Origin of the sequence: Brucella thiophenivorans (assembly GCF_002252445.1) — a bacterium.
GTDB classification, from domain to species: domain Bacteria; phylum Pseudomonadota; class Alphaproteobacteria; order Rhizobiales; family Rhizobiaceae; genus Brucella; species Brucella thiophenivorans.
On the sequence record NZ_NNRJ01000014.1, the window covers coordinates 57,672 to 168,659 of the forward strand.

Below are 110,988 nucleotides of genomic sequence, written 5' to 3' on the forward strand. Positions count from 1 at the left end.
GGGAAATTACTTGCCCTTGGCGCGTTCAATCGCTTCAACGATGAACTTGCGTGCGTAATCTTCATCGCCCCAGTCACCGATCTTCACCCATTTGCCGGGCTCGAGATCTTTGTAGTGCTCAAAGAAATGCGCGATCTGCTTGAGCGTGATTTCAGGCAGGTCGGAGTAATCATGCACTTTTTCATAACGCTGCGTCAGTTTTGGCGAAGGAACCGCAATGATCTTCTCGTCCTTGCCAGAATTGTCTTCCATGACCAAAACGCCAATTGGGCGACAATTGATCACGCAACCAGGGATCAAGGGACGTGTGTTGCAGACCAGAACGTCGATCGGGTCGCCATCTTCTGAAAGCGTGTGCGGCACGAAGCCGTAATTGCCCGGATAGGTCATCGGCGTATAAAGGAAGCGGTCCACAAACAGAGCACCAGCTTCTTTGTCCATCTCGTACTTGATCGGCTGTCCGCCAACTGGCACTTCGATAATTACGTTGATGTCTTCTGGAGGATTGTTGCCAATCGAGATAGCATCAATATTCATGATGGGTCCTTTCGTATCGCGCTCTGATAACGGGTTTCATGTTTTCGTGCAAGAAAAACGAAAGTTCAACAAAACGTGACGAATTGTCGTTCTTTTTCACGAAACAGAGCGCGGTCGGTTCATTTGGGTTTTGTGGTAATTATTCGCCCAGTTCCTTCAGCCGCTGGACGGCTGTCGGTGGCATGGGGGGGGCATTGGTATCGCGGCTTGCCGCAACCAGAAGTTCATCACAGGCATTTTCCGTCGTTTCGATCAGACGTCGAAGAAACTCTTCCTTTTCAAGCCCAGCCGGAATGAGCGGCAGCACGCGGGCGCGAACGGTTCCTGGGAAACGCAAGAACTTACGGCGCGGCCAGTAAAGTCCGGCATTGTGCGCGATTGGCAAAACCGGAAGGTTGAGTGCTTCATAAAGATGCACAATCCCATATTTATACTGCGGCGGTGCACCGGGTGAACGGCGCGTACCTTCAGGATAAATCAAAATCTGACGACCCTCGGCAATCGCCTTCTCGGCCCCCTTGGTAATGGAATGCAGTGCCTTGACGCGCGATCCGCGATCAACCGGGATCATTTCCATTTTTGCGACATACCAGCCAAACAGCGGTATCCGCATTAGCTCGCGCTTAAGAATCAGAACCGGGTCATCCAACTGCGGCAGAAAAGCATAGGTGTCCCATGCTGACTGATGCTTAGGTGCAACGATATACGCACCTTCAGGAATATTCTCGAGACCTTCGATGACGTAATCCGTGCCGGCAATATATTTTTGCAGCCAGAGATTAACACGGGCCCATGTCTTTGGAACAATCCAGGCCTTCTTGCGCGGCAGCAAAAAATAGAATGGCGTATAAAGGATCATCTGCACGATGGTGCCAATGTAGAAGGCAAGATTGAACAGGATGGAGCGCAGATAGAGAAGCATCGTATCGGCGAGAACCTTGGTTACGCCCGTGATCTGCATATTTTCATTTGCGGATGATCAGGCAAAAGAAATTCGGTGCTTTCCCGTGAAAGCTGCGGAAACCGATATATCAGGAAGTTTTGAATTTTCCATAAGGAAATATCACGACACGATGATCAATTAACCGAACTGCCGAATATCTTAGCACCGCCCACGCGAAGAACTGCTCCAAGATATTTTACATATTCGATGAACAAAACCCGGAGTGTATCGCTCTCCGCCACCCAGCTATGTGAGCGCTTTTCGCCATTTACGACCGGATAAGGCACGAATTGCACATCCTGCATGCGATATGACATTTCAAGAATGCTGCGCGGGATATGGTAATTATTGGTGACGACGAGCACGCGATGATAATTGTTTGCGCGAATCCAGCGCTCGCTTTCCGTCGCATTTCCCACCGTGTTCAGTGCGGAACGATCCAGATCAACACAGCAGTCAAACAGGTTTTGATCGGTTTGCGTAGCGCGCTGCAAGGATTTTTCAGTTGTAGATGGATGCACACCACTGATCAGCAAGCGCTTACCCTGTTTGTCTTTCAAAAGGTCAAGCGCTGCATGGATTCGAGACTGACCACCCGTCAGAACCACGATAGCATCAGCAGGTTCTGCCAGCGCAGGAGATTGCATACTGGTGACTTTCTCACTGAAGGCAACAAAGCCGATCAGGAAGGCAACAAGGAGCAGAAAAAGAACAATGGAAACAGGCTGAAGTCGTCGAAATACACGCATTAGGACCGACCATAAGAATTTACCGACCACCGGCGCAAGAGAAGACTGCGCATCGGTTGCGAGACTGCGGCGCGATACCACAGCACCAATTTGCTTTCTTGCCTCTGCATCACTGCTTTCCGGATACCCATCCGATGTTTTCTCAATGACGTGTCTCTTGCCGTTGCTATCATAGCTATCATTGCGGCGATAACCCGAAGAACTACCGGAAATACGGATCTTACGACCGCTACTGGCAAAAAAGACGCTCATTCGGCCCGAACTCCCGGGCCATCCATGGTGGCAAGCTGACGAACAACGGTCAAACGGCTGGTCAACATCGTCAGTACGCTTACCAGAAGAATGATTGCCGCCGCACCAATATAGCCATCGCGCCCAATCGCGAAATTACCAAACATCGCCGCTGCCTGATCGCCTGCGGGCGTCGCGATCTGTCGTGATGCCCACCACGAAAACACAAAGAAAACCAGCATCGCGGCCATCCCGCCAAACAGCGCGCCTTTGAGAGCTGTGCGGAAAAAGTGCCATTCGAACTCACGCGCAACAAATTTCGATTCCGCACCGATGAAATGCAGAACCTCAATAATATGCCCATTGCCGGACATTGCACCGCGTGTTGCAAAAATAACCGTCAGAACGGTGGCCGCAATCACCAGCGACAACACGCCTGTACCGATCAATACGGTCGTATTCGCCATCGAAACCAGCCTGTCGACCCACGTACGATGATCATCGAAACTGGCACTTGGAATGGCACGTGTGATTTCAGCCCGCATGGTTTCAAAATCGGGCGGTGAATTTTCATCAATTGTCACGACAACCAGACGCGGCACTGGCAGTTCGTCGATATTGAGACCGGTGCCAAGCCATGGTTCAAGTAGCCGCGCCGTCGCATCCTTATCGATGACGCTTGTATCTTTCACGCCCGCAAAGCCGCGTGCGATTGCGCTCGCATCCTGCAGCGCCTTCTCCATATCAAGCCCATCGACCGGGCGTATCTGAATGGTTGCCTCACGCGCAATCTGGCTTTGCCATTGTGCAGCCGAAGCCCGCACCAACGTTACGCCGCCAAGGGTAAGGCAGGCAAGAAAAGTCATGATTGCTATTACCGCCACAAGCGCCGTGCCGGTCACGCTTCCGTCGGGCACTATGGGGCTTGGCCCTTTGCGCTTTCTGCGTTTGCCGATGCGAACCAGCAGCATATCCTTGAGATCTTCAAAGCGTATGCTTAGATCATCCATCACTTTACGGAAGGCGTTTGGGCGGGGTCTACCAGCATCAATCATAAATATCGAGCCGCCCATGTTCGAGGATCATGCGGCGCGCATTGATCTGATCCATAAGGGAAAGATCGTGCGTCGCGATGATGACCGCAGTTCCAGAGCGATTGAGCTCAGCGAAAAGCCGCAACAGGCGCTTGGCAAGTGGCGGATCGACATTGCCCGTCGGCTCATCCGCGAGCAGCAATTCCGGCTGATCGATCAGTGCGCGCGCAATCGCTGCACGCTGCTTTTCACCACCCGAAAGCACAGGCGGGAGTACATTCATGCGGTCGCCAAGACCAACCCAATGCAAAAGCTCTTCAACCTCATGACGATAGGTCGCCTCTTCCTTGCCGCGTACGCGCAGCGGAAGTGCGACATTCTCATAGGTCGTCATATGATCAAGAAGCCGGAAATCCTGAAACACGATCCCAACACGACGCCGCAGCAACGGCACTTCCTTATGGTCAAGCCGCGCCACATCCTTACCAAAAATATTGATGAGCCCGCGCGTCGGCTTCAGCGCCATAAAAAGCAGACGTAGCAGAGATGTCTTGCCAGCACCCGAAGGTCCGGTCAGAAACTGGAATGAACGCGGCGGAATATGGAAGCTGACATCCTTGAGGATCTCTGGCCCCATGCCATATCTCAGACCGACATTCTCGAAACGTATCACCGCTGTGCTTCTCTAAATTATCCGTGCACCAATCGGTGCCTCAAATGAAATCGATACCAGAATGACCTTTAACCTCCATGGTTAATGTGAGGTTAATACCACCGGAATCATCAGTAAAAATTGTGCGATCATCGTGTTTTTATAAGGCAGAACATTCAGGCAAATATTGGGACAGGCATAACAAAAAATCACACGCCAATGCCCGCTCAGGCACCGGCGCGTCATAAAAATTCAGCTCTGTAAAAGAGACTTATTCCCAGCAACCCAGATTACGGCCCTTCAGATTATGAGCATCAATATCGGTGGCCAAACGCGCATCTTCACGCAAAAGAACCATGGCTGTTCTCTGCTTGAGATCGATTCGCTGCCAGCCAGCACATTCAGTCGGCATCTGGGGTCTGCTGTCGATCCGAACCGTTTCAGACCATGCCGCTGCTGCACAACCTGAGAGAACTGCTCCAACAGCAACAGCCATCACGGATTGCAGGATCAATCTGCCTGTTCGTGCCTCAAGGCTCATATTCAAGGCTAGCTACTCCCTCACAGCGCGCATCCCGAAAAGTGCAAACCAGTTTTCGGATCAAGATGCGCAGCAAAACAAACAATCAGAGCGTTGAACTCTTTCGATCGGAACAAAACTCGCCCTAAAGCCCTCGACACGCCCACTTTGCCGAAATCATTTTTCATCGCGATGAGCGGTATGAAAAATCCTTTATAGCCTGCGTTCAATTGCCCCCGCAATATCCAACAGATAGGAACAGCATCATTTAAATTAAGGCCATAAAGCGGCCGATTTAAAGCACACCCCAAAAAGGGTAAAACGGTTTTCGAAAAATATTCGTACTAAAACAAATGATTAGAGCGCCGATCGGATCCAATCAGATCGAAACGCGTTCTGAATGCATTCGTGGTTTATTTTGATATTTCGGAAGGTTTATAAGCAATTTATAATATTAGTTATATCTAAATTTGAATTTACTTATTTATTTTTACACATAGAAAACATAATGAAATTTTACGCAAATAAAACAATATTGATGTGAGAAAAAACTTCGATATATATTTATATGTCTGATTCGCATTGGCATTTATCACTACACCAACACGGGGGACTTCCATGTTGAACAAACTGTCTGCGGAATTTTTTGGAACATTTTGGCTCGTGTTTGGCGGTTGCGGCAGCGCAATCTTCGCCGCAGCATATCCTGAACTCGGCATCGGATTTGCAGGCGTCGCTCTCGCATTCGGTCTCACCGTTCTGACGATGGCTTATGCTGTAGGGGGCATTTCCGGTGGTCACTTTAATCCAGCCGTATCGCTAGGGCTTCTGGTTGCCGGGCGCTTTCCAGCCAAAGATCTCATTCCATACTGGATCGCACAGGTTCTGGGCGGCATTGCTGCGGCAGCCATCCTTTATCTGATCGCAACCGGAAAAAGCGATTTCTCAGTTGGAGGTTTTGCATCCAACGGATATGGCGAACTTTCGCCCGGCGGCTATAGCCTCACCTCAGCACTGCTGGTTGAAATCGTGCTGACGGCATTTTTCCTGATCGTCATTCTCGGCTCGACGTCGTCATCGGCCCCTTCAGGATTTGCTCCAATTGCAATCGGACTTGGCCTCACTCTTATCCATCTGGTGTCGATCCCCATCACCAACACTTCGGTTAATCCGGCCCGTTCTGCGGCTGCAGCACTGTTTGCAGAAACCGGCGCGGTCAATCAGCTCTGGCTGTTCTGGGTGGCTCCACTCGTGGGCGCAGCCATCGGCGCGATCATCTGGAAAGGGTTGCTCGGTAAGGACTGATCAAACGTCACAACCTCTCCCGGAAACGCTCGCTTTCGGGAGAGGTGTTTAAATATCGATCATTCTTTTGGCAACGCTTTTGGAACGGCCTTGTTACCAGCATGAACTTGCGCTTCAATCTGGTCACGGTCCTGCGCCTTGATGCCGATAAGATCGGCCACGCGCCACATCACATCGGCCTCTACTTCGCTCGCAACACCATCTGCATAGACGATGTTCCACATCAGCACGATGAAATCGAGACGTGCCTGATAGTCGAGATGGCGCTTAAGGACTGATGTGAAATCCGAAAGGCTGATTGATTCCTGATCCGCCTCTTCCGCAGCACGGATGAGTTGTTTAAGGGCGTCACCCTTCAAGCCATACTTCTGCGAAAGCATCGCTGAAAGCTTGGCGCGTTCAACTTCGCGCACATCACCATCTGCATCCATGATGTGAAACATCAATGCAGCGGCGGCCAATCTTGGATCATCATCGGAAAATTTCTCGCCGCGCTCACGCAAACCGTTGCCGGGCAACTCTTTCAAAAAATCCAGAAAACGATCGAACATTCACCCTCACCACACGAACACGGCAAATACCGCTGTTTAGAACTGTTGAAAGTAACGAGATGATCGCATCGCACAAGACATCAAACCATCCTGTGCGGGTTTTAACGGTTCGAGAGGACACATGCGTGGTCTTTAGGCAACAATTTATTGCCTTTAGAGCATAATCAGATTTTCGTTGAACGGGGATCGGTACGATTATGCTTCAAGTAAGCGAGATTACAGCACCCGTCCGGTTAAATCAGATCGAAACGCGCTTTAGGTCGTGGTGACGCCCTAAAGACCAGCTAGAATAGTCTTAGACCGCTTTGAGTTTTTTGCGATGACTGGCTGTTATCCACACCCGGATCATCGACAATGATGTGCGCGCTGCGGGTTTTCGAATGATCGACGTGTTCTTCTAGATCGTCAGGTGAAACGGCATCAATTACCGCTGGCTTTTCAGCCTCAACAATCTTGTCAGGCGGCGTCACCTTCACCGGCTCTGCATCAGGTACAACAACCTCAGCATCAACCACATCATCAAACTTTGGCTTCCGCGTCGATCTTTCAAACGGAACAATCGCCTGATTATCCGCAACAGCCTCAGCAATTTCTGGCTTTTCCACTTCGATCACCGGTGAAAGCTGTTCGACAGGCACCTTCCATTCGAAACTGTTCAGACGTCCAGTCACTGGCGATACCGGCGACCACTGCTCAGACACATAGCCATCAGCCGTCCATGCCGGATCACGTGGCGCTTTCACAGCCTGCGCAAGCCACTGCCGCACCTTGCCCTGATCACCAGTCTCAGCTTCTTCAATATCGGCCAGGAGCAGATAGGCACTTTCACGCGGCGCACCGCGCAACGCTTTTTCGGCATTTTCCCGCGCTAGACGATAATCGCCTGCCTCATAGGCCGCACGCGCCAGCGCCAGACTACCCTCGGCATTGTTCGAGCGTAACGTCACAAGATGCTTTGCCCGTTTCAAACGGTCCTGCACCGTGTCACCGGCACGACCATAAACATAGGTCGAAGCAATATCGGGATGCGGTGAACGCTTCCATGCCGCCTCAAGAATTTTCGATCCTTTGCGCACTTCACCATCGGCAAACAGCGCGCGCGCGGCGACAACCGCTGCTGGCACAAGATCGGGCGCGAGCTTATTGGCTTCAAGCGCAATCGCTTTGGCATGCGCATGATCCACATCGACCGTAGCAATAGCCTTTGCGGTCAAAAGCGCTGCACGCTCCTTTTTCACTACGTCTCTGCCATGCGCCAGTGCCTGCTTGCGCGCATCCACCAGCTTTAAGGCCCCGTCCCAATCGCCATCAGAGCAGAGTTGGCCCATAACGGCGGATGATGCCCATTCAAGCTGCGGTGCTTCTTTGGCAGCTTCTGCCGCATAATGACGTGCGGCTTCTCGCGCACCCATGCGCTGGGCCTCGATGTAAAGACCACGCAAGCCGAGAAGTTTGGTTTCCGGGTCTTCAATCATCGCTTCAAAACCCTTGCGGGCATCGTCGGTACGGCCTTCAAGCATCGCAGTCTGCGCTTCAAGAAGCTTGATCAGCGGTTCCTGATCCGAATTGAGCAACTTGCCAGCCTGTTTGGTCATGCGGCGCGCAGCTTCCGCATCGCCTGCTCCGGCAGCAATCAAGCCGGTCGAAAGCGATTGATAGCCACGGTCACGTTTGCGCGCACGAAAATGGCGGCGCAGCGTATAAGGCGACTGAATAATGCTCTTGATCAGCCACCAGAGAATCAAAATTGCGGCAACAATCGCCACAACACCGGCAGCAGCGGTGATCAGCGGCACATTGTAATGATTGCCTGCAAAGGTGACATCAAGCTCGCCCGGACGATCCGCTAGCCAGGAAAAACCAAACCCCAGAACAACGACAACAGCAAAGTAAAATATCACACGCAGCATGAACGGCTCCTTAGTTTGGCGCCGTGGCGTCGGTTTTGGGTTTCAGACTTTCGGCAACAAGACGCTGGATCAAAACATCCGCGTCGCGTCGCGCCTTCATCTGACCAGCAAACTCTTCAGAAACCGCCTTTGCATCAGCCGGAAGCTGCTCCCATTCCGAAATAGCACGCTCAAGATCACCGGAATGAAGCGCTGCTTCCATGCGTGCTGTTGTCGGACCGACACCGGTTCCGCTCACATTGCCCGCCACGGGACGAACACTGACGAGGCCTTTAGCACTCGCAACAAGCTGATCCCAAACGCCAGCATCGGCGGGAAGATTGTTTTCAGTGGCAACAATTTTATTTGCAACAGGCCCGAACCATGCATTCAAATCGGCAATTGTCGGGACGCCCTTGTCGGCAAAAGCAGTGAGCGCTTCAACAGACGTATCCTGCGGTGTAACGGACGCAAAGGTATCGAGTTCAGCCTTAAAAGATCCGCCGCGATCAATCGCTGTTTTCAGCGCGTTGGCCGCAATCAGTGCCGATGCGTCGGGCTGCCGAGTGCTTTCACTCACCTTATCCTGTAGCGAAACCAGCCTCTGCTCCAGAGTTGAGATGGTGCCGCTATTGCCCGAAACACCCGCTGCTGCCTGATCGGCCTGATTCTTTGCATCGCTCAGCTGGGTTTCCAGAATCTCAATTCGTGACGTGAGCGCTGAAATATCGACGGGCGAAGCGCCGTCCTGCGCCTGTGGCAGCGCATCAAACTGCTGCTGTATCTCGGTCAGGCTACCGGCAACGGCCTCCGCCTTGATTTCAGCTGCTTCGACATTCTTCTGCAGATTAGCAAATTCCGTCTTGCTGGCATCATCAAGCGGTGCAGGCGCTGGATTAGAGCGCAATTCCGCAATCTGCTGTTCCATACGTGCAAGCTGCTCGGCAGTGACCTTTGCTCCGGGCGAAGGAATAACATTGCCCCATTGCAGTGCCAGAATACCGCCCAGCGCGATCACACCACCGGCAACACCTGCCAGAAGATAAGAGCCGCCCGAACTCGACTTTTGTACGGATGAAGCAGCCGGACGCGGCGTTTCCTGCTTAACTCCCGCCGTAAATGGCGGCTTTTCTGTCTTGGCTTCTGTTTTGATTTCTGGCTGTGATGCAGCTTTTTTGATAGGATCGCCAACCGGTTCAGCATCCGGGACAGGCTTTGGCGCTGTTGCTTCGTCAACGCGTTTAACATCCGACGGATCAAGATTGATCGTCACAGGCTTGGTTGCCGGTTTGGAATGTCGCGGAGTGCCGGATTTCGCCATAGGTCCTCTCGTAGTGCAAATAATGTGTGTAAAGCTTATCAGATAAAATCACGAGATGAAGGAAGGTTGCGCGCAAAAGAGTCAAAGTTTGGAAAACAAACGAAAAATACCGTTCTCATCTGGATGATCTGCGACAAGTGCCTGTGCGCGCCATTGCGCTGGCAAAGCCTGCGCAACCCGGTCCGAAATGCATAAAATCTTCGTTTTCGCATCAAATTGCATCTCTGATTTCAGCATCGTCTCAATAAGAAATGTTGCTGCAACGGCAGAATAAAGCAACACCGCGACAAATGGACCGACGCTGAAAACCGCACTGATTTCGTTGGCAGAATAGTCAATCACCTCGACGTCATAGACATCACAGACCTTCATTTGAAGGCCAGCCTGCAAAACCCGCTCTTCAAAAACTGGCTGACGCACGCGTCCCGCCAGATAAAGAAGTCGGGCGCCTTCCGGCAAATGCCCGGCAAGCTTGGCTGCCAGCCGCACGGCGTCACCGCCGCCCTCAATTACATGCTCAAAACCGGCAATTTTTGCGGCCCTTGCCGTTCCTTCGCCCACCGCAAAAAGCGGCAGCGCTTTAAAAGACTCAAGCTTTTCGTCGCGAACATGCCGAAATGCATTGGCACTGGTGACAGCCAGCGCATCGAAGGATTGATTCTTGATATTGAATTCAAGCGCAATAGTACGGCTCACCGGCAGAGAAACAGGCGAAAAGCCAAGATCAACAAGCTTTGCAGCCGTCAATGAAGCCGATGGTTCTGGCCGCGTGATCAGAACGCGACTACCAATTTCTAGCTTGTTCGCTTCCGCCAAATTTACTCCCAGCCTTCAAAGAAATCTGGACCGGCCTCGGCACGCACACGCTTCGCAGCATCAGAGCCAAGCTCGGCTGCGTCGGCTGCTGCACCTTCTGCCGTGACCTCATGCGCCTCACGACCATCCGGCGTCAGAATCATGCCGCGAAACGAGACCTTGTCGCCATCAACAATCGCAAGGCCAGCAATCGGCGTGCGGCACGAGCCATCAAGCGTCGCCAGAAATGCGCGCTCGCAGGCCAGTGCCACATGCGTATCGCTATGCGCCAAAGGCTTAAGCAGCGCGTCGATCTTATCATCCAAGATACGCGTTTCAATGCCGATAGCTCCCTGTCCGGGTGCGGGCAGAAAGATGGACGGATCGAGCAGATCGGTAATCACATCCTCAAGGTCGAGGCGCTTTAGCCCGGCACAGGCGAGGAAGGTGCCATCCACTTCGCCCTCTTCCAGCTTGCGCAAGCGTGTCTGGACATTGCCGCGGAACATCACCACTTGCAGATCGGGACGCAGGCGCTTGATCATCGCCTGACGGCGCAACGACGACGAGCCCACGACAGACCCCTGCGGCAGATCGAGAAAACGCTTCGAGGTACGGCCAACAAAAGCATCACGCGGATCTTCGCGTTCAAGAAATACAGAAAGATGAAGACCCTCCGGCAAAACGGTCGGCATATCTTTGGTGGAATGCACAGCCAGATCGATACGACCATCTTTGAGCGCAGCCTCAATCTCTTCGGTAAACAGCCCCTTGCCGCCAACCTGCGACAGCGGACGATCCTGAATGCGATCACCGGCAGTCGACATAGGCACGATTTCGATAGCGTCTTCGCTTAGGCCATGCGCGGCAATCAGACGGTCACGCGTTTCATAGGCTTGGGCGAGCGCAAGCTTGCTGCCTCTTGTGCCAATCTTCAAGGATGCTGTTTGCATATCGCGCCGTCCATGATACCGGGTTTCTCAAATATTTTACGTCAAATTACAAGACAGGCAGGGTCTAGCCGCAAATGCGTATTCTTGGAATAGAGACAAGTTGCGACGAAACAGCCGCCGCCATCGTCGAGCGCGACGATAACGGTAAAGGGCATATTTTGTCCAATGTGGTGCTCAGCCAGATAGCAGAACACGAGCCTTATGGCGGCGTCGTGCCGGAAATCGCCGCACGCGCCCATGTCGAAGCGCTCGACCGGCTGGTCGAACGTGCGCTCAAAGACGCCAAGCTGAGGCTCGATGAAGTGGATGCGATCGCCGCTACCGCAGGTCCGGGTCTCATCGGTGGACTTATTGTTGGCCTCATGACCGCCAAGGCCATGGCCATGGCTGCAAACAAACCATTTTATGCCGTCAATCATCTGGAAGGCCACGCGCTCACCGCCCGACTGACCGACAATCTTTCGTTCCCTTATCTGCTGCTGCTGGTTTCCGGTGGCCACACGCAGATGGTTCTTGTGCGTGGTCTTGGCGATTATGAACGTCTTGGCACGACAATCGACGATGCGCTGGGCGAGGCTTTCGACAAGACTGCCAAGCTGCTCGGTTTGCCATATCCGGGTGGTCCAGCCGTTGAGCGTATGGCATTGCAGGGCGATCCGAAAAGGTTCCCGCTGCCACGGCCTCTCAAAGGTGAAGCACGGCTCGACTTCTCCTTCTCCGGCCTCAAGACAGCCGTGCGCCAGACTGCAACGGAACTGAGCCCGCTTTCCGATCAAGATGTAGCCGACATCTGCGCATCTTTTCAGGATGCTGTGGCCGACACCTTGTCAGATCGCGTCAAGCGTTCTCTGGAGCGTTTCAGACAGGAGTTTCCTGACTGCGCGACACCTTCGCTCATCGTTGCGGGTGGCGTTGCGGCCAACAAGACCTTGCGTACATCGCTGGAAAAGCTTTGTGCAAAACATGGTTTCAGCTTCGTCGCACCACCGCTAAATCTCTGCACTGACAATGCGGCCATGATTGCCTGGGCGGGCGCAGAGCGTGCCGCCACAAAAGGCCCTGATTCACTTAATCTCGCGCCACGCTCGCGCTGGCCGCTTGATGAAAAATCAGCACCCATGTTCGGCACCGGACGTCGCGGAGCAAAAGCATGAGTGAGCGGGCAAAAATTGCCGTACTCGGCGGCGGCGCATGGGGAACCGCTCTTGCAGCGATGAGTGCAATCAGCGGCCACGACACTTGGCTTTATGCACGTGATGCGCAGACCGTTGCACAGATCAACGACCTGCGCCGCAATCCCGCCTATCTTGGCGAAATCGAATTGCCAAAAGGCATTCAGGCCAGCACCGATGCCAAAGCCGTGCTTGAAAATGCTGATGCGGTGCTTGTCGTGGTTCCGGCACAGGCCATGCGCAAGGGGCTTTTGGAACTCATCAACTTTATCCCGCAATCTGCGCCCGTCATTCTCTGTGCCAAGGGCATTGAGCGCGAAACAGGAAGGCTGATGTCGGAAGTGGTGGCGGAAGTTCTGCCACATCATAGGATCGGAGCACTGTCCGGCCCAAGCTTCGCAACCGACGTGGCACGCGGCCTGCCAACGGCTGTGACCATTGCCTGCGAAGATGCTACCATTGCCGATCAGCTTGCCGCAATGCTTTCCGGCCCGGCTTTCCGCTGCTATTCGACAACCGATCTTAAGGGCGTGGAAATCGGCGGCGCATTGAAAAACGTGCTGGCTTTGGCCGCAGGTGCCGCTATCGGGCGCGGCTATGGCGCCAGCGCACAAGCCGCACTTGTCACACGCGGCTTTGCCGAATTGCGCCGCGTAGCGCAAGCCATGGATGCAAAGCCTGAAACCATCATGGGGCTTTCGGGCCTTGGCGATCTGATGCTCACCTGCTCCTCATCGCAGTCGCGCAATTATTCTTACGGGCTGGCGCTGGGCCGTGGCGAAGACCTCACCAATCGCCCGCTGGCCGAAGGTGTTGCAACCGCCCCTATTGCTGCCGAACTTTGCCGGAAACATGCAGTCACCGCCCCGATTATCACGGCGGTTGCGGCACTTCTTTCCGGAAAAATCACCATCGACGAGGCCGTTACGGCCCTACTTAATCGACCACTCAAGACTGAGGATTAATCATGCTTTTTGCTCTTCTGTGCAACGACAAGCCCGATCATCTGCAGGTGCGCCTTGATACACGCCCGGCCCATCTCGACTATCTTAAGTCGCTCGGCGATGTGCTGAAATTTGCAGGCCCATTCCTCGGCGAAGACGGCAAGCCAAATGGCAGCCTCGTTGTGGTTGAAGCAGCCGACAAAGCCGAAGCTGAAAAGATCGGCGCAAACGACCCTTACGCACTGGCTGGCCTTTTTGCTGACGTGACCGTGCGCCCATGGAACTGGGCCATCAACAATCCAGCAAACGCATAAGGGCACGTCATGGCTTACTGGCTGTTCAAGTCTGAACCATTCAAATGGTCATGGGAAATGCAGAAAGCCCGTGGCGAACAAGGCGAACAATGGGACGGCGTGCGCAACTATCTCGCACGCAACAACATGCGCGCCATGAAGATTGGCGACAAGGGCTTCTTCTACCATTCCAATGAAGGTCTGGAAGTGGTTGGCATTGTCGAAATCTGCAAGCTTTCTCATCCCGACAGCACCACAGATGATCCGCGTTGGGATTGCGTCGACATAAAGGCTGTGCGCGATGTGCCGAAGCCTGTCACGCTCAAGGATGTGAAAGCCAATCCGAAACTCGAAAAGATGGCGCTGGTCACCTCGATACGCCTTTCGGTGCAGCCGGTGACAGAAGACGAATGGATCGAAGTCTGCCGCATGGGCGGATTGGACACTAAAGATATCTGATGCTTGTCGCGGAAAAGTGGGAACCGCCTTCGCGGGGAAATCAGTCCACTGGACTGATTTCTGTTACCGCTACGATCCGATAACGACATGCACAATGAGAAAAAATGATGCTCGATCCGACACATAAGGCGACGCGTGATTTCATACTGGCCAATACAGGCCTGCAATCGCCGCCGCATGTGCCGGAAATCAACCTCCATCTGGCCGATGAAGCCCACGACCTCTGGCACAGGACCGAGGAGGAACTGGCAACCATCGGCCTACCGCCGCCGTTTTGGGCTTTTGCCTGGGCCGGCGGTCAGGGCGTTGCGCGCTATATTCTCGATCATCCAAAGGCAGTCTCAGGCAAAACCGTACTCGACTTCGCATCAGGTTCAGGTCTTGTCGCCATTGCAGCCATGAAGTCAGGCGCGAAAAGCGTTCTCGCTTCTGATATTGATCCCTTTGCGCTGCCAGCCATCGAAATCAATGCGGCTGCAAACAGCGTTGCCATCACCTCGACGCTCACCGATCTGATCGATCATGATCATGGCTGGGATGTCGTGCTTGCGGGCGATGTGTTCTATGAAAAGCCGCTCGCAGATCGTCTGAGTCCATGGTTTACAAAGCTTGCCGCTCGCGGTGCCCGTATCATTGTCGGAGATCCGGGCCGTGCCTATCTGCCCAAAGACCGGCTTGAGCAGCTTGCCGTTTACACAGTGCCTGTCACGCGCGCGCTTGAAGATGCAGAAGTCAAACGCACGACCGTCTGGACATTTTTATAGCGCTTGTCGATGTTCCCAAAACCGGTTCCCACTTTTGGGCGACGAGCTTTTATTTAAGCAAACCTCTTCGCTCCTGCCACGCATAGCACTACCACACCAGCGGTTAGCACCATACCCATGCTGACAACCTCACCGGCAATGGATGCAGCCAGCATAAGCCCAAAGAAAGGTTGCAGCAGTTGAAGCTGTCCAACCGCCGCCGCACCACCCTGTGCAAGCCCCCGATACCAGAAGAAAAAGCCGATCAGCATCGAAAACAGCGTGACATAAGCAAGCCCGCCCCATGCCATGACGCCGATATTGCCCCAGGTTTCAGGCCGCGTCATGAAGCTGAGCGGCAACATGACTGGCAGCGAAAAGACCAGCGCCCAGCAGATCACCTGCCAGCCGCCCAGCCTGCGCGAGAGACTGGCGCCTTCCGCATAGCCAAGTCCACAGACAATGATTGCGCCCAGCATCAGCACGTCACCTAGCAACGTTGACTGACTGCCCTGCCCATAGGCGTAGGACGCAACGATCAGACCGCCAACCACAGAAAACAACCAGAACAGTGGGCGCGGATTTTCGCCACCACGCAACACGGCAAAAAGAGCCGTCGACAAAGGCAGCAATCCGATAAAGACAATCGCATGGGCCGAAGTCATATGCTGCAGCGCAATTCCGGTCAGTAATGGAAAGCCAACCACCACGCCAAGCGCCACGACAATCAGTGAAATAACGTCATTGCGACGCGGAAAAGGTGCACGAAAGGCCAGCAACAGCAAAAGACCGATCAGACCTGCAATTGTCGCCCGCGCCATGGTCAGAAACGTGGGATCAATGTCGATCACCGCCAGACGTGTGGCAGGCAACGACCCGCTAAAAATCAACACACCTAGAAATCCGTTAATCCAGCCCGCTGTCTTGCTCATTCTATTTTTTCGACCTTCAGCAAATTTGTATAGGTGATTCTGGATAAATGCTGCGAATAAAGCCAAATGGTCAGAGACAGTTTGCAGACAATTCTGCTAAACTGTACTGATACAAAGGATAATACAGATGATTTCGACGGGCCTTTTACGTAGTCTTGAAGCTGTCGAAGCCGCCTATCTCGGCGGTCACAGCGATGAGAAAGCCGCATCTGAAAAAATGCCGCTCGTCGAAAAAGTCATGACCATCATCCGCGACCGCATAGCCGCTATGAGCCTTGCTCCGGGTGCGCGACTGCCCTCGATACGGCGTCTCGCTGAAACCATGCATGTCTCGAAGTCAACCGTTGTCGAAGCCTATGACCGTCTGGTGGCCGAAGGTGTCATCCAGTCACGCAGGGGCGCGGGTTTCTATGTTTCTGAACGTGCGCGCCAGCCCTTCACGCTGGCAAGCGCCGCACCACACAAGGAGCGTGAGATCGATCCTTTCTGGGTCATGCGACAATCGCTTGAAGCCAACGAGAAAACCTATAAGCCCGGCTGCGGCTGGTTGCCCGATGAATGGTTACCATTAGAAGGCATTCGCCGCGCCATGCGCTCCATAGCCCGTGATGAGGAAAGCAATCTGGTCACCTATGGCGAACCGCTTGGCTTTCGTCCGCTGCGCAATTATCTGGCGCACAAATTATCCGAACAGGGCATCAATATTTCTGGCGGTGAAATATTAATGACCGATTCAGGCACCCATGCAATCGACCTTATCTGCCGGTTTTTGTTGCAACCCGGCGATACGGTGCTTGTCGATGATCCCTGCTATTTCAATTTTCAAGCATCACTTCTTTCGCATCGCGTAAAGCTCATCGGCATTCCCTACACGCATTCCGGCCCCGATCTCGAAGCCTTCGCCAAGGCCGCCGAGGAACATGCGCCAAAGCTCTATATTTCCAATGCGGGGTTGCACAATCCAACCGGCGGCATAATGTCGCCTGCAACCGCTCACCGCTTGCTCAAGCTTGCGGAACAGCACGACATCAAGCTGGTGGAAGACAATATTTTTGGCGACTTTCACCCCTCACCAACGCCGCTTCTGGCCGAACTCGATGGTTTTGATCGCGTACTGCATATTGGCAGTTTCTCCAAAACGCTCTCCGCTGCGGCACGCGTCGGCTATATTGCGGGTCGCAGAGACTGGATCGAAGGCCTCACTGATCTCAAACTTGCGACCTCGTTCAGCAGCAATGTTTTATCCGCCCAAATTGTCCACGCCCTGCTCACTGACGGCACCTATCGCCGCCACATTGACAGTCTGCGCGCCAAGCTTGCCGATGCCATGACCATGACTGCAAACCGGCTCAAAGCTGCGGGCCTTGAACTCTGGACAAAACCACAGGGCGGCATTTTTCTATGGGCGCAACTCCCTGAAGGAATGGATTCCGGCGAGATCGCTCGCTATGCTTTGGAAAAAGGCGTGATGCTTGCGCCAGGTGATGTTTTCAGCCCTTCCCGAAACGCAACGCGTTACTTACGTTTCAATGTTGCGCAATCGGCAGAACCCTATATTTTTACTGTTCTGAGCGATGCCATGCGCGAAGCATCAACATGAGAGCATCCCGCAAAGTGTGAAACGGTTTTCGGACAAGATGCGCGTAAAACAAAAGCATTAGCACGTCCGCATCGAAAACAACTTCAATCAAAACCAATGCAGTCAGTCTGCGCATGAGGGATATACTCGCCCCCTGTCTTTGAGGAGAGACATCGGGAGGAATAATCGTGAATGCACACCCAACAGGGATGGTGGCCAGTCCGCGTCCTGAAGACGAAAAACTGTCTGTTGCAGCCAATCTGGCTTATGGATTTCAGCATGTTCTGACGATGTATGGCGGCATTGTCGCTGTACCGCTGATTATCGGTCAGGCGGCAGGCTTAAGCGCAAGCGAAATTGGCCTGCTAATTACCGCATCGCTTTTTGCAGGCGGTGTTGCCACCGTTCTACAAACCATCGGCATTCCATTTTTTGGCTGTCAGCTTCCGCTGGTGCAGGGCGTGTCCTTTGCCGGTGTTGCCACAATGGTTGCCATTGTAACCTCTGCAGAAACCGGCGAGGCTGGAATTCAGGTCGTGCTTGGGGCGGTGATGGCTGCTTCCCTGATAGGCTTTCTGATCACGCCAATCTTTTCGCGCGTCACGCGATTTTTCCCGCCACTTGTGACCGGCATTGTGATCACCACGATTGGCCTCACCTTGATGCCGGTTGCCGCACGCTGGGCCATGGGCGGCAACAGCAAAGCACCTGATTTCGGCAGCATGGGCAATATCGGTCTTGCCGGGCTCACATTGCTGATCGTGCTGTTGCTGAGCAAAGTCGGGAATTCAACAATCTCACGCCTTTCCATCCTGCTTGCCATGGTCATTGGTACAGGCATTGCATGGGCGCTCGGCATGACAGACTTTTCGCGTGTTGCCGAAGGTCCCGTCATGGCACTGCCCGAAGTCTTCCATTTTGGCTGGCCGATTTTCAGCATCGCAGCTACATTGTCGATGTTCATCGTCATCATCGTCACATTAGTGGAAACATCTGCAGACATTCTGGCCGTTGGCGAAATTTTGGGAACCAAAGTCGATTCCCGCCGCCTGGGTGATGGTCTTCGTGCCGATATGGTATCCAGCATTCTCGCACCCGTCGTCGGATCTTTCACGCAAAGCGCCTTCGCACAGAATGTCGGCCTTGTGGCCATAACGGGTGTGAAAAGCCGCTATGTGGTTGCAACCGGCGGTTTGATCCTGATCACGCTCGGTCTTCTTCCGGTCATGGGACGCGTCATTGCCTGCGTGCCACCGGCAGTGCTTGGTGGTGCGGGTATTGTCTTGTTCGGAACGGTCGCTGCAAGCGGCATCCGCACGCTGTCAAAAGTCGATTATCAGAACAATATCAATCTGATCATCGTTGCAACGTCCATAGGTTTCGGAATGATCCCGATTGCAGCGCCTGAATTCTATCACCACTTCCCGACATGGTTTGAGACCATCTTCCATTCAGGCATCAGCTCCGCTGCGCTGATGGCAATCGCGCTCAACCTGATGTTCAACGAATTCAAGGGTGGCAATTCAGACCAGATGTCGGTTTTTGCAGAAGGCACAGAACGCATCATTCGCCATCACCAGATCGCAGAACTGCATGACGGCGATTATATCCAGAACGGCAAACTTTACGATGTAGAAGGTAACGAGGTGAAGATCGTTCCCGCCGCCGCTCACTAATCAGCGAACGACACGAATAACCGTTCGATTGCTCAAATGCGGCAAGAGGCGCGCCATGTCGGCGCGCTTCAACGCTATGCAGCCTTCGGTCGGCGTATAATCCGCGCGCGCCAAATGAAAGAAAATCGCACTCCCACAACCGCGTTTACGCGGGCTGATATTCCAATCCATGACGATACAGACGTTATAAACATCGTCACTGCGCCACATCTTCTCGTGGCTCGGCTTAAACGGCAGTTTGACGGGGCGGTTATAATTGGGGTTATCGGGCGCATCGCACCAGCCATCGCGTTTAAGCACGTGCCTTAATGGTAAACGAGACAGAGGCAGGTTGCCTGCATCACCACGCCGATAGCCATAAAGCAATCGCATGTTCGACAATGGCGTGGCACCATCACCTTCACGCTTGAAAGTACTGATTCCCCCCTTGCCAAGTGCGCATTGGAGCACCAGATTGCCTGCAACAAGCAAGCCACGCGTTTTATGGCCAGGCTTTGCCCTTACAGTGATAACGCGAATGCCGCGGCTTTTATGATCTCTGGTCAAGCCTGACTTCCTTGGTTGCCTGCTTAAAAAAACTCTGGCGGTACGTATAAAAAGCGTACTCATTTTTCACGGCTTCAACTTATCGCCATTAAATGCCATAAAACATGAACCACTATTTGAATCAAAGAGTAACGAGGACAGGCATGACAGGTCGTACAATACTGGTTGTGGACGATGACGAAGATCTCCGTTCTATCCTCGTCGAACAGCTTGAGCTTTGCGAAGAATTCCAGATTCTTCAGGAAGACAACGCCACCAAGGGCATTCAGACGGCCCGTAACGGCATTGTCGATCTGTTGATTATGGACGTGGGTCTGCCCGATATGGACGGTCGCGAAGCGGTTAAGCTGCTGCGCAAAGGTGGTTTCAAAGCTCCGATCATCATGCTCACCGGCCACGATACCGAATCGGACACGATTCTCGGCCTCGAATCAGGTGCGAATGATTACGTGACCAAGCCATTCAAGTTCGCGGTTCTGCTTGCTCGCGTCCGTGCGCAATTGCGCCAGCACGAGCAGAGCGAAGACGCCACTTTCATCGTCGGCCCTTACACCTTCAAGCCGGGTCAGAAGCTGCTTCTTGACGAAAAAGGCGGCAAAATACGTTTGACCGAAAAAGAAGCCGCGATCATCAAGTATCTTTATCGCGCTGGCGACAAGGTCATTGGTCGCGATGTTCTGCTTGAGGAAGTGTGGGGCTATAATTCAGGCGTCACGACACACACGCTGGAAACCCACGTTTACCGTCTGCGCCAGAAAATCGAGAAGGACCCGTCCAATGCAGCGCTTCTGGTTACAGAAAGCGGGGGATACAAACTTGTGCCATGATGGACAGCGCCTGACGCAGGTGTAATGACAAGCCATGGCACTTGATGACGATATTCGCATACTTGGCTCAGTAGGTCTGTTCGAAACTTTCTCACCCGAACAGTTGCGTCTGCTTGCCTTTGGCGCAGAGCGCCTCGTGCTGCGTGCCGGTCGTGAACTGTTTCGCGAAGGCCAGAGTGCGGATTGTGGCTATATCGTCGTATCGGGCAGCATTACCCTGTTTCACGATGCAGACGAAGGGCGGATCACGATCCGCCCTGTCGGTCCCGGTGCCATGCTGGGCGAGATGGCACTGATTGCGCAAACCACTCGCATGACAGGCGCTCTCGCTGAAGAGGAGACAGAGGTCATCCGCATCAGCCGTGCGATCTTCCGGCGCATTCTGGAAGAATATCCGGAAGCCGCAGCCGCGCTTCATGCACAAATCAGCAAGAACCTGCTGCAATTAATCAGCGACATTGAGAAAGTCGCACCGCATTTCGGCGATAGCGATTAAAGCGTAATCATCCGCTCGATGCCGATAGCATCAAGAAATGCTTCATCATGGCTAACCAGCAGCAATCCTCCCTCATAATCATTCAAGGCCGTTTCCAGCGCTTCGATTGAATCGAGATCAAGATGATTCGTCGGCTCATCAAGGATCAGCAATTCCGGCTTAAGTGTTCCGCCCAGAACACAGGCCAGGGCTGCACGCAGCAATTCACCACCACTTAGGCTCCCTGCAAGTCGGGAGGCGCTTTCACCGCGAAATGAAAAGCGGGCAAGGCCCGCATGAACATCATTGTCCCTGGCATCCTTGTTTAAGCGCTGAAAATTATCATAAAGCGTTGCTTTAGGATCCATCAGACTCATTTGCTGGTCAAACATTGCAATCGGTACGAAGCGCTTAATCTCACCTGCGAACGGCTGCAAATCACCCGTGATTAACCGCAGCAATGAAGTCTTCCCCGAACCATTTGCACCGCGAATGACGATCCGCTCCGGACCGACAATTTTGAACGAGAAGTCACGAATGATCGGGCAGTCAGATACCGGCCCACCGGAGACATTCATCATCTCAAGCACCACACGCCCAATTGGTGGAAGCGAAGCCTCGACATTAAAGCGCATTGGTTTGATACGCTCTACTTTCGCTTCTGCGTCTCGCAACTGGCTTTGTGCACGCTCGACATTGCGTTCAGCAATTAGCTCTCCACGGCCACCGGTCTTTTGCGCGCGGTCTTCGCGAGCATCCAGCAGCAGTTTGCTCATACCCGCATCGGCACGCGATTTACGTCCTCGCGCATCACTCTTTGCCTGTCGCTCAGCTGCTTTCTGGGCTTTGAGCTTTACCTGCTTCGTATCTCGCTGCGCGACTTCAAGATCACGCGCCGCCCCTTCTCGCTCCAACACTTTACGTTCGTGATAAAAATCCCAATTGCCGCCATAAAGCGTCAAGGCACCTTGTGATAGCTCGGCTATCGCATCCATCGTCCGCAACAATTCGCGATCGTGACTGACGACAACGGCAGCGCCTGGCCATCTGGCGAGCATATCGGCGACAGCCTGACGCCCATCACGGTCCAGATTATTGGTGGGTTCATCGAGCAAAATGAGATCGGGCTGCTCAAACATAAGCGCGGCCAGTGCTGCCCGCGTCTGCTGCCCCCCGCTCAACTCCGACAGCAGCGCTTGCGGTTCGAGTGAAAGCCCGAACATCTGCAAAGCTTCGTCAAAACGCTGTGGCAACAACCAGTCAGCCTGCTCGAAATCGGAATCGGAACCCGCGCCTGCTTCAACACGCGCAAGCCTGTCAAACCCAACACGCACAGCAAAAAGATCAGCCAGCGTGCCTGTACCCTCGCTGACGATGTTCTGCGCAAGCACACCGATCCTGCCATGGCGCATGACGGATCCGCTGGCAGGCAACAACGCACCGCTCATGATTTTCAGCAGCGTGGATTTGCCCACGCCATTGCGCCCGACAAGACCGATGCGGCCTTCGGTTACGCTGAAACTGATACCGGAGAAAAGAGCACGGCCATCAGCCGTGGCGCAGGAAACATCCTGAAGTGTGAGAAGAGAAGACATGAAGAGCCTCGGAAACGTTGAAAACACTGGTTATTGAAAACAGTGCTGTACGATCCATTGCTCTTCTCTCCTCTTCTGAACTGCGCTTTATATAGGCTGCGTGAGCAGATTAATCCAGATTAAACGATGCAATGACCGGAACGTGGTCAGATGGACGATCCCAACCGCGTGCGTCACGCAGGATTTGCAGCCCCTGCATATGGGCCTCAAGATCAGCCGAACCCCAGATATGATCAAGCCTGCGACCGCGATCTGCCGCATCCCAATCCTTGGCGCGATAACTCCACCATGTGTAGATTTTCTGGTCAGCAGGAATGACCTGCCGCATCAGATCGCTCCAGCCGCCTTTGACACGCAGGTCTTCCAGCGTTTCGGTCTCAATCGGCGTGTGACTGACGATTTTGAGCAACTGCTTATGCGACCAGACATCGTTTTCAAGCGGCGCAATGTTCAAATCGCCAACGAGAATGGAGGAGTTGCCATCCTGCCTGTCGGCAACAATGGCGCGCATTTCTTCGAGAAAGCCGAGCTTATGCGCGAATTTCGGATTGATCGCCGGATCAGGCTCATCGCCACCCGCAGGCACGTAGAAATTATGAATGCGCAGCTTCTTGCCACCCGCTTGCAATACAGCGCTCAGATGGCGACAATCGCCCATCTCGCAGAATCCGATCTTCTCAACGTCGCGCAGCGGACGCTTGGAAATGGTTGCAACGCCGTGATAGCCTTTCTGCCCGCTGATTGCGATGTGCTCGTAGCCGAGCGCACGAAAGCCTTTGGAAGGGAACTGATCGTCGGGGCATTTGGTTTCCTGAAGACACAGAACATCAGGCTGATAATCGTTCAGAAACTGCTCAACCAAGGGCATGCGCAGACGAACGGAATTGATGTTCCAGGTAGCAACAGAAAATGTCATGGGGAAAGACTCGCGGACAGTAAAAGACAGCCGCGAACCTAATCAATTATCCGGCAAAAGCAAATGTTCAAAGATTCGATGAGTTACTTTTTGCGCTTCATTGCAATGCGCTGATAATCGATCTTGAACATGTCGTCGGTAAAGCGGACACCGCTGCGGATATTGAACACCATGATCGTGGTATCGAGACCCTGCGCATCAGTGATGGTCCACTGCTTGAGATCCTTCGATTGCGGATCAAACATCATAGTGATTTTCGAATTACCAAAAGCAGTCTTGTCGCCCACAACAAGCGTGGTCATATCCGGGTCCTGCTTGACGCTCTGAAGACGACCGCCGCCAAGATCAATCCGATCAGCCAGCAGCATCTTGAGTGGCGTTGTGCCCAGCGCATACATATCCCATGTGTCGAGCTTGCGATTGTTGATGACAACCTGATTGCCATCGGAAATCACCCGGATCGGAGAGTCGTTATAATTGAAACGGATTTTACCCGGACGCTCCAGATAAAAAGTCCCGCCGGTCTGTTCGCCCTTAGGTCCAAACTGAACAAATTCGCCGGTCAACGTGCGCAAAGACGAAAAATGATCCGCGATCTGCTGGGCTGCCGCCGCATTACCCGCACCCTGCGCATGGGCTGCAACAGGCACGAATGCCGGTGCTGCCACTCCAAGACCCAATGCTCCCAATCCGACTGCAGCCGCAAAACGGCTGGCTTTCACAAATGCGGAAACTCGGGAGATCATCATCGGCAAACTCTCTTTTTTCTTCATTCTCTTAAAATAAACCGGTAGTTAGGCACCAGTGTGGCAGCCAAAGCCAATGAGGTTTTGGCTATAATGAGCCGAAAATGGTGGGGCGAGAGAACCGGAGCGGAGTGTACTTAAAGTACATGAGCACCGGAAACGTAGCGCCACGCCATTTGCAGGCCAGCAGAGCCGAAATATCGAGGCTTTAGTATTCGTCTTCTGTCGGCACTAGTATCTCGCGCTTACCCGCATGATTGGCTGGACCGACAATACCTTCTTCTTCCATGCGCTCAATGATCGAAGCCGCACGATTATAGCCAATTCCCAAACGACGCTGGATATAGGAAGTCGAAGCCTTCTTGTCGCGCAATACCACTGCAACAGCCTGATCATAAGGATCGTCGGAGTTTTCAAGGCTAGACGTTCCAGCCGGACCTCCGCCCTCGTCCTCTTCCTCATCCTCGGTAATCGCATCCAGATATTCCGGCACACCCTGAAGCTTGAGATGCTGAACAATGCGCTCAACCTCATCATCACCGACAAACGGACCATGCACGCGCTGAATGCGGCCACCACCGGCCATGAACAGCATATCGCCCTGACCCAACAACTGCTCGGCACCCTGCTCGCCGAGAATGGTGCGGCTGTCGATCTTTGATGTAACCTGAAACGAAATACGCGTCGGGAAGTTTGCCTTGATCGTACCGGTGATCACATCGACGGACGGACGCTGTGTCGCCATGATGACATGGATACCCGCGGCACGCGCCATCTGCGCCAGACGCTGAACCGTGCCCTCAATGTCCTTGCCTGCAACCATCATCAGATCAGCCATTTCGTCGATGATCACGACGATATATGGCATTGGCTCCAAATCGAGCTGTTCGGTTTCGTAAATTGCTTCGCCCGTATTGCGGTCAAAGCCGGTCTGCACGGTACGCGCGATCTGCTCACCCTTCTTCTGGGCTTCACCGACGCGCTGATTGAAGCCGTCAATGTTACGCACACCAACTTTGGACATCTTGCGATAGCGGTCTTCCATCTCCCGCACAGTCCATTTGAGCGCGACCACAGCCTTCTTCGGGTCGGTCACAACGGGCGTCAGAAGATGCGGAATGCCGTCATAGATCGAAAGCTCCAGCATTTTTGGATCGATCATGATAAGACGACATTCTTTTGGCGTCATGCGATAGACCAGCGACAGGATCATCGTATTGATCGCAACCGATTTACCGGAACCCGTCGTACCTGCCACCAGCACATGCGGCATCTTAGCAATATCGGCAATGACCGGCTCACCATTGATGGTTTTGCCAAGCGCCAGCGCAAGCTTTGCTTTGGTTTGCTCAAAATCGCGACTTGCCAGCATTTCGCGCAAATAAACCATTTCGCGCTTCTGGTTTGGCAATTCGATTCCGATCACATTACGACCCGGAACAACAGCAACACGGGCTGCTATCGCGCTCATTGAGCGTGCAATATCGTCGGCCAGACCAATCACGCGGGATGACTTGATCCCCGGAGCTGGCTCAAGCTCATAAAGGGTGACAACCGGACCAGGCTTCACATTGATGATTTCGCCGCGCACGCCGAAATCTTCCAATACGCCTTCCAGCAAACGTGCATTCTGTTCGAGCGCGTCCTTGGAAAGGGATGAATCGCGCTGCACCAGCTTCGGCTCAGCCAGAAAATGCAGCGACGGCATTTCAAAAGCACCGCCATCTTTCAGGAACGACGACTGCGCTTCACGTTGAATGCGCGCACCGGCTTTCGGTGAAGGCGCTCGTTCGCCAACCCGCGCTTTGGAGCGCTGCGGCGGCGCATCGTGCCATTCTTCACCCGCAAGCGGTGCCCGATCCATGGAATCATCTATTTCAAACGGTGGCTCTTCCGAAGATGCGCCATCAAAGCCGGGCTCATAACGCGCACTGTCACGTGCTTCCGCACTGCGACGCACCCGCCTCATATCACCATATTCGTCCTCACGCGGCTTACGACGGTTCATGCCGGTCAGACGCTTGAATGTTGCCGATACGCTGTACATTGTGTGTGTCAGAGAACCTACAAACGCAGAGATGCCACCGGAAGAACTATCGTCACCAATATCTTCATCATCGGTAAAATCATCATCAGTCGATGCACCAGGTGCCGAAGCTGTATCAAGCAGCCTTTCACGGCGACCGATAATCCCGCTTGCAAACAGGCAAAGCCATAGAGCGGGGAAAGCCAGCACCAGCGCAATGCCGGATGCAATCGCACCTTGCGGAAATGCGCCGATAAACACACCCGGAATGCGCAGCACAAGATCGCCAAACACGCCGCCAAGACCAATTGGCATCGGCCAGCTTTCCGGCACCGCAAAGCAGCTTGCAATAGCCGCAAACAGAAGTGCCGCACCAAACCAGGCGACGCTGCGCTTTGCTATCCTGCCAATACCACCGCGGGTCATCATCAGCAACGACCAGACAACAATCGGCACAAGTGCTGGCACACTGGCCAGACCGAAAAACTGCATGGCAATATCGGAGAAGACTGCACCCGGATAGCCAAGCGCGTTGGTAACAGGATTATCCGTCGCATGACTGAGACTAGGATCGGCCACGTTCCATGTAGCGAGCGCGCCAACAGCCATCGCTGCCAGCGAAAGCAACGCCAGCCCAAAGAGGATATAAAATTGCCTACGAAAGATATTGACCAGTCGCAGTCTATCATCCGAAATCCGCTCGTCACGCAGCGGGTATGAGGGCGAATATCCTTGCCGCATAAAGCCTGTCCCGAACTATGGTTTGTTGCCCTCAGGCTTTGATAGCCCTGGGCGCAATGAATCGGGATGATCCTAGCTGGGCGATGGTTAATTCCCCATTAACCATGCAGCGCCTTGCACCAGAAAATGAAAAAGGCGCGGTTTCCCGCGCCTTTTTCCTCTTGGGACAAGCCTGTTCTACTGAACAGATTCGCCGTGCAACGCGATATCAAGGCCTTCCATTTCTTCCTGCTTGGTTGGGCGCAGACCCATAATGGCCTTGATCACATAAAGAATGATGGCGGTTGCGATTGCCGTGTATACAACGGTTACGGCAGCACCGAAGAACTGCTTGCCCATCGTAGCGCCCTCACCGGCGGCGTTGATGGCCACATCTGCAAAGAGACCGGTCAGGATCGCACCGACGAAGCCGCCGACACCATGGACGCCGAATGCATCGAGTGAGTCGTCATAACCAAGTGCATGCTTGATCTTGACGGCAGCAACATAACAAACCGCACCCGAGATAACGCCGATAACAAGCGCACCTGTTGGGTCAACAAAGCCAGCAGCAGGGGTGACTGCAACAAGACCTGCAACGGCGCCCGAAATGATGCCCAGAACGCTTGGCTTGCCGGAAATGGCCCATTCGATGAACATCCAGGCCAGAGCAGCACCCGCGGTTGCAACTTGCGTGTTGAGCATGGCGACGGCAGCCAGTGCGTTTGCACCCAGAGCCGAACCAGCGTTGAAGCCGAACCAGCCCACCCACAGAAGGGCTGCACCGATGACCGAAAGAACGAGGTTATGCGGAGCCATGTTGACATGACCGTAACCGTCACGCTTACCGATGATAAGCGCTGCAACGAGACCTGCGACACCGGCGTTGATGTGAACGACCGTGCCGCCAGCAAAGTCGAGAACGCCGTCAGAACCAAGGAAGCCGCCGCCCCAGACCCAATGCGCAACCGGCACATAGACGATGAAAAGCCACAGAACCATGAAGACGAGCATGGAGGAGAATTTCATGCGTTCAGCGAACGAACCGGCAATAAGCGCTGGCGTGATAACCGCGAAGGTCATCTGGAACACGATGAAGAGATATTCCGGGATCGTGCCGGTGAGCGAATCCATCGTGACGCCCTTCAGGAACGCCTTATCGAAGCCGCCAATATAGGCATTCATCGAACCGCCATCGGTGAAGGCGAGCGAATAGCCAAAGAACAACCACAAGACCGACATGAGGCAGGTAATGGCAAAGCTCTGCATGACTGTCGACAGAACGTTCTTCTTACGAACCATGCCGCCGTAAAACAGCGCAAGGCCGGGAATCGTCATCATCAACACAAGCGCGGTTGAGGTCAGCATCCAGGCGGTATCGCCGGTATCAAGGGTTGGGGTAGCATCGGCTGCGTCCTGTGCCAGCGCAGTTCCTGCAAGAACGAGCAGCATTGGCAAGGTGGCTAAAGCCGTTTGCTTGAATCTTCCTGTTATCAGCATCGAATATCTCCGTCGAATGGCGGCTTCAAACGCGTGTGCGCTGAAAAGACCGGTTCGGACTAAGAGAAACAAAAATCATGCCAGTTGAGCTTAGCAACGCCATTAAAATGAATTTTTTCTGATATTGCGCATCTGACGTAAACTCAAATCCCCGAAAAACGGCCGCATTTTCGGCCAAAACCGGGACTTTCTGAGCGTTCTGCGCGCCAGGCAACGGTTTCAAAAAAAGTCATAACAAATAAGCAAAGCGGCTTCTCCGTCATGGAAAAACCGCTCTAAGTGATTCATCGCACTAAGCTTTTGCTTTTTTTGAAATACCGGCCGGTTGCAGAATGACTAAAATTTAGTCACTAGTTTATACGATGGTTAAAATATCATCACCTGTCTTTTTCATGAACACGGATAAGGCCCTCCTGCGCCACAGAAGCAATCAAAACTCCTTCGCGTGTGTAGAGCGCACCGCGGTTGAAACCACGCGCGCCGGAAGCGCTCGGGGTGTCCTGCGTATAGAGCAGCCAGTCATCAAGCCTGCATGGACGATGAAACCACATCGCATGATCGAGACTTGCGACCTGCATATCGCGATCAAAAATAGTGCGTCCATGCGGATGCAGCGATGTATCGAGCAGCGTCATGTCCGAGAGATAAGCAAGGATTGCAGCCTGAAGTGCGCGATCATCCGGCACGATTCCACGCGCCCGTACCCAGACATGCTGGCGCGGTGCCAGCTTCTCACGCGAAAAATAGTGTTTGAGCGAAACCGGTTTGATCTCAATCGGGCGCTCCTGCTCCCAATATTTGCGCACACCTGCGGGTGCGAGATGCAAATATTCTTCCTTCAGATCGTGATCGCCCATCAATTGCTCCGGCGTCGGCAGCCCTTCGGGCATATCAATCTGGTGCTGAAGGCCTGCTTCATCGATCTGAAACGAAGCCGAAAGCGTAAAAATTGCTTTGCCATGCTGTTTGGCCAAAACACGACGCGTATTGAAACTGGAACCGTCGCGAATACGGTCAACCTCATAGATGATCGGAATGGCCGGATCGCCCGGACGCACAAAATATCCGTGCAACGAATGCACATGCCGGTCTGCGTCGACCGTACGCTGCGCTGCAATGAGCGCCTGCCCGATAACCTGCCCGCCAAAAACGCGCTGCCAACCCACCTGCGGGCTGTTACCACGGAAAAGATCCACTTCAAGCGTTTCAAGATCCAGCGTTGTCAGAAGCTGCTGCATGGCAGCTGTTTGCTCGACCTTCGATAGATCGGTCTTTTCATTATTGGACATGGACAGCCTGTCTCCTGAAACCCTATATAGACAACATATTCTTGATGAACTGTTTGTGCTCGCACAAGGGAAACTGTCAAGTTCCCGTACACCATTGCAGCCTTATAAGCTTCACCGAAGAACGATCTGAAAGGAAGAGCTATGTCCGCCGAAGCCACACAAAATGCTGCCAACAAACGCGATCTGGTGATTGCAGGTGGCGGTTATGTCGGCCTTGTGACTGCTGTTGCCGTCAAATCGGCAGCGCCGCATCTTTCCGTAACCGTCATTGATGGTGCACCGGCTGGCGCATGGAAAAATGATCCGCGTGCTTCTTCCATTGCAGCAGCAGCCACACGCATGCTCGATCAGCTTGGCTGCTGGCAGGAGATCGTCACAGATGCTCAGCCAATCACTGAAATGGTCGTAACAGACTCCCGCACCTCTGATCCCGTGCGTCCGGTGTTTCTGACATTCGCTGGCGATGTTAACCCCGGCGAACCATTTGCGCATATGGTGGAAAACCGCGTTCTCAACACCGCCCTTCACAAAAAAGCAGACGAACTCGGCATTACCTTTATTGAAGGCATGAGTGTCGAGAATTTTGAAACGCTGCCCGAATCCGTCACTGTCACTTTGGCCAACGGCGAAACAATCTCCACACGCCTGCTGATTGCCGCCGATGGCGCGAAGTCGCGCCTGCGTGATATTGCAGGCATCAAAACCGTTAACTGGGATTACGACCAATCCGGCATCGTCTGCAACGTTGCCCACGAACGCCCGCACGGAGGCCGCGCTGACGAACATTTCCTGCCCGCCGGTCCTTTTGCGATCCTGCCGCTTAAAGGCAATCGCAGCTCACTCGTCTGGACCGAGCGCACAGCAGACGCCGAGCGTCTCATCCGGGAAGATGATTTCATCTTTGATGCCGAACTTGAACAGCGTTTCGGCCATCGCCTCGGCGCTCTCACCGTTGAAGGCCCGCGCCGTGCTTTCCCGCTCGGCCTCACGCTGGCGCGCGAATTTGTAAAGCCACGTTTCGCGCTTGTGGGTGATGCAGCCCATCGTATTCATCCAATCGCGGGACAAGGTCTGAACCTCGGTTTCCGCGATGCTGCCGCTATTGCTGAAGTGATTGTCGAGACAGACCGCCTCGGCCTCGACATCGGCTCTTTTGCAGCACTGGAACGCTATCAGGCATGGCGCCGGTTCGACACAGTGCAGATGGGGGTCACCACTGATGTGCTGACCAAACTATTCTCCAACGACAATCCGGCTGTGCGCACTATTCGTGACATTGGGCTGGGTCTTGTTGATCGCGTTCCTAGCCTCAAATCCTTTTTCATAAAGCAAGCTGCGGGCTTGTCTGGCGATACCCCGCGCTTGCTACAAGGTGAAGCAATTTAATCTGGAAGGTTTGGGTGGCTGCCCTATGTGGTTATTTAGACCAAACAGAGGAGTTTCATCATGGACAGAAAAGCAACTGCAATCTGGCAAGGCACGCTGAAAGAAGGCAAAGGCACCCTCGATACGCAGAGCGGCGCACTAAAAGGCTTGCCTTATGATTTCAAAGCGCGTTTTGAAGATGAAAGCGGACGCGCTGGCACCAACCCGGAAGAACTTTTGGGCGCAGCGCATGCCGGCTGTTTCGCGATGCAACTTTCAGCTATGCTGACCGAACACGGAACGCCACCAGAAAAGCTTGAAGCGACGGCCGCGGTGAGTGTAGGACCTGCATCAGGTGGTGGTTTTGCGATCTCCCGCAGCGCATTGACTCTCAAGGCGAGCATTCCAGGGATTTCGGATGAAGATTTTGCAAACCTCGCGAAGAAGGCAAAGGAATCTTGCCCGCTTTCGAAAGCGCTTGGTGCAATTGAAGTAACACTGGACGCAAAGCTCGTTTGAGCGATCACTAGCAAAAAAGCGGGCAACGCCCGCTTTTTTTATTCCGGCAGATGACAGACAGCCTCGATATTGTGCCCGTCAGGGTCGGTGACAAAAGCTGCATAATAATCGGGATGATAGTGTTCACGGATTCCCGGTTTGCCATTATCACGTCCGCCGGCTGCTAACGCCGCTTCGTAGAAGCGATTAACCTCGGAACGCGTTCCCGCCGAAAATGCCACATGCAGAACGCCTTCAAGTTTTGAACCCTTCTGCTTGCCGATCCAGAATTCCGGCTTGCCATTGCGGCCAAAGCCAACCCAGTCGCCAAACTCCATCGCACGCGTAATACCCAGAGGAGCGAGTGCTGCATCATAGAATGCGCTGGATTTTGGCATACTGGAAATATTGAAGCCGATATGATCAAGCATGATGAAACCTTCAAACGAGGATTGAACTTCTGCTTTATGATCAGATATGGGCAACACGAAAAAATCAAGTATCAGCCAGATTTTCCGCAAAAGAAAAGGGTGGCATGAGCCTCCCTTTCCGTCGATTGTAAAAACGCGTTTTACACGCGGCGCTCAACCATCATCTTCTTGATTTCGGCAATCGCCTTGGCAGGGTTCAGACCCTTCGGGCAGGTTTGCGCGCAATTCATGATCGTATGGCAGCGATAGAGACGGAACGGATCTTCGAGATTGTCGAGACGTTCGCCCTTGGCTTCGTCGCGGCTGTCGATCAGCCAGCGATAGGCCTGAAGCAGCACAGCAGGTCCGAGGTAACGATCGCCATTCCACCAATAGCTCGGGCACGAGGTCGAGCAGCAAGCGCAGAGAATACACTCGTAAAGACCATCAAGCTTCTGGCGGTCTTCGTGGCTCTGCAACCATTCCTTCTGCGGCTCAGGCGAAACCGTCTTGAGCCATGGCTCAATCGAACGGTGCTGGGCGTAGAAGTTGCTCAAATCCGGCACAAGATCCTTCACCACCGGCATATGCGGAAGCGGATAGACCTTGATGGAGCCCTTGATCTCGTCCATGCCCTTGGTGCAGGCAAGCGTGTTGGCACCATCAATGTTCATTGCGCAGGAACCGCAAATGCCTTCACGGCATGAACGGCGCAACGTCAGCGTCGGATCGATCTTGTTTTTGATGTAGAGAAGACCGTCGAGCACCATCGGGCCGCAATCATCGCGATCGATATAGTAGGTATCGATGCTTGGATTTGCGTCGTCATCCGGCGACCAGCGATAAATGCGGAACTCCGTTACATTCTTGGCACCATCTGGACGCGGCCAGGTTTTGCCTTCCTGCATACGGGAGTTTTTGGGAAGTGCGAGTTCAACCATTGCTCATTCCCTCGATCAGTAAACGCGCTTTTTCGGCGCGATTTTGGCCAGATTGATGCCGCCTTCTTCCTCGGTCGTCAGCGGATCGAGGTGAACAGGGCGGTAATCAAGCTTCACGTCGCCATTTGGCGACAGCCAGGAAAGGGTGTGTTTACGCCATTCGGCGTCATTACGATCCGGGAAATCCTCATGCGCATGTGCGCCACGGCTTTCCTTGCGGGCTTCAGCCGAAACAACTGTCACCATGGCGTTTGCCATCAGGTTTTCCAGTTCCAGCGTTTCAACCAGATCAGAATTCCAGATCATTGAACGGTCAGAAACCTTAATATCCGGCAGTTCTTTCCAGATTTCGGCCATACGTGCCACGCCCTGCTTGAGCGATTCCGACGTACGGAACACGGCTGCATCTTCCTGCATCGTTCGCTGCATCTTTTCGCGCAGTTCTGCGGTTGGCGTATTGCCGTTCGCATAACGAAGACGATGGAAACGATCCATGATCTTCTCGCACGCGGCCTCATCAATATCCGGGATTTTTGCAGAACGATCAATGACTTCTCCAGCGCGGATTGCAGCCGCACGGCCAAATACCACAAGATCGATCAGCGAGTTGGAACCAAGACGGTTTGCACCATGAACAGATGCACAACCTGCTTCACCCACAGCCATCAGGCCCGGCTGAACACGATCCGGGTCTTCCTTGGTTGGGTTAAGCACTTCGCCCCAATAATTGGTTGGAATGCCGCCCATATTGTAATGAACCGTTGGCAGAACCGGGATCGGTTCCTTGGTCAAATCTACGCCAGCGAAAATCTTAGCCGACTCTGAAATTCCCGGAAGGCGCTCATGCAGAACAGCCGGGTCAAGATGGTCGAGATGCAGATAAATATGATCTTTGTTTTTGCCAACGCCGCGACCAGCGCGGATTTCCATGGTCATGCAGCGTGAAACGACGTCACGCGAGGCAAGATCCTTGGCGGAAGGTGCATAACGCTCCATGAAGCGCTCGCCTTCGGAGTTGACGAGATAACCGCCTTCGCCGCGTGCGCCTTCAGTAATCAAGCAGCCTGCGCCGTAAATGCCTGTGGGATGGAACTGAACGAATTCCATATCCTGAAGCGGCAGGCCTGCGCGAGCAGCCATGCCACCGCCGTCGCCGGTGCAGGTATGCGCGGAGGTTGCGGAGAAATACGAACGACCATAACCACCCGTTGCCATAACCACCATTTTGGCGGAGAAGCGATGGATTGTGCCGTCATCAAGGTTCCAGGCGACAACGCCCGTGCAGACGCCATCGGTCATGATCAGATCAAGCGCGAAATATTCAATGAAGAACTGCGCATTATTTTTCAGTGACTGGCCGTAGAGCGTGTGCAGGATCGCATGGCCGGTACGGTCGGCAGCAGCACAGGTACGCTGAACCGGAGGACCATCACCAAAGTTCTGCATGTGGCCACCGAATGGGCGCTGATAAATCTTGCCCTCTTCGGTACGCGAGAATGGCACACCGTAATGTTCAAGTTCGTAAACCGCAGCAGGAGCCTCACGCGCCAGATATTCCATGGCGTCCGTGTCACCCAGCCAGTCCGATCCCTTAACGGTATCGTACATATGCCACTGCCAGCTGTCCGGGCCCATGTTTTTAAGCGATGCAGCAATACCGCCCTGCGCTGCAACCGTATGGGAGCGCGTTGGGAAAACTTTGGTGATGCAGGCTGTTTTCAGACCCTGTTCAGCCATGCCAAGCGTTGCGCGCAGGCCGGCACCACCGGCACCCACCACGACAACATCAAACTTGTGATCAACGAATGTGTAGTTCTTTTCGCCCGCAGCACCAGCTGCATTATTTTGTGCACTAGCCATCGGGCTATCAACCTCCGAAGCTCAGCTTGAGGATCGCGTAAACGCAAGCCACACCCACAACCACCGTGAAGAAGGTGTTGAGCATAACCAGCAGGACCTTCAGGCCTTCGCTGTGAATGTAATCTTCAATAACAACCTGCATGCCAAGACGCATGTGGTAAACGCCGGTCAGCACGAACAGCGCCATCACCAGCGCTGTGAAAGGGTGAGCCAGAACAGCTTTTACTTCCGCATAGCTTGCGCCATTGAGCGAAATCACCAGACCAATGAAAAACAGAACCAGCGGCACGAGCGCCACGGCACTCATCCGCTGAAACCAGAAATGGCCGGTGCCTTCTTTGGCAGAACCCAGACCGCGAACCTTGCCAAGAGGCGTACGCATATCGCTCATGTCAAAATTCCTTTCAGCGCACTGCAAACGCAACGACCCAGACAAGGATCGTCGCAGGCAGCGAGAAGGCCAGCGTCAGCCAGGCAATCTTGCTGGCCGTGTGCTTTTCAAGACCAGCACCCATGTCCCAGATGAAATGGCGAACGCCACCAGCCAGATGGTGCAACAGCGCCCAGGTGTAGCCGAACAGCACGACATAGCCGAACCACGAACTGTAGATTGCGCTTACCGTATTGAAGGCATCTTCACCGATTGCAGCAGCGATCAGCCATGCAGCAAGCAGAAGAGTTCCGAAGTAAAGCGCGGCACCCGTGATACGATGGATGATAGACATCGTCATCGTGATTTTCGGTCGATAAATCGACAGATGCGGCGACAAAGGACGCTGACGCGTGGCGGTCGGTTGTGTCATGGCTCTCGTGGGCTTCCCTGACGTTTTCATCCGCTCCATCCTGTCAGCTTCTTGTTGACATGATAAAACGGATGCGGGCTCAGTCGAGCCCAGTTCGATGTCGCTCACAACGCAGGGGACAGAATTTTCGATCCTGCGCCGGCACGACCCAGAAAATGTGGCTTGATCGTGTCACACGACCCTATGTGGCGCTTTCTACTGCGCTTTCACCACCACGTCAAAGAAGCTTTTTCACCAAAAGACTAACAATTGGTCGCACCCGGACGACACATTCGCGTGATTCTTGAATTCAAACGATTGAAGTCCGCAAATCATAAAAACATGTGTAATTTCATCCACTTTTGCAGAGGATGCTTAATTGCCAAAGCGAATCACATAGCTTGACCAGTCAGCGGCGGTTGCGACCTGTTCATAAAGCTTGCGCCCATCTTCTGGTACACGTGGCGCATTCAGCACCAACTTCGACCAGCTGCGCTCTTCCGCTTTATCAGCAAGCAGATCAATAAGCGCTTTCGCAATGCCTTTGCCGCGATGATCATGATGCACGTAGATATGATCGACTTGTCCTGCACGCAGGCCAGAAATCGGCTCGGGAAGATCATAAAAGATTACGAAGCCGACCAGATTGCCGTCCACGCGGGCACCAAGAATTTCCGTGGCACGGTCCTGCAAAAGATTCTCGGCGTAAAAATTATCCGGGCGGCGTGGCGCACCGCGCTTCAATGCTTGTGCATAGCTTGCAAGCAGTGGCGAGAACGCATGCGCATCACGCAGATGAAGCAGCGCAATATCGACAGCATGGTCTGTGGTCATATAAAATCTTCCCTCAAAGCATGTCTCCCGAAATCGGGAATGCGGCGATTGTAGACGCACCGAGACCAAAGGCAAAGTGCCTTAGAACGCCCTGCGCCTTCATAGGCGCACAAAGGTCGTTACAACAGTTTAAAATGAGCGCATTTCGAACTGTTTGCAGATTAGCGGCCAGTATTGGCACCGCGAAATTCTACCACATTGTCATCAAGCATCATGGGGAGAACGGTTCGCACACAATTGCGGCCATTCTTCTTGGCTTCATAAAGCGCACCATCGGCACGCTTATAGACATCGGAAAAGAAATCATCGAACTCCATCTCCGTCACACCAAAACTAACCGCAAAGCCCACATCACCCGATACACCGGGAAGCGTAATGTCGGCGCAAGCCAGTCGCGCCCGTTCGGCAAAACGCCAGGCGGACTGGATCGTATGGCCGGGAAGAAGAACCGCAAATTCTTCACCACCCATGCGTGCAGTAATCCCTCCCTTTGCAGCAGCAGAACGGCGCAATTCGTCAGCGAACACCGCGATCACCCGGTCACCCAAAGCATGTCCGTAAGTGTCATTGATCGACTTGAAATAATCAATATCGCAGACAATCAGTGACAGCGCTTGCCGCATGCGCTTGGACTTTTCAATCGCCGCCTCTGCCCTAAACTCAAAACCGCGCCGGTTGAGTAATCCAGAGAGCTGATCAGTCTCCGAGCGCAGGGTTACATCGGAAATCAATTCGCCCATCAAACTCAAAAGTAACAGCAACCCCCCGGCGACGGAAAGCCCGGCACCGATCGATTGTACCAACAGGGCATAATCGGTGCGGACATAATCGTCAGGATTAACCCCAACACCACCGACCATGTCGGCCAGCACCGGCTTGATCAGAAAATGAATGGCGCTAACGGCAAAAAGGGCTGCCATAATGCCATCAAGCGTGTTCCAGGATCTGCCAAAGGGCCTCTTGCGCGTAGTGTCACTGGTTCGGCTGCGCATCACAACCCAAACTGCCAGCATAAGAATGAGAAAATACGGCAACTGGTAGAGAATTCGACCGACCATCTGGCTGCGGGCAATGTCGTAAATGCCATAGATCAGGAAAAACGAGCAAAAAGAAAGAAACCCTAAAGCTAACCACGGCACCGGCAGCGAATACATGCGTGCGAGACCGACAACCAGTAAGGACATCGTCACGAAATACATGCCAAAACCAAGCATGTAAGCGAAAGTCTTGTTAGGAATCGAAGGGATCAGAAGCTCTGTGAGAAAATAGAGCATTGCAAAAACAAAGCCCAAAGCAAAAACCGGCGCAGCAGCATTATCACGGGCATAGGCGGCAATACCAAAGAAGGTAAATGCAAACAGGCCGGAAACTGTCATATTAATCAGCAGTATGAACTCAGCGCCGTCCATCCGTATTTTCCCGCATATGTGCTTGCAAAGCACATCTAAATATAAATGAATTGCAGTTAGCTATAATACACTTAAAGAGTGAAAAAGCAGCTAATTTAGAGTTGCATCAGCAGGGTTTTAGAGCGCCGATCGGATCCAATCAGATCGAAACAAGCTCTAAAGCGTGTGGCGCTTTATCGTATCCATCGCGCTCGCTCTATCCATTTGTTTTTACGCATGTCTTTATTCCAAAACCGGTTCCCACTTTTGGGAGACATACGCTAGAAAACGAAAAAAGCCGCCGGATCGCTCCGGCGGCTTGCTTTTTCAATACCTCGAAGGTCAGTTCCAGTCGCGAATATCGACGAAATGACCAGCAATCGCTGCGGCTGCGGCCATAGCTGGCGAAACGAGATGCGTGCGACCCTTAAAACCCTGACGGCCTTCAAAGTTACGGTTTGACGTCGATGCACAACGTTCGCCTGGCTTGAGACGATCATCATTCATAGCAAGGCACATCGAGCAACCTGGTTCGCGCCAGTCAAAGCCCGCTTCGATGAAAATCTTGTCGAGGCCTTCGGCTTCTGCCTGTTCCTTCACAAGTCCGGAACCCGGAACGATCATGGCGCTCACGCTCTGAGCAACCTTCTTGCCTTCCACCATACGGGCTGCATCGCGCAAATCCTCGATACGTCCGTTGGTACAAGACCCGATGAAGACGCGGTCAACCATGATGTCCGTCATCTTGGTCCCGGGCTTCAGGCCCATATAATCCAGTGCACGCCACTTGGATGCACGCTTGTTGTCTTCAACAATATCATCGGGGTTTGGAACCGAGCCGGTAACCGAGATAACATCTTCTGGCGACGAACCCCATGATACGATCGGCGTGATCTTAGCGGCATCCAGTTCAACGATCTTGTCGAAATGCGCACCTTCTTCCGAATGCAGCGTCTTCCAGTAGCCAATCGCCTGTTCAAGCTCTTCGCCCTTTGGCGCACGTGGCTTGTCTTTGATGTAGTCGAATGTGATTTCGTCCGGCGCAATAAGACCAGCGCGTGCGCCACCTTCAATCGACATATTGCAGACCGTCATACGGCCTTCCATGGAAAGCGCGCGAATGGCATCGCCTGCATATTCGATCACGTAGCCGGTGCCGCCAGCAGTGCCGATTTCACCGATAATTGCCAGTGTGATGTCCTTGGCAGTAACGCCCGGTGCCAACTTGCCATCAACACGCACGAGCATGTTCTTGGCTTTTTTCTGGATCAGCGTCTGGGTTGCCAGAACATGTTCAACTTCGGATGTGCCGATACCATGCGCAAGCGAACCAAATGCACCATGCGTCGATGTATGACTGTCGCCGCAAACAATCGTCATGCCCGGCAGTGTGAACCCCTGCTCAGGGCCAACGATGTGCACAACACCCTGACGCTTGTCGCGCTCGGAATAATATTCAACGCCGAAATCAGCGGCATTCTTGGCCAAAGCCTCGACCTGAATGCGGCTTTCTTCGTTCTTGATACCGTTGATACGGTCTGGCGAGGTTGGCACGTTGTGATCGACAACGGCTAGCGTGCGTTCTGGATGGCGCACCTTGCGACCCGTCATACGCAGGCCCTCGAAAGCCTGTGGGCTTGTCACTTCGTGCACAAGATGGCGATCAATATAAAGGAGGCAGGTACCATCTTCCTGCTGATCCACTACATGGTCGTCCCAGATCTTGTCGTAAAGTGTACGCGGCGCGCTCATTGCGAGAGTTCCTTTGAATAGTTCTTAATTGGCTGTCATATGCACCCACCGCCGCATTTCGTCAAGAAACACAAACCGCAACAGGGTGTCGCAGTAACAATCTTGCGAAATTTAGGCGAAATTATGCGATATGTTACGCAGGCTTGGCAATTTTGCAAATAAAAAAGGCGACCCAAAGGCCGCCTTTTCCGAATCTTGCAGAAACTGGCTTATTCAGCAGCGGTCTTTGCAGCTTCAGCCTTAGCAGCGATCTTATCAGCTTCGCGCTCAGCCTTGGTACGGTTGTCTTTCTTTTCAGCGATACGTGCAGCCTTACCGGTGAGGCCACGCAGGTAGTAAAGCTTGGCGCGGCGGACTTTACCGCGGCGAACCAGTTCAACGCCTTCAACGATTGGCGAATAAACAGGGAATACACGCTCTACGCCTTCGCCGTAAGAAATCTTACGAACAGTGAAGCTTTCGTTGATGCCAGCGCCGGAACGGGCAATGCAAACGCCTTCATAAGCCTGCAAACGGGTACGTGTACCTTCGGTAACGCGAACCTGAACGCGAACGCTGTCGCCTGGCTGGAAATCTGGAAGCTTGCGCTTTTCTTCAATCTTTGCTGCCTGTTCGGCTTCAAGCTGACGAATGATGTTCATCGTCTTATCCTTCTGAATTCTTCTCAAACAGTCAGAGCGCTCTACACTGACCACAAAGCAGCTTTGGCCTTGAGGTTATGCCCGAAAAATCAGACAGGAGCGGTACACCATTTATTGGTTTAAGGCCTTCGGGAACAGCCCGAAAGTATAATTAGAGGTGTCAGGTTTTCCCCAACTGGCGCGGCAATACACCATTGAGGCAAATGAATCAATATCCGGGCTGCGATTTCGCCATTGCCCGATCCATCATTTGCGCTTTCTCTCCTGATAAGCTTCCCAAAGATCACGACGCCGCTCCTTTGTAAGACGCAAGGCTTCTAAATGACGCCATTTATCAATCGCACCATGATTGCCAGATGTCAGCACATCAGGGATCGAACGTCCTTCCCATACTTGTGGACGCGTATAATGCGGATGCTCTAAAAGACCAGTTTCAAAGCTTTCGGTTTCGCCCGATAAGCGATTGCCCATCACGCCGGGAAGAAGCCGCACAATGGCATCAAGCAGCACAATGGCCGCAGTCTCGCCACCCGAGAGAATATAGTCGCCGATGGACACTTCTTTGAGCGCACGCGCCTCGATCACGCGTTCATCCACGCCCTCAAAACGTCCGCACAAAATGATCGCACCCGGACCTTCGGCCAGTTCACGCACGCGCTTTTGTGTAAGTGGCTGACCGCGCGGGCTCATCAGCAACATGGGGCGTTCATCAGCAACCGAATCGAGTGCACGTGCCACCACATCCGGCTTCATAACCATGCCGGCGCCACCGCCTGATGGCGTGTCGTCCACCATGCGATGCTTGCCTTCGGCAAAGTCGCGGATTTGCACCGTGTCAAGTGACCAGGTGCCTTCCGCCAGGGCCTTGCCAGCAAGCGAAATGCCAAGAGAACCCGGAAACATTTCAGGATAAAGGGTCAGCACAGAAGCATGAAAACCCCGCTCACCCTCCTTATCCATATCCGTCACATCACTCATGGCTTCTTTGGCCGCTTCTTTTCATTTTGGAAATCGCTGCGCTCACGAAGCGGATTGTCGTCCTCATCGGCAATCAATCCCGCCGCATGAGGCTCGACAAGGATCGTGCCCTTCTCAAAATCGATCTCAGGAACTGCCGCTTCCGTGAAAGGGATCAGCATCGGACGTTTGCCTTTGAGGCTCAGTTCAATCAGATCACCGCCGCCAAAATCAAAAAGAGCACTGATAACGCCATAAGACGTGCCTTCAGCATCAAGTGCTTCAAGACCAATCAGATCGGTCTGGAAAAACTCGTCTTCGTCCAGATCATCATCATGCAATTGCGAACGGTCGATAAAAAGCTCAACACCGTTCAACGCTTCGGCCGCATTGCGGTCATTGATGCCCTTGAAGCGAACAACGACAACGGTCTTGGCGGAACGCGTTTCAAGTACCTCATAGGCCTTGCCTTGCGCATCATAAAGCGCACCATAATCTGAAATGGCGAGCGGATCGTCAGTGAATGTCTTGACCCTGACTTCGCCACGGATGCCATGCGCGGCACCAATGATAGCAAGCTGGATCGGGTTTTCTGGACGCGACATGAAAAATTCCGTAAAAAAATACCAATTGCTGATCGCTTACCCAATTTCTCAACAAAACGCCAAGAAAAACGCAAAATTACATCTTTACGACCCGGCAACCTATAAATAACAAACTGTGATCAACTCAACATAAGCAGCGAATCCTATCAATGACGAGCAAAAGCGAATTTCTTATCCCAGCACGCGCCGATCTTGCGGCCGCACGCGAGGAATGGCTGAAAACGCTTAAAGACATGCGCCGTCTTTCGGAAAATACGCTTGAGGCCTATGAACGCGACACGCGGCAGTTTCTGCAATTTTTGACCGGGCATCTGGGTGAGCCGCCTTCGATCAAGGATGTCGGCAATTTGCGGGTGGCTGATCTGCGCTCCTATCTTGCCAACCGCCGCAATGATGGCGCAGGTGCACGCACGCTTGGCCGTGGTCTGGCCGGTGTTCGATCGCTGCTGCGCCATCTGGAAAAGCGCGGACTGGTCAATGCAGCAGGAGCGGCGGCCATACGTGCGCCACGCCAGCCTAAATCTCTGCCCAAGCCACTGACCGCAGAAGAGGCGCGTCGCGTCGTAGCCGCTAACGGTCAAATGGCCGAAGAGCCGTGGATTGCTGCCCGAAACGCAGCCGTGCTCACACTTCTTTACGGTTGCGGATTGCGCATTTCCGAAGCGCTTAATCTAACAGGCGATGCATTAAACGACACAACGGCGCTTTCGATCTCAATCACCGGCAAGGGCGGAAAGATGCGTATGGTGCCACTTCTTCCAGCGGTGCACCGTGCCGTGGCGCAATACCGGGAACTGTGCCCGTTTGATCTTTCAGCCGACAAGCCGCTGTTTCGCGGTGCAAAGGGCGGTATTCTGCATTCGGCAATCATCCAGCGCGAAATGCAAAAGCTGCGCGCTGGCCTCGGCCTGCCGGATACGGCAACGCCGCATGCGTTACGCCATTCCTTTGCCACGCATCTCTTGGGTAGGGGTGGCGATCTGCGCACTATCCAAGAACTCCTCGGCCACGCAAGCTTGTCGACAACGCAGGTCTATACCGGCGTTGACACCGCACGTCTTCTCGATGTGTACGACAAGGCGCATCCCCGCGCCTAGATGGTCTAACGGAACAATCAGCGTTCCCTTGCGTTAATCTTTCCAATGGTTGCAACCAACCGGAGGAAAACTAATGGTTGACCCACTTGATCCACGTAAAGACCCTCTGGTCAATCCGCGCCCCGGCGACCCACGGAGCGATCCCATGAGTGATCCGCTTGCAGATCCGATGGCAAGACCACCGCAACCGCGCGGAAGCAGCGGCATTATGCTGGCTGTCATTCTCATCGTAGCAATTCTGATCCTGGGCTTTTTCTTCTATCGTGGTGGCGACTCCACCGATACGTCTATGCCTTCCCCACCACCACCGGCAGCACAGGGTGAAACGACGACGCCACCGGCAGCGCCACCTGCTACCCCACCGGCAGCACAACCACCTGCACCACCGCCGCCCCCTGCCCCACCAGCACAAAACTAACAAAAAGGCCCCGCAATGCGGGGCCTTTTTACATTTCAATTAAACCGCAAGATCACATATGGATTGGCTTGGCAAAGGTCGCGAGTGCCGATTCACGCACAGCTTCCGACATGGTTGGATGCGCGTGGCAGGTGCGTGCGAGATCTTCGGACGAGCCACCGAATTCCATCAGAACCGCCAGTTCATGGATCATTTCACCGGCATTGTAGCCGAGAATATGCGCTCCAAGAACGCGATCTGTTGCCTTGTCGGCGAGGATCTTCACAAAACCATCCGTATGCTGCATGGCGCGTGCGCGACCGTTTGCAGTGAACGGGAACTTGCCGATCTTGTATTCCACGCCAGCGGCTTTGAGTTCTTCTTCGGTCTTTCCGACAGAAGCCACTTCCGGCTGCGTATAGACAACGCTTGGAATGACATCGAAATTCACATGTCCTGCCTGACCGGCGATGATTTCAGCAACCGCAATGCCTTCGTCCTCGGCCTTGTGTGCTAGCATCGGACCCTGAACAACATCGCCGATAGCATAGATGCCTTCGACATTGGTGCGCCAGTGACCGTCAATCGCAACACGACCGCGATCATCGACATTCACGCCAGCTTCCTGAAGACCCAGACCATCGGTGTAAGGACGACGGCCAGTCGAAATCAGAACTGCATCGGCTTCGATGGTCTCGGCATCGCCACCCTTAACCGGCTCAAAAGTTACTTTCGCGCCCTTAGCCGACTTTTCAACGCCGGTTACTTTTGCACCAAGCTTGAACGCAATGCCCTGCTTTTCAAGAAGGCGCTGGAACTGCTTGGAAACTTCACCATCCATCGCGCCAAGCACCTTGTCGAGATATTCGACAACTGTAACCTTTGCGCCAAGACGCGCCCAGACCGACCCCAGTTCCAGACCGATAACACCGCCACCAACGACGACGAGATGACCCGGAACTTTGTCGAAGGAAAGCGCGCCGGTTGACGACACGATGACCTTCTCGTCGATGTCTACCTTCACACCCGGAATGCCAGCAACATCAGAACCCGTTGCAATGATGATGTTTTTGGCTTCAATTTCCTGAACGCTGCCATCTTCGGCAGTCACGGAAACCTTGCCCTTGGCAACGATCTTGCCGGTGCCGATGAAAGACGTGATCTTGTTCTTCTTGAACAGAAACTCAACGCCCGACGTATTTGCTTTAACCGTCGTATCCTTATGCGCCAGCATCTTTTCGAGGTTGAGCTTTGGTGTGCCAACTTCGACGCCCAGCGTGTCAAAGGAATGACCAGCTTCAGCAAACACTTCCGATGCATGCAACAGCGCCTTTGAAGGAATGCAGCCGACATTGAGACAGGTGCCGCCGAAGGTCTTGCGCTTTTCCACCACGGCCACCGAAAGGCCAAGCTGTGCGGCCTTGATTGCGGCCACATATCCGCCGGGGCCAGTACCGATGACAACCACATCGTAAGACATTGAATGATCCTTCTTCAGTCGATTTTAGACAGGCCGTTGCGGCCTTTAAACTTTACTATGTCCGGTTAGCCGGTCATTCCTCAGGTGTGCAAGATTTGAACCGAAAGCTTTCAAACTGAAGCGGTTTTTCCGGCTTCGCTGCACCAAAATCATAACCATCAAGCGCGGTCACGAGATCGGGAAACAAAATCGCCTGTGCTGCGGGTTCATCGGCCTTCGGCAACACATCGGCTTCCGCTCCTTCTTTGAGCGCGTAAACAACACTCTGCCAAAGGCTGCAATCATCGAGGTCTTCCGAATCCGTGCCGCCGTTTTTGCAATTATAAGTAATGAGCGCATAGGGACGTGCAACACCCTCTTCCGGCCATATCACAAGACCTGAGAGTTTAAACTCCGGCTTGTCATCAGCAGTAATTGTAAATTCATTGGTCGGTGCCGGACTCATCTTGAGCGCATTCGACTGCGCGGCATGAAAGGTCAGCGTGTAAGCGTCACCCTGATCGCGATAAGTCGCGCGGTTCTGCGAGCATGCAGCCTGAACAGCACTTGAGAAAACCGTCACAGCAAGCGCTGATGCAGCCACCACTTTGCAAAGCTTTTTAACGTCATGCATCCGTCGGTTCTCCTCAATCATCCGGCAGCGATTACTGGGCTTTCGCCCTGTTACTGCGCTTTCGCGATGGCAAGTTTGAGACCAAGGGCAATGAAAACCACGCCACTTGTTCGGTCGATCCACTTTGAAGCACGCGAGAAAACCGCACGCATCTTTGGGGTCGTCATAAACAGGCTAACCCCGATAAACCATGAAATCAAAGCCGTTGCCATCACAACACCGTAGCCAAGCTTAACCTCGGTAGGCGTCTGAAGGCTGATGACCGTCGAGAAAATCGACAGGAAGAAGAACACAGCCTTTGGGTTCAGCGCATTAGCGGCAAAGCCCAGGCTGAACGCCCGAAGTGCGCTCTGTGCGGCGCGTGGTTCCTGTTTGCTCATATCGACATCGATCTTGGTTGAACCTGCACGCAACGCTTTAATGCCGATATAGACCAGATAAGCCACACCGCACCATTTCACGATATTGAAGAGATAGATCGACTGGGAAATAATCAGCCCAAGACCAAGCACCGTATAAGTGACATGCATCATAAAGGCTGCACCGATACCAAAGCTAGTGATGATCGCCTCGCGACGACCCTGCATAAGCGACTGACGGATAACCATGGCGAGATCGGCACCGGGCGAGACGATAGCGAAAACAAAGATCGCCATCAGGGATGCAAGTTCAAACAGATAGGGATGCATCACGTTTCCTCAGCCCTGTATCAATAAGATACCGTCAACGATCAAAAAACCAGATTGAAAATCATCATCGCAAGCCCGATCAGTGAGCCAACCCAGACCAGCGAGCGAATATAAGGAATACCCGCAAGATAAAGCGGAATATAGATGATGCGACAGATAAACCATATCCACGCACCATAAAGCCCGACAGTTGCTGCATCACCCTTAAACACAAGTGCCAAAGCGAGCGCAACAAATGCCGGGTAGGTTTCGCGGAAATTGTTGGAAGCGCGTTCCGCACGACCGGCCAGATGACCAGAGGGCTTTTGCCCATCATCGCGCGAACCCGCATTCCATTGGGAACCGAGTTCCCTCGTCACCGTCCAGCCCTGCAGAAGGATGTGAAAAACCAGCAGAACGACACTCCAGCCAATCAGCGGGAGAAAAGGTGACGATGAAAACATACCCGGCTCCATCCTTATTTGCGATTAAAGATCAAGAACCAGACGTTCTGGATCTTCCAGGCTTTCCTTAACGCGGACGAGGAAGGTCACAGCTTCCTTGCCGTCAACGATGCGATGATCGTAGCTCAGTGCAAGATACATCATCGGGCGGATGACGATCTGGCCGCCGACAACAACCGGACGATCCTGAATCTTGTGCATGCCGAGAATACCCGACTGCGGAGAGTTGAGGATCGGCGAAGACATCAGCGAGCCGTAAACGCCACCATTGGTGATGGTGAAAGTGCCGCCCTGCATATCAGCCATCGAAAGCGAACCATCGCGTGCAGCTTTCGCAAGACGACCCAGTTCCTTTTCAACGCCAGCGATCGAACGCTGATCGGCATCGCGGATGACAGGAACAACAAGGCCCTTGTCGGTGCCGACAGCCATGCCGACGTGAGCAAAGTTCTTGTAGATGATGTCGGTGCCGTCAATCTCGGCGTTAACAGCCGGTATTTCCTTCAGCGCATGGGTCACAGCCTTCGTGAAGAAACCCATGAAGCCGAGCTTAACGCCGTGCTTCTTCTCAAAAATGTCCTTGTAACGAGCACGAAGCTCCATAACAGCAGACATATCGACTTCGTTATAAGTCGTGAGCATTGCAGCGGTGTTCTGCGCATCTTTCAGACGACGTGCAATGGTCTGACGCAAACGGGTCATCTTCACGCGTTCTTCGCGTGGTGCATCATCAGCCGATGAAGCAGGACGTGCAGCAGCAGGCGCTGCTGCCGGGGCGCTTGATACGCCTTTGGCGATTGCGTCGAGAACGTCGCCCTTCAAAACCTGACCGCGCTTGCCAGAACCTTCAACCTGATCAGCCGACAGGCCTTTTTCAGTGAGGATTTTGGAGGCAGCAGGCGCTGGCTGCATGGCAGGACCAGAGGTCGAGGCAGCTGGAGCAGAAGCCGCAGGTGCGGCGGCGGCAGCTGGCTTGGCTTCTTCCTTCTTCGGAGCAGGTGCTGCAGCAGCGCCGTCACTCGAAATCTGGCCGAGCAATGCGTTCACTTCAACCGTGTCGCCTTCCTGCGCCACGATTTCGGCAAGAACGCCAGCGCTCGCTGCCGGAACTTCAATTGTCACCTTATCGGTTTCCAGTTCCACCAGCGGTTCGTCAGCAGCGATTGTGTCGCCAACCTTCTTGAACCACTTTCCGATGGTTGCCTCAGTAACGGACTCCCCAAGCGTGGGAACGCGAATTTCGGTGGCCATGGTTTCTTCTTCCGTGATCTTCGATCTTTAGATTTATGTTCAATTCAATATGAAGCGGCCTTTGCAAACCGCTTCTTACTGACAATTCAATTAGTTTCCGAGTGCATCCTCGAGGAAAGCCTCAAGCTGCGCAAGGTGCTTCGACATCAGACCCGTTGCAGGCGAAGCCGCTGCCGGACGACCGGTGTAGCGAACGCGCTGATGCTTGGCGTCGATATGTGCAAGAACCCATTCGAGATACGGGTCGATGAACGACCACGCACCCATGTTCTTCGGCTCTTCCTGACACCAGACGATTTCTGCCTGACGGAAGCGCGACAGCTCATTGATGAGCGCCTTTGCCGGGAACGGGTAAAGCTGTTCGACACGCAGCAGATAGACATCGTCGATGCCACGCTTTTCGCGCTCTTCGTAAAGATCGTAATAGACCTTGCCCGAGCACAGAACGACGCGGCGGATCTTGCCATCCTTCTGAAGCTTGATGCCCTCGCCCTTGTTGTACTGCGCATCATCCCAAAGCAGACGGTGGAACGATGAATCGCCCGACAGTTCGTTGAGGCTCGACACAGCACGCTTGTGGCGCAACAGCGACTTTGGCGTCATCATGATCAGCGGCTTGCGGAAGTCACGCTTCATCTGACGGCGCAGGATGTGGAAGTAGTTAGCCGGCGTTGTTACGTTGGCAACCTGCATGTTGTCTTCCGCACACATCTGCAACCAACGTTCCAGACGTGCAGACGAATGCTCAGGACCCTGACCTTCATAGCCATGCGGCAGAAGGCAGACGAGACCCGACATACGAAGCCACTTGCGTTCACCCGACGAGATGAACTGATCGAACACGACCTGTGCACCATTGGCAAAATCGCCAAATTGAGCTTCCCAGAGCACCAAAGCGCGCGGATCGGACAGCGAATAACCATATTCGTAACCGAGCACGGCTTCTTCCGAAAGCATTGAGTTGATGGCTTCGTAGATTGCCTGACCCTTCTGAATGTTGTTCAGCGGGGTATAGCGGTTCTGGTTGACCTGATCATAAAGAACCGTGTGGCGCTGCGAGAAGGTGCCGCGTTCCACGTCCTGACCCGACAAACGGATCGGGCTTCCATCAGTCACCAGCGAGCCGAAAGCCAGCGATTCAGCAGTTGCCCAATCGATACCTTCGCCAGTGTCGATCATCTTGGCGCGGTTATCGAGGAAGCGCTGGATCGTGCGATGGACATTGAAATCCTTCGGCACTTCCACGAGCTTCTTACCGATTTCTTTCAGCGTCTTGATCGGAACGCCGGTCTTGCCGCGACGCTGTTCGTCAGCATTATCTGCCGTGCGCAAACCGCTCCACGCACCGTCAAACCAGTCAGCTTTGTTCGGCTTGTAGCTCTGACCAGCTTCAAATTCCTGTTCAAGCTTTTCACGCCAGTCAGCCTTCATCTTGTCGATGTCAGCCTGTGCAAGCAAACCTTCGGCAATCAGTTTTTCGCTGTAAAGCTGCACGGTCGTCTTATGTGCGCGGATTTCCTTATACATCAACGGCTGGGTGAATGAAGGTTCGTCACCTTCATTGTGGCCGAAGCGGCGGTAGCAGAACATGTCCACAACAACCGGCTTGTGGAAGATCATGCGGAATTCCATCGCGACCTTGGCGGCGAAAACCACGGCTTCCGGATCATCACCATTGACGTGGAAGATCGGCGCTTCGATCATCTTTGCCACATCCGATGGATAAGGCGACGAACGTGAGAAAGCCGGATTGGTGGTGAAACCGATCTGGTTGTTGATAATGAAATGCAGCGTACCACCAACGCGGTGACCCTTCAGACCCGAAAGACCGAGGCACTCAGCAACAACACCCTGACCTGCGAAAGCGGCATCACCGTGCAGCAGCAGCGGCAGAACTTTTGCGCGTTCAGTCAGCGGCACCATGTCATCGCGGGTACGACCAACAAGCAGATCCTGCTTGGCGCGTGCCTTGCCCATGACAACCGGATTAACGATTTCGAGGTGCGACGGGTTGGCAGTCAGCGAAAGGTGAACCTTGTTGCCATCGAACTCGCGGTCCGACGAAGCGCCAAGATGGTACTTCACGTCGCCCGAACCTTCCACATCGTCAGGCGCATAAGAGCCGCCCTTGAACTCATGGAAAATGGCGCGGTGCGGCTTGCCCATAACTTGGCTAAGCACGTTCAGGCGACCACGGTGCGCCATGCCGAGCACGACTTCCTTGAGGCCCATCTGACCGCCACGCTTGACGATCTGCTCCAGCGCCGGGATCAGCGATTCACTGCCATCAAGACCGAAACGCTTGGTGCCCTTATACTTCACATCGATAAACTGCTCGAAACCTTCGGCTTCAATCAGCTTCGACAAAATAGCCTTCTTGCCTTCGACCGTGAAAGCATAAGCTTTATCCGGGCCTTCGATACGTTCCTGAATCCAGGCCTTTTCGATCGGGTCCGAAATATGCATGAATTCGACGCCGACATTGCCGCAATAGGTGCGCTTGAGAATTTCAAGCATCTGCGGAACGGTCGCATATTCAAGGCCAAGAACGTTATCGATGAAGATCTTGCGATCATAATCGGCAGGCGTAAAGCCATAAGTTGCCGCATCAAGTTCGCTAAAGTCGTTTGGCTTTTCAGCAAGACCAAGCGGATCGAGATTGGCATGAAGATGGCCGCGCATGCGATACGCGCGGATCATCATAATGGCGCGAACGCTATCGCGTGCAGCCTGCGCAATCTCTTGCGACGTCAGTGCAGCAGCAGCGGCACCTGCTTTGGCATCGCCATTTGCGGCTTTGCCCTTCAGCTTGTCGGTCACATGCTTTTCAACGTCAGCCCAATTGCCATCAAGTGCTGAAATCAGCTCGCCATTGGCCGGAATCGGCCAGTTTGGCTTGGTCCACGACGCGCCCTGCGCATTCTTGCGCACATCATCGGCGTCGTCTTTAAGCTGCGCAAAGAAATCGCGCCATTCCTGATCAACCGATGTGGGATCATCCTCATACTTGGCGTATAGCTCCTCGATATAGTCGGCATTGCCGCCATAGAGGAATGAGGTAAGGGCGAAAACGTCGTTGGCCTGTTCTTGCCTTGCCATAACCTAATCCGGAGCCTCCGCTCCGTCTCCTTGTAGTAGCTCATCATGCGCGGGCCGGAAGCTCTCTCAACTTCATCCCTCACGCCGCCGGGGAGGAACCACAACAGACCCCGGCATAACTCGTTTAAAAGCATAACTCGTTTACAAATCAGTCTCTGCGGGAGAATGATGGCCAAAGCCTGACATTCCATTAAACCGACCACATCCGGTTCGTGCTTTTTACGACTAACCCGGCAGCAGCTTTCGCCACTGCCGGTATACTCTTACTCAGCTAAACAGTCTCAGCCCTTGAGGACTTCAACCAGCGTCTTGCCAAGCTGTGCTGGCGAAGGAGACACGCGAATGCCAGCCGATTCCATGGCTGCAATCTTGTCTTCTGCGCCGCCCTTGCCACCGGAGATCACTGCGCCTGCATGGCCCATGGTGCGTCCGGCTGGAGCAGTACGGCCAGCGATGAAGCCAACCATCGGCTTCGAACGACCGCGCTTTGCTTCATCCTTGATGAACTGCGCTGCATCTTCTTCAGCAGAGCCACCAATTTCACCGATCATGACAATCGACTTGGTTTCATCGTCCGCGAGGAACATTTCCAAAACGTCGATGAACTCAGTGCCCTTGACCGGATCGCCGCCGATACCAACAGCAGTGGTCTGGCCGAGGCCTTCGTTCGAAGTCTGGAACACTGCCTCATAGGTAAGTGTGCCGGAGCGGGAAACAACACCCACCGAACCCTTCTTGAAGATATTGCCCGGCATAATGCCGATCTTGCATTCTTCAGGGGTCAGGATGCCGGGGCAGTTTGGTCCGAGCAGGCGCGACTTCGAGCGTTCCAGACGCTCCTTGACGCGAACCATGTCCATGACCGGAATGCCTTCGGTGATGCAGACAATGAAGCCAACTTCAGCTTCGATTGCTTCAATGATTGCATCGGCTGCGCCTGCTGGCGGAACGTAGATCACCGATGCGTCCGCACCTGTGCGTTCCTTGGCTTCAGCAACAGTTGCGAAGATCGGAAGCTTTTGTCCCGTCGAGCCTTCCCAGGTTTCGCCACCCTTTTTCGGATGGATACCGCCGACCATCTGCGTGCCATAATAAGCAAGCGCCTGTTCGGTGTGGAAAGTACCGGTCTTGCCGGTCAGGCCCTGTACGAGAACCTTGGTGTCCTTGTTAACGAGAATGGACATGCCTTAGTTTCCCTTCACTGCAGCGACGATTTTCTGCGCCGCATCGTCGAGATCGTCAGCCGAAATAACATTCAGGCCCGATTCGTTGATGATCTTCTTGCCGAGTTCCACATTGGTGCCTTCAAGACGCACAACCAATGGAACCTTGAGGCCGACTTCCTTGACCGCAGCGATAACGCCTTCAGCGATGACGTCGCACTTCATGATGCCACCGAAGATATTGACCAGAATACCCTGGACAGCCGGATCAGCGGTGATGATCTTGAACGCAGACGTTACTTTCTCCTTGGTAGCGCCGCCACCAACGTCGAGGAAGTTAGCTGGCTCAGCACCGTAGAGCTTGATGATGTCCATCGTTGCCATGGCAAGGCCTGCGCCGTTGACCATGCAGCCGATGTTGCCATCAAGAGCGACGTAAGCGAGATCGTGCTTGGAAGCTTCGATTTCCTTTTCGTCTTCTTCCGACAGATCGCGCAATTCGACAATGTCAGCGTGACGGAACAGTGCATTGCCGTCGAACGATACCTTGGCATCGAGAACGCGCACGCGGCCATCGGTCATGACGATCAGCGGGTTGATTTCCAGAAGGCTCATATCCTTATCGGTGTAAGCCTTGTAGAGGATCGGGAACAGCTTGAGGCCGTCTTCACGCGCTGCACCTTCAAGCTTCAGCGCGTCGGCGAGCTTGTTGGCGTCTTCATCAGTCACGCCCTTGGCAGGATCGATAGCAACGGTGATGATCTTCTCAGGTGTTTCTTCAGCAACAGCTTCAATGTCCATGCCGCCTTCGGTCGAAACGACGAAAGCAGGACGGCCAACGGTGCGGTCGATGAGGATCGAGAGATAAAGCTCGCGCTCAATATCTGCGCCATCTTCGATGTAAAGACGGTTGACCTGCTTGCCAGCGTCACCGGTCTGCTTGGTCACGAGCGTGTTGCCGAGCATTTCCTTGGCGTGGGAAACAACTTCTTCGATCGACTTTGCAAGACGAACGCCGCCCTTGGCATCCGGGCCGAGTTCCTTGAACTTGCCCTTGCCGCGCCCACCAGCATGGATCTGGCTCTTGACGACATAAAGCGGGCCCGGAAGCGTCTTTGCCCATTCTTCCGCCTGTTCGACGGAATAAACAGCCACACCATTGGCGATTGGTGCGCCATAAGTGTGGAGCAGGCGCTTAGCCTGGTATTCGTGAATATTCATCTGGTTGTCCTCTGCGGATTAACAGCCGGAAAAGGCCGGAACTCTTTCATGAGCGATCCGGCCTTGTCTGGAACTTATTTCAGTGACGGTGCGATGCCGACGCAAGCTTCACAAAGACCGGCTACAGAAGCGACCGACTTTTCGAACTCGGCCTGCTCACTCTTATCGAGATCGATCTCGATAATACGTTCAACGCCATTGGCACCGATCACGGTTGGAACGCCGACATACATGTCGTTGACGCCATACTGGCCTGTCAGCTGTGCTGCCACTGGCAGAACGCGCTTCTTGTCCTTGAGGTAGGATTCAGCCATCTGAATGGCCGAAGCTGCCGGTGCGTAGAATGCCGAGCCGGTCTTGAGCAAGCCGACGATTTCTGCGCCGCCATCACGGGTGCGCTGAATGATCTTGTCGAGCTTTTCCTGTGTGGTCCAGCCCATCTTGACGAGGTCTGGAAGCGGGATACCAGCAACGGTCGAGTAACGAGCGAGCGGAACCATGCTGTCGCCGTGGCCACCAAGCACGAATGCAGTGACGTCTTCGACCGATACGTTGAATTCTTCCGAAAGGAAGTAGCGGAAACGGGCGCTGTCGAGAACGCCAGCCATGCCGACAACCTTGTGTGCTGGCAGACCGGAGAACTTCTGCAAAGCCCAGACCATCGCATCAAGCGGGTTGGTGATACAGATCACGAAAGCTTCAGGTGCATATTTTGCAATACCTGCGCCGACCTGTTCCATGACCTTGAGGTTGATACCCAGAAGATCGTCGCGGCTCATGCCCGGCTTACGCGGCACGCCTGCGGTGACGATGACAACGTCTGCGCCTTCGATTGCGGCATAGTCGTTTGCACCGGTGAACTTCGCATCAAAACCGTCAACCGGTGAAGATTCTGCAATATCCAGTCCCTTACCCTGCGGAGTACCTTCCGCAATATCGAAAAGGACGACGTCGCCGAGTTCCTTCAGACCAGCAAGATGAGCGAGCGTGCCGCCGATCATACCGGAGCCGATGAGGGCAATCTTGTTGCGTGCCATGTTGTTTCTTTCCTCAAGTTTGATCCAGAAACGCATGAAGCTATCCGGTTTCCTCCCGGAAAACGCGTCTGCGCTGCGAGGGTTCGATAGGACTCTTTGCAAAAAAACTCAACTCATTATTTTGCGACCAATGTTTTCAATCGGTTAGATTTATATGTTCTTACGTAAACGTAAGATAATTTGGCAAAATGTAGGCAATGAGTCTCCTCGTCCGGCTGTTTCCTATCCCTTGAAACAAGACAGCGCGTCCGCAAATGATTTTGCTGGTGAGTACAATCGATATGGAGACAACTGCATTCCACCCAAGCTGTATTCGATCAACATAGCCCGCTGATGATATAAGTCGAGTCTGTGGCAGTTCGATGATGGTAAAGGGCGATACACCACTCACTTTACTGTGTTGCTTGCTCTGCAAATGCTTCCAGATATTCAGCGCTCTGCATTTCAAACAGGCGGGAAGCCGTGCGATCAAACTCGAAGGCTTCCACCCCCTGCTTAGCTTCGTAAAGCTTTTCAGGCTCCGCTTCGGCCGAAACAAACAGCCGTGCATGATGATCATAAAGAACGTCGATCAGCAGAATAAAGCGCTTGGCCTCATTGCGGCGCGAATGGTCAAGCACCGGCACATCGTCAATAAAAAGCGTCTGATAGCGCGTGACAATGGCAATATAATCGTTAGCCGCAAGCGGCTGAGCGCAAAGCTCATCAAACGTAAAGCGTGCAGCACCCGGCACAGACTGGCGCACTGGAATGTCGCGCCCCTTGATGTGAATCACGTCGGGCTTTTCTTGCCGACCATCCTTATGCGCAGTCCATGCGGCATCCATGCGCTTGGTCGTCTCGGAATTAAGCGGGGTCAGATAGACCGGCTGGCGATCCAGCTTTTCCAGACGATAATCGGTACGCGAATCGAGATTGATCACGTCGACATGCTGTTTGAGAATATCGACAAAGGGCAGAAACAGCTGGCGGTTCAGACCATCGCGGTAAAGATTGTCGGGCGCAACATTGGACGTCGCGACTAGCACCACGCCCCGCGCAAACAATGCGCTGAACAGGCGCGACAGGATCATCGCATCGGCAATATCGGTGACGGTAAATTCGTCGAAGCAAAGCACCCAAGCTTGCTCGGCCAAAGCTTCCGCAACGGGTGGAATCGGGTCTTCCTGCTTGGTTTCGCCGCGCTTCAAAGCCTGTCGATGCGCATTGATGCGTTCATGCGCATCGGCCATGAAATCATTGAAATGCGCACGGCGTTTGCGTTCCACCGGCAGAAGCTGGAAGAACATATCCATCAGCATGGTCTTGCCGCGGCCAACCTCACCATGAACATAAAGTCCTTTGATATTGGCAACTTCCTTGCGCTTGGCGAAAAGCCAGCCGAGCGCGCTCGATTTGCGCGACAGACGCTTGGTGCAGATCTCTTCGATCAGGCGATCATAGCGATCAGTCAGTTCCAGCTGTGCCGGATCAGCATCGACTTCACCTGCCTCTACCTTCGCATCATAATGCGAACGCAGGGAAGGAAACGCTTTCAGATTACCGTCGAAAGACATGATTGTTTCTGTCCAACCGCTTAATTGCAGAAAAGGCGGAACATCTCACGATGATCCGCCTGTTTTAATGGGAAATAACGTATCAGCGCGACAGCGAAACGGACTGGCCGCTTGTCGTCTGGCCATCGAAGCGGCCCTGACCGGAAGAGTAGAGTGTCGCAACGGTTCCGCCATTCGCATCATAAAGCGAAAGCTGCTTGCCGTTCACAGCCCATGAAGCAAGGCTGCCGAGTTCGCCCGGGCAACGCAGCGGACCAGCGCGGAAACCCTGACCATATTTGGTCTGTGGCGTTGCGATCTTGCAGTTCTGACCGGCAAGCGATGCATTCCACACACCTGCAACCGTACCCGGTGTCAGATCAGGCGCTGATTCGGGCGGAAGGCTTGCAACCTGTGTGCCAGCCGCTGGCATGGACGTGTCGGTTGTTGGCGCTGTTGGAAAAGAATTCGGCGTATTGAGATTACCAGACTGCACAGAACTAACGGGAGCAGAACGCAGCGGCGCTGGTGGCGGTGGCGATACATTATTATCAAAGCCTCCGACCCGCGAGCTCTGGCAACCCGCCAGAATAACGCCCGCCGCAGCAATGCTGAGCAAACTTGCTTTCGAAATTCCCATCTGGTTCTCCAATTCCTCGTGTTCGTGGGGCCTGACTGATCGGGGGAGTGCCCCTCGCACCGTCGAGTTTAAAAGCTCGACCTAAAACAACATTGCACTGATAAAATGGCGATATGGTTAAAAAATCAACTATGCACCCCCTCAAATATAGGCGAGAAACCATCAGGAAGGCTTGAATTGGCTTAGAAATTTTCGATATGGCGCAGGAAGGACACAGTTTTCGAATAAATTGTGATCCACAAATCGACCAGCCGAAGACCCATGCGGCCAATAGCCCGTCGGTACTGGCATTTTGTGGGCTTTTCCGCCATATAGAGCGCTTCCAGCATGAATGGCCAAACAAACGGGACTGCGGACCAGCAATGAGCAAGGCTAACTTCGCCAAGATGAACGGACTGGGCAACAAGATCATTGTTGCCGATATGCGCGGACGCAGCGATCGCATCGCACCGAACGCTGCAATCCGTTTGGCCGGTGACGAAGCCACCTCGTTCGACCAGATTATGGCGATTCATGATCCAAAGACGCCCGGCACCGATCATTATATAGAGATCATAAATTGCGATGGCACGCAGGCACAGGCTTGCGGCAACGGCACACGCTGCGTGGTGCAGTGGCTTTCCCATGAAAGCGGAAAACAGGATTACACTTTCCAGACACTGGCTGGTATTCTGACCGCCAATGAGCACGAAGACGGGCTGATTACGGTAGATATGGGCAAGCCGCATTTCGGCTGGCAGGAAATCCCCCTCGCCCATGAAGTGGCCGACACAAGCGCCATTGACCTGTCTGCCGGTCCAGCCGATGCGCCTGTTCTGCAAGCTCCATCGATTGCCTCTATGGGCAATCCGCACGCAATCTTCTGGGTTGAAGACGATGTCTGGTCCTATGCGCTTGATCAATATGGTCCGGGGCTGGAGCATGATCCGATCTTCCCGCAACGCGCCAATATTTCGATAGCTCAAGTGACATCACGCGACAGCATGAACCTGCGCACATGGGAACGCGGTGCGGGTCTGACCCGCGCCTGCGGTTCTGCCGCTTGCGCTGCGGCGGTTTCGGGTAGCAGAACGGGCCGCACCGAACGCAATGTCACGGTCCATGTTCCCGGTGGTCCGCTGAAAATCGAATGGCGCGAAGACGATCACGTCATGATGACCGGCCCTGCTGAATGGGAATTTGATGGCACATTCGATCCTTCAACCGGCGAATGGGAACACGTCCCTAATCAGAGCAGAGGTGCTGCCTGATGGCTGTGGAAGTCGTAACCTTCGGATGTCGTCTCAACACCTATGAGTCCGAGGTGATGAAGCGCGAAGCCGATAATGCTGGCCTTGGCGCGTTGGAAGACGGCGCGATCATCTTCAACACCTGCGCCGTTACGGCAGAAGCCGTACGTCAGGCGCGTCAGGCGATACGAAAGGCGCGCAGAGACAACCCGGAAGCCCGCATCATTGTGACGGGCTGCGCTGCACAAACGGAATCGGCCAAGTTCGAGGCCATGGACGAAGTCGACCTCATTCTGGGTAATGAGGAAAAGCTCAAATCCAATTCCTATCGCATGTTGCCAGACTTCGGCGTGAACCAGTTCGAAAAGGTGCGCGTCAACGACATTATGGAAGTGCGCGAAACCGCAAGCCATATGGTCGATGCCATTGAAGGCCGCGCCCGCGCCTTCGTACAGGTCCAGAATGGCTGCGATCATCGCTGCACTTTCTGCATCATTCCTTATGGTCGCGGTAATTCGCGCTCGGTGCCGATGGGCGGCATCATTGATCAGGTCAAACGCCTTGTCGATAACGGCTATGCCGAAGTGGTTCTCACCGGCGTGGATATGACCTCTTATGGTCCTGATTTGCCGGGAAGCCTTCGTCTCGGGAAACTGGTGAAAACGGTTCTGACACAGGTGCCGGATTTGCAGCGCCTGCGTCTTTCATCGATTGATTCCATCGAGGCCGACGAAGACCTGATGGAGAGCATCGCCAATGAAAAGCGTCTGATGCCGCATCTGCATCTGTCGCTTCAAGCAGGTGATGACATGATCTTAAAGCGCATGAAGCGCCGCCATCTGCGCGATGATTCCATCCGCTTCTGCGCAGAAGTACGCGCGCTCCGCCCTGACATCGTGTTCGGTGCCGACATCATTGCGGGTTTCCCGACCGAGACCGAAGAGATGTTCGCTAACTCGATGAAGATCGTTGAGGAATGCGGGCTGACGCATCTGCATGTCTTTCCCTACAGCGCACGCGAAGGCACACCGGCTGCGCGTATGCCACAGGTCAGGCGCGAAATCGTCAAAGAACGCGCCAAAAGGCTGCGTGCTGTCGGCGATCAGGCTTATGAAAAACACCTCGCTTCTCTCAATGGCACTGTGCAGCGCCTGTTGATCGAGAAGGAAGGCATTGCCCGCACGGAAGGCTTTACGCTGGCCGCTGTTGATCAGGGTAACGCTGGCGAAATTATCGAACGAATTGTGACGGGGCATGACGGTGAAAAACTCCTCACCCGTCAGACAGAGCCGCAAGCGGCTTAAAGCTTAAGGGCATCAGATTTCATGGCAATGGGTTTCATCAAGAAAATGTTCTCCTTCGGCAAGAAGGAGGTCGAGGAAAAGCCGGTCGAACAGCCCGCTCCTGATGCCCTGGAAGCGGCTTTAGAAACACAGCTTCCTGAAACCGTCGAAGCGCCTAGCGAAACCGAAAACACCGTCGTTGAAGTGGTTATTTCCGAACCGGAAGCACCAGTCATCGCCAGTGAGCCAGAGCCTGAGCCGACTGACGAGCCTGCGGCTGAACCGGTTGAGGAAGAGAAGGCAGAACCGGAGCATCCGGTTGCCGAGATCGAAATCCCGATTGAACAGCCTCCGGTGATGGAACCAATCGCGGTTGAAGCACTTGCGCCAGAGCCTGAACCTGTTGCTGAACCCGAACAGGTTGAAGTCGCGAAAGCTGCTGAAGTTTCCGAGGCACCCGTTGTAGAGGAAATAGTCGAGCCCGCACCTCAGCCAGAGCCGGTAAAACCCAAAAAGGTCAAGGTCGCCAAGGCCGTTGAAGAACATCAGGACGAAGCGCCGATTGAGGCAGCGCCTGAACCAAAGCTTTCCTGGTTCGAGCGTTTGCGTCGCGGCCTGCTGCGTTCATCGAATTCATTGAGTGATTCCATCAGCGGCATTTTCACCAAGCGCAAGCTTGATGAAGACACGTTGCAGGATCTAGAAGACGTGCTCATTCAGGCCGATCTCGGCCTTGAAACCGCCATGCGCGTAACAGATGCACTGTCGTCTGGTCGCTACGGCAAGGATGTGACCGGCGAAGAAGTCCGCAACATCATGAGTGCGGAAATCGAGAAGGTACTTGGTCCGGTTGCCAAACCGCTTGAGCTGGATCTCTCGCACAAGCCGCATGTCATTCTGGTTGTCGGCGTCAACGGAACCGGCAAGACCACCACCATCGGCAAGCTTGCTGCAAAGCTGACCGCTGGTGGCCTAAAGGTCATGCTTGCAGCGGGCGATACATTCCGCGCCGCCGCCATTGAACAGCTTCATATCTGGGGCGAGCGCACTGGCTCGCCGGTTGTTTCGAGCAAACTTGGAGCGGACGCGGCAGGTCTTGCTTACGATGCATGGCAGCAGGCAAAAGATGCAGGCAGCGACGTCCTCATCATTGATACCGCCGGCCGTTTGCAGAACAAGGCCGAACTGATGGACGAGCTTGCAAAGATCGTTCGCGTTCTTGGCAAACACGACCCGGAAGCACCGCATACCGTTCTGCAAACACTAGATGCCACCACCGGGCAAAATGCACTCAATCAGGTTGAGATTTTCAAGAATATCGCTGGCGTCAACGGCCTTGTCATGACCAAACTTGACGGCACAGCACGCGGCGGCATTCTGGTGGCAATTTCGGCCAAACACAAACTACCGATCTATTTCATCGGCGTCGGCGAAGGTGTCGACGATCTGGAACCCTTTGCGGCCAATGATTTTGCCCGCGCTATCGCAGGAACAGCCTGATGCAACACCCGGTTTTTGAGCGCGATCCTTCACAAAAGACCGAAGCCGAACGCAAGGAAATCGCACCGCTTCTCAAGCTTGCGCTGGAACTTGGACCGCTTCTGGTATTCTTCTTCGCCAATGCGCGCGGCGAAAATCTGATCGAGCGTTTTCCAGTTCTTGCACAGATTGGCGAGCCGATCTTTCTTGCAACCGCACTATTCATGGTTGCGACCGTTATCGCACTGGGCGTCTCATGGTCGCTGACACGCACGTTGCCGATGATGCCGCTCATTTCCGGCATCGTAGTTTTAGTATTTGGCGCGCTGACCCTCTGGCTGCACAACGATACTTTCATCAAGATGAAGCCCACGATCGTCAACACGCTGTTTGGCGCAATTCTGCTTGGCGGACTTTTCTTCGGTAAATCCCTGCTCGGCTATGTGTTTGATTCTGCCTTCAAGCTAGATGCCGAAGGCTGGCGGAAGCTCACTTTCCGCTGGGGCCTGTTCTTCATCTTCCTCGCGGTGGTGAATGAAGTCGTCTGGCGCAATTTTTCGACCGATGCCTGGGTTTCCTTCAAGGTCTGGGGCATCATGCCGATCACCGTTGTCTTCACACTTTTACAAATGCCGCTTATCCAGAAGCATACATTGCCAGAAGCTAAAAAAGACTGAAACATTTTGAGGAGAAAGCCATGTTACGCTTGGACATTGAACAATTCATCTGCCGCAGCGATAATTATGGCGTTCTCATCCATGATCCTGAAAGCGATCTGACAGCGGCCATTGATGCACCCGATGCAAAAGCCATTGAAAGCGCTCTCAAACGCCGTGGCTGGACGCTCGATTTCATTTTCACAACGCATCATCACCTTGATCACGTCGAAGGCAACGAGGCGCTGAAAGCCAAATTCGGCGTCAGCATCATCGGACCAAAGGCTGAGCTAAACAAAATCCCGACACTTGACCGTACCGTTCAGGACGGCGACGAGTTCACCTTCGGACTTTTCAAGGTGAAGGTGATTTCCACGCCCGGCCATACGGCAGGCGAGATTTCCTTCTATCTGCCGGAAGCAAAGATCGTCTTCACCGGCGACACGCTTTTCGCACTCGGCTGTGGACGGCTGCTGGAAGGAACACCCGGCACGATGTTCCAGTCGCTGCAAAAGCTTGTGGCCCTTCCGGGAGACACGACAGTCTATTGCGGCCATGAATATACGCAGAGCAATGCCCGTTTTGCCCTCACCATCGATCCCGACAATTCGGCGTTAAAAGAGCGTTCAGCGGAGATTGCGCGGCTGCGCGCGGCTGATAAGATGACGCTACCCACCAGCATAGCGCTTGAAATGGCAACCAATCCGTTTCTGCGTTGGCACGATGCCCGCATTCGTGCACGGCTCGATATGCAGAATGCAACTGACGAAGCTGTTTTTGCGGAAATCCGTAAGCGCAAAGATTTATTCTAGGATTCTATCATGACAAAGATTTTCACGATGAAACGCTTCAAAAATGCAAAACGCTTCCAGACCGCAGCCCTGCTCGGCCTCTCGCTTGTTATCCTGCCGCAATCCATCAAAACAGCTTTTGCGGAAGACATTCTTGCGATTGCTACGCCTTTGCAAACACCAGCAGAAATCAACAATTTCAAGCTCAGCGAAGACCTGCTGGACCGTATGTTGAAAATCCATAACAAGCTTGAAGATATGCAGCTTTCACCAACCGCGGAAGAAGGCCTGGATGCGCGACCTTCAATGGATTCCATGGTCAAAAGCATTGAGTCGCGCCCGCAGGTCGTCGAAGTGATGAAGGCGGAAAATATTGCACCCCGCGATTATCTTCTGGCCTATTTCGCAATGATGAGCGGGCTTGCAGCAGCGGATGCCGAAGAAGAAGACCAGCTTGTCGATGAAGTGAAGCAAATCAACCCCGAGCATGTCACCTTTGCCAAGCAAAATGGTGATCGTATCCGCGAACTGATTGGCGAATAAGTTTTTAAAAAACCGGCGAAGGAAACTTCGCCGATTTTGTTTTTTTAAGAAGGCTGCCTCAACAAACGCAGCGCATTGATCGTCACCAGAACGGTTGCGCCCGTATCAGCCAGAATGGCTGGCCAGAGGCCAGTGATCCCCAGCACTGTTGTCACGAGAAACACAGCTTTCAGCCCAAGTGCGATTGCAATGTTCTGATGAATATTGCGCATGGTCCGCTTGGAGAGATCAACCATCGCGGCTACATCGCCCACACGTCCGTGCAGCACGGCTGCATCCGCCGTTTCCAGCGCCACATCGGTACCGCCACCCATGGCAATGCCAACATCAGCCGCTGCAAGTGCTGGCGCATCGTTGATACCATCGCCAACCTTGGCAACGATCTGGCCTTCATTACGCAACTCGCCAACGATACGTTGTTTGTCTTCTGGCAGTAGTTCGGCGCGCACTTCGATGCCCAGATCCTTGCCGATAGCTTCTGCCGTGCGACGATTATCGCCGGTCAGCATAACGGTCCGAATACCGGCATCCTTCAGCGTTTTTAGCCCGGCAATCGCATCGGCACGTGGCTCGTCACGCATGGCGATAGCGCCCGCGATTTTGCCATCTGCCACCAGAACCGAAACAGTCTTGCCTTCGTCGTTGCAAGCCGCAATCCGGACGGCAAGATCATCGGGAATGGCGGAAATTTCATTGGCAGCTTTGCGCGAACCCAAAAACAGCTCAATTCCGTCAGCAGTACCTGACACGCCCTTGCCGCCATGCGCTTTACCCGTCGAAACAGCGGAGATTTTCAGGCCACGCGCATCCGATGCATCAACAATCGCCAGAGCCAGCGGATGGCTGGAACCTGCATCAAGCGATGCAGAAAGACGCAGCACTTCTTCTTCTGAAAGTGCGCCAGACAGAACATCCGTTACCTGCGGCTTGCCTTCTGTCAGCGTGCCGGTTTTGTCGAAACAGGCGGTCGTAATCTTGCCTACGGTTTCAAGTACCGCACCACCTTTCAGCAACAGCCCACGCCTCGCACCGGCCGAAAGCGACGCCGCAATCGCCGCAGGCGTCGAAATAACCAGTGCACAGGGGCAACCGATCAACAGAATGGCAAGACCTTTATAGATCCATTCATCCCATGCGCCACCCGCCAAAAGCGGCGGCAGGATCGCAACGAGTGCTGCAACAATTACCACGCCCGGCGTGTAATAGGTCGAGAAGCGATTGATGAAGCGCTCGGTCGGAGCCTTGGCTTCGTGTGCTTCTTCCACCAGCCGCACAACACGCGCGATGGTGTTATCTTCAGCCGCAGCAGTCACTCTGACCCGCAGCACACCATCGCCATTGATGGTGCCTGCAAAAATGTTGTCGCCCACCGCTTTGCCAACCGGCGTGCTTTCGCCCGTCACTGGCGCTTCATCAATAGCACTTTCGCCAGCGATAATCTCACCATCTGCGGGCATACGATCGCCCGGACGAACAGCAATCACATCGCCCACTTTAAGCTCTTCCGCAGGCACTTCTTTTGTCGAGCCATTGCTTTCAAGAAAAGCAATCTTTGGCACTAGCGTGGTCAACGACTGAATACTGGCGCGCGCCTTGCCAGCTGCAACGCCTTCCAGCAATTCCCCCACCAAAAACAGGAAAACGACAGCAGCAGCTTCTTCCGTTGCACCAATGATAACCGCACCAATAGCTGCAATGGTCATCAGCATTTCGATGGAAAATGGTGTGCCGTTGATTGCAGCCGAATAAGCGCGCTTCGCAATCGGTATAAGCCCGATCAGCATGGCTGCCGTGAAGGCCCATAATGCAATCGGCGGATAAAGATGACCGATAATGTAAGCCAGCACCAGACCGCCACCACAGGCAAGCATCATCTGACCCTTGTCAGTTTGCCACCAACGCTTCGACTTTGCGCGGGCGGTTGGCTTCGATGTCGCATCAGCAGGTGATTGTACGCTGGCCTTATAACCAAGCGCTGACACTTTGGCGGTAATGTCATCAAGGCTCGCTGAGCCGTCATGATTGACGGTCATGGTGCCATTGGTGACGGAAACTGAAACATCCTGCACGCCGCCAACGCGTCGCACAGCGGTATCGATCTTCGTAGCACAGGATGCACAATCCATGCCCTCGACACGAAACCGCAGGCTATCGGCACTGGCTACGATCTGCTTTGTTTCGGTTTCATCATGCTCATGCTCATGCTCATGGTCGTGATGATGGCCGCTACAGCCAGCATGATCATGGCTATGTTCATGACCGTTGTCGTGATCGTGGTCGTGGTGTTTTGCGCGTTCGGTATGGCTCATCATCTGCCCCAGAAAATTGCCCAGAAATGGTCTGGCACGGCTTCTCTCTTGAATTCTCTGAAACAAGGTTTACATCCTCTAGTGACTAGAGGAGCAAGAGAAAAATGATCACCAATGTTCCGATTGGCGAAGCGTCAAAAGCCAGCGGCGTGAAAGTGCCAACTATCCGTTATTATGAGCAAATCGGGCTGCTGCCAGCGCCACCGCGCACCGAAAGCAATCGCCGTCTTTACGATAATAGCGATATTCAGCGCCTTTTATTCATCCGTCATGCACGGGATCTGGGCTTTGAAGTCGATGCAATCCGCACGCTTCTCGATCTTCAGGATAATCCCGACCAGTCTTGTGCAGCCGCTGATTCTATTGCCCGTATTCGCCTGATCGATGTCGAAAACCGCATTGCAAAACTGATGTCGTTGAAAACGGAGCTACTACGCATGCTCGATTGCACGGCACATGGCCGCATCGACCAGTGCCGGGTTATCGAAATCCTCGGCAATCATGAGGAATGCCTGCATCCGAAGCATTAACAATGCAAAGCTATCACTGAATTTTCTCGAACCGCGTTGCTTCGATTTTCAGCGTACCAAGTTGCGTACCGATGCGCGCCACAACGGGCGCATAAATGCCGGAGTCACCCAGAGAGGCGAATGAAATGGTGATCTTGGAGCGGTTTGCGAGATAATCTATAGCCTTTTTGCCCTTCTGATAGCCAGAAATCGGCACGAATTTTGCAGAACAGATTACCGATTCGCCCGTAAAGCCCTTCGTGGTGAAGGATTCCGTTCCGTTGAAACTCAACTTTATATCAGCGCGGGTCTGCCCATCAAAAACCTGAAGCGTACGATTGCATACGGCTTTGGGATCTTTTGTTGGAATCATCAACGCGCTCAACGGATCGCTCACATTGATCAGATCATTGGGTCCACTCTCCACCCACGGATCGCGCTTTTTAACCGGTGGCACATTTTCAGAAGTGGTCACTTTACCACCTGCAAAACGTATCATAGTGCTCTTGTTCTTTCGCCCATGCTTGTAAGCAAGATCAAAAGCCGATGGTGTTACTTTGCTTTGAGAAGAACTTCCACCGACATAAACCGTACCGTCCGTATCGTCAAAAATCCGTGCAATGCCTGAGGTTTTAAAGCGCCCATTGACGCCATAATTAGGACCCTTAACAACTGTTTCGATCGCGGATCGCGCGATGGAAAGCCCAAACATCGAAATTTCATATTCAGTTCGATAAAGATCGTCTGCCTGAGCCGCGCTTGCCCCAATAGCCACAATCGCCACACCGGCCAACATCGCAACACTGCGCTGCATGTTCCGCTTTTTAACCGGTTTCAGGAAATGCGATTGTTCGATCATGCCAGATTTTCCTTTCGCAATATCTGCCCCGACAGTTTACGCCCCATGATGCCGCAAAAACCGATTCTGTTTGCGTGGGAGATACTGTCACGTAATCTTTGAGATTCTGACTATAAATAGCGCTTAATCTACGTAAGATTCATGTTCTTCACTCTCTGTCGAACAGGAAAAACCGGCGAAGTTATGATCGTGCGGGGCATCAAAGCTTGTTAAACGCCGTAAATGCGCGGCTTTAAGCCTTCATAGCGGAATCTGTCTTGACTGTTTTCGCTCCTGTCACTATAGAAACGCGACTTTCCCAATAGGCCGCCTGTCCGAGATCGCGCGCCAGCAGCAATAAAACTGCTTTGATCGCATTGAATTCGGACATTCGAGTCGGGGCCTGAGAAACAAAAATTTGAAGGTGAGACCAAAATGTCCCGCGCTTGTGAATTGACCGGCACTTCGGTCCAGTACGGCAACAATGTAAGCCACGCGAACAACCGTACGCGTCGTCGCTTCCTGCCAAACCTCTGCAACGTTACGCTTATGTCCGAAGCACTCGGCCAGAGCTACCGTCTTCGCGTTTCCGCTTCTGCTCTGCGTTCGGTTGAGCATCGCGGTGGCCTCGACGCTTTCCTCGTCAAGTCCGACGACAAGGAATTGTCGCAGCGCGCTCGTCTTCTGAAGCGTCAGATCGCTAAGAAGCAGGCTGAAGCTGCTGCATAAGCAATTGGTTTTCAAAATTTGACAAAAAAGGCTGACTCACGTCAGCCTTTTTTACTGGTGACATCACCCAGGATAAAAAAATGTTTAATGCAAGCCCTGCTTTGTCCCGGCTTTTGCCGGCCATATTGTGCATGTGTGCGGCCGTCGCTGCCTCCAATATCCTTGTGCAATATCCATTTGAGCATTTCGGCCTTGGCGAATTACTGACCTATGGTGCTTTCACCTATCCGGTTGCATTCCTCGTCAATGACCTGACCAATCGCCGTTTTGGACCAGCAGCAGCACGAAAAGTCGTTTATACCGGTTTTGTGCTCGGTGTCGTCATGTCAATCTGGCTCGCAACACCGCGTATTGCCATTGCTTCCGGTTCGGCATTTCTGATCGCGCAGTTGATGGACATCACAGTCTTCAACCAACTGCGCCAGAAGACATGGTGGAAAGCGCCTTTTGCCGCCGCCATGTTTGGTTCGGTCGTTGATACGATCCTGTTCTTCTCCATTGCCTTTGCCGCACGCTTCGCATGGATCGACCAAATGACCGGCTTGCCCGATTCATCACTGACCGATCCCGCAGCTTTTCTTGGTCTTGGAATGCCGCTCTGGGCTTCGCTGGCTATCGGCGACTTCTTCGTGAAGGTTGTTATGGGAACCTTGATGCTGGTGCCCTATGGTGCAATTCTCGCCATTTTCGCTCCAGCGCTTTATGCGCCTGATCGGTTGAAAACAAACAAGCGTTAGCCCGATCTTCACAATCCGTTTATCTTAAGAAAAACTGATTTCATTAAAGTGATGCGCCCCCTATATACGCTCCTCCGATAAGTCGGCAGAATTAATCTGCCGACTATCTTTATTGGATTAGATTTCTATATTGTTCACAGCAAGCATTATCTGCATGGTTTTATTTACCGCGCGGATTTCATGTATATGTGGAGATATTTATATTTAGAAAAAGGTTAATTAGATGTCCGCTAATAGAGAAAAACTCCCGCTCGTCATCATCACCGGCGCAAGTTCCGGTATAGGTCTTGCAGCAGCAAAGCTGTTTGCTGATCGCGGTCACCCATTGCTGTTGCTGGCCCGCCGTCTCGACGCAATGGAAAAGCTGAAACTGCCAAACACACTTTGCAAATCCGTTGATGTAACCGATCGCAAGGCACTCCTTGCAGCCGTTGCGGAAGCCGAAGCAAAGTTTGGCCCCGTTGATGTCATCGTCAACAATGCGGGTGTTATGCTGCTGGGCGATGCAACGAAGCAAAATCCCGATGAATGGGACCGCATGCTTGAAGTCAACGTCAAAGGCTTGCTCAACGGTATTCATGCTGTCTCCGCTGGCATGGTTGCACGCAAACACGGCACCATCATCAATATCAGTTCGGTCGCCGGACCTAAGACATTTGCTAATCACGTTGCCTATACAGCCACGAAATTCGCTGTGCATGGCTTGTCAGAAAACCTGCGCGAAGAGCTTTCAGCCCATGACGTGCGGGTTGTGACGATTGCGCCGGGCGCTGTTGAAACTGAACTTCTAAGCCACACCAATGATGCAAGCATCAAGGCTGGTTATGAGGACTGGAAGAAGAGCATGGGTGCGCCTGTGCTTGCGGCAGACGATGTCGCACGCGCCATCCTCTATGCCTATGACCAGCCGCAGGGCGTCTGCATTCGTGAAATCATGTTGGCTGCAACCCGCCAGCAAGCATAAAAAGGGGCAACAAGCCCATTCCGAAAAGTGGGAATTAGTTTTCGGAATGCGCGACAGATAAACTTAAAGTACCGATCTGATTATCAGATCGGTACCTTGAACCCCTTCGACCTATCATCTTCCAGCGCGGCGACGTCCTTTGCCTGCGGCGTCTGCGCCGTGCTCTTCAAACAAAGATGCAAGCTGTTCGGTCATCGCACCGGCAAGTTCTTCCGCATCGACGATGGTCACGGCATGCTTATAATAGCGCGTGACATCGTGGCCGATACCAATAGCGATCAGTTCAACCGGCGAACGGTTTTCGATCTCTTCAATCACTGCGCGCAGGTGACGCTCCAGATAATTACCGGGATTAACCGACAGGGTAGAATCATCAACCGGCGCACCGTCTGAAATCATCATCAGAATCTTGCGCTGTTCAGGACGACCCAACAAGCGATGATGCGCCCAGATCAACGCTTCCCCGTCGATGTTTTCCTTGAGAAGCCCTTCACGCATCATCAAGCCAAGATTGCGCCGTGCACGCCGCCACGGCGCATCAGCGCTCTTATAAACGATATGGCGCAGATCATTCAGACGCCCCGGATTGGATGGCTTGCCACGACCAAGCCACGCCTCGCGTGATTGCCCGCCCTTCCATGCCTTGGTGGTGAAGCCGAGAATCTCGACCTTCACACCGCAACGCTCCAACGTACGGGCCAGAATATCGGCGCAGGTGGCGGCAACCGTAATCGGTCGACCACGCATAGAGCCAGAATTATCGATCACCAGCGTCACAACCGTATCGCGGAAATCCGTATCGCGCTCCATCTTGTAGGAAAGCGGCTGGGTGGGGTCGATCACAATACGCACCAGGCGCGCACTGTCGAGATAGCCCTCCTCCAGATCGAAATCCCACGAGCGGTTCTGCTGCGCCATCAGGCGGCGCTGCAACCGGTTGGCCAGCCTTCCGACCACACCCTGCAGATTGGAAAGCTGCTTGTCGAGAAAACCACGCAGACGATCAAGCTCAGCCTCATCACAAAGATCAGTTGCCTCGATCTCTTCATCGAATTCACGCGTGAAGACATTGTAATCGACATGGTCGGCAAAATTGGCGAAAGGCTGGTTCTGACGGCGCGTATCCCCCGGCGTTTCCGCGTCGACATCTTCGCTGTCATCCATATCATCGGCGGAAGCGTCAGTGGCTTCCATCTCGCCTTGTTCGCCTTCGTCGCTGGAATTATCGGATTCATCGCTTTCCGCTGAATCAGACCCTTCCTGACTTTCCTCGCCGCCTTCTTCGTTTTCATCCTGCTCGGGCGTCTGCTCGTTGTCTTGGTCCTGCTCGTCGCTCTGCTCTTCCTTTGAGAGCTCCTCAGCCATATCCATCGAAGCCAGCATGTCACGCACAGTTCGCGCAAAAGCCTGCTGATCTTCGAGATTATCGCCAAGACGAGCTAACTCTGCACCGGCCTTCTGCTCAATCCATTCGCGCCAAAGATCAAGCACAGGCCCTGCTTCGGCAGGCGCTTTGCGTCCAGTCAGCTTTTCACGCAGCAAAAGCGACACCGCTTCTTCAAGCGGCGCATCATCTTTGTCGGTGACAGAAGCAAAATTGGCGCGGGCATATTTATCCGCAAGCATGATTGCCAGATTTTCGGAAACACCAGCCATGGCGCGCGCGCCAATGGCTTCAACACGCGCCTGTTCAACCGCATCATAAATGGCACGTGCCTGTTTGCCTTCCGGCGCAAGGCTTGCGTGAATACGCGCATTATGACGTGCCTGACGCAGCGCCATGGAATCGCCAATACCGCGTGTAACAGCAACATCGTGCGCAGTCGGGCGCTTTGGCAGATCAGGCAGCCGGGCACGGTTGCCGGTCAATGCAGGGCGATCATTGCTGAAAGCCACTTCCAGTTCATTCTCACCGGAAATAGCGCGCATGGTAGCGGTCATCGCCCGCTTGAACGGCTCCGAATCCACTGGTCCGTTTTTGCGCTCGCGCGAATTATCGCCAATTCCTGACTTCTGGCCCGACATCTGCCTATCCTGACTTCACTGCCCTGACTTACTGTCATGACTTTATTGCGCTGCCGCCCGAAATGGGCGACAGGCATCATCCAGCCTTATGCCAAAACAATATTGGCAGCCGATTCTGGAAGTTCCTCACCAAAAGCGCGCTGATAGAACTCAGCCACCGTCTGGCGCTCAAGTTCATCGCACTTGTTGAGGAAGGTCAGGCGGAATGCAAAGCCGACATCATTGAAGATCGCGGCATTTTCAGACCATGTAATGACAGTACGCGGGCTCATTACGGTTGAAAGATCACCATTAATGAAAGCCTGGCGGGTCATGTCGGCAACGCGAACCATCTTGTTAACGATCTCACGGCCTTCTGCATTCTGATAATGCTTGGCCTTGGCGAGAATGATGTTCACTTCGTTGTCATGCGGCAGATAATTCAGCGTGGTCACGATCGACCAGCGGTCCATCTGTGCCTGATTAATCTGCTGGGTACCGTGATAAAGGCCGGTGGTGTCGCCAAGGCCAACGGTGTTGGCGGTCGCAAACAGGCGGAACGCCGGATGCGGACGGATCACACGGCTCTGATCGAGAAGCGTCAGGCGACCAGAGGTTTCCAGAACACGCTGGATCACAAACATGACGTCCGGGCGACCAGCATCATATTCGTCAAAAACCAGCGCTACATTGTGCTGATAAGCCCACGGCAGAATACCGTCCTTGAACTCGGTAACCTGCATGCCGTCCTTGACGACAATCGCATCCTTACCGACAAGATCGATACGGCTGACATGGCTATCGAGATTGATACGGACGCAAGGCCAATTCAGGCGCGCTGCAACCTGTTCGATATGGGTCGATTTGCCCGTACCGTGATAGCCGGAAACCATCACGCGACGGTTATAGGCAAAGCCCGCAAGGATCGCGAGCGTCGTGGTGCGGTCAAAGATATAATCCGGGTCTTTTTCCGGCACATAGGAATCGCCCGCCGCATAGGCTGGCACACGCATATCGGAATCAATTCCGAACACTTCGCGTACCGAAACCGTTGTATCCGGCAAATTGGCTATATCCCGCTCAACCTTATTCATCATGCCTCCAGAGCGGCAGGACTGTCCGGCCGCAACATTCAAATCGTGCGGGGCCGTTTTCCGGCGAGCCGGATGGCGCCCCTTGAGTTCAGTTGCGGGCATCCGTACTTGCATCCGCGCAAATGCGCGGCAGATGAATGTCCGTCAGTGCTCTAACACATGTCGCAAAGCGGAAGCTTGTTCCAGCTTTCGGCGACATGCAGTTATCGCCCAATACTCAGCTTAGAAAACCCAAACAGGCTTTAGCAAAAACCAGCCGTCTTGAGCAATTGATAAGCCTGAATGACATCGCGGAATCTATCTTCAGACCCACGGTCACCACCATTTGCATCAGGATGGTGTTGCTTCACAAGTTCTTTATAGCGTGACTTAATCATATCGCTAGTTGAATTTGCGTCCAGACCCAAAGTCGCAAGCGCTTTTACTTCCAGCGTACGCGGTTTGCGCTTCGCTGATTTGGCAGAAGGAGCAGCTTTGGCGTCTTTTGCATCTTTCACGAAGCTGAAAGGATCACGCATGCGGTTTTGATAAGCTGCGGAACCCGACCGGCGCGTCGCCATATCCGGCGAAGTACGTGTGGACGTTGTTTTATTGGTTGTCGTCGACCATGTCGGACGATTTCCGGTGATCGCGTCCTTCTGGAACTTGGAAATATCGCCGTCTGAAAGACCTGAGAAATAATTGAAAGTCTTATTATATTCCCGGACGTGATCGATGCAGAAATGCAGATACTCACCCTCGCGCATACGCCCAACCGGCGCACGATGCGTACCAGGCTTATCGCAACCATCCCATTGGCAGCAGGGACCACTGGACTTCTTTTCCGCTTCCTTTTTAGGACGGATGCGGATGCTGTCGAAAAATTTTGAGTTCGTTGTCATCGAATCGGATTATGCGGAATAAGAGTGACTAAACAAGAATTGACTTTTCATCCTGAATTGTTTTGGCCCATGCTCTCACATGGCTTCAGGGCGAAATTTTGATGCAGATTGCAATTCCTGTGCGGATTTGCCCCACCGGTTGCCGCCAAGGCGACGTTTATATGAAGCACAGCGTCTATATGGGGAGAACTGACCAGAATGTCCATTCACAATAGCAAACAATCTTCAATGGAAGTAAAACTACGTGCAGCTTTTGCGCCCGAACGGCTTGAAGTCATTAATGAAAGCCACCTCCATGCCGGCCATCAACCCGATTATGACGGCACCGGCGAAACGCATTTTCGCGTGCGCATTGTCTCTGATGCTTTCACCACGATGAACCGCGTGGCACGTCATCGGGCCATCAATGATCTTCTGAAAGAAGAACTCGAGAGCGGTGTTCATGCGTTGGCACTCGAACCCTCTGCTCCCGGTGAGGCCACACGCCGCTGATATGCTTATATTTGAGCCTTAAGCCACTTGCGCAAGCGTCCACGCGCATTGGCATAGGGTGAGGATGTGTTGAACTGAATCATGCGACCGAGCGTGTATTTTTCATACCAAGCAACAGCATAGAGTTCGGAATCGCTGCGCGCTTCAATCAATGCAACCAGCGCATTCTTCGCACTTTCAAACCGCGATAGAAGCGTGTCAAAAGGCAGTGTTTCGTAATCTCGGTAAAATTTAGATGCGAGTGCGCCCAGCTCGTTCCATTTGAAACCCGTTTCCGGAAAATCAACAACAAGCCCCTGATCCTTGCCCTCGCACCATTTGAGCACGAGCTCATTCCAGCCGACCAGATAAGAAACAAGATTATGCACGCTCATCATGGCGCCTTTAGCATGGCCATCCATGGTCTTTTGCGCGGTCCGCTCAGGCGGTACGCGTGCAAGATCAAGCAGCAACCGCGCATAATTCGTTTCAATTGCCTCAAGCAATTCCTGTTTGTTTGTCGGTACGGCCATCAGGCGAAAAGACGCTCTTTCAAAAACTCCAGCACGGCAGCAGGCGGCACGTCTTTGGCAATGAAGGACTGACCAATCCCGCGCGTCAGAATGAAGGTCAGTGCACCACGTGCTACTTTCTTGTCCTGCGCAATATAATCCATCAGCTTTTCAGCATCCGGCAAACCACCCGGAACATCCTTGAGTGAGATCGGCAGACCAACCGTTTTCAAATGCGCTTCAACCCGCTCTGCATCCTCAATGCCGCAAAGGTTCATCTTCACCGAAAAGCGGTGTGCAAGCGCCATACCAATGGCAACGCCCTCGCCATGCACCAGGCGGCTTGAATCATAACCCGTCGCGGTTTCTAGCGCATGACCGAATGTATGGCCAAGATTAAGCAAAGCACGATCGCCAGTTTCGCGCTCATCACGCGCCACGACGTCCGCTTTTGAGCGACAGGATTCAGCAATCGCCTCCGTGCGCGCAGCACCACCCGCAAAGACTTCGCGCCAGTTGTTTTCCAGCCAGGCGAAAAACTCAGGGCGGTCGATCAGGCCATATTTGGCCACTTCCGCATAACCAGCACGAAACTCACGTTCGCTCAAAGTATCAAGCACATCTATATCGGCCAGCACGAGCTGCGGCTGATAAAAAACGCCGACAAGGTTCTTGCCATACTGGGTATTAATGCCGGTCTTACCGCCCACAGACGAATCCACCTGTGCAAGCAGCGATGTTGGCATCTGAACGAAATTCATGCCGCGTCGCACGATTCCGGCAACAAATCCGGACAGATCGCCGATCACGCCGCCCCCGAATGCAACAACCGCATCACCACGCTCAAGCTTTGCGGCAAGCACCGCATTGGTAACGGTTTCAAGCGCTGCGAAGGATTTCGATTTTTCGCCTGGCGCAACAATGATCGGGGTTGATTCGATACCCGCCCGCGCAAAGCTCGCGCTCAGAACTTCAAGGTGCGCCTTGGCAACATTCTCGTCAGTGACGATTGCCACACGAATGCCGGGCAATCGCTTGGCAATTTCCTCACCCGCACGTGCAACCAGACCTTTGCCGATCAGAATTTCATACGAGCGGTCTCCCAACGAAACCGCAACTGTCACATTATCGGCGCTCAAAGGGGCATTCATAGTATTCTCCTAGAGCGTATCCCAAAAAGTGCGAAGCGGTTTTTGGACTAAGATACGCGTAAAAACAAACGTTTAGAGCATTTCCAGCAAAAGTGCGAAACGGTTTTGCGTAGGATAATGCATAAAAACAAACGGCCAGATCAGGCCCGATCCTTATCCAGATGCGCAATCAGAACATCAACGAGCTCTCCGGCAATCACTTCTTTTTTGTCATCACGCGTCATCACATGCAGATCGGCAAGCGCATAAACGGGATAGCGCTCTGTCATCAGCCGCTGCATCACGCCGCGCGGATCATCGTTTTTCAACAGCGGACGGTTCTGACGGCGCGAAACGCGATCCATCAAAACATCAAGCTCAGCATTGAGCCAGATGGAAATACCGTTGACTGCAACCGCCTCGCGAGTCTCGGCATTCATATAAGCGCCGCCACCGGTCGCCAGAATCATCGGGCCATCTTCAAGAAGCCGCAAAATCACCCGGCGTTCGAGATCGCGAAACTCCTCTTCGCCATAAGTCTCAAACAGTTCCGGTATGGTCATACGTGAAACGGTTTCAATTTCCGTATCCACATCGCGGAACGGCAAATTGAGCATGGTTGCGATTTTCCGACCAACCGTCGACTTGCCAGCGCCCATCAGCCCAACAAGAACAACCACCTTCGCACCAAGAAGCTGCCGGACAACATCCGCTTTCTCGTTCAGATTAGTCTGTTTTGTTGTACTGTTCATCGATCCCGTCCGTTTACCTCCGCTTCCACATGAAAAACCGCGCTGCGTCAATTGCTTTCGTGATTTGGAGCATAATTTCGGGCTGGTTTTCTCTATTGCAACTGCCCTTCTTGCTTTCGTCCGAATAGCACAGCATAAACGCAACATGCCCACGCTGACGCGCATTCTTTTCCTGCTCGCTATCATTGCCGCCATTGTCTATGGCGCGATGTTCTCTCTCGCCAATTTCGTAAAACCTTCCACGCACAAAATTACCATCGAAATCCCGGCATCAAAAATCAAACAGACCGTCATAGCGCCACCCCCGGAACCTCTGCCGCCAGAACCTCTACCTGTGCAGGAACTCAAGCCGGATGAGCAGGAGTAGATATATGCGGGCATCACTGGCCATTGAGAATTTTCTCGAAATGATGAGTGCTGAACGCGGCGCATCACACAACACGCTGGAATCGTACCGCCGCGATCTTGATGCCTGTTCCGATGCCCTTGCCTCACGCGGCATCAATCTGGCTGAGGCAAAAAGCGACGACATCCGTCAGGTGTTGGATAGCATGGCCGATAAAGGCTTTGCTGCAACATCACAGGCACGCCGCCTTTCAGCAATCCGACAATTTTTCCGCTTTCTCTATGCCGAAGGTTTCCGGCAGGACGATCCAACCGGCATCATCGACGCGCCAAAGAAGCAAAAGCCGCTGCCAAAAATCATGAGTGTTGAAAATGTCGGTCGCCTTCTGGACCGCGCAGCCCTTGAAGCAAAAGAAGCGACGGAACCAGCCGATCGTATCAAGGCATTGCGCCTGCATGCCCTGCTTGAAACGCTTTACGCAACCGGTTTGCGTGTATCGGAACTTGTCGGCCTGCCGGTCAGCGTTGCACGCACCGACCACCGATTTCTGATTGTGCGCGGCAAAGGCTCAAAAGATCGCATGGTGCCTTTGTCACAAAAAGCACGGGAAGCCTTGCAAGTGTTTCTGGCGTACCGCGATTCTCTGCCTGGCTATGACGAAAACCCGTGGCTGTTTCCGGCCTTCTCCGAAAGCGGCCATCTGGCGCGTCAGGTTTTTGGCCGTGAACTGAAAGTTCTTGCGGCCAGAGCCGGACTTTCCAGCGCTTCCATCTCCCCACATGTGCTCAGACATGCGTTTGCCAGCCATCTTTTACAAAACGGGGCAGACCTTAGAACAGTGCAGCAATTACTGGGACATTCGGACATTTCGACGACCCAAATTTACACCCATGTTCTGGAAGAAAGGCTGCATAAGCTGGTAAGTGAGCATCATCCGCTTGCCGATTAAGCCCACTGCGGTTAAGAGAATTTCAGAAAAATTTGCAAGATGCGAACGAAGTAAATATGTATTACCAAAATCCATTGAGTAAAACTCATTGGACTTTGGTTAAGCCCGAGTGGCGATTGAACTTTTTCAAGGCGTGATGCGTCAGCATCTCAGCGCCTTGGTATAAGATGCCGTAAAACAGCCGTTATCTGGCTTTTTTTATGGCCAATATCTCTGGAAACGCACAATAGTCAGGCCCGATGTATAATTATCTCGACTTTGAAAAACCCGTCGCCGACCTCGAAGGCCAGATCCTTGAGCTGAAAAAGCTCGCACAGGAACAGGGCAGCGTCGAGATGAGCGACGAGATCAGCCGTCTTGAGAAACGCTCGGCCGATGCGCTCAAAGATATTTATCGCAAGCTGACCCCATGGCAGAAGGCGCAGATCGCCCGCCACCCGGATCGTCCGCACTGCCTTGAATATATCAACACGCTGTTCACCGAATTCACGCCGCTGGCCGGTGATCGCCAGTTTGCCAATGATGAAGCCATTCAGGGTGGCTTTGCACGCTTCAATGGCCTTCCTGTTGCCATTCTTGGTCAGGAAAAAGGCTCGGACACCAAGACCCGCGTCAAGCATAATTTCGGCTCGGCCCGTCCTGAAGGCTACCGCAAAGCTGTGCGCATCATGGAAATGGCTGACCGTTTCCAGTTGCCGCTGATTACCTTCGTTGACACCGCTGGTGCTTATCCGGGCGTGAGCGCGGAAGAACGCGGTCAGGCAGAAGCCATTGCGCGCTCAACAGCTGAATGCCTCAAGCTGCGCGTGCCTGTGATCTCAATCATCATCGGTGAAGGCGGTTCAGGTGGCGCCATTGCTATCGCTGTTGCAAACCGCGTCTATATGCTCGAACATTCCATCTATTCGGTAATTTCGCCGGAAGGAGCAGCTTCAATCCTCTGGCACGATTCAACCCGCGCCAAGGACGCAGCATCCAACATGCGCATCACCGCGCAGGATCTGTTCGACCTCAAGATTATCGACGGCATCATCCCCGAACCGCTGGGTGGCGCACATCGCGGCAAGGAATCTACAATTGCCGCTGCTGGCGACATTATCACCGCTTCCTTGCGCTCGATGAAGGATGTTGATGGCGAAACGCTTAAGCAGGAGCGGCGTCAGAAATTCCTTGAGATCGGTCGTAATATTTAGAGCGTGTTCCGATCTGATCTAATCAGATCGGCGCTCTAAACTTTTTGCTTTAAGCATAATCTTATCGATCCTCGTTTCACTCCGGTCGGATTATGCTTTAATTAACCATAAAATTCAAAAACTTGCCCCGACGCAGCCTGAACTGCGCCGGATTTGCATCATGCCGACATTTCCGCCATATTGCGGCCACGCTGTTTTTTAGGTAATTGAGCAACGGTTTATCAACGATACTGAAAGGTTTTGTTGTTAATATCCGGGCAACTATAAATCAGATTTGCTCAGACGCGCTCAAAGCACAGCTCTAACAGGCATTATGTGATATGAAGATCAGAACCGCACTTCTTGGAACACTCTTGGCATCCGCTCTGCTTGCGGGTTGTCAGGGTTCGTCCGTTTCCGATCTCAGCTTACGCGCTGAAAAACCACTTCCACAAAAAATAGTCGCCAAGATGCAGGCAAAGGGCATGAGCCGCACCTCGCCTGTCATGGTGCGTATTTTCAAGGAAGAAGGTGTCCTAGAAGTCTGGAAGCAGAAGAATAACGGCAAATACGATCAGATTGCCTCGTATGAGATCTGCAAATGGTCTGGCAAGCTCGGCCCGAAATTCGTTGAAGGTGATCGTCAGGCACCCGAAGGCTTCTATAATGTGCGCCCGGCACAGATGAACCCGAATTCGCAATATCACCTAGCCTTCAACATCGGCTTCCCCAATGCCTATGACCGCGCCCACAATCGCACCGGCCAGAATTTGATGGTGCATGGTGCCTGCTCGTCATCGGGTTGCTATTCGATGACCGATGACAGCGTCAGCGAGATTTATGCTTTTGGTCGCGATGCTTTTAAGGGCGGTCAGCGCGATTTCCAGATTCAGGCATTTCCGTTCCGCATGACCGCAGCCAACATGGCGCGTTACAAGAGCGATCCGAATTATTCGTTCTGGGCGATGCTCAAACAGGGTTACGATTCGTTCGAAGCAACCAAAGTGCCGCCGAAAGTCGATGTCTGCGAAAAGCGTTACGTGTTTAATGTACCAACCGCAGATGGCCAGCCGCTATCGCCAACGGGTGCATGCCCGCCTTCGGCAAGTGCTGAATCCATGGCTTATACCTCATCTTATGAAAAGACTTTCCAGAGCGCATTCAGCGCTGCTCAGAAGAAGCCTGCACCATCCATTCAGGGCATCACCGAAGCAAAGCTCGTCTCAGCCTGGAGTGCGGCACGTGCACGCGGAGAAAAGGTAACACGCGAACCGCCGTCGCTTTCGCCAACGTCGGCTGAAACGCCAAATGCACCGGATATTCGCCCGGCAGCAACACCGATCTCGGTACAGCCGACAGCGATTGCAGCGACCCCAACAGTTGCTGATCCGACACAAACCGCTTCCGTTCCTGTTCCACAGGCAAATCCGGCAATCGTTTCATCCCAAACGAGCGTTTCACCAATGACTACTGCCAGCACGGTTGCAGACAACGTGATTGCGGCACCTGTACCGGCACCAAAAAAGCCATGGTGGAAGCTGGGTGGTAATTGATACCAAATGGATAAAGACGTTCCCGTCTATGATCTAAGAGGGCTTAAGTGCCCTCTTCCCGTTTTAAAGACGCGCAATCGTCTGCAGACTATGCCGAGCGGCTCGCTTCTCTGGGTTGAAGCGACCGATCCTCTGTCCGGCATAGATTTACCGCATTTTTGCACACAAGAAGGCCATGCTCTGCTTTCGCAAGAGCGCGACGAAAACCTGCATCGTTTTCTTATTCAGAAGAGATAATTATCCGATAGAAAATCCTGGAATAGCCAGCGGATTATCCATCATCGCGGCGCGATCCGGGCGATCAATTCCTGCCTTGCCGAGAAATGCGTCGAACAATTCGCGCACATAACTCTCCGGCAAATCCTTCACGATCATCACCAGCAGCGTTTCATGCTCGTCATTCGGCCATTTTGGCAGACGTGCCGGTGGGTGGAAAATCTTCTGCACGCCATGAATGACCAGCGGACGATCCGGATCCTCGGCAATCTGCACAATGCCTTTTACCCGAAGCAGCTTTTCGCCATGGGTCGAGCGCAGCAGATCGATAAACATCTCAAATGTTGAAAACGGAATCGGCTCTTTATGCCTTAGCGAAAACGAGCGGATCGCATCGTCATGATGATGGTGGTGATGCCCATGATCATGATCGCAATCCGGTCCACACACATGATCATTCCCGTGATGATGATGCGAATGCCCCCCATGATCATGGTGAGGATCATCCTCATAGGCTTCCGCCTTCAGCCAATGCTGCACATCAGCCGTCTTGGTTTCAGGATTATAAAGCCCGCATTCAAACAGAGCTGCATAGCCCGTGCGCGTATCGGAGGCTTCCAGAATATCCGCGCCCGGATTAAGCAGCTTCAGTCTTGCTTTCAACGCGCCAAGTCCTGCCTCAGCCTCCGGCATTTCGGCTTTCGTGATGATGATGCGATCAGCCATCGCCGCTTGTTTGACGGCTTCCGCATGATTATCCAGCGATGAATTGCCATTGACGGCATCAACAGTCGTTAGCACGCCGTCAAGGCGAAGTGCTTGCATCAGCACCGGATGCCCCATGATTGACTGCAGCACCGGAGCCGGATCGGCAAGCCCGGTCGTCTCAATGATAATCCGCTTCAAAGCCTTGATGCGGCCCGTCTGGAGCCGATCAATCAGATCGGCCAGCGTATCCACCAGCTCGCCGCGAACCGTGCAACACAGGCAACCATCAGCAAGCTCGATAATACCTTCACTGGCCTTCTCAACCAGAAAATGATCAATGCTCACTTCACCAAATTCATTGATGATAACGGCCGTATCGGTCAATGCCGGGTCTTTGAGCAGACGATTGAGCAGCGTCGTCTTGCCCGAGCCAAGAAAGCCGGTCAGGACGGAAACAGGAATTGGATGCGGCATGATACTATCTTAGAGCGCGTTTCGATCTGATTAAATCAGATCGGCGCTCTAAGTCCTTTTGCTTTTAGCATAATCTCATCGATCCTCGTGTTACTCCGGTCGGATTATGCTTTAATTGATTGAAGCGGCAGCGCGCTGCGGACGTGGCATAGGCACAGGAACCTGCGAAATATCAAGCTGGCCAACGCGCGTAATCTTGGCTGGTGGGGCGGAAACAAGTCCAACCTGAACCGGCACAGGGTCCCGCGTCATCGCATGGATATAGGGCGAATTGAGCTGCAAACGTCCTTCGACATCGCGGCCATCCCAGCGATCAGCCATGGCCTGCTGGCTACAAATTGCCTTGCGCATATCCACGGCCTGATTGATAGCGCTGCTTGCTGGCGGAACCATTGAGCCCAGCGTCGGCACACCCGCACCATTGCTGCGGAAAGCATCGGTCATCAATTGTGCTGCCTGAACCGCACGCGCTTCCTGTCGATCTGAACCCAGCACAATTGCCAGAATTGTGCGACCCTGACGGGTTGCTGAACTTGCCAGATTAAAGCCAGATGCGCAGACAAAGCCGGTCTTCATGCCGTCCGCTCCATCAAAGCGACCAAGCAGAATATTATAATTGGCTTGTGGCTTCTTACCATCACCCGCATCAATGGCTTCTGTATTGAAATAATGCGCATATTGCGGAAATTCGCGGCGCAACTGCACACCAAGCACGGCCAAATCATGCGCGGTCGAATAATTATTCGGATCATGCAGACCATTCGGATTGGCGAAATGTGATCCGCTCATGCCGATGCGCTGCGCTTCCGCATTCATGCGCTGCACGAAAGCAGACTCCGTGCCGCCAACTGCTTCTGCAACCGCCACAGAAACGTCATTGGCCGATTTCACCAGCATGATCTTGAGCGCATTATCAAGCGTCAGTACAGAGCCCGGGCGATAGCCCATCTTGCTTGGTGGCTCTTTAGAAGCATTGACGGTCATTTTGACCGGTGACTCAAGTGTCAGCTGACCAGCTTGAAGAGCGCGAAAGGTCACATAAGCCGTCATCATCTTGGTCAGCGAAGCCGGATACCAGCGCTGGAATGCATCTTGCGCAGAATAAACCTTGCCATTCGCCACATCCACAGCAATCGACGGATTGGCGAGAGTGGCAGACATGGTCAGGGCCGACAGAGCCGCTGCTGCGCACAGGATTTTCAACGACTTCGGGATCATTCGTAGTTCCAATCAGCAAAAGCCATAATAGCTTGCGAGTACATTCAGTCAAAAAGAAAGATTTGCTCTGCTCTTATCTATGCCATGTGGCAATCAAAAGGCAAATAGAGCATGCGCGGAAAAGTGGTATTCGGTTACCAGATAACGCAGGCGTGACAATTCAAAGGCTAAAGCGCGCTGCGCTTTAGGGATTGCCCGCTTTCACCGAAACGTCATATTCTCTTTGCTTCTGCATAATAAGAATCTCAGGATATTTCCGAAATGCCAGTGCTCAATCGTGTCGTCGAAACCCAAGCAGAGATCGCCGCATGGCGTCGCCATCTGCACGAAAACCCTGAATTGCTTTACGACGTTCATGAAACAGCGCGTTTTGTTGAAGAAAAGCTGAAATCCTTCGGCTGTGATCTGGTGGAAACTGGTGTCGGCCGCAGCGGCGTCGTCGCAGTCATCAAAGGTCGTCATGGCGATGGCCCCGCGATTGGTCTGCGCGCCGATATGGATGCTTTGCCGATCACCGAGACCAGCGGCGTCGAGTGGGCGTCTAAAAATCCCGGAAAAGCGCATTCCTGCGGGCATGACGGCCATACATCCATGCTACTCGGTGCCGCGCAATATCTGAGCGAAACCCGAAATTTCCGCGGTTCAGCCGTGCTTTTATTCCAGCCTGCGGAAGAAGGTGGCGCAGGCGCACTTGCGATGGTCAAGGATGGCGTGATGGACCGCTTTGGCATTACGGAAGTCTATGGTGTGCACAATCTGCCGAGTTTGCCCGTCGGCCAGTTTGCCATGTGCAAAGGTCCGATCATGGCCGCAACCGACGAGTTCGACCTGCTCATCACCGGTCGCGGGGGTCATGCAGCACAACCGCACCGCACAATCGATCCCATCCTTGCTGGCTCACAGCTTCATATTGCCATCCAGAGCATCGTGTCCCGCAATACTGATCCGCTGGATTCACTGGTAATTTCAGTCACAAAATTCCATGCCGGCGAAGCCTATAATGTCATCCCGGAAACGACAAAGCTTTCAGGCACCGTGCGAACACTGAGCAAAGAAACCCGCGCCTATGCAGAGCGTCGCATTCGCGAAGCGGCAGCAGGTATTGCGACCATCACAGGTGCAGAAATCTCCGTTCGCTACAGAAACAACTACCCTGTCACCTACAATCACGACGAACAGACCGATTTTGCAGCGCGTGTGGCAAAGAATGTAGCGGGCGAAGGCAAGGTGAAAACCGATGTTGCGCCGATGATGGCCGCAGAAGATTTTTCCTACATGCTGGAAGAGCGCCCCGGCGCTTACATTTTTCTGGGCAATGGCGACACTCCGGGCCTGCATCACCCTGCTTATGACTTCAACGACGAAGCTATCCCTTATGGCGTGAGCTATTTCGTGTCGGTGATTGAAACTGCACTCACCGCCTGAAACGCAATATGCAAATAAATGCGCTGGCCCCGCTTTTTGCGGGGTTGGCGAAAGCCATGAAAAACAGTATGTGTCGGAAAATGCTTATCTTACTTAGAAGCATTTGGTATTGCTGGTCCCGTAGCTCAGTAGGATAGAGCGCAAGATTCCTAATCTTGAGGCCACTGGTTCGAATCCAGTCGGGATCACCATTTAAGCATCTGTAATCATTTTCAAATCAGCCGCGAATGTAGTTTTCAGGAGATAAGTCAATAATGACTTATGAAGCCAACATTTGCAATAAACGAGGCAAGATTGTCTCTTCAATCTCCCGACAACTAATATAATTATAAATCTCTAAGTTCTTGACGACGCCTCATGTCTCTGCCAGCTTGCCAATATATCGGGGTTTTAAATTAAGAGTTGCTTGGGGGCGAGTATATGAGCACTTTCGAAGAAAGCATCAAGATCATTGCTGAACGTGTAAAAACGCATTCGAGTACCATGGCGACAGAAGAGGCGGTTAAAACAGCTGTTGTCTTACCTTTTCTTCGTGCGTTGGGTTATGATGTCTTTGATCCCAATGAAGTCATTCCGGAATTTACAGCCGATGCTGTTGGCAAAAAAGGCGAAAAAGTCGATTATGCTATCCATATCGACAGCCAAATACGTATTCTTATCGAATGCAAGCCGATCACTGTTAACTTGGAAAAGAAGCATCTGGATCAGCTTTACCGGTATTTCAGCGTCACAAGCGCCAAATTTGCCATTTTGACCAATGGTCGCACATTCAATTTCTATACCGATCTCGATGCGTTGAATAAGCTTGATGCCCGTCCGTTTTTCGTTTTTGATCTCGCCGATTTTAATCCGGTTATCGCAGCGGAACTAAAAAAGTTCGAGAAGGCAAGTTTCAACGAAGACAGTATTTTAGCAACTGCTGAGCGCCTGAAATATACTTCTGGTATCAAGAAAGCGATCAACAAGCTCATCGAAGACCCATCCGAAGATTTTGTCAGAATTGTTTCCAGTGAGGTTTACGAAAAGCGGTTTACTGCCAATGTAAAGGAAATGCTGACCGCGGTTACAAAGTCGGCTTTCCGCGACGTTATAATGGATGCAGTGAAAAACCGCTTATCCAATGCGCTTGCTGATACGGAGCAGGTTGTTGAAGAGATTGAACAGCCTGAGGAAGAGGCGGAAATCGTAACCACTGAAGAGGAAACCGAAGGTTTTATGATTGTCCGCGCAATCTGCCGCGAATTGGTAGCTGCCAAGCGCATTGCTATGCGCGATGCCAAGTCATATTGCGCCGTGCTTCTGGATGATAATAATCGCAAACCCTTGGTCCGCCTGCACTTTAATCGCGCGACAAAATATATCGGGATATTTGATGGCGATAGTGAAGACCGCGTCATCATCGAAAGCCTTGATCAAATATATGAATACGCAGATCGAATAAAAACTGCCGCTCAAAAATACGCCTGATTGAAGCAAATCGTTGCGCCAGTCGAGCCTTTTCAAATTGTCTACAGGCTCGACTAACATTTAGAGAAATCAACTTGAGGCTATTTTCCTCACCCCTCATAGGGCCAGTTGGCTTGTGAAAATACACCGCCATCGACCCATAAGGTTTGCCCGGTTACGAACTGTGCGGCATCGGATGCAAAAAACAGCACCGGCCCGGAAAGATCATCCACTGTCCCTACCCGCCGCAGCGGCGTGATCCGACCCCATGTTTGCGCATAATCCGGCTGTTCCTGTGCTGTGCGTTCATTGAGAATAGCACCGGGTGCCACGCAATTCACACGAATGCCGTGCGGTCCCAGTTCAACCGCAGAAACCTTGGTAAACTGCTCGATACCGCCTTTTGATGCTGTGTAGGAAACCAGTTTCGGAAAAGCCAGCTTGTTGCAACCCGAACCGATATTGATGATCGAACCGCCCTTGCCCACATCGATCATTCGCTTGGCTGCAGCCTGCGTATTGAGAAAACAGCCCTTCATATTGGTGCGGATCACAGTGTCCCAATCCGCTTCGGAAAGCTCCAGCAGCGAACTCCAGACCTGAACGCCGGCATTGTTGATCAGCACGTCCGGCGCATCGCCATACCAGCTGCAAACCTCGTCAAAGAACTCTTCGACTTCCGCGCCAATGCCAACATCGCATTCAAGCCCAAGCGCCTGACCGCCAGCCGCTTCAACCAACTCCATCAATGTGTCTGCCAGTTCGTCATCCCCCCTGTAGCTAAAGGCAACCGCATACCCGGCATCAGCCAGAGCCTGAACAAGATGCCTTCCAATGCCGGTGCTTCCACCTGTGACGACTGCAAACCCACTCATGAATTCCCTCCCGAAGCAATTTCCGGCCATAACCTTAATCAAGTTTTGCAGATGGTAAAGCTGACAGAACGGAAATATCATGATTCAGAGCGCATCCCGCAAAGTGTGAAGCGGTTTTCGGATAAGGCGCACGTCAAAAAAGCAGGAGAGCCGGATGAACCCTGATATTCAAGTCGCCAATGGTGCCTGTCACTGCGGAACCGTGCGCTTTCGCGTCAAACTATCCGATGGACTTCACACTGCGCGCCGCTGCACCTGCTCCTATTGCCGGATGCGTGGCGCTGTCGCCGTTTCCGCAGATCTTAATGGCGTTGAAGTCCTGGAAGGCGAAGATGCGCTGACGCTCTACACATTCAATACGGGCACGGCCAAGCATTATTTCTGCTCGAAATGCGGGATCTACACCTTCCACCAGCGCCGATCCAACCCTCAACAATTCGGTGTCAATGCCGCCTGTCTCGAAGGCGTCTCACCTTTCGACTTCAAAGTCATTCCGGTCAATGACGGCGTCAATCACCCATCCGACAATCCTAACCACAAAGGTTCAGGCATTGCTGGCTATCTGCGTTTTGAGGTGAACGAAGATTAGCCCCGCGCACGTGGCTTCTGTTCATTGCGCTCCCATGAAAATACCACTGGCGGCAAGGGATCAAGGCCACGAATAATATCCGCCCCCTTTTCGCCGACCATGATCGTGGGTGCGTTGGTGTTGCACGATGGAACACGCGGCATGATCGAACTGTCGCAGACGCGCAGGCCTTCAAGTCCGCGCACTTTCAGTTCAAGATCAACCACCGCCATCGCATCCGTACCCATCTTGCAGGTGCCGACAGGATGATGATCGGTCTTGGCATTGGCGCAGGCATAATCAAACAAATCATCGTCGCTGACGATCTTCGGCCCCGGCAGACGTTCAGCCATCACAAACGGCTTTAATGCATCCTGTTGCATGATTTCACGCGCAATTTTGAGCCCTTCAAGCGACATCTTGCGATCATGCGGATCGCTCCAGTAATTGGGATCAATCAACGGTGCTGCAGCCGGATCATTGGAAGCCAGCCGCACGGTTCCACGCGAGCGCGGATGCAGATAGGCAGAATTAAGCGTCACACCAGCATTCTTGAGCTTCTCAACGCCCGCCTCAATGCCCGAGCCAAGCCCCAGATGAAACTGGATATCCGGTGAGCGGGCATCCGGATCCGCATACCAAAAGCCGCCGGTTTCGAACAGGCTCGATGCAACAGGACCGGAACGCAGAAAAATATATTGCAGGCCCGCGCCTAATGTCCGATGCAATTTCGCCACGCCATCATAGGTGTGATCGCCGGTGCATTCGGCAATGACAAACAGATCAAGGTGATCCTGCATATTCTCGCCCACACCCGGCAGATCATGCGTCACACTCACACCCAGTTTTTTGAGATGATCGGCGGGGCCAATGCCCGATTGCAACAATAACTTTGGCGAACCGATAGCACCCGACGAGACAATCACCTCGCGGCTTGTGCGCAAAACCTCGCCGCTCATCAGTGTAACGCCCGTGACGCGGGTCTTTTCCAGTTCGATACTGCGCACCGGTGCATTCATCCGCACAGTGAGGTTCCTGCGGTCCCTAATGGTGGACAAATATGCAAGCGATGCCGAAGAGCGGCGGCGGTTACGTTGTGTAAGCTGGTAGAAACCCACGCCCGCCTGCTCGCGGCCATTGAAATCCGGATTATAAGGAATGCCCAGTTCCTGCCCTGCACGAATATAGGCATCGCAGATCGGCAGTGGCGCAGATGGCATCGAAACGCCCATCGGACCGCCATAAGAATGGTAATCATCATTAAAACGCTGATTGTCTTCTGCGCGTTTGAAATAGGGCAACACATGGCGATAATCCCATCCGGTGCAGCCATCTTCGGCCGCCCAGAGATCGTAATCAGCCGCATTGCCGCGCGTATAAATCTGCGCATTGATGCTGGAGCCGCCACCGATAACCTTGGCTTGCGTATAACGCAGTACACGGTTTTTCATGTGTTTCTGCGGAACGGTTTCCCAGCCCCAGCTTGCGACACCCTTGGTCATCTTGGCAAAACCGGCAGGCATGTGAAACAGCGGATTCCAGTCGCTTCCACCTGCTTCCAGCAGCAGCACCTTTATCGCTGCATCTTCGCTCAGACGATTGGCAAGAACGCAACCGGCAGGACCGCCACCGACAATTATATAGTCATACTTCATGCGTTTCTCCTCCCGAGAAACTAAAGCTTCGCTATCGACAAGCCGCCATCGGCATTGATCACGGACCCTGTCGCAAAAATGAAATCGCCGCCTGCAAGGCTCGCAACAATAGCGCCCACATCACCGGCTTCGCCCCATCGTTTCATAGGCACCAGACCACCCTCGATCAGCCCGTCATAACGCTCTGCAACGCGCGCCGTCATATCGGTGCGGATGATACCGGGACGCACCTCGAACACGCCGATCCGTGCTTCGGCCAGACGCAGTGCGAGACCCTGCGTGAATGCCGTCAACCCGGCTTTGCTGATGCAGTAATCAAGCCTTTCGGGCGATGTCATCACGGAAGAAACGGAGCTGATTGTCACAACACTGCGCGGAAAACGCACATCCATCACCGCCAGCATGGATTTCACCACCGCTTGCGTAAAAAACACCGTACCGCGCAGGTTCACACCCATGACTGTATCGAAATTCTCAGGTTTCAACCCGAGAAAGTCGCCGCGCTCAACAGAACCCATGCCTGCATTGTTGACCAGACAATCAATACCGCCCAGTTCGCTTACGACGGCTGATACGGTCGCCTCATGCGTCTCGACCGCGGCAAGATCGCTTTCAAAGAAGGCCACCCTTCCACCCATCGCCCGCAATTCCTGAATGATTGCATCGTCACGTGCACGGTCGGTAATTGCAAGGTCAAAGCCCTTAGCAGCAAGCGAACGCGCAATACCAAGCCCGATGCCGCGACAGCCGCCAGTCACCAGTGCCACGGGTCTTTGACGGTTCATGTAAGCCTCTCCGTTTGAATGTGGTCGGCAACGCGCAGAGCCTGCGCCGCAATCGTCAGCGCCGGATTGACCGCCGCCGATGTCGGCAGAAACGACGCATCGACCACATAGAGATTGGGGTGGTCATAAGCACGGCAATAAGGATCAAGCGGCGCTGTTGCTGGATTATTGCCGATACGTACCGTGCCGCATTGATGCGATGGTGTACGCCTGTCGAACGCCCGCGACAGCACGATTGGAAACCCTGCTGCACGCAGCGCCGATTTGAGCTTATCAACCAGCATCAGATGCGCCTTCCAGTTGGAACGCACCCAATGCAGAATGATGCGATCACCATCCACGCTGACGCGGCTTTCTGGCGATGGCAGATCTTCGCTCATCGCGTAAAAATCAATCGTATGTCCGGCAATGCGGTTTAAAAACCATTCCGGCACTCGCCGCATATTGGATTTCAGGATCGCGCCTGAAACCCGCCCCAGCAATTGCACATTGCCAAGGGGCGGCCCGCCAGCCCCATCCGAAAGATAATAATCATTGAAGCCAAACGTTTTTTGGTAAACGCTGTCATTGCGATAGCGCGGATCAAACCCGATCACCGCACTGGCATTGTGGTTCATAAAATTGCGACCCACCTGATCCGAACCGTTCGCCAGTCCTGAACGCAACAAAAGTGCTGCCGACTGCACGGCACCAGCGGATAGAATGACCAGTTTGGGACGCAAGACCAGTGCCTCGCCATTCTTCGCATAATGAACGGCTGTAATGGTTTTACCATCGGGTCCGGCTTCCAATCGCGTAACCCGCGCGGATGTTTCAAGCCGGACATTTGGATGTTTGAGCGCATTCGCAAGCGGACAGGTTTCCGCATCCATCTTGCCGTCATTGCTGTTGGGATGCGCATCCCAAGGCGTTTTGGCCTTTGCCAGCCAGCGCTCAATATCAACGCCCAATGGCAGGGAAGCCGGATGCAGCCCTGCCTTTTTCAACCGCGCACGTATGTCGGCAATCGGACGCTCGTCATGAATAGCCGGATAAGAATATGACTTTGAATGATGCGGTTCTGTCGGATCATCGCCCAATTCGCCGCGCACCTGAAAAAGCGCTTCCGCCTTGCAATACCAAGGCTCAAGCTCATCATAGGCAAAGGGCCATGCCGGAGACACACCTTCAAGATGTGGAAGCTCTTCAAAATCCTCGCGGCGATAACGCACCAGCACCGCGCCATAGAATTTGGAATTGCCGCCAACATTATAATAATTGCCGGGATTGAATGGCGTTCCATCCGCCTCATACCAGAACTCTTTCGGACGAAAGAAACCACGCTGGAAAATAGCACGCGGATCACGGTTTTCAGGCCTGTCGGCCAGCCGTTCACCTGCCTCCAGAATGAGAATGTCGGCACCTGATGCGCTCAGACCAGCGGCCATGGTCGCGCCGCCGATACCCGAGCCGATAATGACAATATCCGGCTGTCCTCCCAAAGCCGTCTCCCTTACTTTGCTTGCAGCATCCACCAGCCGGTGCGCGCACCGATATGCATGTTGAGCGTCTTGGTTTCGGTATAATCCTCCACCGCATGACGGCCCAGCTCGCGGCCCAGACCCGATTGGCGATAACCACCAAAAGGCAGTTCCGGCGTGCCGTCCATGAAGGTGTTCATCCAGACTGTGCCAGCCCGCACCTTGCGACCAATGTTCATACAAGTGTCGAAATCGCGGCTCCACACGCCAGCCGACAAGCCATAATCAACCGCATTGGCAATCGACATTGCCTCATCCACCGTATCAAAAGACAGCACCGACAGCACCGGCCCGAACACTTCTTCGCGTGCCACGGCCATGTCAGCTTTCACACCTGCAATAATGGTTGGTTCCATATATTGACCAAGACCGAGATCCAGCACATCGCCACCATGGGCAATTGCGGCACCCGCCTTTTTGGCCTGTTCAACATAAGCGCCAACCTTGCTAAGATGCTGTGGCGTGATGATCGCGCCCACTTGCGTGCTGACATCGAGCGGATCGCCGACGATCACTTTTTTCGACAGATCAGCGACCCGTCCGACAATCTCATCGACAATCGAGCGATGCACGATCAGTCGCGAACCGGCATTGCAGCACTCGCCCGCATTGAACCACGCACCGAACACCGCAGCGTCGATAAAGGCATCCATATCCGCATCCGGGAACAGGATTTGCGGATTCTTGCCACCAAGCTCCAGCGATACTTTCTTGAGCGTTTGCGCGGCATTGGCCATGGTCAGCTTGCCAACACCTGTGGAGCCGGTAAACGACACCATATCAACATCTGGGTGCGTGCTCATATGCTGGCCAACTTCTGCACCTGTTCCGGTGATGATGTTGACCACGCCATCCGGCACACCTGCCTCGGCGAGAATTTCACCAAGCAGCAATGTCGAACCAGAGGTCAGTTCCGACGGCTTCACGACTGCGGTACAACCAGCAGCCAGCGCGAAGGGCAGCTTTTGGCCGACGATCAGGAATGGGAAATTCCACGGCGTAATGATCGAGACAACACCAATCGCCTCGCGCAGAACGACACCCAGAGTTCCATCGCCCAGATTATTATAGCTCTCGCCATGCAGATCACGCGCGAGCGCTGCTGCATAGCGCCAGATATCGACGGAACCGGCAATCTCGCCGCGCACCTGAGAAATTGGTTTGCCGGCTTCAATTGCATCGAGATAGGCCAGTTCTTCCGCCCGCGCTTCAATCAGTTCGGCGGCTTTGAGCAAGACCAGCGAACGCTGTGACGCAGTTTTAGACGACCAGCGCCCATGATCAAAAGCCTTCCGCGCGCTCGCAACCGCGCGTTCCACATCGGCCTTGTTGCCAGCCGGATATCGACTCACCGTGACGCCGTGGCCGGGCGCGACACGTTCAATTGTCTCGCCGCTTTGACTACCAACCCATTTTCCATCGATCAGCATGGAGAATTCACGGACATCAAGCCCATTGAGTGGCTGCGGTTTTACGACTACGCTCATCACCATTTTCCTTCAAAATTTGCTTCGCGTTTTTCGCTGAACGAGCGCACGCCTTCTTTAAGATCGCCGGTCTTGGCGACGAGGATAGACCCCAGCGCCTCCACAGCCGTGCCATTGTCTTCGCCATTGGCGACAGACAGCATCAATTTGGAAATTTCGAGCGCGGCGGGCCCACGTTTTGCTACCCGCGCTGCATAGTCCTGCGCTGCTCGCAAAGCCTTGCCCGTCTCCACCACGGCATCAACAATCCCATGCGACAGCGCTTCCTCGGCCGTGAACATTTCGCCACCCAGCACCATGCGGCGCACAATCTGCGCACCAAAGCGGCGCACCAGACGCTGCGTGCCCGACCAGCCGGGGATCATACCAAGAGATGTTTCCGGCAGGCCGATTTTTGCCTGTCGTTCGACAATGCGGATATCGGCGCACCCTGCCAGTTCCAGACCACCACCCAAAGCATGACCATTCATTGCTGCGATCAGCGGCACACGCAAAGTCGCAAGCCGCTCGAACACACGATGACCATAGCGCACCCAGGCATGGCCGAATTCTGCCGGTTCCATGCCGCCCCAGGCCTTGATGTCACCGCCTGCGGAAAAAGCCTTACCTTCGCCCGTCAGGATCGCAACCCGCACGCTGCTATCAGCCTCCACCCGATCACAGGCCGAAGACAATTCCTGCAACAGTTCAATATCAAACGCATTGAGCTTTTCAGGCCGCTCGATGGTCATGACCGCGATGTGGTTTTCGACCTTAATATCAATTCGTTCAGCCATTTAAGCCTCCAGCTTTCGCGCAGGCTTTTGCGGCAATTCAAGCCCAATCGGTTCTTCACGGAACAGAGCTTCATCCATCAGTTTAAGCTTATCCGAAACAATCAGCGGAAACTCAGCTTGATCGAGAATATGCGTCTGCAAATCGACACCCGGCGCGATCTCGGTCAGCACAATGCCATCCGCCGTCAGCTTCAGAACAGCGCGTTCGGTGACATAAGTAATATCCTGCCCCTGTTCGACACCACGCGGACCGGAGAAGGTGACATGCTCAACCTCATTGACGAGCTTTTTGAGCTTACCCTCTTTTTCGATCACCAGCTTACCGTCAGCGACCGACAATTTCGCCCCTGCATTGAACATGCCGGAGAAGACAATCTTCTTGGCCCGTGCAGTAATATCGACAAAACCGCCAGCACCAGCAGTCACATGCGGACGGAATGACAGTTTCGACACATTGACCGAGCCGTCGCGTCCGATCTCAAGGAAGGACAGAAGCGAGGCGTCGAAGCCCGCCCCCTGAAAATAAGTGAACTGATAGGGTGACGGCATATAGGCGTCTGCATTGGACGCACAGCCAAAGGCAAAATCGAGGAGCGGCACACCGCCAACTGCACCCTGCTCAATCACCCAGGTCACTGCACCATGCAATCCCTCTTCCAACAGAATGCGCGGTACATTGGCAGAAATACCAAAGCCAAGATTGACCGCACTTCCTGCCTGCAATTCCTGTGCTACACGCCGCGCAATCGCCTTCTGAATATTGAACTCAGGCAAGCGGAATGTATCGAGCGGACGGAAAATCTCGCCGGAAATTGCCGGATCGTAAAGTGTCTGCGTTGTCTGCTTCTGGTCGGGATCAACGACGATATAGTCAACCAGAACGCCCGGCACGCGCACATCGTGCGGTTTCAGCGTGCCTTCCTTGGCGATGCGCTTCACCTGCGCAATGACGATGCCGCCATTGTTGCGTGCAGCCAACGCCTGATCCAGCCCACCAAGATATGCGCCCTCATGTTCATAGGTGAGATTGCCGCGTTCATCGGCAGTGGTGGCGCGGATGATCGTCACATGCGGCACGATATTGGGGAAATAAAGCCAGTCCTCACCTTCAAAACTGACCTGCCTGACGACCGACTCCTCACGCGCCTTGTCATTCATTGCCGATCCCTGACGCTTGGGATCAACGAAAGTATCAAGCCCCACTTTGGTCAGCACGCCGGGACGCTTGGCAGCAGCCTCACGATGCATGTCAAATAGAATACCGGACGGAATATTATAGGCCGGAATCTCATTATTGGTGATCATCTGCCAGATCATCGGCGGCTCAGCACTTGATGGCCCGGATGGATAAGACCCGCCAATGATCTTCTTCAAAAGACCCTTTTTGGCAATATAATCAACGCCCTTTATGCCGCTCATATCGCCCGCCGCAATTGGATGCAGCGTAGTGATATTCTGAGGATGACCGGTTTCATCAAACCGCTCGCCAATCGCTTTCAGCATCATGTCCGGACAGCCGAGGCCGCTCGATGAAGAAACTGAAACGACAGCGTTGTCGGGAATGAGTGATGCTGCTTCCGCAAATGAAATATGTTTGCTCATAATTTTCAAAGTCCTGAATGAACAGCGGTTGCTTTACCGGTCTTTGCAGCCTCAAGCACGGCAAGCCCGGTAGCAAGCGACCAGATGCCATCCTCCAGTGTTGCCGAAGGCTGGCCTTTACCTGCGATGGCATTATGGAAAGCCTGCAAGGCGGTTTCGTAGAGATTTTTCTGGTCGAGCGGCAATTCGTGCTCGCCATCCTTGTCACGCAGAATGACGGTCCCCACCGGCTTTTGCGTCATGACATTACTTGCAATAAGCGAGCCTTCGCTGCCATGCACTTCAAAGCCGGTTTCGGCATATTTTGTGGTAAAAGCATCGTGGAACTGCGCAATCGCACCGGAAGGAAAGCGCAATACGCCCATCACGCCATCTTCAAGACCTTCGCCGCTTAAGCCACCCTGCTGGCTGAATGCCAAAGCTTCGACCGGATTTTCACCCAGCACAAAACGCAACGTGTCGGCATCATGCACGGTAATATCGAGGATCACGCCGCCACCTGCATCCGGCCGCTCAATGCGCCAGCCCTGCAAATGCGGCGGCAGATAAACCGCGTGAAAAACCCGCGCGCCAAGCACCTTGCCTATCCTGCCCTTGGCAATTGCATCACGCATGGCGCGGTGGCTTGCAGCATTGCGCAGGTGATGATTTGTGCCCGCCACAATGCCCGCTTCGCGCACGGCTTTCAGCATCTGATGCGCGTCGCCAATCGTCAGAGCCAGCGGCTTTTCGCACAGAATATGCTTACCTGCTTTGGCGGCGGCAATCGCCTGATCGCGATGCAGTTCATTGGTAGTGGAGATATAGACAGCGTCGATTTCCGGATCAGACAACAGCGCATCAAGGCTTGTCACAGAGCGGGCAATACCGTTCTCGCGGGCATAGGCCTCGCCACGCTCAGCATTGGTGCTGTAAACCGACACAACTTCGCCGACAATTGACTTATTTGGCGCGCGAATGGCACCGATGACCCATTCTTTTGCAATGGTGCTTGCGCCTATAAGGCCCCACTTTGCCATTCGAATTTCTCCTCCTGTTTCGTTTGCGTACCGCAACTTGCACGCACCGCCAGGCGCACCGCCAAACGCTGCGCCTCCGCCTCCACCCGTTCTGAATTGATCTGTTTCAGCAAAAGCTGCGCCGCACGTTCTCCCAAACCTTGCGGATCAACAGCAACAGTTGTCAGTGCAGGAACAGCGGTCTTTGCTTCGATCACATCGTCAAAGCCAACCACTCCAAAATCCCGGCCCGGCTCCAGATTTGCAGCACGTAAACCATCGCAGATCCCAAAAGCTACAGCATCATTGAAGCACACCGCTGCCGTCGGCTTCATGCCGTGCCGCAACATGCGCTCAACTGCTTCAACACCGCCAGCGCGTGATGGCGCAGAGGTAAAGACCAGCGCATCATCAAACACGATGCCCGACTGCTCAAGCCCTGCGCGATAGCCCGCGACTCTTTCAGCAAAAACAGCGGTATCCGCATAGCCGCCCATGAATGCGATTGTCCGATGCCCCAGGGACACCAGATGCTCAACTGCCTTTGCCACGCCGCCGCGATTGTCTGAAACAATCGACGACACACCAGATCCCGGCACATCGCGCACCATCTGCACAACCGGCAGGCCACTTTTTGCTAATGGTTTCAGATCACTAGCCTCTGTGCCACGCGCGGGCGAAACGATCAGCCCGGCAATGCCATGCTCACGCATCGAGGCAATCACTTCGCGCTGACGATCAATGCTTTCCGCTGTATTGGCGAGAAACTGCACATAACCTGCCGACTGCATGACGCGATCAACACCAACGGCAAGCTCGGCAAAAAAGCTGTTGGTCAGATCATTGACCACAAGCCCGATGATTTTCGATTTCGACTGACGCAGATTTGCAGCCGAGCGGTTATAGACATAGCCGAGCTTCTCGATCGCTTCCTGAACTCGTGTACGGGTCTCGGAATGAACCAGCGGACTATCGCGCAGAACAAGCGATACGGTCGACTTCGACACGCCTGCTTCGCGTGCAATATCGATTACCGTAATGCTGCTCTTGCTCATAGACGTCTCCTGTTGTTCTCATTTAATTGGAACGTTCCAATTTTGTCAACGGCTTTGCTCGTTCTCAGAACTATCGCAAAAGAAGCCCAATAATGCTGTTGGAAATCCGGAAATAGAGCGTCTATTTTCATTATTTCACCAATAAAAGTATCCACTTTTGCAACTTCACAGAAAACCCGCTATTTTTGCACAATTTCGCCATATTCTGTCCCGTATTGCCAATTGGAACGATCTAAATTATGAGTACTCCTCATGGAGTTGGAGGACTGACATGAGCGCATCATCGGAAACCGTACTCACCCTGCCATTCGCGGACGGCGGTTTAAAACCCTATCGCATGACGGGCACACCGACACCGCGCCCCACCTCTCCTCCCCGGTTCAACCGCATTGCCTATGCCGCAGCACATGTGGTTTCAGACCCACTCAGAGACAGCAATCCATGGAACAATCCGGCAATTGATTGGGACGCGACCATGGCTTTCCGTCATCACCTCTGGAGTCTCGGCTTTCAAATCGCAGAAGCGATGGACACCTCACAACGCGGCATGGGACTTAACTGGGCAGGCGCACAAGAACTGATCCGCCGCTCGCTTGCAGAAAGCAAGACTGTTGCGGGTGCCGATCTCGCCTGCGGCGCCGGAACTGATCATCTCGACCCAGCAGACGCAAAGAGCCTCGACGAGGTGATTAGAGCCTATGAAACACAGGCTGAATTCATCGAAAAACACGGCGGTCGTTTCATTCTCATGGCCAGCCGCGCCTTAGCGCGTATCGCCCGCTCGCCTGAAGATTACGTCAAGGTTTACAACCACATCCTCACAAACGCGCGCCAAAAAGTGGTGCTGCACTGGCTGGGCGATATGTTCGACCCACAACTCAAAGGTTATTGGGGCGCAGCCCAATTCGAGGATGCGCTTGATACCGTCATCAATATCATAGAAGCCAACCGCCACAAGGTTGAAGGCATCAAGATTTCACTTCTCGAAGAACGCTATGAAATCGCACTCCGCAACCGCCTGCCGGAAGGTGTGCTGTGTTTCACGGGCGATGATTTCAATTATGCACCGCTGATCGAAGGTGACGGCAACAAGCACAGCCATGCACTGCTTGGTATTTTCGACGCGGTCGCACCTCAGGCTTCAAGCGCATTGGCACATCTTGCCAATGGAGACACGGAGCGTTTCCGCGCGATCATCGAGCCAACCGTGCCGCTATCACGCAAAATATTTGAAGCACCGACGCAATATTACAAGGCAGGCGTTGTGTTTCTCGCCTGGTTGAATGGTCATCAGAGCCATTTCACCATGCCCGCCGGAATGCAATCGGCACGTGGCGTTATCCATTATGCCGATATTTTCCGCCTTGCTGATCAAGCAAATACTCTCGACCAGCCGGAACTCGCCATCCAACGCATGAAACACCTGCTTGCATTGAACGGCTTGCAATCGACACAATAAGCCGCTTTCCCATTTTAATCCAAATACGTATCGCAAGATAAAAAATACGCCCTGATTGATAGAAATGCTCTGATCCGTTCAGCGCAATACTTGATGACGCATATTGGAGTGCATTCCGAAAAGTGTAAGATCATTTTCGGACAGAGATGCGCGTCAAAGCAAATATTGAGAGCGCCGATCTGATCCTATCAGATCGAAACGCGCTCTAAGCCCACCCCCACATATTGCCCGCGAGATTGTAAATATAAATTGCAATGGTGCTTGATTTTTCCATCGCCATATCACTAGTATATTTTCAGACTATATTAAAAATTATATGCGGTTAAATTATAAAATACTAATTGAGAGCTGTATTATTACCATGTCAGTATGTAAGATAATTCTAAAATCAACTATACTTGTTGTGATTAGCTCTCAAGCGTGGGCTGACACACCAGTCTATGAGGTTCATGGTTCTTTCGGGGGATCAAGAGCCGATGGGGTCAGCATATCTGCTGATGGCAAGGTATTTGGCGTGCGGCGGATGTCACTAAGCGGCACCTACGACAAATCCTTTGTCATCACGCAGGATGGCATAACCGATATTGGTTCGCTCAGTGGTACCGGCGAAACAGCGCTACAGACGATTTCAGCGAATGGTCGCGCTGCAATAGGCAGCAGTTCTGTTGGTCCTACACAGGTAAGCGCATTCTGGTGGACCCGAGACACAGGCATGCGTGACATCGGCACCTTGGGTGGAACAATGTCGCTCACGAGAGGCATTTCGGCTGACGGTAACGTGGTAACAGGTGACAGCAATCTTGCTGGCGACACAGTAACCAATGCGTTCCGCTGGACGCCTCAGGATGGCATCACAAGCCTCAACACTTTGGGGGGCACGTCCTCCTTCTCTCACGCCGTTTCTGCCGATGGCAGCACAATCGTCGGCTACAGCTCAACCGCGACGTCTGAAACACACGCCTTTCGATGGTCACAGGCGACCGGCATGGTCAGCCTGGAAACGCTGGGCGGCTTCAATTCCACAGCGCGCAGCGTTTCAGCAGACGGATCTGTGATCGTCGGCACCAGCGATACCGCTGATCAACAGCAACATGCTTTCCGCTGGACTAAAACCACTGGAATGGTCGACCTCAGTCCGCAGGGAAGCACGCAACACAGCATCGCTGACTTTGTTTCCAGTGACGGAAAAGTCGTTGTTGGAACAATGACTGTAGACAACAATTTTAACCAGGCTTTTCGATGGACGTCTGAAACTGGAATGATGAGTCTCGGCTCGTTGGGTGGAGAGCTTTCCCATGCTTTGAATATGACGGACAGTGGCAGTGCGGTGGTTGGTTACAGCTATACGGATACGATGTTTATGCGCGCTTTCCGATGGACCGCACATGATGGCATGATCGACCTTGGTACAATCGGCGGTAATAACGCCCTTGCATGGGATATTTCTGACGATGGTAGTGTCATCGTAGGAACTGCTGAAACCGCAGAAGGGGATCTCCATGCAACCCTCTGGAAACTACCGGCAATAAACCCAGGCACCGATCCGAGCATTGATCCTGGAACCGGCCCCGGCGTTGATCCCGGAAATGGGTCAGGAACTGATCCTGAAACGACGCCGCCAAATCCTGAGGTGGATCCAGATGGAAACTCTGGCGGCACCCCTGGAACAAAACCAACTCAGCCCGGGGCTGGTTCTGGCTCCGGTTCAATCCCTAATTCTCCATCGCCCGGCCCCGTGGTCACCCCGGTGGTCATAGACGTCAACCACACTGTTGCGACTGTGATGAAACTCGCATTCAGCAGCTTCTCGGCGATGGAGGCGCAGCGCCTGACACTGAATAAATTGCAGGGTTATTGTACGGTGGATAGCGCAGGCCAAACTTGCTATTCGCAATTCACGGACATAAGCGGGTTTGGCGATCAGCGGGATTTGCTCGCAGGTTTCACACTCGGACATGCCTTTACCGACAATTTTTCGGCGGGCGCTACCATTGCGCATTCCTTCTGGCAGGAACAACCCGATGGCTTCGATACGGGTAACGACAATCTCGGCGGCGGGATCTATGCGCAATGGAAAGACAAGACAGCCAACGGTGACTGGTATGTGCGGGCAAGCCTTTCGGGAAATCGGTATGATACGGAAATTACGCGGCCTCTCCTTCCTTATACGGAACGCGGAACCGGCGAAACACGCGTACAAGGCTGGAGCACAGCATTGGAGTTTGGACAGAGCGAAAATCTGAGCTTCAACAATGCACGGTTTGGCACTTATGGCGGCCTTCGTTACAGCGATATTTCCATGGACGGTTATACGGAAACAAATGCACTGTTCCCATTCACCTATAGCGATATGAAATATGAACTGACGACCGCTTATGCAGGTGCAAATTATAGTATGCCATTCAGTGACCGGCTCCGATGGTCTGTAAATGTCGAAATCGAGCAGGATATTGCGCACAAAGATCCAGAATTTGATGCGAGAGCGAATTATATCGGCGCATTGATCTATGGCTCCGACTTTTCGCACACAAGAGGCTCGGCATCGACCAGCTTGAGCTACGCCTTCAATGACCAAACTGGCCTTTCACTCATGCCCTATATCATCCGCACCGCATCGCGCGAAAATGCAGTGGGTGCAACGGTAAGGGTATTTGGAGAATTTTGACGCAAGCGCATGCCGAAACGTCTGAAGCGGTGTTTGGGCGAACTGCGCGTGAACTCTACAAACCTCGCGGCACATTGTGCCGCGAGGTAAGATTATTTCCAGCAAAAGTGCAGAGCGGTTTTGCGTGGGATAATGCGTAAAGACAAATAGATAGAGGGGTTTCAAGGCATCTGTTTAGAGCGCGTTTTGATCTGATTGGATCAGATCGGCGCTCTAAATATTTGTTTTGACGCGCATCTTATTCCGAAAACCATTTCATACTTTTCGGGATACGCTCTAAACAGGAACCGATCTAACATTTAATAGCTACGCTTCTATCGCCAGCCGAGTTCCGGTGCGACATGCTTGAGGATCGCCTCAATAACATGGGCATTGTAATCGACGCCAAGCTGGTTGGGCACCGTCAACAAAAGCGTATCAGCTTCGGCAACAGCCTCATCTTGCGCAAGCTCTTTGATCAGCGCCTCTGGCTCCGCAGCGTAGGAACGACCAAAAATAGCGCGGGTATTCTCATCAATATAGCCGATGGAATCCTGCTCCTTGCTGCCACCACCAAAATAAGCACGGTCGCGATCATCAACCAGCGCAAAGATACTGCGGCTCACAGAAACGCGTGGCTCATGTCCATGTCCAGCTTCTTTCCAGGCTTCGCGATAAGCACGGATCTGTGCTGCCTGCTGAACGTGGAACGGCTCGCCCGTTTCATCATCTTTCAAAGTGGAGCTTTGCAGGTTCATGCCAAGTTTTGCAGCCCAGCGAGCCGTGGCGTTGGAACCTGCGCCCCACCAGATACGATCCCGCAAACCTTCTGAATGCGGCTCAAGACGCAACAGGCCGGGCGGATTGGGAAACATCGGACGCGGATTTGGCTGGGCAAAGCCCTGACCTTTGAGAGCCTCGAAGAAAGCCTCACCATGTTTACGACCCATATCAGCGTCACTTGACCCTTCTTCTGGTTCAAAACCGAAGTAACGCCAGCCATCAATCACCTGTTCCGGCGACCCACGGCTCAGACCAAGTTGCAAGCGGCCCTTTGATATAAGATCAGCAGCACCGGCATCCTCCGCCATATAAAGCGGGTTCTCATAGCGCATATCGATCACGGCGGTGCCGATTTCGATCTTGCTGGTCTTCGCACCAACTGCTGCGAGCAACGGAAAAGGTGACGCAAGCTGGCGTGCAAAATGGTGCACACGAAAATAAGCGCCATCAGCGCCGAGTTCCTCAGCGGCAACGGCCAGATCAATTGATTGCAGCAAAGCATCACCCGCAGAACGGGTTGCCGACTGCGGCGATGGCGACCAGTGACCGAATGAAAGAAAGCCTATCTTTTTCATATTCTCATTCCTTGAGTGCGTTGCACTTTTCAAGTGTTCTCGCAGAATATGGCGGTATGCGATAGCTATTGAAAGTGGGCTGAACACTGTGTTCATGAAACAGAATATAACGGGCAAACGAAGGCGCTTAATGGGTAAGCGTTGACAGTCTTTAAAGACCAGATTAAGCCTCAAAAGATGCGGATAAGCCTTGAACCCGGGGAACCGAATATTGAGTCTATGCCGATAGATGACGCACCAAAACAGGGGAGATTTTCATGCGTTCCAAATTTCAGGCCATTCTTCTGGCATTGCTGGCCGCAACAGCCATCACCACGCATGCACAAGCCAAGGATGTCACGGTTGCTGTAACCGCAATTGTTGAGCATCCAGCTCTTGATGCAGCCCGTGACGGCGTCAAGGATGCGCTGGCAGAAGCTGGCTTCAAGGAAGGCGAAAATCTGACATTCGTCTATCAGTCCGCTCAGGGAAATCCGGCAACCGCAGCCCAAATCGCACGCCAGTTTGTTGGCGATGGTCCTGATGTCATCGTTCCCATCTCAACGCCTTCAGCACAGGCAGTGGTTTCTGCAACGCGCGATATTCCGATCGTCTTCACCGCCGTTTCCGATCCGGTCGGCGCGCAGCTTGTAAAAGACATGGCAAAGCCCGGCGGCAATGTAACCGGCCTTTCCGACATGTCGCCAGTGGTCGAGCATATCAAGCTGATCAAGGAAGTGATGCCGAACATCAAGAAGCTCGGCTATCTTTACAATTCCGGTGAAACCAATTCGGTCTCGCTTCTCGCAGCCTTGAAAGAAGCAGCTGCGGCTGAAAACATCGAAATCGTTGAATCGGCTGCAACCAAGTCGGCAGAAGTTCAGGGTGCTGCGCGTGCACTCGTTGGCCGCGCGGATGCCATGTATGTGCCAACCGACAACACCATCGTTTCAGCCCTTGAAAGCGCTGTCGGTGTTGCTGAAGAAAGCAAGCTGCCACTCTTCACCGCAGATACAGATTCGGTAAAACGCGGTGCACTGGCTGCTCTCGGCTTTAACTATTACGACGTTGGCAAGCAGACCGGCGCAAAGGTTGTAGCCATCCTCAAGGGCGAAAAGCCAGCTGATATTCCTGTCGAAATCGCCAAAGGCACCGACCTTGTCATCAATCTTAGCGCTGCCAAGAAAATGGGCGTCGAATTCCCGCAGGCTGTTATCGACCGCGCCACCAGCAAGGTCGAATAATCGCGATCCATAATGTATATGCTAAGGGCGGGATGAACTCCCGCCCTTTTCTTTGGCTTTGTCGCAAAGGACAATTGTTCACCATTCGCGATGCTGACAGATTTCGCAGCATAATTGCACTCAGAGATAAGGCAAATTCTAGCCGACCAAATTTTTCCAACAGAGCGACGGTAACCAGCATTCTGCGAAAAATATATTTCTGCGACAGATCTTACTAATTTTTTATATTATATAAATATTAGTATTACCGATATGTCGCAATGCAATATCATCGGTGCGAGAGCTGGAACAGATAGCATTAGTTTCTAATCCCACATAGCGTTATCTGATTTTGCCACGCTTGCTGGTTTATCGCACGTATTTGGCCCAATGAGGGAAACAAGAACGATTACATACATTGCTAGTGGTAATTCTAAAATTATATTTATATCAGATTTGACAATAACTAATGATAAATACCAATTTAATGTTGGTTCATACCGCATACGGCGAAGTAGTTCGCGCACTCCGCAGGTTCGAACAGTTTTATGACTTTGCGCCTACGGCATCCCATAGAGCTTCAATTGAGCGTTCAGCTTTCACCCTCAGTTGGGCTTTGAGCTGCGAAAATGCCGTTTTCATCGGAATGAAATCGGGACTATAGCGCGGCAGATACCGCAGTTGAGCACCTGCCGCTTTGATCGCTTCCTTAGATTTTTGATCGCGTGTTTCGATCTGATTGAATCAGATCGATGGAAGCACGAAATGCATCAGTGTTCATCGCGCCCTCAAGCACCATAGGTGCTAGCATAACTGAAAGGCGAAGCGCGCCGGTGAATGTGGTTGTCTTCCAGTGTCCATGTGGAAGGCCAGCGTGACATCTTTAACCGCGCTGAGACTGTCCACGCAGTCTCGTCATTTTCGTGTCCAGGCCGTTCGACCGGTAATTGATTCACTGGATCGGCGGATTGCTGTCGTCGCCGATATACGAAACCCAATACACCGGCACTGCGGACCGGGGATCCGTTGCTTGCAGCCTTCAAAGCGAGTGACCGAAGGTCATTACTTAACGCTCGCCCAATCAATCGTCTCAATCGCTGAAAACTTTGAATCAGACAGAACCACTATTGTCGCTTCACAATCAATTCAACGTTCTAAAGATATGCTCTGGTAGTGATGAACTAGAAATCAACACCAAATCTGTCTACGTCGAGAGAACGATAGGGATATTTGCTTCTCTCAAAAGGGTCGACAAAGGCGAGGCTGGCATCTCATTGGTTATAACTGCGGTAATGTCGTGAACTGAACCAAGCCTGACCATCGCACGTTTGCCAAATTTTGAGCTGTCCACTGCGAGCAGCTTGTGTGCGGCCTGCCGCAACGCAGCTGAAACAACGGCTACTTCCGTATGATCGTCGTCACACAGATCGCCGTCATTATCTACGCCGCTGACGGAAATTATCGCATAGTCGAACTTGAAGCGTCGGATGAATTCCGGCGTATCTTCCTGAAACATTCCGCCATCGATTGGTCGAACAAAACCACCCGGAACCGCTAAGGTGAAGTCTGTCTTTTCACTGATAATGGCTGCTGATCGAAGGCTGTATGTAACGACGTGCAGGCGCTCTCTGCTTATAAGGGCATTGGCAATAGCTTCGCATGTGGTGCCAGTATCAAGAAAAATGGTGGCGTTATCGGGAATGAGCGTAACCACAGCCTCAGCAATGCGTGCTTTCTCGGCTGCCCGGTCATGTCTGCGTTGACGATAGGTGACGGGATCAAGTGGAGCGAGTTGGGATACGCCGCCATGTAATCTTCTGACTTTACCCTTATGCTCCAGATCGGCGATGTCGCGTCGGGCTGTTTGAGTCGTCACGTGGAAACGTTCCGCGATTTCCTCAAGCGAAACATAATGGCTGTTCTCAATCCACTGAAGCAGCAGTTGCTGCCGGATTTCCTTTTTCTTGCCACCGGAAATGGAAAGTTCGCTCATGTTTGCCGTCGCATCCTTATGCGCTTGGTTGCTCAGATCCATTTCTCATTCCCGGGTTGAAATAGGCAAGGAAATTGTGGGCTTAGGCCACAAGAAGTACCGGAAGCCCTAGCAAATAAAAATGTAATATTAATGACATCTACTGTTCAAAAGATGCCGTAGGCGAGTCTTGGATAATCAACATTGAGCAAAATGTAATAAAAGTGACATTGAACTCTGTCATTTCCGCATCAGGTGAAGTTGGACAATCACTCTGGCTGTCACAATGATGAAATGGATGCATTTTCCAAGATAAGGACCGAGGGATGTTACTGGGGACAACCAAACGCAACCGAAAACTTCTGGCTTTAACTGCGCAGCTTTTATGTGGTGTTGCAGGCGCAGGAATTGCCGCCACTCCGGCAGGCGCGGCCGAGAGCTACGATATTCGCGTGATGACGCTCAATATCTGGAATAAGTTCAAACAGAACCCGGAATTAACAGCGGATTTTATGAAAGCCGCGAATTTCGATGTCCTCGGTATGCAGGAGATCAATGGTAGTACCTATGTCACGCGGATACCCGATTTCCTCCAAACCGCTGGCCGTGGCTCTTATGGAAACGTACAGATCGGTGATGTGGGTATTATTTCGCGTCTGCCAGGTACGTTTGGAACGCTTAATCTCGGCGGATCGACACAGGGGCGTTTTGTCAGCTACACCCAGCTGGATGCTCAGGGCTCCCGCCCGAAGACATTGATTGGTACCGTTCATTTGGACTACGCAGACGGTTCTACTGGTCGTCTGAGCGAAGCCAAAGCGCTCAATACCTGGGCGAAAGGGTCGACCCAGCCCATTATCGTCATGGGTGATTTCAATGCGGGCGACGTTTCTGAACGTGGTCTTCATCACATTGATGCGCAGATCCGACTGATGCAGCAGTCAGATGGAAACAACTTTTACCGCGATCTTACACGCCAATATATTCTCAATGCTAATCAACCAACAATGCGTGCCGTCATTCAGGAAGCATATGCCGGACAGAACATCGACAACTTGACATGGAAGCAATGGGGTGACGCTCTTTCAGCCGCGTACAAGGCTGGTAAGGATGTGGGTCTTGCAGAAGAAACCTATGCGGTTGACAACAACTTGCCGGTTACCATGAATGTGCTCAAAAAGCAGTATATGCTGCTTCAGACTGATGCTGTCCGCGAAGGCTTTAAGCCACACGATCTCAACGACGGTAGCACCACATGGCCATCGGCAGGCGAAGACGCAACCAATACCTGGGCGAGCTGGGACCGTGCAAAGATCGATCACTTCCTCGTCTCGCGGCCATTTGGGAAATGGTATGAGATTGTGGATGACCCTGCCGATCCATACACCGGAGTAATCAAAGACGTAAAAGTTACCCGGCCGGGCCGCCAGCCAGAAGCAATCTCCGATCATGAACCTGTTGCGCATGATTTCCGCTGGGTCGGGCCTCAGCTGGACACCTATTCAGAAAACCAAGTCCAGAAAACGCGTCTTGTTTGGGGTACCAATGCTTACGGTTTTGCCGACAAGAATAAAGAATTTGTTCTAACGCGAAACAATCACCGTACCGACCTCTATCTCGGTCAGATTTCGGATGCCAATGGCAAGCCAGTTTTAAATAATTTGACGCTTGAAGAAAAAAAGACGCTGCTCAACTGCGATAGCACGGATGCGCGTTTCGAGCAGGCCATCGAAGATTATTGCATCGATGATCACTCCTTCATTGGCGAAACAGCAGTCACTGACGGCGGAACGATCCTCGTCAGCGAAGATGCCGCGTTGGGAAATGCCAATGCTCGTCTGCGATTAATAGGTGGTGGTTTACGTATTACTGGCAGCGATATGAAAACGCTGGATCGCACCGTGTCACTTGAGGGACTTGGATGGATCGACATCGCTAATGCGAATAGCCGCGTCACGTTGCTGCAGCAAGCCACCGGCGAAGGCGCTTTGCTCAAGCGTGGAGCTGGCACGCTCATTCTGGGGCAATCAAACAACTATACGGGCGGAACCTTAGTTGAAGGCGGAGTGCTTCAAGCCGGTGCGGATGGCGCATTCGTCAACAACACGGCCTTTGCGGTGAACGGTGGCAAGCTTGATCTCAATAATTTCAATGTGAGCATGTCGTCGCTGATGGGTGAAGGCGGTATATTGAGCCTTGGTTCGGCTGATTTGACTATAAACCAGTCCGCCAATACGCGTTTTGATGGCAATATTGATGGTACTGGCAGCCTGACGAAGTCCGGAACGGGTATTCTGGTTCTGAACGGTTCAAACAACTATACAGGTGGGACAACTGTAAAAGAAGGTGGCCTGGTTATTGGGGACGCCTCCCATTCTGGTGCCTTCCTTGGCGGCGTGGTCAGCGTCGAAAATGGGGCTCATCTTGGTGGTGCAGGATTTATCGGCGGACTTTATGCCGGTGCTGGCAGCATCATCGCACCCGGCAATTCCATCGGAACACTTAAGGTAGCAGGCGATCTTACCTTTGATGCAGCGGCCACTTATGTCGCTGAAATCGACGCTTCCGGCAAAAGTGACCGTATTGATGTCAGCGGAACCGCAACGCTGGGTGGCGCAAAGGTCTATATTGAAAAAGCAGCAGGCACCTATATGCCGGGCAAACGCTATACCCTTCTGAGTGCGGAAGGCGGCATCACGGGGTCGTTTGGAGATCTAAGCCAGAACATGCCATTTGTGGACCTTGGCTTGGCCTATGATGCCAACAATGTTTACCTTGATCTGGCTCGAAACGACGTCGACTTTGTTTCCACCGCAAAGACCGGCAATCAAAGGTCTGTTGCACTTGCGGTCGAAGCTCTTGGGGCCGGTAACGCGGTTTACGACACCGTCGTCATGCAGGATAGCGAAGACAATGTACGTCGTGCTTTCAATGCCCTGTCTGGCGAAATTCATGCTTCGACGAAAACTGCGATCATCAATGACAGCTCCATCGTTCGAGATGCCGTTATGGACCGCATTGGCGCGGCGTTTGTTGGTGCGGGGCAGAGTGCGGCATCATCGTCGGTAGCAACGGATAAAGCGTCAGCGCAGGTTTCTGTAGCGCGCGCAGCAATCTGGGGACAGGCGCTTGGCCAATGGAGTGAAACCCGGGCTGATGGAAGTGTTGGTAAGCTGAAGCAATCGACGGGCGGCTTTGTTGCGGGTTATGATGCGGAAGTCGTCGAAAATTGGAGACTGGGCGCACTCGCAGGATACAGCCGTACCAGTTTCGATGTGAATGCTCGTAGTTCATCTGGCCACAGCGATAACTATCATCTTGGAATCTATGGCGGTACTCAATGGGATGCAACGCTGCTCAAAGCAGGGCTGGCTTATAGCTGGCACAAAATCGAAACCGATCATTTTGTCGCCTTTCCGGGCTTTTCAGAAAACCTTGATGCAAATTACAGCGCAAATAGCTTCCAGGCCTTTGGTGAACTCTCACATCGTTTCGATCTGAACGAAACAGTCATTGAGCCATTTGCGAATGTTGCTGTGGTGCGACTGCAAACCGACCGGTTTAATGAGAATGGTGGCAATGCCGCGCTTCAGATCGGAAAAGAAACGACGACGACCACTTTCACCACGCTTGGTCTTCGCGCTTCCGCTCCCGTCGTATTTGGTAGCATGAATGCGAAGCTCAACGGCACTGTCGGTTGGCAGCACGCCTATGGCGACACTATACCGACCACAGCCGCTGCATTTGACGATGGAATGGTCTTTGAAGTCGCTGGCGCGCCAATTTCTAAAGACACCGCGATTATCAAGGCTGGGTTTGACATAAATCTCGGCAACCAGACCACGTTAGGTCTCGAATATTCAGGTCAGTATGGTTCGAATTTTAATCAAAACTCGGGTAAAGCCAAGCTTAGCGTAAAGTTTTAGACCTTATTGAATAAGTTTATGACCGGTGAGATATTAATTTTCTCACCGGTCATATTGTTGAATTCAACTCAGCACATGGTTCGGCTATGTACGGGAGCGGTAAGAACATTTAGGAAATATATCCAAAAACCTTGGCAAAATTGATTGGTAATTTTCTACTCTTGACCCAAGCGTGACTGACCTGAGCATCCTCGCCTTGCACATCGAACAAAGTGATAATATCCGATCAAATTATCTTCTATTGAATCGAACAGGTGCAGTAATGATCTTATTTGCACCTGGAGGCGGTGCGGGAACGGGCGAGGCACGCTGCACAAGAGACAGCACTTCATTGTCCAGTTCGAACCAGCCTGAAGACTTTGCAAGGGATGCAGACAAAACCTTACCCGTATCGTCAATCTGAAAGCGGACATAAACCACGCCTTCCTCGCGACGTGATCTTGCGCCTGAAGGATATTTCTTTCGGCGTTCGAGATGCGCCATTAAACGCGACTGCCAGCGGGCTGGCGTTATTGTGGAGGCAAACAGCCCCGATGCAGATTGCCGTGCCGCGTTGCGGTTTGACTGTTTAACCTGCGCTTGCGCTTGTACCGCTTGCTTTGAGGATGCCTGCTGCTGAGGCTTCTTGACCAGCTTTTCTTTCTGAACAATCTCTTTCTTTCGCTGTGGTGGCTTCGGTTTTGCGGATGGAAGCGGAACCTCCACTTTATCGAGCTGTGTCAGTTCCTCTTCCAGTTCTTCCTGTTCCACAAGCTGGGGCTCGTCTTGAACCGCTTCCTGCTCAGGCTCATCAACAGGTTCCTCAATCTTTTCAACGGGCGCACTTGCATCCGCAGTTATCTCATCAGCCGAAACTTCGTTTTCTTCCGTCATGGCCGCTTCCGGCATGTCCGCAAGTTCGATCATGATGGCAGCAGGGGGCGCGTTATCGGCAGCAAGCATTTCGGGCTGACGCAAAAGCCACATCGCAGTGCCGACATGCACCGATAACACAATCAGGCTTGCCCCAGCCCAAAGTACAAATTCGGTTGACCAGCCAATTGTCCGTCCATGATCCGAAGCACCATTCATGATGCATCTACAACGAAAGGCAACGACGCATGATCGCCTTTGCGTCGAAGCTCTGATAACATCTGTCCATGATTGATGAGATTGCGCAGATCGCAATCGAGACAGGCAAGCCGTCCGTCACTGGTTTCAATGCTCAGATCGGCAATAGTGAAATCGTCAAAGGCTGCAACAAAGGAACGCATTGCTGCTTGCAACAACATACCAAAAGCAGAATTCCCGCCAGCTTCCTTCGATGCCTGCGCGTGAACACCAAAGCCCGGCTGAACCAATCGCAACACTGTGCCGACATTGATTGTATAAGCCGGTTGCGCCAGACGAATACCACCGCCGCGTCCACGTGTGCCAACCAGAAAGCCATGATGGATCAAATCTGTCACGATCTGCGCAGCATGATCTTTCGTGGTGCCGGTTGCCTCTGCTGCTTCACGCGTCGTAACAGCATCGCCATTGGCTGCTCTCGCGCATAAAACGAGAACCTCAATAGAAAGCTCGGCCTGTCTGGTAAATCGCATTACAACAATCTTTATTCTGTATCGGATGTCATTCTACGATCCTGAGGCCCCATAAAAAGCAGCACAACCGCACAGAAAAGCACATTAATCACCAGTTCCAACGCAAGCAGGTGCGGCTCAAAAGCAAGTCCCACAAGGCAGATCAGAACGATCAATGAAAGCAGGGCGCAGCGGAATACCACAGGCACAGCATTTGTAGCCCGCCATGCTTGGATTATGCGGCGCATACTTCTGGTCGTTTGAAACCACCGCAATGTTTTGGGAGACAGCTGCACAAAACAAAGTGTGGCGCAAAAGGCAAACAGAGCTGAAGGCATCAAAGACAGTTGCAGGCCAATCAATGCCGCTAATACCAGCAAAAGCCCCAGCGCCAGATAGCCGGCCCGTTGTCCCTCGTCGGGATAAGCTGATAGCGATACACTTCTCGCCGCTATGGTGAAGTCAGAGACATCCATGGAAAATCTCGCGAACAAGCCCATGAACGCGACG

General features: G+C 53.1%; 103 protein-coding genes, 1 tRNA gene and 2 pseudogenes. 38 read left to right on the forward strand and 68 right to left on the reverse strand.

The genetic code is table 11. From position 1 onward, the window contains the following. Nucleotides 1-6: 6 nt before the first annotated feature. The 6 genes from ppa to CEV31_RS04470 all read right to left on the reverse strand — a co-directional run bounded on the left by ppa (nt 7) and on the right by CEV31_RS04470 (nt 4,693). Complete coding sequence (gene ppa, locus CEV31_RS04445) at nt 7-537, reverse strand: inorganic diphosphatase (protein WP_094505688.1); 531 nt, start codon at nt 535-537, stop codon at nt 7-9. Nucleotides 538-676: 139 nt separating this feature from the next. Then, entirely contained in the window at nt 677-1,459 is a 783-nt protein-coding gene (locus CEV31_RS04450) for a lysophospholipid acyltransferase family protein (RefSeq protein WP_094505806.1), read from the reverse strand. Nucleotides 1,460-1,614: 155 nt separating this feature from the next. After that, nucleotides 1,615-2,481: a YdcF family protein gene (locus CEV31_RS04455; RefSeq protein WP_094505689.1), complete on the reverse strand. Its 867-nt coding sequence runs from the start codon at nt 2,479-2,481 to the stop codon at nt 1,615-1,617. Continuing rightward, nucleotides 2,478-3,470 (reverse strand): cell division protein FtsX, encoded by a 993-nt coding sequence (locus CEV31_RS04460; RefSeq protein ID WP_374847108.1) that lies wholly within the window; start codon nt 3,468-3,470, stop codon nt 2,478-2,480. The genes CEV31_RS04455 and CEV31_RS04460 overlap by 4 nt, the downstream gene beginning before the upstream one ends. 37 nt (nt 3,471-3,507) lie before the next feature. Further along, nucleotides 3,508-4,131: a cell division ATP-binding protein FtsE gene (gene ftsE / locus CEV31_RS04465; RefSeq protein ID WP_235818033.1), complete on the reverse strand. Its 624-nt coding sequence runs from the start codon at nt 4,129-4,131 to the stop codon at nt 3,508-3,510. A 286-nt stretch (nt 4,132-4,417) separates the two neighbouring features. Beyond that, nucleotides 4,418-4,693, reverse strand: coding sequence for a hypothetical protein (locus CEV31_RS04470; protein WP_094505691.1), 276 nt, complete (start codon nt 4,691-4,693; stop codon nt 4,418-4,420). A 591-nt stretch (nt 4,694-5,284) separates the two neighbouring features. On the opposite strand from CEV31_RS04470, the gene aqpZ reads away from it, so the two are divergent. Then, nucleotides 5,285-5,971 carry an aquaporin Z gene (gene aqpZ / locus CEV31_RS04475; RefSeq protein ID WP_094505692.1) on the forward strand — a complete coding sequence of 229 codons (687 nt, stop codon included), beginning with the start codon at nt 5,285-5,287 and terminating at the stop codon, nt 5,969-5,971. 59 nt (nt 5,972-6,030) lie between these two features. Here the strand turns inward: aqpZ and CEV31_RS04480 are convergent, their stop codons facing one another. The 5 genes from CEV31_RS04480 to hemC all read right to left on the reverse strand — a co-directional run bounded on the left by CEV31_RS04480 (nt 6,031) and on the right by hemC (nt 11,480). Beyond that, nucleotides 6,031-6,522, reverse strand: coding sequence for a tellurite resistance TerB family protein (locus CEV31_RS04480; RefSeq protein WP_094505693.1), 492 nt, complete (start codon nt 6,520-6,522; stop codon nt 6,031-6,033). A gap of 284 nt (nt 6,523-6,806) precedes the next feature. Then, nucleotides 6,807-8,432 (reverse strand): heme biosynthesis protein HemY, encoded by a 1,626-nt coding sequence (locus CEV31_RS04485; RefSeq protein WP_094505694.1) that lies wholly within the window; start codon nt 8,430-8,432, stop codon nt 6,807-6,809. A 10-nt stretch (nt 8,433-8,442) separates the two neighbouring features. Then, nucleotides 8,443-9,732, reverse strand: a complete 1,290-nt coding sequence (locus CEV31_RS04490) for a COG4223 family protein (RefSeq protein WP_094505695.1) — start codon at nt 9,730-9,732, stop codon at nt 8,443-8,445. An 81-nt stretch (nt 9,733-9,813) separates the two neighbouring features. Next, a complete protein-coding gene (locus CEV31_RS04495; protein WP_094505696.1) occupies nt 9,814-10,548 on the reverse strand; it encodes a uroporphyrinogen-III synthase in 735 nt (244 codons plus the stop codon). 2 nt (nt 10,549-10,550) lie between these two features. After that, on the reverse strand, nt 10,551-11,480 hold the full coding sequence (gene hemC, locus CEV31_RS04500; protein ID WP_094505697.1) for a hydroxymethylbilane synthase: 930 nt from the start codon (nt 11,478-11,480) through the stop codon (nt 10,551-10,553). 74 nt (nt 11,481-11,554) lie between these two features. Here hemC and tsaD point away from each other — a divergent pair, with 74 nt between their 5' ends. The 5 genes from tsaD (at nt 11,555) to CEV31_RS04525 (ending at nt 15,112) form a co-directional block, all read left to right on the forward strand. Beyond that, the gene (gene tsaD / locus CEV31_RS04505; protein ID WP_094505698.1) at nt 11,555-12,634 is read left to right on the forward strand and encodes a tRNA (adenosine(37)-N6)-threonylcarbamoyltransferase complex transferase subunit TsaD; all 1,080 of its coding nucleotides are present in this window, start codon (nt 11,555-11,557) and stop codon (nt 12,632-12,634) included. Further along, the gene (locus CEV31_RS04510; RefSeq protein ID WP_094505699.1) at nt 12,631-13,617 is read left to right on the forward strand and encodes an NAD(P)H-dependent glycerol-3-phosphate dehydrogenase; all 987 of its coding nucleotides are present in this window, start codon (nt 12,631-12,633) and stop codon (nt 13,615-13,617) included. The genes tsaD and CEV31_RS04510 overlap by 4 nt, the downstream gene beginning before the upstream one ends. A gap of 2 nt (nt 13,618-13,619) precedes the next feature. After that, nucleotides 13,620-13,910, forward strand: coding sequence for a YciI-like protein (locus CEV31_RS04515; RefSeq protein WP_064322159.1), 291 nt, complete (start codon nt 13,620-13,622; stop codon nt 13,908-13,910). Nucleotides 13,911-13,919: 9 nt separating this feature from the next. Then, entirely contained in the window at nt 13,920-14,348 is a 429-nt protein-coding gene (locus CEV31_RS04520) for an EVE domain-containing protein (protein WP_094505700.1), read from the forward strand. A gap of 107 nt (nt 14,349-14,455) precedes the next feature. Then, nucleotides 14,456-15,112, forward strand: coding sequence for a class I SAM-dependent methyltransferase (locus CEV31_RS04525; protein WP_094505809.1), 657 nt, complete (start codon nt 14,456-14,458; stop codon nt 15,110-15,112). 53 nt (nt 15,113-15,165) lie between these two features. Here CEV31_RS04525 and CEV31_RS04530 read toward each other — a convergent pair whose 3' ends face one another. After that, nucleotides 15,166-16,023 carry a DMT family transporter gene (locus CEV31_RS04530; RefSeq protein WP_094505701.1) on the reverse strand — a complete coding sequence of 286 codons (858 nt, stop codon included), beginning with the start codon at nt 16,021-16,023 and terminating at the stop codon, nt 15,166-15,168. 127 nt (nt 16,024-16,150) lie between these two features. Here CEV31_RS04530 and CEV31_RS04535 point away from each other — a divergent pair, with 127 nt between their 5' ends. Together CEV31_RS04535 and CEV31_RS04540 are read left to right on the forward strand one after the other, a co-directional pair. Continuing rightward, nucleotides 16,151-17,623 carry an aminotransferase-like domain-containing protein gene (locus tag CEV31_RS04535; protein WP_094505702.1) on the forward strand — a complete coding sequence of 491 codons (1,473 nt, stop codon included), beginning with the start codon at nt 16,151-16,153 and terminating at the stop codon, nt 17,621-17,623. Between the two features lie 188 nt (nt 17,624-17,811). Then, on the forward strand, nt 17,812-19,278 hold the full coding sequence (locus CEV31_RS04540; protein ID WP_094505703.1) for a nucleobase:cation symporter-2 family protein: 1,467 nt from the start codon (nt 17,812-17,814) through the stop codon (nt 19,276-19,278). On the opposite strand, the gene CEV31_RS04545 is transcribed toward CEV31_RS04540, so the two are convergent. Then, on the reverse strand, nt 19,279-19,824 hold the full coding sequence (locus CEV31_RS04545) for a L,D-transpeptidase family protein (RefSeq protein ID WP_094505704.1): 546 nt from the start codon (nt 19,822-19,824) through the stop codon (nt 19,279-19,281). Between the two features lie 143 nt (nt 19,825-19,967). Here CEV31_RS04545 and CEV31_RS04550 point away from each other — a divergent pair, with 143 nt between their 5' ends. Together CEV31_RS04550 and CEV31_RS04555 are read left to right on the forward strand one after the other, a co-directional pair. Continuing rightward, nucleotides 19,968-20,651, forward strand: coding sequence for a response regulator transcription factor (locus CEV31_RS04550; protein WP_094505705.1), 684 nt, complete (start codon nt 19,968-19,970; stop codon nt 20,649-20,651). Nucleotides 20,652-20,685: 34 nt separating this feature from the next. After that, the gene (locus CEV31_RS04555) at nt 20,686-21,147 is read left to right on the forward strand and encodes a Crp/Fnr family transcriptional regulator (protein ID WP_094505706.1); all 462 of its coding nucleotides are present in this window, start codon (nt 20,686-20,688) and stop codon (nt 21,145-21,147) included. On the opposite strand, the gene CEV31_RS04560 is transcribed toward CEV31_RS04555, so the two are convergent. The 6 genes from CEV31_RS04560 to tesB all read right to left on the reverse strand — a co-directional run bounded on the left by CEV31_RS04560 (nt 21,144) and on the right by tesB (nt 29,918). Beyond that, nucleotides 21,144-22,721: an ABC-F family ATP-binding cassette domain-containing protein gene (locus tag CEV31_RS04560; RefSeq protein ID WP_094505707.1), complete on the reverse strand. Its 1,578-nt coding sequence runs from the start codon at nt 22,719-22,721 to the stop codon at nt 21,144-21,146. The genes CEV31_RS04555 and CEV31_RS04560 overlap by 4 nt on opposite strands. A 109-nt stretch (nt 22,722-22,830) precedes the next feature. Continuing rightward, nucleotides 22,831-23,637 carry an exodeoxyribonuclease III gene (locus CEV31_RS04565; RefSeq protein WP_094505708.1) on the reverse strand — a complete coding sequence of 269 codons (807 nt, stop codon included), beginning with the start codon at nt 23,635-23,637 and terminating at the stop codon, nt 22,831-22,833. 83 nt (nt 23,638-23,720) lie between these two features. Then, nucleotides 23,721-24,386, reverse strand: a complete 666-nt coding sequence (locus CEV31_RS04570; RefSeq protein WP_210190883.1) for an outer membrane lipoprotein carrier protein LolA — start codon at nt 24,384-24,386, stop codon at nt 23,721-23,723. Between the two features lie 205 nt (nt 24,387-24,591). Continuing rightward, entirely contained in the window at nt 24,592-27,150 is a 2,559-nt protein-coding gene (locus CEV31_RS04575) for an FtsK/SpoIIIE family DNA translocase (protein WP_094505710.1), read from the reverse strand. A 177-nt stretch (nt 27,151-27,327) separates the two neighbouring features. Further along, nucleotides 27,328-28,629 carry an ammonium transporter gene (locus CEV31_RS04580; protein ID WP_094505711.1) on the reverse strand — a complete coding sequence of 434 codons (1,302 nt, stop codon included), beginning with the start codon at nt 28,627-28,629 and terminating at the stop codon, nt 27,328-27,330. A 377-nt stretch (nt 28,630-29,006) separates the two neighbouring features. Further along, nucleotides 29,007-29,918 carry an acyl-CoA thioesterase II gene (gene tesB, locus CEV31_RS04585; RefSeq protein ID WP_094505712.1) on the reverse strand — a complete coding sequence of 304 codons (912 nt, stop codon included), beginning with the start codon at nt 29,916-29,918 and terminating at the stop codon, nt 29,007-29,009. 141 nt (nt 29,919-30,059) lie between these two features. Between tesB and CEV31_RS04590 the strand changes: the two genes are divergently transcribed. Together CEV31_RS04590 and CEV31_RS04595 are read left to right on the forward strand one after the other, a co-directional pair. Then, nucleotides 30,060-31,304 (forward strand): ubiquinone biosynthesis hydroxylase, encoded by a 1,245-nt coding sequence (locus CEV31_RS04590; protein WP_094505713.1) that lies wholly within the window; start codon nt 30,060-30,062, stop codon nt 31,302-31,304. Between the two features lie 60 nt (nt 31,305-31,364). Then, nucleotides 31,365-31,802: an OsmC family protein gene (locus CEV31_RS04595; RefSeq protein ID WP_094505714.1), complete on the forward strand. Its 438-nt coding sequence runs from the start codon at nt 31,365-31,367 to the stop codon at nt 31,800-31,802. A 38-nt stretch (nt 31,803-31,840) separates the two neighbouring features. On the opposite strand, the gene CEV31_RS04600 is transcribed toward CEV31_RS04595, so the two are convergent. The 11 genes from CEV31_RS04600 to rimM form a co-directional block, all read right to left on the reverse strand. After that, nucleotides 31,841-32,212 carry a VOC family protein gene (locus CEV31_RS04600; protein WP_094505811.1) on the reverse strand — a complete coding sequence of 124 codons (372 nt, stop codon included), beginning with the start codon at nt 32,210-32,212 and terminating at the stop codon, nt 31,841-31,843. Nucleotides 32,213-32,352: 140 nt separating this feature from the next. After that, nucleotides 32,353-33,132, reverse strand: coding sequence for a succinate dehydrogenase iron-sulfur subunit (locus tag CEV31_RS04605; protein WP_007872174.1), 780 nt, complete (start codon nt 33,130-33,132; stop codon nt 32,353-32,355). A 15-nt stretch (nt 33,133-33,147) separates the two neighbouring features. Further along, nucleotides 33,148-34,992 (reverse strand): succinate dehydrogenase flavoprotein subunit, encoded by a 1,845-nt coding sequence (gene sdhA, locus CEV31_RS04610; protein WP_094505715.1) that lies wholly within the window; start codon nt 34,990-34,992, stop codon nt 33,148-33,150. 7 nt (nt 34,993-34,999) lie between these two features. After that, nucleotides 35,000-35,383, reverse strand: coding sequence for a succinate dehydrogenase, hydrophobic membrane anchor protein (gene sdhD, locus CEV31_RS04615; RefSeq protein WP_094505716.1), 384 nt, complete (start codon nt 35,381-35,383; stop codon nt 35,000-35,002). Nucleotides 35,384-35,396: 13 nt separating this feature from the next. Continuing rightward, a complete protein-coding gene (sdhC, locus tag CEV31_RS04620; RefSeq protein ID WP_094505813.1) occupies nt 35,397-35,795 on the reverse strand; it encodes a succinate dehydrogenase, cytochrome b556 subunit in 399 nt (132 codons plus the stop codon). A gap of 354 nt (nt 35,796-36,149) precedes the next feature. Next, nucleotides 36,150-36,608 carry a GNAT family N-acetyltransferase gene (locus CEV31_RS04625; RefSeq protein WP_094505717.1) on the reverse strand — a complete coding sequence of 153 codons (459 nt, stop codon included), beginning with the start codon at nt 36,606-36,608 and terminating at the stop codon, nt 36,150-36,152. Nucleotides 36,609-36,769: 161 nt separating this feature from the next. Further along, nucleotides 36,770-38,017, reverse strand: a complete 1,248-nt coding sequence (locus tag CEV31_RS04630) for a GGDEF domain-containing protein (RefSeq protein WP_094505718.1) — start codon at nt 38,015-38,017, stop codon at nt 36,770-36,772. Nucleotides 38,018-38,338: 321 nt separating this feature from the next. After that, nucleotides 38,339-39,748 (reverse strand): 3-isopropylmalate dehydratase large subunit, encoded by a 1,410-nt coding sequence (leuC, locus tag CEV31_RS04635; RefSeq protein WP_094505719.1) that lies wholly within the window; start codon nt 39,746-39,748, stop codon nt 38,339-38,341. Nucleotides 39,749-39,957: 209 nt separating this feature from the next. Then, on the reverse strand, nt 39,958-40,389 hold the full coding sequence (gene rplS / locus CEV31_RS04645) for a 50S ribosomal protein L19 (RefSeq protein WP_094505720.1): 432 nt from the start codon (nt 40,387-40,389) through the stop codon (nt 39,958-39,960). Between the two features lie 246 nt (nt 40,390-40,635). Continuing rightward, complete coding sequence (trmD, locus tag CEV31_RS04650) at nt 40,636-41,358, reverse strand: tRNA (guanosine(37)-N1)-methyltransferase TrmD (RefSeq protein ID WP_210190886.1); 723 nt, start codon at nt 41,356-41,358, stop codon at nt 40,636-40,638. A 5-nt stretch (nt 41,359-41,363) separates the two neighbouring features. After that, complete coding sequence (gene rimM, locus CEV31_RS04655; protein WP_094505723.1) at nt 41,364-41,951, reverse strand: ribosome maturation factor RimM; 588 nt, start codon at nt 41,949-41,951, stop codon at nt 41,364-41,366. A gap of 149 nt (nt 41,952-42,100) precedes the next feature. Between rimM and CEV31_RS04660 the strand changes: the two genes are divergently transcribed. Both CEV31_RS04660 and CEV31_RS04665 read left to right on the forward strand, forming a co-directional pair. Beyond that, entirely contained in the window at nt 42,101-43,048 is a 948-nt protein-coding gene (locus CEV31_RS04660; RefSeq protein ID WP_094505725.1) for a tyrosine recombinase XerC, read from the forward strand. A gap of 73 nt (nt 43,049-43,121) precedes the next feature. Beyond that, nucleotides 43,122-43,466, forward strand: coding sequence for a hypothetical protein (locus CEV31_RS04665; protein ID WP_094505726.1), 345 nt, complete (start codon nt 43,122-43,124; stop codon nt 43,464-43,466). 52 nt (nt 43,467-43,518) lie between these two features. Here the strand turns inward: CEV31_RS04665 and lpdA are convergent, their stop codons facing one another. From lpdA to CEV31_RS04720, 11 genes are all read right to left on the reverse strand, one after another. After that, nucleotides 43,519-44,925 (reverse strand): dihydrolipoyl dehydrogenase, encoded by a 1,407-nt coding sequence (lpdA, locus tag CEV31_RS04670; RefSeq protein WP_094505727.1) that lies wholly within the window; start codon nt 44,923-44,925, stop codon nt 43,519-43,521. A 73-nt stretch (nt 44,926-44,998) separates the two neighbouring features. After that, a complete protein-coding gene (locus tag CEV31_RS04675; protein ID WP_094505728.1) occupies nt 44,999-45,538 on the reverse strand; it encodes a hypothetical protein in 540 nt (179 codons plus the stop codon). Nucleotides 45,539-45,588: 50 nt separating this feature from the next. Continuing rightward, on the reverse strand, nt 45,589-46,227 hold the full coding sequence (locus CEV31_RS04680) for a LysE family translocator (RefSeq protein ID WP_094505730.1): 639 nt from the start codon (nt 46,225-46,227) through the stop codon (nt 45,589-45,591). A 41-nt stretch (nt 46,228-46,268) separates the two neighbouring features. Further along, a complete protein-coding gene (locus CEV31_RS04685) occupies nt 46,269-46,682 on the reverse strand; it encodes an MAPEG family protein (protein ID WP_094505731.1) in 414 nt (137 codons plus the stop codon). A 12-nt stretch (nt 46,683-46,694) separates the two neighbouring features. After that, nucleotides 46,695-47,921: a 2-oxoglutarate dehydrogenase complex dihydrolipoyllysine-residue succinyltransferase gene (gene odhB / locus CEV31_RS04690; protein WP_094505732.1), complete on the reverse strand. Its 1,227-nt coding sequence runs from the start codon at nt 47,919-47,921 to the stop codon at nt 46,695-46,697. A 90-nt stretch (nt 47,922-48,011) separates the two neighbouring features. Continuing rightward, a complete protein-coding gene (locus tag CEV31_RS04695; RefSeq protein WP_094505734.1) occupies nt 48,012-51,020 on the reverse strand; it encodes a 2-oxoglutarate dehydrogenase E1 component in 3,009 nt (1,002 codons plus the stop codon). Nucleotides 51,021-51,301: 281 nt separating this feature from the next. Further along, nucleotides 51,302-52,204, reverse strand: coding sequence for a succinate--CoA ligase subunit alpha (gene sucD / locus CEV31_RS04700; RefSeq protein WP_094505735.1), 903 nt, complete (start codon nt 52,202-52,204; stop codon nt 51,302-51,304). Between the two features lie 3 nt (nt 52,205-52,207). Beyond that, nucleotides 52,208-53,404 carry an ADP-forming succinate--CoA ligase subunit beta gene (gene sucC / locus CEV31_RS04705; RefSeq protein ID WP_094505736.1) on the reverse strand — a complete coding sequence of 399 codons (1,197 nt, stop codon included), beginning with the start codon at nt 53,402-53,404 and terminating at the stop codon, nt 52,208-52,210. Between the two features lie 74 nt (nt 53,405-53,478). Next, nucleotides 53,479-54,441, reverse strand: coding sequence for a malate dehydrogenase (gene mdh / locus CEV31_RS04710; RefSeq protein ID WP_094505815.1), 963 nt, complete (start codon nt 54,439-54,441; stop codon nt 53,479-53,481). Nucleotides 54,442-54,833: 392 nt separating this feature from the next. Then, nucleotides 54,834-55,997: a cell division protein ZapE gene (gene zapE, locus CEV31_RS04715; protein ID WP_094505738.1), complete on the reverse strand. Its 1,164-nt coding sequence runs from the start codon at nt 55,995-55,997 to the stop codon at nt 54,834-54,836. 82 nt (nt 55,998-56,079) lie between these two features. Beyond that, nucleotides 56,080-56,616, reverse strand: a complete 537-nt coding sequence (locus CEV31_RS04720; RefSeq protein ID WP_094505739.1) for a protease inhibitor Inh/omp19 family protein — start codon at nt 56,614-56,616, stop codon at nt 56,080-56,082. Nucleotides 56,617-56,978: 362 nt separating this feature from the next. Here CEV31_RS04720 and dapF point away from each other — a divergent pair, with 362 nt between their 5' ends. Genes dapF through CEV31_RS04750 form a run of 6 tightly spaced genes read left to right on the forward strand, consistent with a single transcriptional unit; the run spans nt 56,979 to nt 62,597 of the window. Continuing rightward, the gene (dapF, locus tag CEV31_RS04725) at nt 56,979-57,866 is read left to right on the forward strand and encodes a diaminopimelate epimerase (RefSeq protein WP_094505741.1); all 888 of its coding nucleotides are present in this window, start codon (nt 56,979-56,981) and stop codon (nt 57,864-57,866) included. After that, entirely contained in the window at nt 57,866-59,149 is a 1,284-nt protein-coding gene (gene mtaB / locus CEV31_RS04730) for a tRNA (N(6)-L-threonylcarbamoyladenosine(37)-C(2))-methylthiotransferase MtaB (protein ID WP_094505742.1), read from the forward strand. Before dapF ends, mtaB begins: the two co-directional genes overlap by 1 nt. Before the next feature lie 21 nt (nt 59,150-59,170). Next, nucleotides 59,171-60,628: a signal recognition particle-docking protein FtsY gene (gene ftsY / locus CEV31_RS04735; RefSeq protein ID WP_094505744.1), complete on the forward strand. Its 1,458-nt coding sequence runs from the start codon at nt 59,171-59,173 to the stop codon at nt 60,626-60,628. After that, complete coding sequence (locus tag CEV31_RS04740; RefSeq protein ID WP_094505746.1) at nt 60,628-61,284, forward strand: septation protein A; 657 nt, start codon at nt 60,628-60,630, stop codon at nt 61,282-61,284. Before ftsY ends, CEV31_RS04740 begins: the two co-directional genes overlap by 1 nt. Nucleotides 61,285-61,304: 20 nt before the next feature. Further along, the gene (gene gloB / locus CEV31_RS04745; protein WP_094505747.1) at nt 61,305-62,075 is read left to right on the forward strand and encodes a hydroxyacylglutathione hydrolase; all 771 of its coding nucleotides are present in this window, start codon (nt 61,305-61,307) and stop codon (nt 62,073-62,075) included. 18 nt (nt 62,076-62,093) lie between these two features. Continuing rightward, the gene (locus CEV31_RS04750) at nt 62,094-62,597 is read left to right on the forward strand and encodes a hypothetical protein (protein ID WP_374847110.1); all 504 of its coding nucleotides are present in this window, start codon (nt 62,094-62,096) and stop codon (nt 62,595-62,597) included. 44 nt (nt 62,598-62,641) lie between these two features. Here CEV31_RS04750 and CEV31_RS04755 read toward each other — a convergent pair whose 3' ends face one another. Then, nucleotides 62,642-64,909, reverse strand: coding sequence for a heavy metal translocating P-type ATPase (locus CEV31_RS04755; RefSeq protein ID WP_235818034.1), 2,268 nt, complete (start codon nt 64,907-64,909; stop codon nt 62,642-62,644). Between the two features lie 104 nt (nt 64,910-65,013). On the opposite strand from CEV31_RS04755, the gene CEV31_RS04760 reads away from it, so the two are divergent. Further along, nucleotides 65,014-65,436, forward strand: coding sequence for a MerR family transcriptional regulator (locus tag CEV31_RS04760; RefSeq protein ID WP_210190887.1), 423 nt, complete (start codon nt 65,014-65,016; stop codon nt 65,434-65,436). A 13-nt stretch (nt 65,437-65,449) separates the two neighbouring features. On the opposite strand, the gene CEV31_RS04765 is transcribed toward CEV31_RS04760, so the two are convergent. Continuing rightward, nucleotides 65,450-66,274, reverse strand: a complete 825-nt coding sequence (locus tag CEV31_RS04765) for a DUF3108 domain-containing protein (protein WP_094505749.1) — start codon at nt 66,272-66,274, stop codon at nt 65,450-65,452. A 232-nt stretch (nt 66,275-66,506) separates the two neighbouring features. Further along, the gene (locus CEV31_RS21045) at nt 66,507-66,644 is read right to left on the reverse strand and encodes a hypothetical protein (protein WP_169717307.1); all 138 of its coding nucleotides are present in this window, start codon (nt 66,642-66,644) and stop codon (nt 66,507-66,509) included. 44 nt (nt 66,645-66,688) lie between these two features. On the opposite strand from CEV31_RS21045, the gene rpmB reads away from it, so the two are divergent. The 3 genes from rpmB to CEV31_RS04780 all read left to right on the forward strand — a co-directional run bounded on the left by rpmB (nt 66,689) and on the right by CEV31_RS04780 (nt 68,683). Continuing rightward, nucleotides 66,689-66,982 (forward strand): 50S ribosomal protein L28, encoded by a 294-nt coding sequence (gene rpmB / locus CEV31_RS04770; protein ID WP_094505751.1) that lies wholly within the window; start codon nt 66,689-66,691, stop codon nt 66,980-66,982. Nucleotides 66,983-67,062: 80 nt separating this feature from the next. After that, nucleotides 67,063-67,719, forward strand: a complete 657-nt coding sequence (locus CEV31_RS04775; protein WP_094505753.1) for a VUT family protein — start codon at nt 67,063-67,065, stop codon at nt 67,717-67,719. Between the two features lie 223 nt (nt 67,720-67,942). Next, a complete protein-coding gene (locus tag CEV31_RS04780; protein ID WP_094505754.1) occupies nt 67,943-68,683 on the forward strand; it encodes an SDR family oxidoreductase in 741 nt (246 codons plus the stop codon). Between the two features lie 114 nt (nt 68,684-68,797). Here the strand turns inward: CEV31_RS04780 and cobT are convergent, their stop codons facing one another. The 3 genes from cobT to CEV31_RS04795 all read right to left on the reverse strand — a co-directional run bounded on the left by cobT (nt 68,798) and on the right by CEV31_RS04795 (nt 72,662). Then, nucleotides 68,798-70,708, reverse strand: coding sequence for a cobaltochelatase subunit CobT (gene cobT, locus CEV31_RS04785; protein ID WP_094505756.1), 1,911 nt, complete (start codon nt 70,706-70,708; stop codon nt 68,798-68,800). A gap of 86 nt (nt 70,709-70,794) precedes the next feature. Beyond that, complete coding sequence (gene cobS, locus CEV31_RS04790) at nt 70,795-71,781, reverse strand: cobaltochelatase subunit CobS (protein ID WP_094505818.1); 987 nt, start codon at nt 71,779-71,781, stop codon at nt 70,795-70,797. A 242-nt stretch (nt 71,782-72,023) separates the two neighbouring features. Beyond that, nucleotides 72,024-72,662 carry a J domain-containing protein gene (locus CEV31_RS04795; protein WP_094505757.1) on the reverse strand — a complete coding sequence of 213 codons (639 nt, stop codon included), beginning with the start codon at nt 72,660-72,662 and terminating at the stop codon, nt 72,024-72,026. Nucleotides 72,663-72,860: 198 nt separating this feature from the next. Between CEV31_RS04795 and CEV31_RS04800 the strand changes: the two genes are divergently transcribed. Continuing rightward, complete coding sequence (locus tag CEV31_RS04800) at nt 72,861-73,154, forward strand: BolA family protein (RefSeq protein WP_094505759.1); 294 nt, start codon at nt 72,861-72,863, stop codon at nt 73,152-73,154. Between the two features lie 5 nt (nt 73,155-73,159). On the opposite strand, the gene CEV31_RS04805 is transcribed toward CEV31_RS04800, so the two are convergent. From CEV31_RS04805 to CEV31_RS04815, 3 genes are all read right to left on the reverse strand, one after another. Next, nucleotides 73,160-73,666, reverse strand: coding sequence for a ClbS/DfsB family four-helix bundle protein (locus tag CEV31_RS04805; RefSeq protein WP_094505761.1), 507 nt, complete (start codon nt 73,664-73,666; stop codon nt 73,160-73,162). Next, complete coding sequence (gene aroB, locus CEV31_RS04810; RefSeq protein ID WP_094505762.1) at nt 73,666-74,796, reverse strand: 3-dehydroquinate synthase; 1,131 nt, start codon at nt 74,794-74,796, stop codon at nt 73,666-73,668. The genes CEV31_RS04805 and aroB overlap by 1 nt, the downstream gene beginning before the upstream one ends. A 140-nt stretch (nt 74,797-74,936) precedes the next feature. Beyond that, nucleotides 74,937-75,527, reverse strand: a complete 591-nt coding sequence (locus tag CEV31_RS04815) for a shikimate kinase (protein ID WP_094505764.1) — start codon at nt 75,525-75,527, stop codon at nt 74,937-74,939. A 145-nt stretch (nt 75,528-75,672) separates the two neighbouring features. Between CEV31_RS04815 and CEV31_RS04820 the strand changes: the two genes are divergently transcribed. The 5 genes from CEV31_RS04820 (at nt 75,673) to CEV31_RS04840 (ending at nt 79,784) form a co-directional block, all read left to right on the forward strand. After that, nucleotides 75,673-75,894, forward strand: a complete 222-nt coding sequence (locus tag CEV31_RS04820) for a hypothetical protein (RefSeq protein WP_094505820.1) — start codon at nt 75,673-75,675, stop codon at nt 75,892-75,894. 4 nt (nt 75,895-75,898) lie between these two features. Beyond that, nucleotides 75,899-76,822: a site-specific tyrosine recombinase XerD gene (xerD, locus tag CEV31_RS04825; protein WP_094505766.1), complete on the forward strand. Its 924-nt coding sequence runs from the start codon at nt 75,899-75,901 to the stop codon at nt 76,820-76,822. Nucleotides 76,823-77,061: 239 nt separating this feature from the next. Then, the gene (locus tag CEV31_RS04830; RefSeq protein WP_094505768.1) at nt 77,062-78,015 is read left to right on the forward strand and encodes an acetyl-CoA carboxylase carboxyltransferase subunit alpha; all 954 of its coding nucleotides are present in this window, start codon (nt 77,062-77,064) and stop codon (nt 78,013-78,015) included. A gap of 320 nt (nt 78,016-78,335) precedes the next feature. After that, nucleotides 78,336-79,547, forward strand: a complete 1,212-nt coding sequence (locus tag CEV31_RS04835; protein ID WP_094505770.1) for a L,D-transpeptidase family protein — start codon at nt 78,336-78,338, stop codon at nt 79,545-79,547. A gap of 6 nt (nt 79,548-79,553) precedes the next feature. Continuing rightward, on the forward strand, nt 79,554-79,784 hold the full coding sequence (locus tag CEV31_RS04840) for a sulfurtransferase TusA family protein (RefSeq protein WP_094505772.1): 231 nt from the start codon (nt 79,554-79,556) through the stop codon (nt 79,782-79,784). Here CEV31_RS04840 and CEV31_RS04845 read toward each other — a convergent pair whose 3' ends face one another. Next, nucleotides 79,785-80,945: a CobW family GTP-binding protein gene (locus CEV31_RS04845; protein WP_094505773.1), complete on the reverse strand. Its 1,161-nt coding sequence runs from the start codon at nt 80,943-80,945 to the stop codon at nt 79,785-79,787. A gap of 111 nt (nt 80,946-81,056) precedes the next feature. Continuing rightward, nucleotides 81,057-82,163, reverse strand: coding sequence for a D-alanyl-D-alanine carboxypeptidase family protein (locus CEV31_RS04850; protein ID WP_094505775.1), 1,107 nt, complete (start codon nt 82,161-82,163; stop codon nt 81,057-81,059). A 261-nt stretch (nt 82,164-82,424) separates the two neighbouring features. On the opposite strand from CEV31_RS04850, the gene CEV31_RS04855 reads away from it, so the two are divergent. The 3 genes from CEV31_RS04855 to CEV31_RS04865 all read left to right on the forward strand — a co-directional run bounded on the left by CEV31_RS04855 (nt 82,425) and on the right by CEV31_RS04865 (nt 85,055). Then, on the forward strand, nt 82,425-83,588 hold the full coding sequence (locus CEV31_RS04855) for a M20 aminoacylase family protein (RefSeq protein WP_094505777.1): 1,164 nt from the start codon (nt 82,425-82,427) through the stop codon (nt 83,586-83,588). Nucleotides 83,589-83,702: 114 nt separating this feature from the next. After that, a tRNA-Arg gene (locus tag CEV31_RS04860) sits at nt 83,703-83,779 on the forward strand. A gap of 229 nt (nt 83,780-84,008) precedes the next feature. Next, nucleotides 84,009-85,055 (forward strand): type I restriction endonuclease, encoded by a 1,047-nt coding sequence (locus CEV31_RS04865; protein ID WP_094505779.1) that lies wholly within the window; start codon nt 84,009-84,011, stop codon nt 85,053-85,055. Between the two features lie 89 nt (nt 85,056-85,144). On the opposite strand, the gene CEV31_RS04870 is transcribed toward CEV31_RS04865, so the two are convergent. Then, on the reverse strand, nt 85,145-85,909 hold the full coding sequence (locus CEV31_RS04870) for an SDR family NAD(P)-dependent oxidoreductase (RefSeq protein WP_094505781.1): 765 nt from the start codon (nt 85,907-85,909) through the stop codon (nt 85,145-85,147). Nucleotides 85,910-86,063: 154 nt separating this feature from the next. Between CEV31_RS04870 and CEV31_RS04875 the strand changes: the two genes are divergently transcribed. Further along, nucleotides 86,064-86,498 carry a GFA family protein gene (locus tag CEV31_RS04875; RefSeq protein ID WP_094505783.1) on the forward strand — a complete coding sequence of 145 codons (435 nt, stop codon included), beginning with the start codon at nt 86,064-86,066 and terminating at the stop codon, nt 86,496-86,498. On the opposite strand, the gene CEV31_RS04880 is transcribed toward CEV31_RS04875, so the two are convergent. The 8 genes from CEV31_RS04880 to CEV31_RS04915 are packed head-to-tail and all read right to left on the reverse strand — an operon-like array spanning nt 86,495 to nt 96,355. After that, a complete protein-coding gene (locus CEV31_RS04880; RefSeq protein WP_094505784.1) occupies nt 86,495-88,132 on the reverse strand; it encodes a GMC family oxidoreductase in 1,638 nt (545 codons plus the stop codon). The two genes, CEV31_RS04875 and CEV31_RS04880, sit on opposite strands and share 4 nt — an antisense overlap. Before the next feature lie 20 nt (nt 88,133-88,152). Beyond that, the gene (locus CEV31_RS04885; protein ID WP_094505785.1) at nt 88,153-88,917 is read right to left on the reverse strand and encodes a 3-ketoacyl-ACP reductase; all 765 of its coding nucleotides are present in this window, start codon (nt 88,915-88,917) and stop codon (nt 88,153-88,155) included. Then, nucleotides 88,914-90,398 carry a GMC oxidoreductase gene (locus CEV31_RS04890; RefSeq protein WP_094505822.1) on the reverse strand — a complete coding sequence of 495 codons (1,485 nt, stop codon included), beginning with the start codon at nt 90,396-90,398 and terminating at the stop codon, nt 88,914-88,916. The genes CEV31_RS04885 and CEV31_RS04890 overlap by 4 nt, the downstream gene beginning before the upstream one ends. 11 nt (nt 90,399-90,409) lie before the next feature. Further along, the gene (locus tag CEV31_RS04895) at nt 90,410-91,930 is read right to left on the reverse strand and encodes an aldehyde dehydrogenase family protein (protein ID WP_094505786.1); all 1,521 of its coding nucleotides are present in this window, start codon (nt 91,928-91,930) and stop codon (nt 90,410-90,412) included. After that, complete coding sequence (locus CEV31_RS04900; RefSeq protein ID WP_094505787.1) at nt 91,924-92,700, reverse strand: enoyl-CoA hydratase/isomerase family protein; 777 nt, start codon at nt 92,698-92,700, stop codon at nt 91,924-91,926. Before CEV31_RS04900 ends, CEV31_RS04895 begins: the two co-directional genes overlap by 7 nt. After that, nucleotides 92,701-94,302 carry an acyl CoA:acetate/3-ketoacid CoA transferase gene (locus tag CEV31_RS04905; RefSeq protein WP_094505788.1) on the reverse strand — a complete coding sequence of 534 codons (1,602 nt, stop codon included), beginning with the start codon at nt 94,300-94,302 and terminating at the stop codon, nt 92,701-92,703. A gap of 5 nt (nt 94,303-94,307) precedes the next feature. Beyond that, complete coding sequence (locus CEV31_RS04910) at nt 94,308-95,321, reverse strand: Gfo/Idh/MocA family protein (protein ID WP_094505789.1); 1,014 nt, start codon at nt 95,319-95,321, stop codon at nt 94,308-94,310. Beyond that, nucleotides 95,300-96,355 carry a LacI family DNA-binding transcriptional regulator gene (locus CEV31_RS04915; RefSeq protein ID WP_094505790.1) on the reverse strand — a complete coding sequence of 352 codons (1,056 nt, stop codon included), beginning with the start codon at nt 96,353-96,355 and terminating at the stop codon, nt 95,300-95,302. The genes CEV31_RS04910 and CEV31_RS04915 overlap by 22 nt, the downstream gene beginning before the upstream one ends. A gap of 271 nt (nt 96,356-96,626) precedes the next feature. Between CEV31_RS04915 and CEV31_RS04920 the strand changes: the two genes are divergently transcribed. Both CEV31_RS04920 and CEV31_RS04925 read left to right on the forward strand, forming a co-directional pair. Next, nucleotides 96,627-97,814, forward strand: a complete 1,188-nt coding sequence (locus tag CEV31_RS04920) for a dihydrodipicolinate synthase family protein (protein WP_094505791.1) — start codon at nt 96,627-96,629, stop codon at nt 97,812-97,814. 523 nt (nt 97,815-98,337) lie between these two features. Next, nucleotides 98,338-100,479, forward strand: coding sequence for an autotransporter domain-containing protein (locus CEV31_RS04925; RefSeq protein ID WP_169717308.1), 2,142 nt, complete (start codon nt 98,338-98,340; stop codon nt 100,477-100,479). A gap of 314 nt (nt 100,480-100,793) precedes the next feature. Here CEV31_RS04925 and CEV31_RS04930 read toward each other — a convergent pair whose 3' ends face one another. Continuing rightward, nucleotides 100,794-101,816, reverse strand: a complete 1,023-nt coding sequence (locus CEV31_RS04930; protein WP_094505793.1) for an LLM class flavin-dependent oxidoreductase — start codon at nt 101,814-101,816, stop codon at nt 100,794-100,796. 257 nt (nt 101,817-102,073) lie between these two features. Between CEV31_RS04930 and CEV31_RS04935 the strand changes: the two genes are divergently transcribed. Continuing rightward, nucleotides 102,074-103,039, forward strand: a complete 966-nt coding sequence (locus tag CEV31_RS04935) for an ABC transporter substrate-binding protein (RefSeq protein ID WP_094505794.1) — start codon at nt 102,074-102,076, stop codon at nt 103,037-103,039. Nucleotides 103,040-103,502: 463 nt separating this feature from the next. Here the strand turns inward: CEV31_RS04935 and CEV31_RS21535 are convergent. The 3 genes and pseudogenes from CEV31_RS21535 to CEV31_RS04940 all read right to left on the reverse strand — a co-directional run. After that, a pseudogene (locus CEV31_RS21535) lies at nt 103,503-103,723 on the reverse strand (IS630 family transposase); the annotation flags it as partial. A gap of 57 nt (nt 103,724-103,780) precedes the next feature. After that, nucleotides 103,781-103,952: pseudogene (locus CEV31_RS21540) on the reverse strand (IS630 family transposase); the annotation flags it as partial. A gap of 270 nt (nt 103,953-104,222) precedes the next feature. Beyond that, the gene (locus tag CEV31_RS04940; RefSeq protein ID WP_094505795.1) at nt 104,223-105,053 is read right to left on the reverse strand and encodes a DeoR/GlpR family DNA-binding transcription regulator; all 831 of its coding nucleotides are present in this window, start codon (nt 105,051-105,053) and stop codon (nt 104,223-104,225) included. Between the two features lie 263 nt (nt 105,054-105,316). Here CEV31_RS04940 and CEV31_RS04945 point away from each other — a divergent pair, with 263 nt between their 5' ends. Then, nucleotides 105,317-108,916 (forward strand): autotransporter domain-containing protein, encoded by a 3,600-nt coding sequence (locus tag CEV31_RS04945; protein WP_094505796.1) that lies wholly within the window; start codon nt 105,317-105,319, stop codon nt 108,914-108,916. Nucleotides 108,917-109,147: 231 nt separating this feature from the next. Here CEV31_RS04945 and CEV31_RS04950 read toward each other — a convergent pair whose 3' ends face one another. From CEV31_RS04950 to CEV31_RS04960, 3 genes are all read right to left on the reverse strand, one after another. Then, entirely contained in the window at nt 109,148-109,987 is an 840-nt protein-coding gene (locus CEV31_RS04950; RefSeq protein ID WP_094505797.1) for a TonB family protein, read from the reverse strand. Further along, nucleotides 109,984-110,499 carry an Rrf2 family transcriptional regulator gene (locus tag CEV31_RS04955; RefSeq protein WP_094505798.1) on the reverse strand — a complete coding sequence of 172 codons (516 nt, stop codon included), beginning with the start codon at nt 110,497-110,499 and terminating at the stop codon, nt 109,984-109,986. Before CEV31_RS04955 ends, CEV31_RS04950 begins: the two co-directional genes overlap by 4 nt. 11 nt (nt 110,500-110,510) lie before the next feature. Further along, nucleotides 110,511-110,988: DUF454 family protein (locus CEV31_RS04960; protein WP_328587683.1), on the reverse strand; the 478-nt coding region annotated here is incomplete at its 5' end.

Coding starts and splice junctions, on each gene's coding strand:
- ppa (WP_094505688.1), bottom strand. CDS start 537: ATGAATATTGATGCTATCTCGATTGGCAACAATCCTCCAGAAGACATC.
- CEV31_RS04450 (WP_094505806.1), bottom strand. CDS start 1,459: ATGCTTCTCTATCTGCGCTCCATCCTGTTCAATCTTGCCTTCTACATT.
- CEV31_RS04455 (WP_094505689.1), bottom strand. CDS start 2,481: ATGAGCGTCTTTTTTGCCAGTAGCGGTCGTAAGATCCGTATTTCCGGT.
- CEV31_RS04460 (WP_374847108.1), bottom strand. CDS start 3,470: ATGGATGATCTAAGCATACGCTTTGAAGATCTCAAGGATATGCTGCTG.
- ftsE (WP_235818033.1), bottom strand. CDS start 4,131: ATGGGGCCAGAGATCCTCAAGGATGTCAGCTTCCATATTCCGCCGCGT.
- aqpZ (WP_094505692.1), top strand. CDS start 5,285: ATGTTGAACAAACTGTCTGCGGAATTTTTTGGAACATTTTGGCTCGTG.
- CEV31_RS04480 (WP_094505693.1), bottom strand. CDS start 6,522: ATGTTCGATCGTTTTCTGGATTTTTTGAAAGAGTTGCCCGGCAACGGT.
- CEV31_RS04485 (WP_094505694.1), bottom strand. CDS start 8,432: ATGCTGCGTGTGATATTTTACTTTGCTGTTGTCGTTGTTCTGGGGTTT.
- CEV31_RS04490 (WP_094505695.1), bottom strand. CDS start 9,732: ATGGCGAAATCCGGCACTCCGCGACATTCCAAACCGGCAACCAAGCCT.
- hemC (WP_094505697.1), bottom strand. CDS start 11,480: ATGCAAACAGCATCCTTGAAGATTGGCACAAGAGGCAGCAAGCTTGCG.
- tsaD (WP_094505698.1), top strand. CDS start 11,555: ATGCGTATTCTTGGAATAGAGACAAGTTGCGACGAAACAGCCGCCGCC.
- CEV31_RS04510 (WP_094505699.1), top strand. CDS start 12,631: ATGAGTGAGCGGGCAAAAATTGCCGTACTCGGCGGCGGCGCATGGGGA.
- CEV31_RS04515 (WP_064322159.1), top strand. CDS start 13,620: ATGCTTTTTGCTCTTCTGTGCAACGACAAGCCCGATCATCTGCAGGTG.
- CEV31_RS04520 (WP_094505700.1), top strand. CDS start 13,920: ATGGCTTACTGGCTGTTCAAGTCTGAACCATTCAAATGGTCATGGGAA.
- CEV31_RS04525 (WP_094505809.1), top strand. CDS start 14,456: ATGCTCGATCCGACACATAAGGCGACGCGTGATTTCATACTGGCCAAT.
- CEV31_RS04530 (WP_094505701.1), bottom strand. CDS start 16,023: ATGAGCAAGACAGCGGGCTGGATTAACGGATTTCTAGGTGTGTTGATT.
- CEV31_RS04535 (WP_094505702.1), top strand. CDS start 16,151: ATGATTTCGACGGGCCTTTTACGTAGTCTTGAAGCTGTCGAAGCCGCC.
- CEV31_RS04540 (WP_094505703.1), top strand. CDS start 17,812: ATGGTGGCCAGTCCGCGTCCTGAAGACGAAAAACTGTCTGTTGCAGCC.
- CEV31_RS04550 (WP_094505705.1), top strand. CDS start 19,968: ATGACAGGTCGTACAATACTGGTTGTGGACGATGACGAAGATCTCCGT.
- CEV31_RS04555 (WP_094505706.1), top strand. CDS start 20,686: ATGGCACTTGATGACGATATTCGCATACTTGGCTCAGTAGGTCTGTTC.
- CEV31_RS04560 (WP_094505707.1), bottom strand. CDS start 22,721: ATGTCTTCTCTTCTCACACTTCAGGATGTTTCCTGCGCCACGGCTGAT.
- CEV31_RS04565 (WP_094505708.1), bottom strand. CDS start 23,637: ATGACATTTTCTGTTGCTACCTGGAACATCAATTCCGTTCGTCTGCGC.
- CEV31_RS04570 (WP_210190883.1), bottom strand. CDS start 24,386: ATGATGATCTCCCGAGTTTCCGCATTTGTGAAAGCCAGCCGTTTTGCG.
- CEV31_RS04575 (WP_094505710.1), bottom strand. CDS start 27,150: ATGCGGCAAGGATATTCGCCCTCATACCCGCTGCGTGACGAGCGGATT.
- CEV31_RS04580 (WP_094505711.1), bottom strand. CDS start 28,629: ATGCTGATAACAGGAAGATTCAAGCAAACGGCTTTAGCCACCTTGCCA.
- tesB (WP_094505712.1), bottom strand. CDS start 29,918: ATGTCCAATAATGAAAAGACCGATCTATCGAAGGTCGAGCAAACAGCT.
- CEV31_RS04590 (WP_094505713.1), top strand. CDS start 30,060: ATGTCCGCCGAAGCCACACAAAATGCTGCCAACAAACGCGATCTGGTG.
- CEV31_RS04595 (WP_094505714.1), top strand. CDS start 31,365: ATGGACAGAAAAGCAACTGCAATCTGGCAAGGCACGCTGAAAGAAGGC.
- CEV31_RS04600 (WP_094505811.1), bottom strand. CDS start 32,212: ATGCTTGATCATATCGGCTTCAATATTTCCAGTATGCCAAAATCCAGC.
- CEV31_RS04605 (WP_007872174.1), bottom strand. CDS start 33,132: ATGGTTGAACTCGCACTTCCCAAAAACTCCCGTATGCAGGAAGGCAAA.
- sdhA (WP_094505715.1), bottom strand. CDS start 34,992: ATGGCTAGTGCACAAAATAATGCAGCTGGTGCTGCGGGCGAAAAGAAC.
- sdhD (WP_094505716.1), bottom strand. CDS start 35,383: ATGAGCGATATGCGTACGCCTCTTGGCAAGGTTCGCGGTCTGGGTTCT.
- sdhC (WP_094505813.1), bottom strand. CDS start 35,795: ATGACACAACCGACCGCCACGCGTCAGCGTCCTTTGTCGCCGCATCTG.
- CEV31_RS04625 (WP_094505717.1), bottom strand. CDS start 36,608: ATGACCACAGACCATGCTGTCGATATTGCGCTGCTTCATCTGCGTGAT.
- CEV31_RS04630 (WP_094505718.1), bottom strand. CDS start 38,017: ATGGACGGCGCTGAGTTCATACTGCTGATTAATATGACAGTTTCCGGC.
- leuC (WP_094505719.1), bottom strand. CDS start 39,748: ATGAGCGCGCCGCGTACACTTTACGACAAGATCTGGGACGACCATGTA.
- rplS (WP_094505720.1), bottom strand. CDS start 40,389: ATGAACATCATTCGTCAGCTTGAAGCCGAACAGGCAGCAAAGATTGAA.
- rimM (WP_094505723.1), bottom strand. CDS start 41,951: ATGTCGCGTCCAGAAAACCCGATCCAGCTTGCTATCATTGGTGCCGCG.
- CEV31_RS04660 (WP_094505725.1), top strand. CDS start 42,101: ATGACGAGCAAAAGCGAATTTCTTATCCCAGCACGCGCCGATCTTGCG.
- CEV31_RS04665 (WP_094505726.1), top strand. CDS start 43,122: ATGGTTGACCCACTTGATCCACGTAAAGACCCTCTGGTCAATCCGCGC.
- lpdA (WP_094505727.1), bottom strand. CDS start 44,925: ATGTCTTACGATGTGGTTGTCATCGGTACTGGCCCCGGCGGATATGTG.
- CEV31_RS04675 (WP_094505728.1), bottom strand. CDS start 45,538: ATGCATGACGTTAAAAAGCTTTGCAAAGTGGTGGCTGCATCAGCGCTT.
- CEV31_RS04680 (WP_094505730.1), bottom strand. CDS start 46,227: ATGCATCCCTATCTGTTTGAACTTGCATCCCTGATGGCGATCTTTGTT.
- CEV31_RS04685 (WP_094505731.1), bottom strand. CDS start 46,682: ATGGAGCCGGGTATGTTTTCATCGTCACCTTTTCTCCCGCTGATTGGC.
- odhB (WP_094505732.1), bottom strand. CDS start 47,921: ATGGCCACCGAAATTCGCGTTCCCACGCTTGGGGAGTCCGTTACTGAG.
- CEV31_RS04695 (WP_094505734.1), bottom strand. CDS start 51,020: ATGGCAAGGCAAGAACAGGCCAACGACGTTTTCGCCCTTACCTCATTC.
- sucD (WP_094505735.1), bottom strand. CDS start 52,204: ATGTCCATTCTCGTTAACAAGGACACCAAGGTTCTCGTACAGGGCCTG.
- sucC (WP_094505736.1), bottom strand. CDS start 53,404: ATGAATATTCACGAATACCAGGCTAAGCGCCTGCTCCACACTTATGGC.
- mdh (WP_094505815.1), bottom strand. CDS start 54,441: ATGGCACGCAACAAGATTGCCCTCATCGGCTCCGGTATGATCGGCGGC.
- zapE (WP_094505738.1), bottom strand. CDS start 55,997: ATGTCTTTCGACGGTAATCTGAAAGCGTTTCCTTCCCTGCGTTCGCAT.
- CEV31_RS04720 (WP_094505739.1), bottom strand. CDS start 56,616: ATGGGAATTTCGAAAGCAAGTTTGCTCAGCATTGCTGCGGCGGGCGTT.
- dapF (WP_094505741.1), top strand. CDS start 56,979: ATGAGCAAGGCTAACTTCGCCAAGATGAACGGACTGGGCAACAAGATC.
- mtaB (WP_094505742.1), top strand. CDS start 57,866: ATGGCTGTGGAAGTCGTAACCTTCGGATGTCGTCTCAACACCTATGAG.
- ftsY (WP_094505744.1), top strand. CDS start 59,171: ATGGCAATGGGTTTCATCAAGAAAATGTTCTCCTTCGGCAAGAAGGAG.
- CEV31_RS04740 (WP_094505746.1), top strand. CDS start 60,628: ATGCAACACCCGGTTTTTGAGCGCGATCCTTCACAAAAGACCGAAGCC.
- gloB (WP_094505747.1), top strand. CDS start 61,305: ATGTTACGCTTGGACATTGAACAATTCATCTGCCGCAGCGATAATTAT.
- CEV31_RS04755 (WP_235818034.1), bottom strand. CDS start 64,909: ATGATGAGCCATACCGAACGCGCAAAACACCACGACCACGATCACGAC.
- CEV31_RS04765 (WP_094505749.1), bottom strand. CDS start 66,274: ATGATCGAACAATCGCATTTCCTGAAACCGGTTAAAAAGCGGAACATG.
- CEV31_RS21045 (WP_169717307.1), bottom strand. CDS start 66,644: ATGTCCGAATTCAATGCGATCAAAGCAGTTTTATTGCTGCTGGCGCGC.
- rpmB (WP_094505751.1), top strand. CDS start 66,689: ATGTCCCGCGCTTGTGAATTGACCGGCACTTCGGTCCAGTACGGCAAC.
- CEV31_RS04775 (WP_094505753.1), top strand. CDS start 67,063: ATGTTTAATGCAAGCCCTGCTTTGTCCCGGCTTTTGCCGGCCATATTG.
- CEV31_RS04780 (WP_094505754.1), top strand. CDS start 67,943: ATGTCCGCTAATAGAGAAAAACTCCCGCTCGTCATCATCACCGGCGCA.
- cobT (WP_094505756.1), bottom strand. CDS start 70,708: ATGTCGGGCCAGAAGTCAGGAATTGGCGATAATTCGCGCGAGCGCAAA.
- cobS (WP_094505818.1), bottom strand. CDS start 71,781: ATGAATAAGGTTGAGCGGGATATAGCCAATTTGCCGGATACAACGGTT.
- CEV31_RS04795 (WP_094505757.1), bottom strand. CDS start 72,662: ATGACAACGAACTCAAAATTTTTCGACAGCATCCGCATCCGTCCTAAA.
- CEV31_RS04800 (WP_094505759.1), top strand. CDS start 72,861: ATGTCCATTCACAATAGCAAACAATCTTCAATGGAAGTAAAACTACGT.
- CEV31_RS04805 (WP_094505761.1), bottom strand. CDS start 73,666: ATGGCCGTACCGACAAACAAACAGGAATTGCTTGAGGCAATTGAAACG.
- aroB (WP_094505762.1), bottom strand. CDS start 74,796: ATGAATGCCCCTTTGAGCGCCGATAATGTGACAGTTGCGGTTTCGTTG.
- CEV31_RS04815 (WP_094505764.1), bottom strand. CDS start 75,527: ATGAACAGTACAACAAAACAGACTAATCTGAACGAGAAAGCGGATGTT.
- CEV31_RS04820 (WP_094505820.1), top strand. CDS start 75,673: ATGCCCACGCTGACGCGCATTCTTTTCCTGCTCGCTATCATTGCCGCC.
- xerD (WP_094505766.1), top strand. CDS start 75,899: ATGCGGGCATCACTGGCCATTGAGAATTTTCTCGAAATGATGAGTGCT.
- CEV31_RS04830 (WP_094505768.1), top strand. CDS start 77,062: ATGTATAATTATCTCGACTTTGAAAAACCCGTCGCCGACCTCGAAGGC.
- CEV31_RS04835 (WP_094505770.1), top strand. CDS start 78,336: ATGAAGATCAGAACCGCACTTCTTGGAACACTCTTGGCATCCGCTCTG.
- CEV31_RS04840 (WP_094505772.1), top strand. CDS start 79,554: ATGGATAAAGACGTTCCCGTCTATGATCTAAGAGGGCTTAAGTGCCCT.
- CEV31_RS04845 (WP_094505773.1), bottom strand. CDS start 80,945: ATGCCGCATCCAATTCCTGTTTCCGTCCTGACCGGCTTTCTTGGCTCG.
- CEV31_RS04850 (WP_094505775.1), bottom strand. CDS start 82,163: ATGATCCCGAAGTCGTTGAAAATCCTGTGCGCAGCAGCGGCTCTGTCG.
- CEV31_RS04855 (WP_094505777.1), top strand. CDS start 82,425: ATGCCAGTGCTCAATCGTGTCGTCGAAACCCAAGCAGAGATCGCCGCA.
- CEV31_RS04865 (WP_094505779.1), top strand. CDS start 84,009: ATGAGCACTTTCGAAGAAAGCATCAAGATCATTGCTGAACGTGTAAAA.
- CEV31_RS04870 (WP_094505781.1), bottom strand. CDS start 85,909: ATGAGTGGGTTTGCAGTCGTCACAGGTGGAAGCACCGGCATTGGAAGG.
- CEV31_RS04875 (WP_094505783.1), top strand. CDS start 86,064: ATGAACCCTGATATTCAAGTCGCCAATGGTGCCTGTCACTGCGGAACC.
- CEV31_RS04880 (WP_094505784.1), bottom strand. CDS start 88,132: ATGAAGTATGACTATATAATTGTCGGTGGCGGTCCTGCCGGTTGCGTT.
- CEV31_RS04885 (WP_094505785.1), bottom strand. CDS start 88,917: ATGAACCGTCAAAGACCCGTGGCACTGGTGACTGGCGGCTGTCGCGGC.
- CEV31_RS04895 (WP_094505786.1), bottom strand. CDS start 91,930: ATGGTGATGAGCGTAGTCGTAAAACCGCAGCCACTCAATGGGCTTGAT.
- CEV31_RS04900 (WP_094505787.1), bottom strand. CDS start 92,700: ATGGCTGAACGAATTGATATTAAGGTCGAAAACCACATCGCGGTCATG.
- CEV31_RS04905 (WP_094505788.1), bottom strand. CDS start 94,302: ATGAGCAAACATATTTCATTTGCGGAAGCAGCATCACTCATTCCCGAC.
- CEV31_RS04910 (WP_094505789.1), bottom strand. CDS start 95,321: ATGGCAAAGTGGGGCCTTATAGGCGCAAGCACCATTGCAAAAGAATGG.
- CEV31_RS04915 (WP_094505790.1), bottom strand. CDS start 96,355: ATGAGCAAGAGCAGCATTACGGTAATCGATATTGCACGCGAAGCAGGC.
- CEV31_RS04920 (WP_094505791.1), top strand. CDS start 96,627: ATGAGCGCATCATCGGAAACCGTACTCACCCTGCCATTCGCGGACGGC.
- CEV31_RS04925 (WP_169717308.1), top strand. CDS start 98,338: ATGTCACTAAGCGGCACCTACGACAAATCCTTTGTCATCACGCAGGAT.
- CEV31_RS04930 (WP_094505793.1), bottom strand. CDS start 101,816: ATGAAAAAGATAGGCTTTCTTTCATTCGGTCACTGGTCGCCATCGCCG.
- CEV31_RS04935 (WP_094505794.1), top strand. CDS start 102,074: ATGCGTTCCAAATTTCAGGCCATTCTTCTGGCATTGCTGGCCGCAACA.
- CEV31_RS04940 (WP_094505795.1), bottom strand. CDS start 105,053: ATGGATCTGAGCAACCAAGCGCATAAGGATGCGACGGCAAACATGAGC.
- CEV31_RS04945 (WP_094505796.1), top strand. CDS start 105,317: ATGTTACTGGGGACAACCAAACGCAACCGAAAACTTCTGGCTTTAACT.
- CEV31_RS04950 (WP_094505797.1), bottom strand. CDS start 109,987: ATGAATGGTGCTTCGGATCATGGACGGACAATTGGCTGGTCAACCGAA.
- CEV31_RS04955 (WP_094505798.1), bottom strand. CDS start 110,499: ATGCGATTTACCAGACAGGCCGAGCTTTCTATTGAGGTTCTCGTTTTA.